Genomic DNA, 115343 nt, shown 5'->3' on the forward strand with positions numbered 1-115343 from the left:
CAGGCAGCCTGAAGGATCAAGTGTATAGTTATTTTGGAGATATTTTTATGGCAGGTCATAGTAAATGGGCCAACACCAGACATCGTAAAGCTGCGCAGGATGCTAAGCGCGGTAAAATCTTCACTAAAATCATTCGTGAGCTGGTGACCGCAGCTAAACTGGGTGGTGGCGATCCGGATGCTAACCCGCGTCTGCGTGCTGCCATTGATAAAGCACTGTCTAACAACATGACCCGTGACACCCTGAACCGCGCAATTGCACGTGGTGTGGGCGGTGATGATGATGCGAACATGGAAACCATCATCTACGAAGGTTACGGTCCTGGCGGCACTGCAATCATGATTGAATGTCTCTCTGACAACCGCAACCGTACCGTTGCTGAAGTGCGTCACGCATTCAGCAAATGTGGTGGCAACCTCGGTACTGACGGTTCCGTGGCTTATCTGTTCAGCAAAAAAGGTGTGATCTCCTTCGAGAAAGGTGACGAAGACACCATTATGGAAGCGGCGCTGGAAGCAGGTGCTGAAGACGTTGTGACCTATGATGACGGCGCGATTGACGTTTACACCGCATGGGAAGAGATGGGTAAAGTACGCGACGCTCTGGAAGCGGCAGGTCTGAAAGCAGATAGCGCGGAAGTATCTATGATCCCGTCAACCAAAGCTGATATGGATGCAGAAACCGCACCGAAACTGATGCGTCTGATCGATATGCTGGAAGACTGCGACGACGTGCAGGAAGTTTACCATAACGGTGAGATCTCTGATGAGGTTGCAGCGACCCTCTGATGAGGCCGGCTAAACAACAAAACGGAGACGCGTGATGGCGATTATTCTCGGCATTGACCCGGGTTCACGCGTTACCGGTTACGGCGTTATCCGCCAGGTGGGCAGACAACTGTCCTACCTGGGTAGCGGATGCATACGCACCAAAGTGGATGATTTACCGTCTCGTCTGAAGCTCATTTATGCAGGCGTGACGGAAATCATCACCCAGTTCCAGCCAGATTATTTCGCAATCGAACAAGTCTTTATGGCGAAGAACGCCGATTCTGCCCTGAAACTGGGGCAGGCGCGTGGTGTGGCGATTGTGGCAGCGGTGAATCAGGAATTGCCGGTATTTGAGTATGCCGCTCGCCAGGTAAAGCAAACCGTGGTGGGTATTGGCAGTGCCGAGAAAAGCCAGGTGCAGCATATGGTTCGCACCTTGCTGAAACTTCCCGCTAACCCGCAGGCAGACGCCGCTGATGCGCTGGCAATTGCCATCACCCACTGCCATATCAGTCAGAATGCGATGCAGATGAGCGAATCGCGGCTGAATCTGGCTCGCGGGCGACTGCGTTAAATTATACTGCCTCGGTCAGTTCAGGCTGAGGCGTATCTACTCCTTCGGCATGAATCAACACCAGACCCGGATGATGCCACAAACTCGCTGGCGTTACGGTTTTTCGCGCCCACGGAATTGAGCCTAAAAACCAGAATTTCCAGAAAGTAAGTTTTGCATGTGGATTGCTGTGTAATAACTCTTCAAAAGTTTCTATCTCGCCTACCGGAATACATAATGCTTCTTTATAAATATCAAAGACAAACTTTGAGCAGAACTGGCGAGATGACTCATATTTAAACCCGGTGTGATAGAGCTTGCGCAGTCGAGAGGGAACCTGTTCTATCAGCCTTTGTTTTTGCTGTTCTGTCAGCCCTGCACCTAATCGCTTTACGGCATAGCGTTGGTGAGAAGAACGTTTAATAAAATGGGACAGTGTGGTGATGGTGGAGAGGGGAACACGGCTTTCTGCGACCAGAAAATCATCGCCGTCATGACCGATAATGATCCCGACGTGATTACTCCAGCAATTCGATGCGGCAGAAATTTGGCCGAATAATGCGGCACCTATACATGTAAATACAATATCACCAGTTTCATATTCAGCAGGATAATTAATATTCACTTTATCATTCCATTGAAATAAATTTGAATATGTTTAATAACATAAAATCTTTTTTATCGCAGGTATAGTCAAGTTTATTTTTTTTTGGGGGTCTTTTACCTGAATATTTAATATATAAAATATTTGCTTTCAATATGACCTGGAGAATGAATTATGCAGTGACAATTCTCCGTTCATCGAGACGCCTCGCAATTTTTCTGCATCCTTCGCTGGATATCTATCCAGCATTTTTTTATCATACAGCATTATCTTTGATTCATTACGCAGGAGCGTCATGTGATAGGCAGGCTGAGAGGCATCATTCTGGAAAAACAACCCCCGCTGGTGTTACTTGAAGTGGGCGGCGTAGGCTATGAAGTGCATATGCCGATGACCTGTTTTTATGAACTCCCTGAAGCGGGCCAGGAAACGATAGTCTTCACCCACTTTGTAGTACGTGAAGACGCGCAGTTACTGTACGGTTTTAACAATAAGCAAGAACGCACGCTGTTTAAAGAACTGATTAAAACCAACGGTGTGGGGCCGAAACTGGCACTGGCGATCCTCTCTGGTATGTCAGCGCAGCAGTTTGTTAATGCCGTTGAGCGTGAGGATCCTGCAGCACTGGTGAAATTACCTGGCATAGGTAAAAAAACTGCCGAACGGCTGATTGTTGAAATGAAAGATCGCTTTAAAGGCCTGCACGGCGATCTGTTTACACCGGCTGCCGATCTGGTGTTGACCTCACCGGCAAGCCCGGCAACCGACGATGCCGAGCAGGAAGCGGTTGCTGCGCTGGTGGCGCTGGGCTATAAACCACAAGAAGCCAGCCGCATGGTGAGCAAAATCGCTCGTCCTGATGCCAGCAGTGAAACATTAATTCGCGAAGCCCTGCGCGCCGCGTTATGAGGTAAAGGATGATTGAAGCAGACCGTCTGATTTCTGCCGGTACGACCTTGCCGGAAGATGTGGTAGATCGCGCTATTCGCCCCAAATTACTGGAAGAGTATGTTGGTCAGCCGCAGGTCCGTTCGCAGATGGAGATTTTCATCAAAGCGGCGAAACTGCGCGGCGATGCCCTCGATCATCTATTGATTTTTGGTCCTCCTGGCCTGGGAAAAACCACGTTAGCCAACATCGTTGCCAATGAAATGGGCGTCAATTTACGCACAACGTCTGGTCCGGTACTGGAAAAGGCGGGTGACCTGGCGGCAATGCTGACCAACCTTGAACCGCACGATGTGCTGTTTATTGATGAGATCCATCGTCTCTCGCCAGTCGTGGAAGAGGTGCTGTATCCGGCGATGGAAGATTACCAGTTGGATATTATGATTGGTGAAGGCCCGGCAGCGCGTTCGATAAAAATCGATCTACCACCGTTCACCTTGATTGGCGCGACCACGCGTGCTGGCTCATTGACATCGCCATTGCGTGACCGTTTCGGTATAGTGCAGCGCCTGGAGTTTTACCAGGTGCCTGATCTGCAATATATCGTCAGTCGTAGCGCACGGTTTATGGGGCTTGAGATGAGTGACGATGGCGCACTGGAAGTCGCTCGCCGGGCGCGAGGTACGCCACGTATCGCTAATCGTTTGCTGCGTCGTGTGCGTGATTTTGCCGAAGTGAAGCATGATGGCACCATCTCGGCAGATATCGCCGCCCAGGCGCTGGATATGCTTAATGTCGATGCAGAAGGTTTCGATTATATGGATCGCAAGTTATTGCTGGCGGTAATCGATAAATTCTTCGGTGGTCCGGTTGGCCTGGATAACCTGGCTGCAGCCATTGGCGAAGAGCGTGAAACCATTGAGGATGTGCTGGAACCTTATTTGATTCAGCAAGGCTTTTTGCAGCGTACACCGCGCGGGCGTATGGCGACAGTGCGGGCGTGGAACCACTTCGGGATTACACCGCCAGAAATGCCGTAGAGCGGATAAAGCGTTAACGTCGCATCTGGCATTGAATTATTGACAGGATGAATCGAGACAGGCGCTCCCGCAGGAGCGCCTGATTGATTAGCGACCAAACAGGTCACGTTTTTTCGCTTTAAATGGCTGGGAAATCACCACCAGCACTGCGACAATCAGGTAAGCAACAAAAATACCGAGCAACCACTGCGGCATATCCAGACCTAAAAACTCCCACTGACGCTCAGCGCAATCACCAGAGGCGACAAACACTTGTGGCACCCATTTATCCAGCGGCAGCCAGTCCGGGAAGCGAACCATGAAATCACAGGTCATAAACGGCGAAGGATAGAGCTGGAGCATGGTGTGTTCGTAAGTTAACTGCACACCACGAAACGCGCTATACAACCAGATAATCATCGCCACATAACGCAGCGGCGTTTTCGGGGCGATAGCGCCAATCAACGCGGCACCCAGAACACCGAATAACGCGCAGCGTTCATAAATACAGAGCACGCAAGGTTTCAATAACATCACATGCTGGAACCACAGCGCCGTCAGTTCCAGTGCCAGAGCGGTAAGCGCCATTAACAACCACGCACCCCGCCCCTGTGAACATTGGTTCAAAAATCGCAACATAATAATTTCCCTGCAATATGCATCGAATGCGCAGTTTAAACCAATTCATTCGTTGCGCCACCAGGAGGGAGTAAAAATAGGATGTAATTGAACAATTATCGGGCGGAAAGGCAAACCGGGCATGAATATGCCCGGTAAGTTGTTATCAAAGCGTTGCTATCCACCCCATTTGCATAAACCATTCAGTTACAGGGGCAAGAGTAAACTCTACGCAGAGTAGCCCGACGAGGGTCAGTACGAGGGTGTAGGGCAGAGCCATCCATACCATGCGGCCATAAGAAAGACGTATCAATGGCGCGAGAGCGGAGGTTAACAGGAACAAGAACGCAGCTTGTCCGTTCGGCGTGGCGACGGATGGCAGGTTGGTCCCGGTGTTAATGGCGACGGCCAGCAGTTCATATTGCTTCATACTGATAGCGCCGCTCTGCATTGCTGCTTTGGCTTCGTTGATATAAATCGTTCCCACAAAGACGTTATCCGAAATGGAAGACAGCAAACCGTTGAAGATATAGAACAGCGATAGCTGGGCGTGTTCTGATGCCTGCAATACAAACTGGATAATTGGGGAGAACAGTTGTTGGTCGATAATCACCGCAACTACCGAGAAAAAGACCGTCAACAGTGCAGTGAATGGCAGAGATTCGGTGAAGGCTTTGCCGATAGCATGTTCATCAGTGACACCGGTCAGTGATGTAGTCAGAATAATGACAGACAAACCAATCAGGCCGACTTCCGCCAGATGCAACGCCAGCGCGGTGACCAGCCAGACGCCGATAATCGCCTGGACAATCAGGCGAATTTTATCCTGACGTGTACGCTGGTTACGGCTTTGATCGTCAAACTGCTGCAGCACTTCGCGGACTTTCTCCGGCAGCGTTTCACCGTAGCCAAACCAACGCATTTTCTCCACTAACAGGCAGGTTAACAAACCACAAATCAGAACCGGGACGGTTACCGGTGACATGCGCAGGAAGAAATCGCCAAAATGCCAGCCAGCAGCTTTCGCAATAATCAGGTTTTGCGGTTCACCGACCATGGTCATCACACCGCCTAATGCAGTACCGACACCCGCGTGCATCATCAGGCTACGCAGAAAACCACGGAACTGCTCCAGCACCACCTTGTAATGCTTGTCGATATGGCTGTCGTCTTGCAGATCGGTATCTTCGGCACGGGAAGAAGCCACTCGGTGATAAATACCATAAAAACCCACCGCAACGCTGATCACCACGGCCACTACAGTTAAGGCATCCAGGAACGCGGAGAGAAACGCAGCCGCCACACAAAAAGAGAGCGATAACAGCATCTTGGAGCGAATGCTTAACAGCAAGCGGGTAAAGATGAACAGCAATAGCTGTTTCATAAAATAGATACCCGCCACCATAAACATCAGTAGCAGCAAGACTTCAAGATTCGCCGCCACCTCTTCACGGACGTGCTCCGCGCTGGTCATGCCTATGAATACCGCTTCGATAGCCAACAGGCCGCCAGGCAGTAGCGGATAGCATTTGAGCGCCATCGCCAGGGTGAAAATAAATTCCGCTACCAACAGCCAGCCAGCAACAAAAGGGCTGATGAGGAAAATTAACGGGTTAACAATTAAGAAAATAATGAGGGCAAGTTTGTACCAGTCAGGTGACTGGCCCAAAAAATTGCGCCATAACGCGCGGCCCCAGGAGATCTCCATGATGGTTTCCCTTACCTTACAAATAATAAATGATGTTTTTATGTTAGAACGCAAAGCTTAACGGCCAGGCAGGAGTGAGGCAAGTCTTGATAGTCAAGCGGAAAGAGATGCGGAAAATGAAGCCCTGATCCCTTTTTTCTTCTTTTTGTCTGCTATCAGCGTAGTTAGCCCTCTGGTATGATGAGTCCAACTTTGTTTTGCTGTGTTATGGAAATCTCACTATGGTCATTAAGGCGCAAAGCCCGGCAGGTTTCGCGGAAGAGTACATTATTGAAAGTATCTGGAATAACCGCTTCCCACCCGGGACTATTTTGCCCGCAGAACGTGAACTTTCAGAATTAATTGGCGTAACGCGTACGACGTTACGTGAAGTGTTGCAGCGACTGGCACGAGATGGCTGGTTGACTATTCAACATGGCAAGCCAACGAAGGTGAATAATTTCTGGGAAACCTCCGGTTTAAATATCCTTGAAACACTGGCGCGACTCGACCACGAAAGTGTGCCGCAACTTATTGATAATTTGCTGTCAGTGCGTACCAATATTTCAACTATTTTTATTCGCACCGCGTTTCGTCAGCACCCTGATAAAGCGCAGGAAGTGCTGGCAACCGCCAATGAAGTGGCCGATCACGCCGATGCTTTTGCTGATCTGGATTACAACATTTTCCGTGGTCTGGCGTTTGCCTCTGGCAACCCGATTTACGGCCTGATCATTAACGGGATGAAAGGGTTGTATACGCGCATTGGTCGTCACTATTTTGCTAATCCGGAAGCGCGCAGTCTGGCGCTGGGTTTCTACCACAAGCTGTCGGCATTGTGCAGTGAAGGCGCGCACGATCAGGTTTACGAAACGGTGCGTCGCTATGGGCATGAGAGTGGCGAGATTTGGCACCGGATGCAGAAGAACTTGCCAGGTGATTTAGCCATTCAGGGGCGATAATCCATCCAGACTGATGACAAACGCGTAATTGCCTGATGCGCTATGCTTATCAGGCCTACGTTGTTCTTGCAATATATTGAATTTTCGATACTTTGTACGCCACATCAGGCAAAAATGAGTCCTCCTCAAATGAGGAGGACTTTTTACAGATTTCCCATTCTTGGCGGGCAACGTTCCAGCAACTCGACGCTGCCATCTTCGTTTTGCTGCTCCAGCGTCACATCAAATCCCCACAAACGATGCACATGTTTCAGCACCTCTTTACGTCCCCGATCCAGCGGAGCGCGGTTATGCGGAATGTAGCGTAGAATCAGCGAACGGTCGCCGCGCAAATCCACGTTCCAGATCTGAATATTCGGCTCCAGATTGCTTAAGTTATATTGCGACGATAATCGGTTACGGATCTCCCGATAACCTTCCTCATTATGAATGGCAGAAATTTCCAGATAATTATGCCGATCATCATCCAGCACGGTGAAGAAGCGGAAATCACGCATTACCTTCGGTGACAGGAATTGACTGATAAAGCTCTCATCTTTGAAATCACGCATCGCGAAATGCAGCGTTTCCAGCCAGTCAGAACCGGCGATATCCGGGAACCAGTATTTGTCTTCTTCCGTTGGTGACTGACAAATCCGCTTAATATCCTGGAACATGGCGAATCCGAGGGCATACGGGTTAATGCCGCTGTACCACGGGCTGTTATACGGCGGCTGGAAGACCACATTGGTGTGACTATGCAAGAACTCCAGCATAAAGCGTTCGGTCACTTTCCCTTCATCGTACAGATGGTTAAGGATGGTGTAGTGCCAGAAGGTGGCCCAGCCTTCGTTCATCACCTGAGTCTGTTTTTGCGGATAAAAATACTGGCTCACCTTACGCACAATGCGCAGGATCTCACGCTGCCATGATTCCAGCAGTGGGGCATTTTTCTCCATAAAATAGAGCAGGTTTTCTTGTGGTTCGGAAGGATAGCGGCGCGCTTCGGCAACGGTTTTCTCTTCTTCGCGTTTCGGCAGGGTACGCCAGAGCATATTGACCTGACTTTGCAGATACTCTTCGCGGCTTTTCTGCCGGGCTTTCTCCTCTTGCAGCGAGATTTTTTGCGGGCGTTTGTAACGATCCACTCCGTAGTTCATCAGCGCATGGCACGAGTCCAGCAGCTTTTCTACCTCATCAACGCCATAACGTTCTTCGCACTCGGTAATGTATTTGCGGGCGAAAATCAGGTAATCGACAATCGAACTGGCATCGGTCCAGCTACGGAATAAATAATTGTTTTTGAAGAAAGAGTTATGGCCGTAACAGGCATGCGCCATCACCAGCGCCTGCATGGTAATGGTGTTCTCTTCCATCAGGTAAGCGATACACGGGTTAGAGTTTATGACAATTTCATAGGCCAGCCCTTGTTGGCCATGCTTATACAGGCGCTCAGTTTCGATAAACTTCTTACCAAATGACCAGTGCGGATAGTTAATCGGCATACCGACGCTGGAGTAGGCATCCATCATCTGTTCTGAGGTGATCACTTCAATCTGGTGCGGGTAGGTATCCAGCCGATAGAGTTTCGCCACCCGGTCTATCTCTGCCAGATAAATATCCAGCAGCTCGAACGTCCAGTCGGGTCCATCGCTCAAACGTGTGGTGTCCTTATTCATAGAATCGATCGTCGCCATACGCGCACCTCATTGTTGTCGGTACTCTCTGTGTGGAGGACCTCATTTCAAGCATAGAACACCCGTTAAAAACCGCGTCGCCGGAGAATTTTTTTCTTTGCGATTTCTTATTATCGTAGTGCCAATAATCAGCCTCTGAACGGAATTTTCTGCTGGATAAAAAGCACCTTCAGCAGGAGATACCAAAGACGGCATATTCCCACAGCGACAGGGAGATGTGAGCCAGCTCACCATAAAAAAGCCATATGTTGAGTAATATTTTCATCTGGGTTATCAAGATGTAATTAGATTATTGTTCTTTTACTGTATCTACCGTTATCGGAGTGGCTATGCGAGTTGTCATACTGGGAAGTGGTGTGGTAGGCGTTGCCAGCGCCTGGTATTTAAATCAGGCAGGACATGAGGTCACCGTTATTGATCGGGAACCGGGAGCAGCCCTGGAAACCAGCGCAGCAAATGCCGGGCAAATCTCGCCTGGTTATGCGGCACCGTGGGCGGCGCCAGGTGTGCCGTTGAAGGCGATTAAATGGATGTTTCAGCGCCATGCACCGCTGGCGGTTCGTCTCGACGGTACGCAATTTCAGTTGAAATGGATGTGGCAAATGTTACGTAACTGCGACACCAGCCACTACATGGAAAACAAAGGGCGGATGGTGCGCCTGGCGGAATACAGCCGTGATTGCCTGAAAACATTACGTGCTGAGACTAACATCCAGTATGAAGGGCGGCAGGGCGGGACGCTGCAACTGTTCCGTACCGAACAACAATATGAAAACGCGACTCGCGATATTGCCGTTCTGGAAGATGCTGGTGTGCCGTACAAACTACTGGGATCCAGCCGTCTGGCGGAAGTGGAGCCAGCGCTGGCCGAAGTGGCACACAAACTCACCGGTGGCCTGCAACTGCCCAATGACGAAACCGGCGATTGCCAGCTCTTTACCCAGAATTTAGCGCGAATGGCGGAACAGGCGGGGGTTAAATTCCGCTTTAATACGCCTGTCGATCAACTGCTTTGCGACGGTGAGCAGATCTATGGCGTGAAGTGTGGTGATGAAGTGATTAAGGCCGATGCGTATGTGATGGCATTTGGTTCTTACTCGACAGCGATGCTCAAAGGCATTGTTGATATTCCGGTCTACCCGCTGAAAGGTTACTCGCTGACCATTCCGATTGCACAAGAAGATGGTGCGCCGGTGTCCACTATTCTCGATGAAACCTACAAAATTGCCATTACACGTTTCGATAATCGCATCCGTGTCGGCGGAATGGCGGAAATTGTTGGCTTTAATACTGAACTGCTACAGCCGCGCCGTGAAACGCTGGAGATGGTGGTTCGCGATCTCTATCCGCGCGGCGGTCATGTTGAGCAGGCCACGTTCTGGACGGGGCTACGCCCGATGACGCCAGATGGCACGCCGGTTGTGGGGCGTACACGCTTTAAAAATTTGTGGCTGAATACCGGTCACGGCACGCTCGGCTGGACGATGGCTTGCGGTTCTGGTCAGTTGTTAAGCGATCTGCTCTCTGGTCGCACGCCCGCTATCCCGTATGAGGATTTAAGCGTGGCGCGCTACAGCCGTGGATTTACGCCATCGCGCCCGGGTCATTTACATGGCGCGCACAGCTAAGGACGCGAGATGACCAGACCGATACAGGCCAGCCTCGATCTGCAGGCATTAAAACAGAATCTGACCATTGTTCGCCAGGCCGCGCCGCATGCGCGTGTCTGGTCGGTGGTAAAAGCCAACGCGTATGGTCACGGTGTCGAGCGTATCTGGAGCGCGCTCGGGGCCACCGATGGCTTTGCATTACTTAATCTGGAAGAGGCGATAACGTTACGCGAGCGCGGCTGGAAAGGGCCGATCCTGATGCTGGAGGGATTTTTCCATGCTCAGGATCTGGAAATTTATGACCAGTACCGGCTGACCACCTGTGTACACAGCAACTGGCAGCTCAAAGCGTTGCAAAACGCGCGACTAAAGGCACCGCTGGATATTTATCTTAAAGTGAACAGCGGGATGAATCGGCTGGGCTTCATGCCTGAGCGCATGCTTACCGTCTGGCAGCAATTGCGGGCGATGGCGAATGTTGGCGAAATGACGCTGATGTCGCATTTTGCCGATGCGGAGCATCCTGATGGGATTTCTACGGCGATGGCGCGTATTGAGCGAGCAGCAGAAGGGCTGGAGTGTCGGCGTTCGTTGTCTAACTCGGCGGCAACCCTGTGGCATCCGGAAGCGCATTTTGACTGGGTTCGACCAGGCATTATTTTGTATGGTGCTTCGCCGTCCGGTCAGTGGCGGGATATTGCCAATACTGGATTACGTCCGGTAATGACATTAAGCAGCGAGATTATTGGTATCCAGACACTAAAAGCAGGAGATCGTGTGGGCTATGGCGGTCACTATACCGCGCGCGATGAGCAGCGAATTGGCATTGTCGCCGCCGGATACGCCGATGGTTATCCGCGTCATGCGCCAACCGGTACACCTGTTTTAGTGGACGGAGTACGCACCATGACGATAGGGACAGTCTCGATGGATATGCTGGCGGTTGATTTGACGCCTTGCCCGCAGGCGGGAATTGGTACGCCGGTTGAGCTGTGGGGCAAGGAGATCAAAATTGATGATGTCGCCGCCGCTGCCGGAACGGTAGGCTATGAGTTGATGTGCGCGCTGGCGTTACGCGTGCCAGTTGTGACGGTGTAACTTGCTGTTAGCCGGATAAGACGCACAGCGTCGCATCCGGCGATACAAACTACATCAAATTTTAGATTCGGCTTCGTCCTCTGCCACCCGAACGCCGATCTTCAACACGGCATTATCTTCTTTCTCAGCCACCGTCCAGATCATCCCGGCAAACTCCACCTGGTCACCGACAACCGGTGCCGCGCCTAACAACTGCTGAACAATTTCACCCAGTGTTTGCTGTTTATCGCGATATTCCCGGCCGTCTTCCAGACCATATATCAGCGCCACATCAGCATATTTGGCGCTGGCTTCGAGAATGAAGTCACCAAAGAAGCGTTGATCCAGCGCGACTGGCGGCGACTGGCTGAACAGTTTACCGAGCGCCGGAAGATCGCGCTCCCGACCAATTACACACAGCACATCGCCTTCGCGCAGTCGGGTGCTGCCGGTGGGATGAAGCAACTGGTTATCACGAAACAGTGCCGCAATACGCGTCTCTTTTGGCATATGCAGATCGCGCAGTGCCGCACCCACGCACCATTTATCGGCACTTAACTGATAAACAAACTGCTCCCACGGGTTTTCCGGGTGAATATCCAGGCCAACGCGTGATACAGGACGTCCGACGGGCGGAACCACGACTTTGGCTTTTTTCGCTGCCCACGAGAGTGATGTTCCCTGTAATAGCAGTGAAACCAGCACCACGAAGAAGGCGACGTTAAAGAACAAGCGCGCATTTTCCAGCCCCGCCATCATCGGGAATACTGCCAGAATGATCGGCACCGCGCCGCGTAATCCCACCCAACTGATAAACACCCGTTCGCGCAGATTGAAGCCGCGGAACGGTAATAATCCGGCAAATACCGACAGGGGACGGGCGAAGAAAATCATCCATGCGGACAATATGAGCGCCGGAATGGCAATAGGCAGCAGGTCGCTCGGATTAACCAACAGGCCGAGCACGAGGAACATGGCGATTTGTGCCAGCCAGGCGAGGCCGTCGAAATTTTGCAGAATGCCGTAGCGGTTGCGAATCGGGCGATTACCCAGCAGAAAACCGCACAGATAAACTGCCAGAATACCGCTGCCTTCCAGCGCCGTGGTTAAAGAGAAAATCAGGATACCGCCGCTTAATGCCAGCAATGGATACAAGCCCGCAGGCAGAGCAATGCGGTTAATCATTTGCAGCAGTAAATAACCACCGCCAAGACCGATCACAATTCCCAGCCCAAATTGCTGCAGAATATCGACAACGAACATCCAGCTAATAGTGCTTTCATGATGCTGGATCATCGCAATCAAGGTAATCGTCAGAAAGACGGCCATCGGATCATTGCTGCCGGATTCTATCTCCAGTGTTGAGCCAACACGTTCGTTAAGTCCCTTGCCGCCAAGCAGAGAAAAGACCGCTGCGGCGTCGGTGGAGCCGACAATGGCACCGATTAATAAGCCTTCAATCAAATCAAGATTAAACAACCACGCCGCCATCATGCCGGTTAAACCGGAGGTGATAAGCACGCCGACTGTCGCCAGTGAAAGCGCCGGACCTAATGCAACGCGAAATGAGCTGGCCTGGGTTCGCATCCCGCCGTCGAGCAAAATAATTGCCAGCGCCAGATTACTTACCATGTAGGCAAAAGGATAATTATCAAACGGAATGCCGCCGACGCCATCGACGCCCGCCAACATGCCAATCGCCAGGAAAATAACCAGAATCGGAATGCCAAGGCGGGAAGAAAATGAACTAAGTAAAATACTACTGGTGACAAGGATGGAGCCTAAGATGAAAAGGCTAATGATTGTTGCGGCATCCAACGGTCGGTTACTCCTGATTACGCTGTCTCGTACTATAAACCCTACCATATTCACGGCAGAAACAGCGTTTTACTTGGCCCTGAAGCGTGATTTTTTTACGCTTTCAGAACAGGATGACCGCTTATTGTCATCCGTGTGCCTCTTTTATCGTTATTGAGTATGGCATGTGCGCCCAACGGCAGTGTAACCGTGCGTTGTTCATGACCAAAATCGAGGCCGGTGATGAGTGGGATCGACAGACGAGAGCGCAAGAACGCGTAAACTGACTCCAGGTTGTAACCCGCGTCATAATCATTTGGCGCGCTGCCACTGAAACTACCGAGAATGATCGCGCTCTGACGATGTAAAATACCTGCGTGATAAAGCTGTAACAACATGCGCTCGACGCGGAAAGGATGCTCGTTGATATCCTCCAGCACCAGAATGCCGTTCTCGATTTGCGGCATCCAGGGCGTACCAATCAGCGAAATCAACATCGCGAGGTTGCCTCCCCACAACGTGCCTTCGCTCTGACACGCCGGGCCTTCCCCTTGCCATTCAATGGCGAACGTTTCATTACGTAACGCCAGCCAGAAATGGTGCTCGGTAAAGGCGTTCAACACATCCGCGCCAAAATTCGCCACCAGCATCGGTCCGCTAAAGGTGATGACATTGCCTTGCGCCAGAAGAGCGCACTGAATGGCCGTAAAATCGCTATGCCCGCAGATGAGCAACGGATCATGTTGTTGGCGAGTTACCAGTGCCTGCCAGTCAATGTCTGCCAGTAAGCGACTGGCACCGTAACCGCCGCGTACTGCCAGTACGATAGTGTTGGGTGAGGTCAGCCTGGCAAGGGCATTGATATCCTCCAGTCGCTCCGTTTCCGTACCAGCAAAACGCTCACAGCGTCGGGCAATGACCTCTACGTTATTGACCTGATGACCTGCATCCGTCAGGCGTTGAATACCGCGCTGCGCGGCGTGCTGATTAATGCAGTAACCCGACGGGGCGATTAAGTGAAACTGAGACATGGCAATTCCTTGCTGACAACAGAAACGAATTGTATATCATGCCGCTTAGGTGTGCTGTTGTCACCTCAACGGCGATTCCAGGCTATAAGGATAGATGAAGTGAAATTGAGATGGTTTGCCTTTTTGATTGTGTTATTAGCGGGTTGTTCATCTAAGCATGACTACACGAACCCGCCGTGGAACGCGAAAGTTCCGGTACAACGTGCAATGAAGTGGATGCCAATAAGCCAGAAGGCCGGTGCGGCCTGGGGTGTCGATCCACAATTGATCACGGCGATTATCGCTATTGAATCGGGCGGTAACCCAAACGCGGTCAGTAAGTCGAATGCGATTGGTCTGATGCAGTTGAAAGCCTCAACGTCCGGACGTGATGTTTACCGCCGCATGGGGTGGAGTGGCGAACCGACAACCAGCGAACTGAAAAACCCGGAGCGCAATATCTCAATGGGGGCGGCTTACCTGAATATTCTGGAAACCGGCCCGCTGGCAGGAATTGAAGATCCGAAGGTACTGCAATATGCACTGGTGGTGTCATACGCCAACGGAGCTGGCGCGCTGTTACGGACTTTCTCATCAGATCGGAAAAAGGCGATCAGTAAAATCAACGATCTGGACGCTGACGAGTTCCTCGAGCATGTAGCGAAAAATCACCCCGCACCGCAGGCACCGCGCTATATCTACAAACTCGAGCAGGCACTGGATGCGATGTAACTCAGTCGCGTATTTTGTCCGCTTTCTCCCGGGCTTCCCGTTCGAGTGAGAAAATAATTCGCTGTAATTGCCGCTCCACCGTCGGGCCGACGTTAAGAAAACGAAAGCTCAGACGGGGAGTGGAGATGGTTTCATTTTTGCCATCAATCAATTTGCGTTCGCTGATAGCCAGTAACTGGGCGTCAAAGTGAAAAACTCCCCATTGTCCCATGTTGACCTCAATCTGTGCGAAGCGCATGCCTTCGTGCAATCCGGCTGGTTTTTCCGTTTCCAGCAATGCGCCCATGCCACCTAACGATAAATCATACAGGCGAAAACGTAACGTACTGTTATCTGCCAGTTTGGTCTGGCAATAATAAGGCGGATGAAGTGGGGCGGAGATGCGAAAATATCGGCGTCGTTGTACAAACCATAAGGCGGGAGGGAGTGTGGTGATGAACGCAGGAAGCTGCAAATACTCACTTTGCTGTAATTGTTCAACAGTAAACTCGACTTTCGCCCCCTGAGTTTCGGCGGTAATAGTAATGTGCTGCGCTTTAAGCGCTGCATTATTGTCTTCTGGTTGACTGCCGTGATCCAGCACCAGTTTATCAGGGCTTATTGCCAGTATTTTGCTGATCAACTGACCGCCTGACCAACTGATACGCAAGGGAACAGCGGCTTTGTGCAAATCGCGTAAAATGCCCAGGACTGCTAACGGATTTTGTTTCAGGAACTGCTCATGGTAATGACTCACGCGGAAAAACTCCTGACCGACAAACTGTCTTTGGTTTATCGGTAGTGATTAACAAAACTTAATACAAATGCGTGAATATTTTTTACACGTTGATCTTAAATCAACCGACAGACGCCAGCATCGATCCAGCCCTTGCCTATACTTAGAGCGTTGACGTAAACATTTTCTGCGTCCGATTCATCGAAACGAGGGCCTGAACATGGGAATTATTGCCTGGATTATTTTTGGCCTGATAGCCGGCATTATCGCCAAGCTGATCATGCCAGGGCGTGATGGTGGTGGATTTTTCCTGACCTGTATTCTCGGGATAGTCGGTGCGGTTGTCGGCGGCTGGCTGGCGACCATGTTTGGCATTGGCGGTTCCATCAGCGGTTTTAATTTGCACAGCTTCCTGGTGGCGGTGGTCGGCGCTATCCTGGTTCTGGGGGTATTTCGCCTTCTGCGAAGAGAATAAGATTTTCATAAGGCGGATAGCGGTGCTGACGCCGCTATCCGCTTTCAAATCAGAACGTATACACCACACCTGCCCAGAAATTACGCCCTTCTTCAATAAACCCTTCGCTGTAGGCATATTTCGTATCAAACAGGTTATTGACGGACGCATTGACGCTGAAGCCATGACCTAAGGCGTAATCGGCACGAATGTGGGTCACCGCAAAACCGGCGGCTTTTTGTGTACCGTCGCTGTTGCTGTAGCTGGAGGAACGCGCCTCTTCCGACAGCGTTACGCTTAACGGCTCCCACGGTTTGAGTGTCATCCATGCAGTCATTGTCTGTGTCGGCAGATCGGTTATCTTGCCGATATCTTTGCGTTTGGCATCGGCATGAATCAGAGCGTAGCTCAATCCTACATCCAGTACATTGCTGATTTTCCCCTTAATACCGGCATCCAGGCCACTGTAATCTACCGTGCCGCTGTTCTGGTTTTGAATGGTATCGGCATCGATATTGTGTGAAAGGATGGCGTCACTTACCCGGTTATAGTAAACGCTGACTTCAAATCCCCAGGCGCGGGTGAAAGCGCCATTCCAGGTTAAATCCACTCCGCGAGCGCGTTCTGGCTTAAGTTGTGGATTAACAATGGCTATCTGGTTATACGCCGGTTTGGACGTGGTATAGCGTTCTTTCAGTGTCGGGAAGCGCGTGCGGTCATAGTATGAAAGCGCCAGCGTGTCTTCATTGGCAAAGTGGTATTTCCCCATCACCTGCCAGTTAAAAGCTGACTGATTGTTGTCGTCATAATGGGTGATGCTGCCATCTTTTTCGTGTTTTTTCGCTTCTACGCTATCACGCCAGTCATAGCTGATTCCGGCCACAACATCCAAATTATCAGCAGCAGCCCATTGATATTCACTGGCGAGCGACCAGGTACGATCTTCATAGCGATCGTAAGCGGCGTGAGGTGCACCTTTTTCCCGGTGTACGTCATCCTTCCAGTTAACGGCAAACGACAGCAGATCGTTTTCACGTACATCGGCCGCCAGTTGTAATCCGGCACCATCGCTGTAATCGGAATAGTGACTATAGCTACCGTTTTTACTTTTCAGATCGGCCAGCGAGTTGTACATCATGAGCGTATTTTCAAAGGTGTCGCGATACAGCCGGCTTTTCAGGGTAAAACGGTCGTTTAGCTGTGTGGTTCCCTGATAGTAAAAACTTTCTTTGTCATACTCCGGCCACTGCCAGTAGCGTGACTTTTGGCCACTGTTTCCGCTGTATGGCGGGTTGTCTTTTTCGCCATCCTGCTTAATGTAAGTCAGCGTGTATTCATCGTTTTCACTCGGTGTAAAACCGAGCTTCACAATGCCGCGTTTGTCATCGGCAGATGAGTTAATCATCTTGCCGTGCTTGCCTGCAATATCATTATTAACACCGTGTGGCAGGCCGAGAAAATCCTGTTTTAGCTGGCTGCCGCTGACTTGCAAGTATCCCAGATCGCTGCTGGCGGCAAATGAAGCGTGCATATCGTAGGCGTTGTCCTGACTACGACTCCATCCCTGACGATATCCCAGACTCGCTTCCAGCGGTTTGGTCGGTTTCTGAGTGGTGATGTTTATGGAACCCCCCATCTGATTAGGTCCCTGTAGCAGTGAGGAATACCCTTTGGAAACTTCGACCGCGCCCAGATTGTTGGTTAAAATCCGCGCCAGATCGAGGTTACCATCATAGGGAACATAAATGGGGACGCCGTCGAAATAGACCGGCACCTGACGGCTATCAAAACCACGAACTTTGACCTGTTCTTCGTTGCGGCTGCCTGATTTTTGCAGCACCACGCCGGGAACGACACTTAATGCCTGAGCAACATTTTGTTTATCCAACGCCTTTATGGTGGGTTGATCGAGAATGGTGGTCGTCGTCGATGATACAGGGCTGGACCATACAGTCAGTGTATCGCTCTCTTGAGCTGCTACGGCCTGCTGGGCAAGTGCAATTGATAATGCTGTGCAGAGATAATGTTTTTTGAATCTCATAAAATAAATTCCGTTTAATAAAGAATTAAAAAGAGGCTTTGGGTTTCAGACTGACTTTGATATCAGCCGGTGCCGCGTAATAAGGCGCGGAGGTAATAAACAGTCGGATGCCACAATCGAGGTAATTTTTGAGAGTTGTCAGATTAATTCCACCCGTCAGAGCCAGCGTGCAGTGAGGAGCCAGTGACGGTGCTTTTTGCGCAATTTCCGTTGCCTGCTGCGGACTAAATTTGTCGAGCTGAAGTACGTCTGGTTGCGCGCGTAACGCGGCAATTGCCTCTTCAGGCGTATCGGCTTCAACAACGATTTTCTTCTCCGGTGCGTGGCGACGTAACTGAGCGATTGCGCCCGACCAGTCCTGCTTGTCGGCAAGAAAATGACGGTGGTTGGCAAACAATAATATGGTCTCCGCACATCCGGCACGGTGAATCAATCCCCCTGCGGCCAGAATTGCCTGCGCTGCCAGTAAACGGGTGCCGGGGATCGCTTTTCGGGTGCAGGCAATATTGCCATCGGAATAACGTTCGCGAAGCAGCATCAACATTTGAGCGAGATAATCAGACACGCCGCAACTCCACTCCAGCACGTTCTGGACTGCTTTCCACCCCTGATGAAGTGCTGCGGCATTGCCATGTGCCCGGATTAGACGCTGACCCGGGGTTGCTAGTGAACCGTCGCTGACAGCATCATCGATGGTTAATCCCAGCGTGGTTAACATCTTGCAAGCCACCGCCACGCCACTGACGCAGCCGCCCTTGCGGTGAAAAAAATCAATAACACCAGGCTGTTCACCGATGCCTAATGCGCGTGTGGTCAGGTCACCGCCCTGGATATCCTCCAGAAGTAACGCATCGATTTGTGCCTGAGAAATGAAAATCATCGCAGTGCCTCCTGTGGCACGCTGTCCCACCAGATGAGTGCCCAGTCGCGGCTGGCAGGGGCGAGGGCGCGAGCATCCTGTTGTTGATACCAGCGATATAACCGTTCGCGTTCATCGTCGTTAAGCGTGCCGAGACTCCAACTGACGTTCTGCTCAAAACGTTCCCAGGTACTGTTATCCTGTTGGCAATTTTGCCCACGGATAAAATCAACGTGAGCATAAATTCCCATCTGATACAGCACGTTAAGTGCAAAGATATAGTTGGGTAATTCGATCACTTCCCGACCTGCCGCCCGCTGGATGGCAGGGGAGACGAACGAGGTACTGACAAGATGGGTGGTATAGACGCGTAACCGTGCCTGATTATTCAGTTTGGTCATCGCCTGGCGCATGTCAGCCACCAGCGTGGATCGGGAAGCCACGGCAATATCGCAGCGTGGCAGGTCACTCCAGTCCTCTTCCCAGGCGCGTTGGATCCAGTGGACATTGTCGGCCTTCATCGCGGCGGCGCGACGGGCGGCAACGTTCAGCATCCCCTGACTGTAATCAACGCCATAAACGGTAGTGACTTTATCAGCCAGTGCCAGTGACACAGTGCCCGGTCCACAGCCCATATCGAATAAGGAATTTGCGCCCTGCAGGTCAATTTTAGCGATCAGTTGTTGCAGATAGCTGTCCGTTGGCGAGGCGCAATTCTCGGCCATTTTTTCCGCCCGTTGATCCCAGTGATCTGGCGTTTTTTCTGTTCGGTGAGCCAGCTTTAATTGCTGAAGATAAAGGTCTGCAAAATCAATATCATCAATGAGCATGATTGTTCCTTAGCGTTTAATGGCAGAGAGGTGATGATGAATCTGGGCGGCGGAAACCCGATACAGGGCTGCCAGTTTGTCCATTGTCAGTTGTTCAGCCGGTAAGCCTTGTGTTACGCGTCCATCTGGCTCAACCCGGATAACGCTGTCGGCAATGGCGTTAGCATGTAGCGGATGATGGGGCGACATCAGCATCGTCATTCCGTTATTTTTTAGCTGCGCCAGGGTGTCCAGCAGTTGGATCTGATGACCAAAATCGAGGCTGGAGGCAGGTTCATCCAGTAACAACAAGCGTGGTTGCTGAAGCAGGGCGCGGGCGATTAATGCCATCTGGCGTTCACCGCCGCTAAGGGTATTCCAGCGCCTTGTCGCCAGATGCGAAATACCCAGCTTTTCCAGTTGCTCTGTGGCTTTCAGGCGTTCTTGCTTACCGGGGACGGAAAACGTCCCCATTATTGGAGTCAGTCCCATTAACACCATGTCCAGTACACTGAAAGCAAAAACACCGTCGTGCGCTTGCGGCACCCAGGCAATAGCTTGCGCGCGCTGGTGATGGCTAAGTTTCTGAACAGGTACGCCATCCAGCAAAATCTCGCCACCTGACAATGGAATCACGCCAAGAATGGTGCGCATCAGCGTAGTTTTACCGCAGCCATTGGCTCCCAGCAGGCAACAAATTGATCCCTGAGACAGGTTGAAGGAAACGTCGTGTAGCACCGGATGGCGGGAGTAACCCAGAGAAGCATGACGGACGGCAAGCAAAGTCACTGGCGACCTCCGCGTAACAACAACAGCAGAAAAAATGGTGCACCAACAAAAGCGGTCAGAATGCCGAGCGGGATTTCTGTTGTCCCAATGCTTCGCGCCAGTGTGTCGGTGAGCAGAAGCAGAATGGCACCTGTAGACATCGCCACAGGCAATAGTTGCTGATGGTTGTGACCAGTCAACAAGCGGGCAATATGTGGGACGACGAGGCCGATCCAACCAATAATTCCTGCTATTGCCACTGTGCTGGCGGTGATTAGCGTGGCGCAGATAATCAACCCTAACCTCAGGCGCGCAACATTCAGCCCCAGCGAGCTGGCTTCATCGTCGGAAAGTGTGAGTAAATTCATGCGCCAGCGGAGGAAAAACAGGGGCAGGGAGCCAATTAGAATGATCGGCGCAGCGTAGTAAAGATCGCGCAAGGTTACGGTGGACAGCCCTCCCAGCAACCAGAAGGTTATTGAAGGTAACTGGGTGTAGGGATCGGCCAGAGTTTTTATTAGCGAAATTCCGGCTCCGCATAGCGTACCCAGCGCAATACCGACCAGTACCAGAGTTAAGACCGGATCGTGGCGGGTAACCCGGCGTGTAATCAACCAGACACCCGCGACGACCAACAGTCCGCCGCAAAACGCGTACAGTTGGATGTAAACAATCGATAATCCCCACAGGATTGCCGCGCAGGCTCCGAGTCCGGCACCCGCGGAGACACCCAGAATATCTGGTGAAACTAAGGGATTACGGAACATACCCTGATAGGTGGTTCCCGCCCCCGCCAGCGCAGCGCCCAGTAACAGCGCAGCAAGAATGCGCGGTACGCGGATTTGCCAGAAGACAATGTGTTCCTGCACTGGGACATCTTCTTGACGAAGAATGAGCGCCAGCAACTGCTGCATATCGAGGTGATAAGCCCCACTTACGGCAGCAAAAGTGATGCTGATGGCTGCCAGCAGCAAAAGCAAAATAAACCCGTTCACTGTTCTCATTAGCTCGCCACCATTTTTTGATAGTCGGCGTCACTTAATGTGCAATGCCAGAACAGTTGGGCGTAACGCTGCATATCATCTTTAAACTGGCTGTTGACTACGGGATCGAGCCAGGCATGCAATCGGCGTAACCCCAAAAGGCGATTGATTCCTGGTGGGGCATCCAGCCAGCCAAAGGGCAAACCAGTTAAAAATAAGATGCGTCGTTCCGCGACAGCTTTTACCCCCTGCCAGAGCGTGTCGTTACGGATAAAGTCAGCAGTGACGGGATCCTGAACCAGAATAATATCCGGCTGCCAGCGCAGCAGGTTTTCCATGGATACTTGCGCCAGCCCATGACGATCGGCAATTTGTGCAACATTGTGCAGACCTAATAATTCTGCCGCCTCAGTATGCAACGAACCTTGTAAACCTGTTTCCAGCCCCCGGGCACCACGCGCGGCATAAAAGCGAATGTTGGCAGCGGGCGAGGCGGCGAACGCCTGAGCTTCACGAACGAAACGGTTGGCTAGACTGGCTTGTTCTGCGGCGCGGTTTTCTTCGCCTAACGTTTTGCCCAGCGTTGTTAACTGTTCTGCGGATTGCTCCAGTTTCCCGTTAAGCAATAACCAGGGGATTTGTGTCTGCTCGCTAACCTGCCGGGCCTGGGAGATCCAGGCGTCATCTGTATTGCCGCAATCAACGACCAGATCGGGCTGCAATGCCATCAGCCCTTCCATCGAGAGCGAACTGGCGCGCCCGGCAAGCCGCCCAAGTTTAGGTAAATGGCGAATCGCCGGGGGTAATGGAATAGCCGCTTCGCGGGCAAAGTCAAAGGAAGAAAAACCGACCAGTTTTTTCGGAGCGACAGCCAGCAAAAGCAGATCCGCAGGCGCACCAGCGCTGACTATGCGCGTAATCTTTTTTGCGTCGGGGAGCATCGGTGAGGCCCAGAATTTAACGGGTTGTGCAAAGGACGGCAAATGATACAGGAGCAGGGTGGATGCAAGAGCCTGCGTAAACATCCGTCTGGTTAGTGGCATGAGTAATATCCTGACAATCAAAACCGCTATATATTTACATATATATCGATAAAGATCATGTTTGATATCAAGATTTATTTAAAGAAACAGATTGGTCTGCTTATTTGCTAAACAGCATTTTGTTTAACAAGAAAAATTATCAGGGAGAATGGGAGACAGACAAAAATATAAATAGAATCGTAATGATTAATAAATTGATAATGCAAGATTTAACGCTTGCTCTGATATAAGGCGGCTAAGGTATAGAATGTATAATGAGCGATTTTTGATATTTCATGGAAAAAATGGGCAATGCCAATTTAATGTGCGGAATGACATTGCCCGATATACAGTAAATTTAAGGCGTAGGTTCCGCCTCTTTTTGTTTAACCGGCGGTGTTGTTGATTTACTGAGTGGGCGACTTGCCGGAACGTTGTCACACGGTTGCGCTTTCGGGCAGATCAAATCCAGCATTTTCAGCGTCACGCCGTTGGTCCAGCCAAAGCCATCCTGCAACGGATATTCGCCACCGCCGCCACCTGTTCCGGTGGTGCTGACATCATATTTTTCGACCAGCTTTTTCTCCCGGTCATAAGTGTGTTGAACATTGGTCAGGAAATTCCAGCTAATATCCATCGCCACCTCATTTTGCCCGTAGTTTTGCAATCCTTCGGTAGCAACCCATTGCAATGGTGCCCAGCCATTTGGCGCATCCCATTGCTGTCCACTTTTCACCGAGGTGGTGTTCAGTCCGCCAGGTTGCAGCAGATGCGTTCTGGTCGCCGTTGCCATTTTGCTGGCACGATCTTTCGCCGCAGCGTTGACATACAGCGGGAACAGGGCGGCGGCAGTTAACTGATTGCGTACTTTATGGCTCTTCAGATCGTAATCGGCATACCAGCCTTGCTGGTCGTTCCACAGGTATTTTTCGATCCCTTGCTGACGGGCATTGGCTAATGTTTCATATTGACTGGCCATCGCGTTATCCCCGGCGGCTTTACTGGCGCTGGCGAGAATTTTTTCCATTTTATACATCAGACTATTAAGATCGACCGGCACAATGCTGGTGGTGCGCAAGGTATTTAACTGCTGTGGATTATCCATCCAGCGCGAGCTGAAATCCCAGCCAGATGCGGCGGCGGAACGCAGGTCGCGATAGATTTCCGTAGCGGGGCGACCGGGATTGCTTTTGGCTGTGGCGATATCTTCCACCCACGATTCCGGACGCGGTGTATCGCGGTCGTCCCAGTAGCGGTTAAGGATAGTGCCATCCTTGAGCTTTACAACGCGTTTTTCCTGTTGCCCGGCTTGCAGGTTTTCAACGCCGTCCATCCAGTAAGCATATTCTTTTTGCAGTTGCGGCAGATACTGTTTCAACGCTGCATCGCCTTCATGTTGTGCCAGTAACTCCACCATCAGGGCAAAGAAGGGTGGTTGTGAACGGCTCAAATAATAGCTGCGATTACCGTTTGGAATATGTCCGTAAGTGTCTATTTCATAGCCAAAATTCGCCACCATATCCGCAACTTTATCCCAGTGACCGCTTTCAGCAAGCCCCAGCATAGTGAAGTAGCTGTCCCAGTAATATACTTCCCGGAAACGCCCCCCCGGCACGACATAGGGGTTCGGCAACGGCAGCAGAGAGTCCCATTTTTCGGTGCTTTCGGTTGTGCGGGTTAATACCGGCCAAAGCCCATCAATATGTTCACGTAGCGACTGTCCCTTTGGTGGGATGTGTTTCTCGCCTTCTTTTGGCAGGGAGAAATTGACTTTCACGAAGTGACGCAAATCAAACCCGCTCTGGTTCTGTTGCATCCGGTAATCAGCGAGGATCATCAGCGGATCGCTGTTTGGCACGGCGTCGGCAAAGGTTTTTTGATCCGGAAAAAGTTTGGCGTTTTGTACATCGTCAAACAACGGTCCCAACAAAATATCAGGCGATTGTGGTGTGACGGCAATTTCTTCCGCTTGTGCCGATAGCGCGGCAAAACACAAAAAAAGTGTGGTGGGAATTAACGCCATTCTTTGTGGATGACGAGGGACACGTGGTTTCATCAATCATTCTCCTTTGGCGATACCGAACAAAACGGTATTCAAGTATCAGAAAACCTTAGTTCAGGATCGCCGTAAGGACATGATTGAAATCTTATTCTGCGAACTGACAGACAAATCTGACGGAGAATCTAATTTAACTCTGATGCCTGAAGCGTTGTGCTTTTACATCCAGGGTTAATGTCTCTTCAGGTTGTAGCGCATACAGTTTCTCGCCCTGCTGACAAACCCAGCCAATGCCCAGTTCACGGGCAATTAAGGCGCTGTGGGATACCGGGCTTCCGGCGCTAAGACAGATGCCTTTAACGACAGTCGGGTCCAGTTGCAACATGGTGGAAGGGTAAATATTCTCCGCCAGTAAAATAGTCGGCGCGCTAAATTGCGGCAGTTCTTCTTTCGTCTGTGTCAGGTGGAGCAGGGTACGATGCAGAAGATCGTCTACATCAATATAGCGAGCTTGCAAATATTCATCATCAAGCTGCTGATATTGTTGGCTAAGTTCTTTAAGAACCTGCTGCCAGGCATATTCTGCTGTGCAGTGTTCATGCTGAAGGAGTTCGCTTGCCGCCGCCAGTAGCTCAGGATCGTCTAACAGAGTATGGTGGCCGGAAAAGATCGCGGCGATATCGTCGAGCCCGTTTGCCTCTGCCTTTGCCGATAAGGCCATCAAATCTAACAATGTGAAGTCAATCGCCTGGCGTAATCGTTCCTGTTCTTGTTCCGCTGTCAGAGTTGATTTCGCCTGCACTGTGCATAAAACCGGTTGATAATAGAAGGCTTTACCCGTGACAGGAGGGACTGGGCGCAGAGTCGGTGGCGCTATCTCTTCCGTTTCACCAAAGTTATCTTCAGCCAACTGGCGGAAAGCGGCCAGCGCCTCTTCAGCTTCAGGCCCTTTCACAATCAGGCGCAGAGTATCGTTATAGCGGACTTGTAACAGCGCAATCTGGTTAATACTTTCCGGCGTGACGCATTTACCGTTTTTCTCCAGCAACATGTCCGCATTAAATACCGATAAGGTATAGACCAGTCGGGAGGCCGGGCGCACGTGGAGGCCGTTACGGTTTTTAATCACCACCGCCAGAGAACGAGCCTCTTCATCGTGCGGAGGGCATATGTCAGAGATTTCACTGTCGGATGACGGTAAACCCAGTTGTTCGCGTTTGGCTTCCAGCGCATGCATTGCGTCATGGATAACCTGGTTGATATCCGCACCTGACGCCGCGCTGACCGTCGCAGCCAGCGTCCCTTCAACCAACGGTGCGGCGCACAACCGTACTTTTGCGGCGATCTCTGGCGCAAGCAATTCCAGTGCGGTTTCTGCACTCAATAACGCGCTCCCCATATCCATCATGACCAGCACATGGTCGGCATCGGCAACAGATTCGATGGCTTCCATCACTTTGACGGCATCGGTGCCGATGGGATTTTGTGGATCATCAATCCCCGCGGCAACGGCGATTTTACAACTATCGCTCATCAGCATCTGACGGGCTAATTCACCAACACCTTCTCCCAGTCGGGCGCTATGTGAAACTATGATCAGGTTTACCATCACCAATTCCTTACTCTTTCGCGGCTAAAGCCAGCATTTTCATCATAAACATCACGGAGGTCGCGCCAGGATCCTGATGACCGATACTGCGTTCACCGAGGTAACTGGCACGGCCTTTGCGGGCTTGCATCGTAATCGTGCTTTGTGCAGCGGATTCAGCGACGCTGCTGGCAGCGTCGAGCGCCGCCGGAACAGAGAGATTTTGCTCGCAGGACTGACGTAACGACTCAACCACCGGCACCCAGACATCGCACATGGTCTTATCGCCGGGCTCGGCTTTTCCCCGGCTGATTACGCCATCCGCACCATCGCGGAACATCTGATAAAGCTCTTCCAGCGTCAGGCTTTGTCGTGCCTGAGTTACCTGTGCGGCGCGAATAAAAAACGTACCGAACAGCGGACCACTGGCACCGCCGACGCTGGAAAGCAACGTCATACCGGTATTTTTGAGGATGAAACCAATATCCTTGTCCTCGATGGCGGGTAGTTTCTCCACCACTTTGCTAAAGCCACGATTCATATTCAGCCCGTGGTCAGCGTCACCAATTTCACGGTCAAGGCTGGTGAGATAATCGCTCTCTTTGCTGAAAATTTCTCCACAGCGAGTGAGCCAGTTAACAATCTGTGTTCTGCTCAGTGACATCATCATCTCCTTATTTACCCCAGTTGAGTGCCGGGGTATGGACCGGGGCGTCCCATAGTGCCAGCATTTCGTCATCAACTTTCAGTAAGGTGATAGAAAAGCCGGACATATCCAGTGAGGTGCAGTACGCGCCAATTAAATTACGCTCGATAGTCAAACCCGCTTGCTGACAACGCGTGGTCAGGCGGTTATAGACGCCGTATAGCTCAGAAAGCGGTGTGGCACCAAGATTGTTGACCAGTGCAATCACCCGATCGCCAGACTGTAGCGGCTGTTTGGTTTGCGTCTGTTCCAGCCAGTTTCCTTGTTGATAATCCCAGAAACGCAGCGTGCGATGATATGCGCCATTTTCCAGCAGGGTATCGAACATTTCATCGACGGTTTGATTAAGGGAAGAGAAGGGGCGACGGTCAATACCTGGTTCACCATGAATGCCAACGCCAAACTCCATCTCATTATCCGCCAACGTAAAAGACGGTTTGCCTGCGGCAGGAACGGTACAGGCACCGAGGGCGATACCAATTGAGTGACCCTGATTATTCAACTTACGCCCCAGTTCTGCACAGGCGTCCAGTGAGTCGCCACGTTCCGCCGCCGCACCCACCAGTTTTTCAATTAATACCGTGTTGGCAACGCCGCGCCGCCCGGCGGTGTAAAGACTGTCTTTCACCGCAACGTCGTCATCGACAACCACTGTGGTGACTTTTACGCCGCTGTCGTGCAGTAATTCTGTTGCTGTTTCGAAGTTAAGAATATCGCCGGTGTAATTTTTGATAATCAGCAGCACACCTTCGCCGCCATCAATTTGCATGGCGCATTCAAAGATTTTGTCTGGCGTCGGAGAGGTGAATATTTCGCCAGGACATGCCCCCGAGAGCATTCCCTGGCCGATATAACCGCAGTGCATCGGCTCGTGTCCGCTGCCGCCGCCCGACAGTAGAGCGACTTTTCCTGCAACGGGTGCATCAGCTCGGGTGACATACAGTGGGTCCTGATGCAGCGTCAGCGAAGGATGGGCTTTCGCCAGCCCTGCCAGTTGTTCGTTCAGTACGTCTTGCACATCATTGATCAATTTTTTCATTATTTTGCTCCAGCATTTACGGTAGGGCATGGATGATGTTCAACGATACGGCGACCACTGACTGCCGATGAATCCATTGTGCATCAGGCAAGGGAAAAGAAAATTAACCCAAATTGTGTTTCATAATGGAACATATGCTTTAATGAGTGTTTCATATTGAAACTTGTATGTGTCTTAATACTAAAAATTGCGAGCCGGAACACCTTTTGTCATAAGTGAGCGGAATATGAATGGCGGTTTTAACGACGATAGCCGGGGGCTTTCTCCCTTAATTGCAGCCTCCTGGGAGCGATGCTGTAAGCTGATGAAACGGGAGTTATGGAGCAAACCGCACCAGGCACAGGGCGTAACATTTGCTTCTATTTGTCGGCGTAAAAAGGCGATGCTGACGCTCGGGCAAGCGGCGCTGGAAGATGCCTGGGAATATATGGCACCCCGAGAGTGCGCCCTGTTTATCCTTGATGAAACGGCCTGCATTCTTAGCCGTTATGGTGATCCGCAGACGTTGCGCCAGCTCAGTCTGCTGGGATTCAGCGACGGTACATATTGTGCTGAAGGGATCATTGGCACTTGTGCATTATCGTTAGCGGCTATCTCCGGTCAGGCTGTGAAAACGAAGGCCGATCAACATTTTAAGCAGATGCTTTGGGATTGGGCATTTTGTGCAACGCCACTGTTTGACAGCAAAGGGCGATTGACGGGGACGATAGCCCTGGCGTGTCCGGCTGAACAATCAACGGCAGCCGATTTGCCGTTGACGCTGGCAATTGCTCGCGAGGTGGGGAATTTACTGCTGACGGACAGTTTGCTTGCTGAAACTAATCGGCATTTAAATCAGCTTAACGGCCTGTTAGAAAGTATGGACGATGGGGTGATTAGCTGGGACGAGCAGGGTAATTTGCAATTTATCAATGCTCAGGCGGCGCGTGTTTTGCGTCTGGACGCGACGGCAAGTCAGGGCAAGGCGATCACTGAACTGTTAACGTTACCCGCCGTTTTGCAACAGGCAATAAAACAGGCGCATCCGCTCAAACATGTGGAAGCGACCTTTGAAAGCCAGCATCAGTTTATTGATGCGGTCATTACCCTTAAACCGATAATAGAAACGCAGGGAACCAGCTTTATTCTGTTGCTGCATCCGGTGGAACAGATGCGGCAATTGATGACCAGTCAATTAGGCAAAGTTAGTCATACATTTGCCCATATGCCGCAGGACGATCCGCAAACCCGCCGCTTGATTCATTTTGGCCGTCAGGCGGCGCGCAGCAGTTTTCCTGTTCTACTTTGTGGGGAAGAGGGCGTTGGTAAAGCCCTGTTAAGTCAGGCAATTCATAATGAAAGCGAGCGGGCAGCAGGGCCTTATATCGCCGTCAATTGCGAGTTATACGGTGATGCGACGCTGGCGGACGAGCTTATTGGCAGCGATCGCCCGGAGAACGAAAATGGTCGCCTGAGTCGGCTGGAACTGGCGCACGGCGGCACGTTGTTTCTTGAAAAAATTGAATATCTGGCAGTGGAGTTACAGTCTGCTTTATTACAGGTGATCAAGCAGGGGGTTATCACGCGGCTGGATGCGCGGCGTTTAATACCGATTGATGTCAAAGTCATTGCTACAACGACCGCGGATCTGGCAATGCTGGTGGAACAAAATCGCTTTAGCCGGCAACTTTATTACGCGCTGCATGCGTTTGAAATTACTATCCCGCCGCTGCGTATGCGGCGCGGCAGTATTCCGGCGTTGGTGAATAACAAGCTGCGCAATCTCGAAAAACGTTTCTCAACCCGCCTGAAAATTGATGACGATGCGCTTGCCCGCCTGGTTTCTTGTGCATGGCCCGGCAATGATTTTGAACTGTACAGCGTCATCGAGAACCTTGCCCTGAGCAGCGATAACGGGCGAATTCGCATCAGTGATTTGCCTGAACATCTGTTTACCGAACAGGCGACAGATGATGTCAGCGCCACACGTCTTTCAACCAGTCTGTCATTTGCGGAAGTCGAAAAAGAGGCAATTATTAATGCAGCTCAGGTTACGGGCGGACGTATTCAGGAAATGTCTGCATTACTGGGGATTGGTCGCACTACGCTGTGGCGAAAAATGAAGCAACATGGCATTGATGCGAGTCAGTTCAAACGCCGTGGATAGTGGGAGAGTATGTACTCTCCCGTCTATGACTTACTAATTAATAGCGACTATGACCAGGGCTGCCATGATTTGGCCCACCATTTGAGGGGGGCATTGGCTTACCGGAGGCCGCAGGGCCACGAGGGCCATCGCTGTGGCGGTGATGATGGTGAGGAACACAAGCACTTAACAGGCTGGCGAAGACAATTGCTAACAGGCTGAAGGTAAATGTTTTTTTCATGACAAACTCTTGAACGGTTAATGCACTGTGATTGTTATCACATAAAAGCCATATTGTTAATATTGCCAGGAGTCTGATTATGAATTTCGGTAACTCAGAATTGGAAGCAGCAGCGTAGCAGGTAAAAAAAAGCCATTATGTGCAACTCACATAATGGCTCATTATTAACCGCTCGGGTATTACGCGGAATTAGACGTTGAACAGGAAGTTCATCACATCGCCATCTTTAACGATGTAATCTTTACCTTCTGCACGCATTTTGCCCGCTTCTTTCGCGCCTTGTTCACCTTTGTAAGTGATGAAATCTTCAAACGAGATGGTTTGTGCACGGATAAAGCCTTTTTCAAAATCGGTGTGGATTTTGCCAGCAGCCTGCGGAGCCGTTGCACCAACTGGAATGGTCCATGCGCGCACTTCTTTCACCCCAGCGGTGAAGTAAGTTTGCAGATTCAGCAGTTTATAACCAGCACGGATCACACGGTTCAGACCCGGCTCTTCCAGTCCCAGTTCCTGCATAAACTCGTCACGTTCTTCGTCGTCCAGTTCGGCAATGTCTGCTTCAACAGCAGCACAAACCGGAACCACGATAGAGCCTTCTTTCGCCGCAATCTCACGCACCTGGTCAAGATACGGGTTGTTTTCAAAACCGTCTTCGTTGACGTTGGCGATGTACATCGTCGGTTTCAGAGTCAGGAAGCTCAGGTAACGAATAGCCGCTTTCTCTTCTGCGCTTAAATCCAGCGCGCGCAGCATACCTGCGTTTTCTAGCTGTGGCAGACATTTTTCCAGAACCGCCAGTTCGGCTTTCGCGTCTTTATCGCCACCTTTGGCCTTCTTCTGTACGCGATGAATTGCACGTTCACAGGTGTCGAGATCCGCCAGTGCCAGTTCGGTATTGATAACTTCAATATCGTCCGCCGGGTTAACTTTGCCGGAAACGTGGATGATATTGTCATTTTCAAAGCAACGAACAACGTGGCCGATCGCTTCGGTTTCACGGATGTTGGTCAGGAACTGGTTACCCAGACCTTCACCTTTCGACGCGCCTTTTACCAGACCGGCGATATCGACAAATTCCATGGTGGTGGGAAGCGTGCGCTGCGGTTTTACGATTTCAGCCAGTTGATCCAGGCGTGGATCGGGCATTGGTACGACGCCGGTGTTCGGCTCGATGGTGCAGAATGGAAAGTTGGCCGCTTCAATACCGGCTTTGGTCAGCGCGTTGAACAGGGTAGATTTCCCGACGTTGGGCAAACCGACGATACCGCATTTGAATCCCATGATTTAAATCACCTTAATATCTTAATAATCAACCTGTTATCGTAAACAGATTGTAGAAATGGAAATAACTTTGCCTATTATACACGGCACTCGGCAAAAATGCCGCAGACAACGACTTATTGCGCTTTAAAGGCGTGCAATCGGTTCGTTGCTTTGGTCAGGCCATCTGTAAACCACATTTCAGTACAACGTGCCGCTTCGTCGATGGCGTCATCAATTAACTTCTGTTCACTAACAGGTGGTTTGCCTAACACAAAGCCGACAACTTTGTTTTTATCGCCCGGATGACCAATTCCGATGCGTAAACGGTGAAAGTTAGGGTTATTACCTAATTTACTGATGATGTCTTTCAGTCCATTGTGACCACCGTGGCCACCGCCCAATTTAAATTTGGCGACGCCAGGAGGCAGATCCAGTTCGTCGTGGGCGACCAGAATTTCATCCGGGTTAATGCGGAAAAAACTGGCCATCGCTGCGACTGCTTTGCCGCTGAGATTCATAAATGTAGTCGGGACTAACAGGCGGACATCTTCTCCTCCGAGAGTCACTCGTGAGGTATAACCGAAGAATTTAGCTTCTTCCCGTAGAGGGGCGCGTAAACGCTCCGCCAGTAAGTCAACGAACCAGGCACCAGCATTATGTCGCGTTGCTGCATATTCAGCGCCGGGGTTCGCCAGGCCGACAATCAATTTAATCGTCACGTTTTTTTGTCCTGAGTGAGTACATAACTGGCGCGTAGTTTACTGGTTGCGGCCCCGCTTGACAAAAAACAGCGCCTTATATGCTGACAACACAATAATTGCCTCTACAGACTATTAGAAAGTCAGGGTGTTCAGATGGTTATTTGTAAAGTTTTGTTGAAATAAAGGGGGTAATTGTGATCACACCCGCACATAAGCCACAGGGTGTTGTCTATACTTTACACATAAGGATGAGGGGTATTCCCTGTTACAACCCAGAAAGTTCCGGAGGTGACATATGAAACGCAAAAACGCTTCGTTACTCGGTAACGTGCTCATGGGGTTGGGTCTGGTGGTGATGGTGGTTGGCGTGGGGTATTCAATCCTCAACCAGTTACCACAGTTTAATATGCCCCAGTATTTCGCACATGGTGCAGTGCTGAGTATTTTCGTCGGTGCCATTCTCTGGCTGGCGGGTGCCCGTGTTGGTGGGCATGAACAGGTGTGCGACCGTTACTGGTGGGTTCGCCACTATGACAAACGTTGCCGCCGTAGCGATAATCGTCGTCATAGCTAATGTATAATGCAGTTTACTGACCAGTCAGTTTGCGCTGACTGGTCAGTTTAATGCCTTTCTTACAGATCAGCCATCGCTGCGCTGCGATTCGGGAAGAACGCCAGGCGTCCCGGAATCGGTTGAATACCGGATCGAGCCATTGTGCGCAGAGGCTGAAATTCCACGTTACACACGCGCAGTTCACACCCTTCAGGCAGTCGCTTCACAAAACGCTGGAACGCATCAAGACCACCGGCATCAAGCACCGGAACGGCATCCCACTTCAGAATAACAATTCGTTTTCCTTCCAGACGTGATTCCAGTTCAGTGAACAGACCTTCAGCCGCAGCGAAAAACAGCGGGCCGATAACACGCAGAACCAGTACATCGTCAGGCACGTCTACTGCTACCGGAGCCAGGCGAGTCATACGGGCGATACGGCGCATAAACAGCAGCGATGCCAGCACGATCCCTACGCTGATGGCAATAACCATATCAAACAGCACGGTCAGTGACATGCACAGCAGCATGACGATGATGTCATCCTTCGGCGCATGACGCAGCAAATCGACTACTTTATGCGCTTCACTCATGTTCCACGCCACCATCAGCAGCAGGGCAGCCATGGCGGAAAGCGGCAGCCAGGAAAGCAGCGGTGCCAGTACCAGCAGGGCAAGAATAACCAGAATAGAGTGAATTACCGCCGAGATGGGGGAAGTCGCCCCGGCACGGACGTTAGCGGCAGAACGCGCGATCGCGGCTGTAGCGGTAATACCGCCAAAGAATGGGGCAATGATATTCCCCAGCCCCTGGCCGACCAGCTCACTATTCGCTTTGTGTTTCGTCCCGGTCATACCATCCAGTACCACAGCGCAGAGCAGAGATTCAATCGCCCCGAGCATTGCCATTGAGAATGCTGCAGGCAGAAGAGTGCGAATGGAGTCCCAGCTTAGCGTGAATTCTGAATTGGGCAGATCCCACGGTAGCACCAACTGCGGCAGCAGTTGCGGGATACCGTTACCTTGGGAGCCATCGGCCAGAACGTAGTGGAATTGCGAGCCGATGGTAGCAACATGCCCGCCGAGCAGGTTAACAATTCCCATCACCGCACAACCGGCCAGCAATGCTGGAAGGTGACCAGGTAAACGGATGCCCAGGCGCGGCCAGAAAATCAGGATCCCAAGCGTAACAATACCAATTGCGGCATCACCCACGTTAATCGTCGGCAGCGCCATAAATAATGCGCCAACTTTTTGCAGATAATGTTCCGGGACATGAGCCATTTGCAGACCGAGAAAATCTTTAATCTGCATCGTACCGATGGTGATCCCGATACCCGAGGTGAAGCCTAAGGTAACGGAAACCGGAATATACTCAATCAGGCGGCCAAAGCGTGCCAGCCCCATCAGGATCAAAAAGATCCCAGACAACAATGTCGCAACCAGCAGGCCTGCCAGTCCAAACTGTTGCGAAACAGGATAGAGAATTACCACAAATGCCGCAGTCGGACCGGAGACGCTAAAGCGCGACCCACCCGTCAGAGCAATGACAATCCCTGCAACAGCAGCGGTGTATAAACCGTACTGTGGAGCTACGCCACTGCCAATTGCTAACGCCATCGCCAGCGGAATAGCAATAATCCCGACGGTAATCCCGGCAATCAGGTCACGGGTAAACCGTGCGGCAGTGTATTTTTCTTTCCAGCAAGCGTCGATCAGAGCGCGGAAAGGCATCACATGTGAGGAGAATATTTTGTTCACAATAATGTTTCATCCGTGAGCGCATCATCTGTCAACTAAATGGCAGGTGAAGGAGGCATAGGTCATACAAATGGATATTACAGACAAAAAAACCCGCCGCAGCGGGTCTTTGAGCCGGGTTCGATTAATGTTCGAACATAGCAGAGATCGATTCTTCGTTGCTGATACGACGAATCGCTTCGGCCAGCATACCTGACAGGGTCAGAGTACGCACGTTCGGCAGTAATTTGATTTCATCGCTCAGCGGAATAGTATCGCAGACAACGACTTCATCAATTACAGAGTTACGCAGGTTGTTCGCCGCGTTGCCAGAGAAGATCGGGTGAGTCGCATACGCAAATACACGTTTAGCACCACGTTCTTTCAGCGCTTCAGCAGCTTTACACAGCGTACCGCCAGTGTCGATCATGTCATCGACCAGTACGCAGTCACGACCTGCAACGTCACCGATGATATGCATCACCTGGGAAACGTTCGCACGCGGACGACGTTTATCGATGATTGCCATATCGGTATCGTTCAACAGCTTAGCGATAGCGCGGGCACGCACAACGCCGCCGATGTCCGGAGAAACCACAATCGGGTTATCCAGATTCAGCTGCAGCATGTCTTCCAGCAGGATCGGGCTACCAAATACGTTATCAACCGGAACGTCGAAGAAACCCTGAATCTGTTCAGCGTGCAGATCCACTGTCAGCACACGGTCAACACCGACGCTGGAGAGGAAGTCTGCAACCACTTTCGCAGTGATTGGTACACGAGCGGAACGGACGCGACGGTCCTGGCGCGCATAGCCAAAGTAGGGGATAACAGCGGTGATACGACCTGCGGAAGCACGACGCAGGGCATCAACCATAACGACTAATTCCATCAGGTTGTCGTTAGTAGGGGCACAAGTGGACTGGATGATGAAAATATCACCACCGCGTACATTTTCGTTGATTTGTACGCTGACTTCGCCGTCGCTAAAGCGACCTACAGCGGCGTCGCCGAGTGAAGTGTACAGGCGGTTGGCAATACGTTGTGCTAGTTCCGGGGTGGCGTTACCAGCAAAAAGCTTCATATCAGGCACGAGAAGAACCTCAGGCATGCGTCCATTGGTGGAAAGAATCTGCCGAAAACTGTGCGGGCCAGGCAATATTCTTTCCAGGCGGTGTATTAAAGAGCGCGATGCAACGTCTGGAACAAGGTGACGTTGTCACCGAAACTCAGCTTGCCCGGCTTAAAGCATGGCTCTGTGCAATGGGGAAAGGTTGACGCCTTTCGCCACAAAGCCATTGAGCCATTCCGGGGCTTGCTCTAGCACCTGGCGGGCTTCAGACTCTGTATCAAATTCAGCAAAGACACAGGCCCCTGTCCCAGTCAGGCGCGACGGGGCGTATTCTAACAGCCAGGAAAGCACCGCATCAACCTCGCGAAAACGTTTTCTTGCGATAACCTCGCAATCATTGCTAAATTCACATTTTAGCAACGTTTCTATTGACCTTTTCGGCGTGTTGCGCGGGAGTTCGGGATCTTTAAAAATTACCGGTGTCGGAATACTCACACCAGGGTGTGCTACCAGATACCATTTTTCTGGCGGATCCACCGGTGTTAATATTTCGCCAACGCCTTCGGCAAAAGCAGCATGACCACGCACAAAGACAGGCACATCAGCGCCCAGCGTCAGCCCCATTTTCGCCAGCTCCTCGATGCTGAGTCCACATTGCCAGAGATGATTTAACGCCACCAGAACAGTCGCGGCATTGGATGAACCGCCGCCCAGACCGCCGCCCATCGGCAAACGCTTGTCAATACTGATATCTGCACCGCTTCCCGCCGGAAGACGCCCGCTGGCGGCTGCTGTTTTCATCAGCAAGCGTGCCGCGCGAACAATCAGGTTATCTTCGTTTTCCACGCCTTCAACGGGCGTTAACAGGCGAATTTCCCCATCGTCACGAAGTTCAATGTTGATGGTGTCGCCGTAATCAAGAAACTGAAACAGCGTTTGCAACGTGTGGTAGCCGTCCGCACGCTGACCGGTAATGTATAAAAACAGATTAAGTTTTGCCGGAGAAGGCCACTGAGTCCGCATTATTTCACTATCCAGTTATCCATTTTTAACTTGATGCGCTGACCGCCGTCGGTGAGCTCCATATTGGCAGGCATCGCTGGTTGCGTTTTAGTGTCATAACCACCGTATACCACTTTCCAGTTTTTGCCGTTCTGGCTGTAGGTGATTTCACTCAGGCGATATTGATCGTCCAGTTTGTAGTCGGTCGCGTCTCCCGGCAAACCTAAAATCCACTGACGCAGACTATTGAGCGGTATTGGCATCCCGGTCAATTTGCCTATCATCTCTTCGGCATCATCAGCGGTGTAGCGCTGGCCTTTGTTATCCACTAACTGCACGTTACCTGGTTGCGCATTCAGCTCCAGCTCGGTGCTGCCCAATGGGTTAGTCAGCAGCAGACGGTAACGATCCTGACCGGTTTGCTGCCAGAAAAAGCGGGCGTAGACTTTCTGTTGATCGGAAATATAAGCAAACGCACCGCGAGTCTGATACTGATTAAGATTACGAACGTCTTGCTGATGCTGACGCCACTGTGGCGAATCCGGGCTTTTGCCTGGACCTTTGGGCGTGGTAACGGAACAGGCAGTGAGCACGAGGGCTGCCAGCGGTAGCAGGCGGATAAGACGAAAATCGGGCAGGGGCATAATGATGACAAGTCCTTGAGATACGTTGCAGTTATAACCCTTAATGCTAGCGTTACCGTCCGCTATCGTCTATGTTCAAGTTGTCTTAATTGCCAGAATCTAACGGGTTTCGGCAATTACTCCAAAAGGGGGCGCTCTCTTTTATTGATCCCGCGCATCCTGTATGATGCGAGCAGACTAACCATATCAACGTTGGTATTATTTCCCGCAGACATGACCCTTTTAGCACTCGGTATCAACCATAAAACGGCACCTGTATCGCTGCGAGAACGTGTATCGTTTTCGCCGGATAAGCTCGATCAGGCGCTGGACAGCCTGCTCGCGCAGCCGATGGTGCAGGGCGGCGTGGTGCTGTCGACGTGTAACCGCACAGAACTTTATCTTAGCGTTGAAGAACAGGATAACCTGCAAGAGGCGCTTATTCGCTGGTTGTGCGATTACCATAATCTTAATGAAGAAGATCTGCGTAATAGCCTCTACTGGCATCAGGATAACGATGCGGTTAGCCACTTAATGCGTGTCGCCAGTGGTCTGGATTCACTGGTTCTGGGCGAGCCGCAAATTCTCGGCCAGGTGAAAAAAGCGTTTGCCGATTCGCAAAAAGGCCATATGAAGGCGAGCGAACTGGAGCGCATGTTCCAGAAATCTTTTTCTGTAGCGAAACGCGTTCGTACCGAAACAGATATTGGTGCCAGTGCCGTGTCTGTCGCTTTTGCGGCTTGTACACTGGCGCGACAGATCTTTGAATCACTCTCTACGGTGACGGTATTACTGGTGGGGGCGGGCGAAACTATTGAGCTGGTGGCACGTCATCTGCGCGAACATAAAGTGCAGAAGATGATTATCGCCAACCGTACTCGCGAACGAGCACAAATTTTGGCAGATGAAGTTGGCGCGGAAGTGATTGCATTGAGCGACATCGATGAACGTCTGCGTGAAGCCGATATCATCATTAGTTCTACCGCCAGCCCATTGCCGATCATCGGTAAAGGCATGGTGGAGCGTGCATTAAAAAGCCGTCGCAATCAACCGATGCTGCTGGTGGATATTGCCGTTCCGCGCGATGTCGAGCCGGAAGTCGGCAAACTGGCGAACGCCTACCTTTACAGCGTTGATGATCTGCAAAGCATCATTTCGCACAATCTGGCACAGCGTAAAGCTGCCGCCGTGGAGGCGGAAACCATCGTCGCTCAGGAAGCCAGCGAATTTATGGCGTGGCTGCGTGCACAAAGCGCCAGTGAAACCATTCGCGATTATCGCAGTCAGGCAGAGCAGGTTCGCGATGAGTTAACCGCCAAAGCGTTAGCGGCTCTTGAACAAGGCGGCGACGCGCAAGCCATTATGCAGGATCTGGCATGGAAACTGACTAACCGCCTGATCCATGCGCCAACGAAATCACTCCAACAGGCCGCCCGTGACGGGGATAACGAACGCCTGAATATTCTGCGCGACAGCCTCGGGCTGGAGTAGCAGTACATCATTTTCTTTTTTTACAGGGTGCATTTACGCCTATGAAGCCTTCTATCGTTGCCAAACTGGAAGCCCTGCATGAACGCCATGAAGAAGTTCAGGCATTGCTGGGTGATGCGCAAACCATCGCTGACCAGGATCGTTTTCGCGCATTATCTCGTGAATATGCGCAGTTAAGTGATGTTTCGCGCTGTTTCACCGACTGGCAACAAGTGCAGGAAGATATCGAAACCGCACAGATGATGCTCGACGATCCAGAAATGCGTGAGATGGCGCAGGATGAACTGCGCGAAGCGAAAGAGAAAAGCGAGCAACTGGAACAACAACTTCAGGTTCTTTTGCTGCCAAAAGATCCTGATGACGAACGCAACGCCTTCCTCGAAGTGCGCGCCGGAACCGGCGGCGATGAAGCCGCGTTGTTTGCTGGCGATCTGTTCCGCATGTACAGCCGCTACGCGGAAACCCGTCGCTGGCGTGTGGAAATCATGAGCGCCAGTGAGGGTGAACATGGTGGTTATAAAGAGATCATTGCTAAAATCAGCGGCGATGGTGTGTATGGTCGGTTGAAATTTGAATCCGGTGGTCATCGCGTGCAGCGTGTCCCTGCTACGGAATCGCAGGGGCGGATCCATACTTCTGCTTGTACCGTTGCTGTAATGCCGGAACTGCCAGAAGCGGAACTGCCAGATATCAACCCGGCGGATTTGCGCATTGATACTTTCCGCTCTTCAGGAGCGGGAGGTCAGCACGTTAACACCACCGATTCGGCAATCCGTATTACCCACTTGCCGACCGGCATCGTTGTTGAATGTCAGGATGAACGTTCACAGCATAAAAACAAAGCGAAGGCGCTTTCAGTGCTCGGTGCTCGCATCCATGCGGCGGAAATGGCAAAACGCCAGCAGGCGGAAGCCTCGACCCGCCGTAACCTGCTGGGGAGTGGCGATCGCAGCGACCGTAACCGTACCTATAACTTCCCACAGGGGCGCGTCACCGATCACCGTATCAACCTGACGCTCTACCGTCTGGATGAAGTGATGGAAGGTAAGCTGGATATGCTGATTGAACCGATTATTCAGGAACATCAGGCTGACCAACTTGCGGCGTTGTCCGAGCAAGAATAATGGAATATCAACAATGGTTGCGCGAAGCAATAAACCAACTTCAGGCGAGTGAAAGCCCGCGGCGCGATGCTGAAATTTTGTTGGAACATGTTACCGGCAAGGGACGCACTTACATTCTCGCCTTTGGTGAAACGCACCTGACTGACGAGCAACGAGAGCAACTCGACGCGCTGCTGGAGCGTCGTCGCGCCGGTGAACCCGTTGCTCATTTAACCGGTGTGCGTGAATTCTGGTCGTTGCCGTTGTTTGTTTCGCCAGCGACTTTGATTCCTCGTCCGGACACCGAATGTCTGGTAGAACAGGCGCTGACACGCTTGCCTGAACGGCCTTGTCGCATTCTCGATCTTGGTACTGGCACCGGGGCGATAGCCCTGGCATTGGCCAGTGAACGCCCGGATTGTGATGTTACGGCGGTTGACCGAATGCCTGATGCAGTTGCCCTTGCAAAGCGCAATGCACAGCATCTGGCGATTAAAAATATCCATATCCTGCAAAGCGATTGGTTTAGTGCACTTGACGAGCAGCAGTTTGCGATGATTGTTAGCAATCCACCGTATATCGACGAGCAGGATCCACATCTTCAACAAGGCGATGTCCGCTTTGAGCCGTTGTCGGCGCTGGTTGCGGCAGACAGCGGTATGGCTGATATCGTTCACATCATCGAACAGTCGCGTAATGCACTCGCATCCGGCGGATTTCTGCTTCTGGAACATGGCTGGCAGCAGGGCGAAGTGGTGCGGCAGGCATTTATGCAGGCGGGTTATCGTGATGTCGAAACCTGTCGTGACTACGGTGATAACGAGCGCGTGACGCTTGGTCGCTATTATCGATGACAAGTTTCAACACGCTGCTTTGCGTTCATCTCATCAGTATCGTGCTTTCTGTCGGCTTTTTAGCCCTGCGTTTTTGGTTACGCTACCAGGAGCATTCACTGGCATTTGCTCGCTGGACGCGAGTATTGCCGCCAGTTATTGATACAGTGTTATTGTTCAGCGGCGTTGCGCTGATGGCTAAAGCGCACATCCTGCCATTTTCCGGGCAGGCACAATGGCTGACTGAAAAGCTGTTTGGAGTTATCATTTATATCGTTTTGGGTTTTATTGCTCTCGATTACCGTCGGGTGCACAGTCAGCAGGTGCGCATTATTACCTTCCCGCTGGCGCTGGTGGTGCTGTACATCATCATTAAACTCGCCACCACAAAAGTACCGTTACTGGGGTAAGTCATGAGATCGTTAGCTGATTTCGAATTTAATAAAGCGCCGCTGTGCGAAGGCATGATCCTGGCTTGCGAAGCAATCCGCCGCGATTTTCCCTCGCAAGATGTATACGACGAACTGGAGCGTCTCGTTAGTCTGGCGAAGGAAGAAATTAACCAGCTTCTACCTTTAGAAGAGCAGTTGGAAAAATTGATCGCGCTGTTTTACGGCGAATGGGGGTTTAAAGCCTCACGCGGTGTTTATCGCCTCTCCGATGCTTTATGGCTTGACCATGTGTTGAAGAACAGGCAGGGCAGTGCGGTATCGTTAGGTGCCATTTTGTTGTGGGTCGCTAATCGTCTCGATTTGCCGCTACTGCCGGTGATTTTCCCGACGCAGCTTATTTTGCGCATTGAATGTTCGGATGGCGAAATTTGGCTGATTAACCCTTTTAACGGTGAATCGTTAAGCGAACATATGCTGGATATATGGTTAAAGGGAAATATCAGCCCATCTGCGGAACTGTTTTATGAAGACCTGGATGAAGCAGATAACATTGAGGTTATCCGCAAGCTGTTGGATACGCTGAAAGCATCACTGATGGAAGAAAACCAGATGGAACTTGCATTACGCACCAGCGAAGCCTTATTACAGTTCAACCCGGAAGATCCGTATGAAATTCGCGATCGCGGGTTGATTTATGCGCAACTGGATTGCGAACACGTTGCGTTGAATGATTTAAGTTATTTCGTTGAACAGTGTCCGGAAGACCCGATCAGCGAAATGATCCGTGCGCAAATTAATAACATCGCGCATAAACATATTGTGCTGCATTAATTAATCGACATTTTACTTAAGATTAAGGCGATCCTATGAAACAAAAAGTGGTTAGCATTGGCGACATCAACGTAGCAAATGACCTGCCGTTCGTGCTGTTTGGCGGTATGAACGTGCTGGAATCCCGCGATCTGGCGATGCGCATTTGCGAGCACTACGTAACCGTGACCCAGAAATTGGGTATCCCTTACGTGTTCAAAGCCTCTTTTGACAAAGCCAACCGCTCCTCCATCCACTCTTATCGTGGGCCGGGCCTGGAAGAAGGGATGAAAATCTTCCAGGAGCTGAAGCAAACTTTTGGCGTAAAAATTATCACCGACGTTCACGAGCCAAGCCAGGCACAGCCTGTTGCTGATGTTGTGGATGTGATTCAGCTACCGGCGTTTCTTGCTCGCCAGACCGATCTGGTGGAAGCCATGGCGAAAACTGGTGCGGTAATTAACGTCAAGAAACCACAGTTTGTCAGCCCAGGCCAGATGGGTAACATCGTTGATAAATTCAAAGAAGGCGGCAACGAAAAAGTTATTCTTTGCGATCGTGGCGCTAACTTCGGTTATGACAACCTGGTTGTCGATATGCTGGGCTTCAGCGTAATGAAGAAAGTGTCTGGCAACTCGCCGGTAATTTTCGACGTTACCCACGCACTGCAATGCCGCGATCCGTTTGGTGCAGCTTCCGGTGGTCGTCGTGCCCAGGTGGCCGAACTGGCACGTGCCGGTATGGCAGTAGGTCTGGCTGGTTTGTTTATTGAAGCGCATCCGGATCCGGAACATGCGAAATGCGATGGTCCATCCGCGCTGCCGCTGGCGAAACTGGAACCATTCCTCAAGCAGATGAAAGCAATTGATGAGCTGGTTAAAGGTTTCGAAGAACTCGATACCAGCAAGTAATCTTTTTGCTTAAAAACAAAAGCCTTAGCGTTTTGGCTGCACCCCAAAAGTTGGACACCCAACTGATTAAGGTGCAGTTTTTTATGGGCAAAGGATACAAAAAAGGCCGCAGGTTGTTACTCCTGCGGCCGGTTTCGGGCGCATATTGCCATCACGGCAGCCTGACACCCGTCTTCACCTTATTTCCGGTTACGCCACCAGCCGACAATCGCTGCGGTGATAATTCCCGCAAGGATCGGTGCTGCCAGGTCGTGCCAGAAAGTTATGGCAAACTGCGCGAGCGTCATATAGCCGCCTTTTTGTTGTAATGACAACGTTTTGCGGCTATTCTTGAAGTGTCTGGTTTCAAGATTAGCCCCCGTTCTGTTGTCAGGTTTGACCTCTCAACGTGCGGGGGTTTTCTCTTTCCAGCAACCAATGCCGCCAGGGATAAAGCCCCCACAACATTGCGCCTCACCGGATAACTCCGGCTTGGCGTGGATACTACACTTCAAGTTTTCTTTACTTCACCCCTGAAACGTTCGTAATGAAGAGTACATTCCGGATTTTCACCAACTGTTGCAGTGATTTCGTGCAAGCGGTGGCACAGGCTCGCAATTCTGATTAATGAATTACTCAGGAAGGTCAAAAGAGATGAAACACGGAGGGATTTTTCTTATCTCCCCCGATCTCTGTCATCAGGGGAGATATCAATGTCAGGCAAATATCGTCATCAAATAGGCGGCAAACAGAGCCAGATGCGCTGCGCCGTTGAGGACGTTAGTACGCCCGGTGGAGAATGAGATATGACACAGTACTAAAGAGGCCACCATCACCACCATCTCCGGTGCACCAAGAGCAAACTGCAATTCGTTGCCCGTCAGAAAGGCGATCAGCGTCACGACAGGTACGGTCAGCGAAATTGTCGCTAATACCGAACCAAAGAACAGATTCATCGCACGCTGGACCTGGTTGTTTAATACGGCTTTTAACGCCCCTAAACCTTCCGGCGAAAGAATCAACAGTGCCACCAGGAAACCGGTAAAGGCCACCGGGGCATTCATGCTGGTGAGGAGCGTTTCCAGTGGGCTGGCGTTCATTTTGGTGACTGCAATCACCGCTATCAGATGGATAATCAACCAGACAGCATGCCACAGACTGCTATGGGCAGACGGTTTGCCGTGGTGCGGATCGTCATCATCGCTGTCATCCTCGTGCTCATAGACAAACAGACTCTGGTGCGTTTTGGTCTGAATCAGCAAAAATACGCCGTACATTGCCGCGGAAATTAATGCCACCAGTAACGCCTGACCGGTTGAGAAATTCGCCGCAGGCAGAGCCATCGGGAATACCAGCACAATAATTGCCAGCGGAAACAGGGCGATCAAATACTGTTTAATACCAAACAGATTCATATATTGGGTGGCAAATTTGCGTCCGCCCAACAGTAATGAAAAACCAACCAGCCCACCGGTAACAATCATAATGATTGAATAGAGCGTATCTCGCATTAACGTCGGCGCGGCATCGCCGGTCGCCATTAAGGCTGAGATCAGACTGACTTCAAGAATAACCACTGAAAGGCTAAGAATAAGAGAACCATAAGGTTCACCCAGGCGATGCGCTAATACGTCAGCATGACGGACAACACTAAAGGCACTGCTTAAAATACCAATAAGCGCAAGAAGGTTGATGGCAATGACCACTGGTAGTGTCTGAGCGCTTCCCCACAGGAACAGCACCACCAGCGCCAGAATCGGGAAAATAAGCGAGGTCTCCTTGTGGCGGGTTTTTACCGCCTCGTGAGCATTTGTCATTATGGTTATCCCTTTGCAGATGAATTTGTCGGAAATGTAATAAATCGGTGGAAAAAATAACAGAAAGTGTCTGGATATCGGTAACATTTTACGAAATTTTACCCCGCTGCCGCTTTTTTACTCTTTGGGGGATAAAAATAATCAACGCGTTTAGCCAATGTTTGTATTAGCGTCTCTTAAGAAGATTCTAACGTGGGAATTCTTATACGCTGGCAAGCGTGGGTATTGTTGACCACACTTAAAGTTCACCTTTAAAAAGGAGTCAATAATGCCGTATAAAACAAAAAGCGATCTGCCAGAAAATGTAAAACACGTTCTACCGTCTCATGCCCAGGATATCTATAAAGAGGCATTCAACAGCGCCTGGGATCAATATAAAGATAAAGAAGATTGGCGTGATGACGCCAGTCGTGAAGAGACAGCGCATAAAGTGGCCTGGTCCGCAGTGAAACATGAATATGCCAAAGGGGATGATGATAAATGGCATAAAAAAGAGTAATCCCCGGAGATGAACTAAAGCTATTCGTGCGGCGTCGCCTTGCAAGTGGTCTGAGAAATGCATATTGTCCCGAGAGTGGTTTCAAAATGAGCAGTAAAAATGTCCGGAAGACACCAATAAGTTGTCGCAAGGAAGTATGCAGTGGCGGAGGTATAAGGTGATAACGCGTGATTTCTTAATGAATGCCGATTGTAAAACGGCATTTGGTGCCATTGAAGAATCACTCTTATGGTCAGCAGAACAACGGGCGGCCTCGCTGGCGGCGACGCTGGCTTGCCGTCCTGATAACGGACCGGTGTGGATCTTCGGCTATGGGTCGCTGATGTGGAATCCGGCGCTGGAGTTTATCGAGTCGTGTACCGGTACGCTGGTTGGGTGGCACCGGGCGTTTTGCCTGCGTCTGACCGCGGGGCGCGGGACAGTGCACCAGCCGGGACGGATGCTTGCCCTGAAAGAGGGCGGTCGCACCACAGGGGTGGCGTATCGCTTACCGGAAGGGTCGCTCGAGCAGGAACTGACTTTGCTGTGGAAGCGGGAGATGATTACTGGCTGTTATCTGCCAACCTGGTGCCAGCTTGATCTTGATGACGGGCGCACAGTAAACGCACTGGTATTTATTATGGATCCACGGCATCCAGAATATGAATCCGACACTCGTGCTCAGGTCATCGCGCCGTTGATTGCGGCAGCGAGCGGTCCGCTGGGAACCAACGCACAATACCTGTTTTCACTGGAACAAGAGCTTATCAAGCTGGGGATGCAGGATGACGGGTTAAATGATTTGCTGGTGTCGGTGAAAAAACTGCTGGCGGATAATTTTCCGGATGGTGTGTTACGGCCAGGATTTGCCTGATGAAACATCTGTCATAGTGGGGCGTCGGACGCCCCGCCAGACATTAAAATGTGAGCACTTTATCGGCTGCCAGCGTCCATTGCGCCAGTTCGACCAGAGTGCCAATTTCAACCCCGTCAATCAGCGGAAGTGGGCTGATGCCGCGACCATCGGTGCAGGTCTTGCACAGTTTCACGGGTACATTTTGCGCCGTGAGGATCTCCAGCATTTGCTGAATATTGTAGCCTTCCCCTGGTTTTTGTCCGCGCAATCCGGCAGTGACCGCATCAGACATCAGAAACAGACGCAGATCCAGGTCGCTCTTCTGCTCTCGTAGCGCAATGGCCAGCCGCAGGCTGTTAAATAAGGATTCACTCCCGTAGGGGGCTCCATTGGCAACGATCACGATTTTTTGCATTATTCACTCCTGTATTCAGAGAATTAGACTTTCTATTTATATCTTACTGTTTTTGTGCTGTCTGACCAATTTGCCGCATTTTTAGGATTTTCCATAAAGCGTGAGAAAGTACGAGAAAAGTTACCAGTAATCGTTATTCTATAAAGTAATGAGTGTTCATTTTTATCGGAAACTACTGACGTTTTGAGCCGTATCGTCTTTCGTGTTATCCCGCTTTTTTTACTCTTGCTGCTGGCAGGCGGTATGGCTGATGCACAGCCATCCTTTGAGCAGCAATCGGCAAATCCTTTTGATAACGATAATGATGGTCTGCCGGATTTAGGAATGGCACCGGAAAATCATGACGGTGAAAAACACTTCGCTGAAATTGTGAAAGATTTTGGTGAAACCAGTATGACTGATAACGGTCAGGATACAGGCGAACAAGCGAAAGCCTTTGCGCTGGGAAAAGTCCGTGATGCGCTTAGCCAGCAGGTTAATCAGCATGTAGAATCCTGGCTTTCGCCGTGGGGGAACGCCAGTGTTGACGTCAAAGTGGATAACGAAGGACATTTCACCGGAAGTCGGGGAAGCTGGTTTGTACCGTTGCTGGATAACGAGCGCTATCTCACATGGAGCCAGGTTGGACTGACCCAGCAAGACGATGGTCTGGTAAGTAATCTTGGCGTGGGTCAACGCTGGAAGCATGGCTCGTGGTTGATGGGATACAACACGTTTTATGACAACTTGTTGGATGAAAATCTTCAGCGGGCAGGCTTTGGTGCTGAAGCCTGGGGAGAATATCTGCGCCTGTCGGCAAATTATTATCAGCCTTTTGCCTCATGGCGTGAACAGACAGCTTCGCTTGAGCAACGTATGGCGCGCGGTTACGATCTGACCGCCCGAATGCGAATGCCGTTTTACCAACATATCAACACCAGCGTCAGCGTCGAACAATATTTTGGCCAGAGTGTTGATCTGTTTAACTCTGGCACGGGGTATCACAATCCAGTTGCCTTGAGTCTGGGGCTAAATTACACACCTGTGCCACTCGTCACAGTGACCGCCCAGCATAAACAAGGCGAAAGTGGAGAACGCCAAAATAACCTCGGACTGAATATTAACTACCGTTTTGGCGTGCCGCTCAATAAACAACTGTCTGCTGGTGAAGTTGCGGAAAGTCAGTCGCTGCGCGGTAGTCGCTATGACAATCCGCAGCGAAATAATTTGCCGGTTATTGAGTATCATCAGCGTAAAACTTTAACGGTGTTTCTGGCGACGCCGCCCTGGGATCTTAAACCCGGCGAATCTGTACCGCTGAAATTACAAATCCACAGTCGTTACGGTATTCGCCAATTGATCTGGCAGGGAGATACGCAGATGTTAAGTCTGACGTCGGGAGCAACTGCCAACAGTACGGATGGCTGGACGCTGATCATGCCGGACTGGCAGAGCGGGGAAGGGGCGAGCAATCACTGGCGATTGTCGGTGGTGGTGGAAGATAACCAGGGACAGCGTGTCTCCTCCAATGAGATCACGCTAACGCTTGCCGAACCTTTCGATGCGATGGCAAAGGACGAACTGCGCTGGGAACCATAATCAGAAAATACGTTCCTGATGCACCCATACCGCGGCTTCCACACGAGATTTGAGCTTCATTTTTTTCAGCATGTGCTTCACATGTACTTTTACCGTGCTTTCTGTGATGTCCAGGCGGCGGGCAATCATCTTATTCGGTAAGCCCTGAGCAATCAGCTTCAAAATATCGCGCTCGCGCGGCGTTAACTGGTTGACGTCGCGTTCAGTAGTCGCGCGGTTAGCACGCAGGCTGGCGGCCAGAACGGGGGTTAACGCCTCGCTTAATACCATTTCGCCAGCAGCAGCCTGATGTAACGCTTTCAACAGATCTTCCGGCTCCATATCTTTTAACAGATAGCCATCTGCGCCGCGTTTCAGGGCGGTGACCACGTCCTCTTCATGGTTAGAGACGCTGAATACCACAATGCGACCGGATAAAGATTTTTCACGCAGTTTATCCAGCGTTTCCAGACCGTTCATGCCGGGCATATTCAGATCAAGCAGAATCAGATCCGGATCGAGAGATTCCGCCAGTTCAATACCCTGCTCGCCATTACTTGCTTCGCCAACCACGGTGATATCGGGGGCCATGCTGATAAGCTGTTTTACGCCAGTTCGCAGCATCGGGTGATCGTCGATCAGCAGGATAGTAGCCGGTTCCTGATTACTCATGGGTATCTCCTTGGACGTCTGTGAAAGTTTTTTCGGGAATAAAAGTGACCACCACTTCGGTGCCACCTGATTCACGACGGCGGACGCGGCAGTCGCCACGCAGACTTTGCGCACGGTCACGCATAATTATCATGCCGTAGTGATTGCTGCGGATGGCATTTTCAGGCACTCCGCAGCCGTTATCCTGGACGGTCAGTTTGACCTGATTATCGTTTTGCGCCACTGTTACCACGACCTCGCTCGCTTGCGAATGTTTGAGGGCGTTACTTAATGCCTCACGGGCAATTTGCAACAGATGGATTGCCTGATGCGAAGGCACCAGGCGCGGTGGCAATTGGTAATCCAGCTTCACCGGAAAGCCAAATTTGGCGCTGTATTCTTCACAACTTGCTTCCAGTGCCGGGCGTAACCCCGGTTCGGTGAGCTGTAAACGGAATGTGGTGAGCAGCTCACGCAACTGCGCCCAGGAAGCATTCAGTTCGTTACGGATCTGGCTTAACAGGTCGCGGCTGCTTTCTGGCAGCGCGTCGCCTTGCATCTGTAAACAACTCACCTGCATCTTCATGCAAGAGAGAGATTGGGCAATAGAATCATGCAGTTCGCGCGCAATGGTGGCACGCTCTTCCATCACGATCAACTGCTGCTGGCGTTCCTGATGGCGATCCAGTGCCAGAGTGGCGGTTAATTGCTCAACCAGCGTATCCACCAGTTGCTGTTGATCATGGCTTAGATGGCGGCCCTGCGGCAGAGTCGCCAGCAAAATTCCGTACTGCATATGAGAATCGGTCAGTCGCCATTTCAGGGTCGTGCCGCGATCGCCAACAGGTAATACGCCGCGCGGGCAGAGTTGGCAGCCTTTGTCGTCGCAGGTCATATCCGACTGGCAGGTGAACTCCTGATGGTTCTCTTCATCTTCAGTGTCATACACCCGCAGTTCGATATCACGCAGTAGGGTTAAATTTTGTAAGCCGTTGAGTACGGGAGACAGGCGTTCACACAGCGGGGCGCGAGAATGCAAACGACGGTTAGCCTGCCACAAAAAAGAGAGGATCTGATTTTTATGTTCCAGACCGGCGGTTTTTTCCCGTACTCGCTGCTCAAGTACGGCATAACTCTCCGCCAGTTCCGCAGACATATTGTTCAGCGCTGTTCCTAACATCGCCATTTCATTGCGACCGCTGATATGTGCCCGCTGGCTAAAATCACGGTGACTTACCGCACTCGCCATCGCCAGCAATTGCCGCCACGGTTGCAGCAGTCGCGCTCGCAGCCAGATAATGGTGAAGACCAAGAGCAATGTCATAAACACCGCCATCACCCGGTGGACCATCACTACCGTCTCAATGCGCATTTCAGTGGTGTGATCAAAACCTGAGACTAACTGATCCAGCCCGGCAACAAACTGACTGACGTCTGCCGATACGGTTTCTCTGGTTTGCGCACGTAATAGTCCTGGAACGAGTTCATTGCGCCAGTACTCCTGCAAACTTTTTAGTTGTTCCTGTTGCCCGTCGCGTTCTGCGGCACGGCTTAATTCTGGGCTAAAGGCGGTTTGCTCCATCTCTTTTAGCAACGGCGTGTCTTTCTCGCTTAATGGCACCGCTGCCAGCAGGCGGTAACTTTGCATACGCAGCGATCCTGCTTTGTTGATGGCATGAGCGCTGCCCTGAACGCCTTGCACCAGCCAGCCAGAAACCGCCATCCCCGCCAGTCCAATAGCGGTAGAAAGCAAAACAATAAGCGCAACCTGATTGACCAGGGTGAGCGGAGAGAGACAACGTTTAAGCATGTAAACCTCTTCCTTCAGGCTTTGAATGAGCAATAACCTTAATGAATGTGATGATACATTCTGAAATGGCATTATTCTCAGCTATTGGCTGAAGTATACCCATACCCGGAAAGAGTTACTCCTTATTTGCCGTGTGGTTAGGCGTTTTACATCAGTAAGGGTAGGGATTTTACAGCGCCGTGAAAAATCTCATAATTTTTATGAAATCTCTGTACTCACTATGGGTAATGATAAATATCAATGATAGATAAAGTTATATTGTCGTTTGATTTATATCAAATTACCTTTAGCTACAGCCACTAAGGTGGCAGACATCGAAACGAGTATCAGAGGTGTCTATGAGTCACTCATCCGCCCCCGAAAGGGCTACTGGAGCTGTCATTACAGATTGGCGACCGGAAGATCCTGCGTTCTGGCAACAACGCGGTCAACGTATTGCCAGCCGCAACCTGTGGATTTCCGTTCCCTGTCTGCTGCTGGCGTTTTGCGTATGGATGTTATTCAGTGCTGTCGCGGTGAACTTACCGAAAGTCGGCTTTAATTTTACGACCGATCAGCTATTTCTTTTAACCGCACTACCTTCGGTTTCTGGCGCATTATTGCGGGTGCCATACTCCTTTATGGTTCCAATCTTCGGTGGGCGTCGCTGGACGGCGTTTAGTACTGGTATTCTGATTATTCCTTGTGTCTGGCTGGGTTTTGCCGTGCAGGATACCACTACGCCATACAGCGTATTTATCATCATTTCTCTGCTGTGCGGCTTTGCTGGCGCGAACTTCGCTTCCAGTATGGCAAACATCAGCTTCTTCTTTCCGAAGCAGAAACAGGGTGGCGCGCTGGGCCTGAATGGTGGTCTGGGTAACATGGGCGTCAGCGTTATGCAGTTGGTTGCTCCGCTGGTGGTATCACTGTCGATTTTTGCTGCATTTGGTAGCCAGGGCGTAACACAACCGGATGGCAGCGAATTGTATCTGGCTAACGCCTCCTGGATATGGGTGCCGTTCCTCGCCATCTTCACCATTGCGGCGTGGTTTGGCATGAACGACCTTGCTACCTCGAAAGCCTCCATCAAGGAGCAGTTGCCGGTACTCAAACGGGGTCATCTGTGGATTATGAGCCTGCTGTATCTGGCGACTTTCGGCTCCTTCATCGGCTTCTCTGCGGGTTTTGCCATGCTGTCAAAAACGCAGTTCCCGGATGTGCAGATTCTGCACTACGCCTTCTTCGGACCGTTTATTGGCGCACTGGCACGTTCTGCGGGGGGGGCTCTGTCTGACCGTCTCGGCGGCACCCGTGTAACGCTGGTGAACTTTGTCCTGATGGCGATTTTCAGCGGCCTGCTGTTCCTCACCTTACCGACTGACGGGCAGGGCGGAAGTTTCATGGCGTTCTTCGCGGTCTTCCTCGCGCTGTTCCTGACGGCGGGGTTGGGGAGTGGTTCCACCTTCCAGATGATTTCCGTGATTTTCCGTAAACTGACGATGGATCGCGTGAAAGCAGAAGGTGGTTCTGACGAACGCGCTATGCGTGAGGCTGCAACCGACACTGCAGCGGCGCTGGGCTTTATCTCTGCCATTGGTGCTATCGGTGGCTTCTTTATCCCGAAAGCGTTCGGTAGCTCACTGGCATTAGCGGGTTCGCCAGTCGGTGCAATGAAAGTATTTTTGATTTTCTATATCGCCTGCGTGGTAATTACCTGGGTGGTATATGGTCGGCATTCTAAAAAATAAATCGTAATATTTGATTATCCTTTGCGCGGCGTAATGTCGCGCTTTTTTTATTTGTCATTTAGTTACAACATCCTTCCAGAGAGATAATTATTTCAACGGCGTCATTAAGCATCATTAATATGTCATCCATGGGGGATACTCCTTAATACCCACCTGTATAAAAATCCGAAGCGTTTAAATGTGCTTAGATGTAAAAGTCATTAACTTACAATATGTTAGGTGAAACATTTTAATTACCCCAAAGGGGTATATTAGGAAATTACTTTATTTTTCATCCCCTCCACACTTGATCGTTATCAATTCCCACGACGTTTCAGAGCGTTACCTTCATTTTAAACATTAGCAATGTCGATTTATCAGAGAGCCGACAGGCTCCCACAGGAGAAAACCGATGAGTAAATTCCTGGACCGGTTTCGCTACTTCAAACAGAAGGGTGAAACCTTTGCCGATGGGCATGGCCAGCTTCTCAATACCAACCGTGACTGGGAGGATGGATATCGCCAGCGTTGGCAGCATGACAAAATCGTCCGCTCTACCCACGGGGTAAACTGCACCGGCTCCTGTAGCTGGAAAATCTACGTTAAAAACGGTCTGGTGACCTGGGAAACCCAGCAGACTGACTATCCGCGTACCCGTCCGGATCTGCCAAACCATGAACCTCGCGGCTGCCCGCGCGGTGCCAGCTATTCCTGGTATCTCTATAGCGCCAACCGCCTGAAATACCCGATGATGCGCAAACGCCTGATGAAAATGTGGCGTGAAGCGAAAGCGCTGCATAGCGATCCGGTTGAGGCATGGGCTTCTATTATTGAAGACGCCGATAAGGCGAAAAGCTTTAAGCAAGCGCGTGGACGCGGTGGTTTTGTTCGTTCTTCCTGGCAGGAAGTGAACGAACTGATCGCCGCGTCTAACGTTTACACCATCAAAAACTACGGTCCGGACCGTGTTGCTGGTTTCTCGCCAATCCCGGCAATGTCGATGGTTTCTTACGCATCGGGTGCCCGCTATCTCTCCCTGATTGGCGGTACTTGCTTAAGCTTCTATGACTGGTACTGCGACCTGCCTCCAGCTTCTCCGCAAACCTGGGGGGAGCAGACTGACGTGCCGGAATCTGCTGACTGGTACAACTCCAGCTACATCATTGCCTGGGGTTCTAACGTTCCGCAGACCCGTACTCCAGATGCTCACTTCTTTACCGAAGTGCGTTACAAAGGCACCAAAACCGTTGCCGTAACGCCTGACTATGCTGAGATCGCTAAACTGTGCGACCTGTGGCTGGCACCGAAACAAGGCACCGATGCGGCGATGGCGCTGGCGATGGGCCACGTAATGCTGCGTGAGTTCCATCTTGATAACCCAAGTCAGTATTTCACCGACTATGTGCGTCGCTACACCGACATGCCGATGCTGGTGATGCTGGAAGAACGCGATGGTTATTACGCTGCGGGTCGTATGCTGCGTGCCGCTGATCTGGTTGACGCGCTGGGCCAGGAAAACAATCCTGAATGGAAAACCGTGGCCTTTAATACGCAAGGCGAAATGGTCGCGCCGAATGGTTCTATTGGCTTCCGCTGGGGCGAGAAGGGCAAATGGAATCTGGAGCAACGTGACGGCAAAACCGGCGAAGAAACCGAACTGCAACTTAGCCTGCTGGGTAGCCAGGATGAGATTGCTGAAGTGGGCTTCCCGTACTTTGGCGGCGACGGCACTGAACACTTTAACAAAGTGGAACTGGAAAACGTTCTGCTGCACAAACTGCCGGTGAAACGCCTGCAACTGGCTGATGGCAGCACCGCGCTGGTGACTACGGTTTATGACTTGACGCTGGCAAACTATGGCCTGGAACGTGGTCTGAACGACGTCAACTGCGCAACCAGCTATGACGATGTGAAAGCCTACACTCCGGCCTGGGCTGAGAAGATCACCGGTGTCTCACGTTCGCAAATTATCCGTATAGCCCGTGAATTTGCTGACAACGCTGATAAAACGCACGGTCGTTCGATGATTATCGTTGGTGCCGGTCTGAACCACTGGTATCACCTCGATATGAACTATCGTGGTCTGATCAACATGCTGATTTTCTGCGGTTGTGTCGGTCAGAGCGGCGGCGGCTGGGCACACTACGTAGGTCAGGAAAAACTGCGTCCGCAAACCGGCTGGCAGCCGTTGGCGTTTGCCCTTGACTGGCAGCGTCCGGCACGTCATATGAACAGTACCTCTTATTTCTATAACCACTCCAGCCAGTGGCGTTATGAAACCGTCACGGCGGAAGAGCTGCTGTCACCGCTGGCGGATAAATCCCGTTATACCGGCCACATGATCGACTTTAACGTGCGTGCTGAACGTATGGGCTGGCTGCCATCTGCTCCGCAGTTAGGCACTAACCCGCTGACCATCGCACGTGAAGCAGAAAAAGCCGGGATGAATCCGGTTGACTATACGGTGAAATCCCTGAAAGACGGTTCCATTCGTTTTGCTGCGGAGCAGCCGGAAAACGGCAAAAACCATCCGCGTAACCTGTTCATCTGGCGTTCTAACCTGCTGGGTTCTTCCGGTAAAGGTCACGAGTTTATGCTCAAGTACCTGCTGGGGACGGAACATGGTATCCAGGGCAAAGATCTGGGGCAGCAGGGCGGAGTGAAGCCGGAAGAAGTGGACTGGCAGGACAACGGTCTGGAAGGCAAGTTGGATCTGGTGGTGACGCTGGACTTCCGTCTGTCTAGCACCTGTCTCTACTCCGACATCATTTTGCCGACTGCAACCTGGTACGAAAAAGACGACATGAATACTTCGGATATGCATCCGTTTATTCACCCGCTGTCTGCGGCGGTCGATCCGGCCTGGGAAGCGAAAAGTGACTGGGAAATCTACAAAGCCATCGCGAAGAAATTCTCCGAAGTGTGCGTTGGTCATCTGGGTAAAGAAACCGACATCGTCACGCTGCCGATCCAGCACGATTCTGCCGCTGAACTGGCGCAGCCGCTGGATGTAAAAGACTGGAAAAAAGGCGAATGCGACCTGATCCCAGGTAAAACCGCACCGCACATTATGGTCGTAGAGCGCGATTATCCGGCAACTTACGAACGCTTTACCTCTATCGGTCCGCTGATGGAGAAAATCGGCAACGGTGGTAAAGGTATCGCCTGGAACACCCAGAGCGAGATGGATCTGCTGCGTAAGCTCAACTACACCAAAGCGGAAGGTCCGGCGAAAGGCCAGCCGATGCTCAACACGGCGATTGATGCGGCAGAAATGATCCTGACGCTGGCACCAGAAACCAACGGTCAGGTAGCCGTGAAAGCCTGGGCGGCACTGAGTGAGTTTACTGGTCGTGACCATACGCATCTGGCGCTGAATAAAGAAGACGAGAAGATCCGCTTCCGCGATATTCAGGCACAGCCGCGTAAAATTATCTCCAGCCCGACCTGGTCTGGTCTGGAAGATGAACACGTTTCTTACAACGCCGGTTACACCAACGTTCACGAGTTGATTCCGTGGCGCACGCTCTCTGGTCGCCAGCAGTTGTATCAGGATCATCAGTGGATGCGTGATTTCGGTGAAAGCCTGCTGGTCTATCGTCCGCCGATCGACACCCGTTCGGTGAAAGAAGTGATGGGGCAGAAATCCAACGGTAATCCGGAAAAAGCCCTCAACTTCCTGACGCCGCACCAGAAGTGGGGGATCCACTCCACTTACAGCGACAACCTGCTGATGCTGACCTTAGGTCGCGGTGGCCCGGTGGTCTGGCTGAGCGAAGCTGATGCGAAAGAGCTGGGTATTGCCGATAACGACTGGATTGAAGTCTTCAACAGCAACGGTGCGCTAACTGCCCGTGCGGTTGTCAGCCAGCGTGTTCCGGCAGGGATGACCATGATGTACCACGCGCAGGAACGTATCGTTAACTTGCCTGGTTCAGAAATCACCCAACAGCGTGGGGGCATCCATAACTCGGTCACCCGTATTACGCCGAAACCGACGCATATGATCGGTGGCTATGCCCATCTGGCATACGGCTTTAACTACTACGGCACCGTAGGTTCTAACCGCGATGAGTTTGTTGTAGTGCGTAAGATGAAGAACATTGACTGGTTAGATGGCGAAGGCAATGACCAGGTACAGGAGAGCGTAAAATGAAAATTCGTTCACAAGTCGGCATGGTGCTGAATCTCGATAAGTGCATCGGCTGCCACACCTGTTCAGTTACCTGTAAAAACGTCTGGACCAGCCGCGAAGGCGTGGAGTACGCGTGGTTCAACAACGTTGAAACCAAGCCGGGTCAGGGTTTCCCGACCGACTGGGAAAACCAGGAAAAATATAAAGGCGGCTGGATCCGTAAAATCAACGGCAAACTGCAACCGCGCATGGGTAACCGCGCCATGTTGTTGGGTAAAATCTTCGCTAACCCGCATCTGCCGGGGATCGACGATTATTACGAGCCGTTCGATTTTGACTATCAGAACCTGCATACCGCGCCGGAAGGCAGCAAATCGCAGCCGATTGCTCGTCCGCGTTCGCTGATTACTGGCGAACGGATGGCGAAAATCGAAAAAGGGCCGAACTGGGAAGATGACCTGGGCGGCGAATTTGACAAACTGGCGAAAGACAAGAACTTCGACAACATCCAGAAGGCGATGTATAGCCAGTTCGAAAACACCTTCATGATGTATCTGCCGCGCCTGTGCGAACACTGTCTGAACCCGGCATGTGTGGCGACCTGCCCGAGCGGTGCGATCTACAAGCGTGAAGAAGATGGCATCGTCCTGATCGATCAGGATAAATGCCGTGGCTGGCGTATGTGCATCACCGGATGCCCGTACAAAAAAATCTACTTCAACTGGAAGAGCGGTAAGTCTGAGAAATGCATTTTCTGTTATCCGCGTATTGAAGCGGGTCAGCCGACCGTGTGTTCAGAAACCTGCGTGGGTCGTATCCGTTATCTCGGCGTGCTGCTGTACGATGCGGACGCTATTGAACGTGCAGCCAGCACCGAGAACGAGAAAGATCTCTACCAGCGCCAACTGGAAGTGTTCCTCGATCCGAACGATCCGAAAGTCATTGAGCAGGCAATTAAGGACGGTATTCCGTTGAGTGTTATTGAAGCGGCACAGCAGTCGCCGGTTTATAAAATGGCGATGGAGTGGAAGCTGGCGCTGCCGCTGCATCCGGAATATCGCACGCTGCCGATGGTCTGGTACGTTCCGCCTCTGTCACCGATTCAGTCTGCGGCAGATGCGGGCGAACTGGGTAGCAACGGCATTCTGCCAGACGTTGAAAGTCTGCGTATCCCGGTTCAGTATCTGGCGAATCTGCTGACCGCCGGTGATACCCAACCGGTGCTGCTCGCGCTGAAACGTATGCTGGCAATGCGTCATTACAAACGAGCTGAAACCGTTGACGGTAAAGTCGATACCCGTGCGCTGGAAGAGGTCGGTCTGACCGAAGCTCAGGCGCAGGAGATGTACCGTTATCTGGCAATTGCTAACTATGAAGATCGCTTTGTGGTGCCGAGCAGCCATCGTGAACTGGCGCGGGAAGCTTTCCCGGAGAAAAATGGCTGCGGCTTTACCTTTGGTGACGGCTGCCACGGCTCAGATACGAAATTTAATCTGTTCAACAGCCGCCGTATCGATGCCATCGACGTGACCAGCAAAACGGAGCCGCATCCATGATCGAACTCGTGATTGTTTCGCGCCTCCTTGAATATCCGGATGCTGCCTTGTGGCAGCATCAACAAGAGATGTTTGAGGCTATTGCCGCGTCGGAAAACTTACAGAAAGAAGATGCCCATGCGCTGGGCATTTTCCTGCGTGATTTAACCGCGCTTGATCCGCTGGATGCGCAGGCGCAGTACAGCGAACTGTTTGACCGTGGTCGCGCCACATCGCTACTGCTGTTCGAACATGTTCATGGCGAATCCCGCGATCGTGGCCAGGCAATGGTTGACCTGTTGGCGCAGTACGAGCAGCACGGCTTGCAGCTAAATAGCCGTGAATTGCCGGATCATCTGCCGCTGTATCTGGAGTATCTGGCGCAGTTGCCGAAAAGCGAAGCGGTAGGGGGCTTGCAGGACATTGCGCCGATTCTGGCGTTGCTGAGTGCTCGTCTGCAACAGCGTGAGAGCCGCTACGCGGTGTTGTTTGATTTGCTGCTCAAACTGGCGAATACCGCTATCGACAGCGACAAAGTGGCGGAAAAAATTGCCGATGAAGCACGCGATGATACGCCGCAGGCGCTGGATGCCGTCTGGGAAGAAGAGCAGGTTAAGTTCTTTGCTGACAAAGGCTGCGGTGATTCGGCAATCACTGCCCATCAACGTCGCTTTGCGGGTGCCGTCGCGCCGCAATATCTGAATATCACCACCGGAGGACAGCACTAATGCAATTCCTGAATATGTTCTTCTTTGATATCTACCCGTACATTGCAGGGGCGGTCTTCCTGATTGGTAGCTGGCTGCGCTATGACTACGGGCAGTACACCTGGCGCGCGGCGTCCAGCCAGATGCTGGATCGCAAAGGGATGAACCTGGCGTCGAACCTGTTCCATATCGGGATTCTGGGGATTTTTGTCGGTCACTTCCTCGGTATGCTGACGCCGCACTGGGTTTACGAAGCGTGGCTGCCGATTGAAGTGAAACAGAAAATGGCGATGTTTGCTGGTGGTGCCAGCGGCGTGCTGTGCCTGATTGGCGGTGTGCTGTTACTGAAACGCCGTCTGTTCAGCCCGCGCGTGCGTGCAACCACTACCGGAGCAGACATCCTGATCCTGTCACTGTTAGTCATCCAGTGTGCACTGGGTTTGCTGACCATTCCATTCTCCGCTCAGCATATGGACGGTAGTGAGATGATGAAACTGGTTGGTTGGGCGCAGTCAGTAGTGACCTTCCACGGTGGCGCTTCTCAACACCTCGACGGTGTGGCGTTTATTTTCCGTCTGCACCTGGTGCTGGGAATGACTTTATTCCTGCTGTTCCCGTTCTCGCGTTTGGTACACATCTGGAGCGTACCGGTAGAGTATTTGACGCGTAAGTATCAGTTGGTGCGTGCTCGCCACTAAGCCAGAAAAATAAGTCGTCTGGCGCAAAATGGCAAAGTGCCTGATGCGCTGCGCTTATCAGGCCTACGAGAATTCTGCAATATATGGAATTAGCTCATTTTTGTAGGCCTCACGCCGCATCCGGCATAACGCAGAGTACGTTGTCAGCCTGCTGAAATTGCCAGTTACACACTGTCAATTTTTTCGGATTGTAGGGAAACGTATCCCACCTCTATGATAGGTCCCCCTGGAGCAGTGAAGGAGCACTGACCGTGGATCGACCTAATCAACCGACGATCTCCGCGGCGTTAAAAATAATCGCCACGGGGATCGCCTTACCACCGAATAAAATCACTTCTCAACAACTGGATGTTCAGCTAAATAAACCTGCGGGCTATGTTGAGCGACGTTCCGGCATTTGCTGGCGTTATTTCGCCAGTAACGACGCCAGTCAGGCCGAACTGGCAGCAGAAGCTTTGCATAATGCGTTGTCGACTGCTGCGTTAAAACCGTGTGATATTGATCTGTTAATTTGTGCGTCAGCCGTTGCTGTACAGGCATTACCCTGTAGCGCAATTCATATTCTCAAAGCCGCAGCCATGCCTGCAGGCATTGCCGGGTTTGATATCAACAGCAGTTGCGTTAGCTTTATTTCTGCACTGGAAGTGGCTGCCGGATTATTAAACAGCGGAGCATATCGGCGGATCGCCATCGTTTCGGCGGATATCGCTTCACGCGGTATTGACTGGAACCATGAAGAATCGTCATTAATTTTTGGTGATGGTGCGGCGTGCGCGATTGTTGAGCGGGGCAATGGTCGCAGCGGGATTATTGCCAGCCTGATCGAAATGTACCCCGAAGGCAGCGAACTATGTGAAATACGCGCTGGCGGCACGCGGTGTAATCCACGCTCAGGCGTCAGTAACAGCGACTTTCTTTTTCATATGCAGGGGAAACCGCTGTTTCGTTTTGCCTCTTCGCTTATTGAAGATTATTTTTCGCGCTTACTGCAAAAAAGCGACCTGCGACTGAGTGATATCGGCACGGTCGTTCCTCACCAGGCCAGTCATCTATCCCTTGAACATATGCGAAAACGGCTGCAAGTGCCGGGACCCGCGCTCGTCGATGTCTACCGTTTCTACGGCAATCAGGTGGCGGCCTCTATACCCACAGCGCTGCATGAAGCGGTGATTAGCGGTCGTTTCACTGCAGGTAGACCTGCGATGTTGATTGGCACGGCAGCAGGATTAACACTGGCTGGTCTGGTGCTTTTACCGTGAAGATCCTCGTGACGGGGGCAACCAGCGGCCTGGGGCGAAATGCCGTGCAATATTTGTTGCAATCGGGGGTGTCGGTAGTGGCAACAGGGCGAAATTGCGAGGTCGGTAAAAATCTGACAAGCGCAGGCGCACAGTTTGTGGCTCTCGATTTAACCCTGGCAACTGAGGATGATTGCGCACGGCTGGTAGAAGGCTGCGATGCTGTCTGGCACTGTGCGGCGAAGTCTTCGCCCTGGGGCAACAAAACGGCATTCTGGCTCGCCAATGTCAAAGCGACCCACACTCTGGCACAGGCGGCAGGCAGGCTGAGGATCCCCCGGTTTATCCATATCTCTACGCCTGCGGTTTACTTTGATTTTCAACATCACTATGACTTGCAAGAAACCTATCTTGCGCGAGCATTCTCCAGCTATTACGCCCGCAGTAAATACGCCGCTGAGCAGGTTATTGCCAAGGCAGTAGCTCAATATCCTGCCACGAGGTTTATTCTTTTGCGTCCCCGTGGTTTGTTTGGCCCTCATGACCAGGTGATTGTTCCCCGTCTGATGCAGCAACTGCAACAGGGCGGCGGCTGCTTACGTTTGCCGCGGGGTGGTGAAGCGTTACTGGATCTCACTTTCGTGCAGAACGTGGTGTATGCCATGCAACTGGCAACGCAGGTTGCAGGCTTACGCTCGGGCAGTATTTACAACATCAGCAATCATCAGCCGCAGAAATTATCTGTAATGCTTGACGCCTTGCTGCACCAGCAATTGGGCTTGAGCTACCGAATTGCTGCCGTTCCCTGGCCATTGCTTTCTGTGGTTGCGCGAGGCCTGGAACTGTACGGGAAATGCGTTAATCAGGAACCTGTCATCACACGTTACAGCGCCGGAACACTCTGTTTTGATATGACGCTGAGTGCGCAAAAGGCCATTACAGAGCTGGGATATCACCCGCGCTTTTCGATGGAACAAGGTATTGCAATCACGGGACAATGGCTGAGGGAACATGGCAAAAATAACCGCATTTGAAACGGGCTGGTGTACACATATTGGCTGTATTGCGCTGAAAGGGGCAGGGCTGAAAGTGTGTAAATTCCCCGCCCGTGCGTGGCTGCTGGAAGCGGGTGAGAAACGCTGGCTGTGGGACACCGGCTATTCTTCGTGGTTTGCACATTACACGCAAGCCGGCGTATTTCGCTTTTATCGTCAGGTCACTCCGGTATATTTCGATCCGCAACAATCGCTGGTACGGCAACTCTCCGCACAGGGACTGATGGCGAAAGATGTTGATACGATTATTCTGTCGCATTTTCACGCCGATCATATTGCTGGCCTGCGAGATTTCCCTAATGTCGCCTGCATCTGTTCTGGTGAAGGCTGGCGGCAGGTAAGAACTCTGCGTGGTGTCGCTGCGCCAGGCCTTTGTGCCAGGGCTAATCCCGGAGAGTTTTGAGTCCTCACTCCGTTTTATTGAAAGTTTTGAAGCGGTAAGTTTGCCCGCACAACTGGCACCGTTTGAGCATGGTTACTTGCTACCAGAAAGCCGTGGTGAAGTCATTCTTGTACCGCTGCCGGGCCATGCTGCCGGACACATTGGGGCGTTTGTTCTTACTGATGACGGCTGGATTTTACTGGCTGCCGATGCCGCGTGGGCACCTGCTAGTTATCGGGAACTGCGTGGGCCGTCACCGCTGGCGCATCTGGTTATGTCTGACAGCCACGCCTACTACCGCACGCTTGGGCAATTACATCAGCTTTGGCAAAACGGCGCAGTGGATATTCGATTATGCCACGAGGGGGAACTATGATCCCGCTGATGTTGCTCTGGCGCTACTTTCGTACCCGCAGGCTGCATTTTACCGATCGTCAGGCGCTGGAAAACTGGCAAGCAAAAAGGTTGCATTTGTTCCGGCAAAATACCTTGTCTAAAAGTCTGTGGTTTCAGCGTTATCTGGCGTTGCCCTTTAACCAGTGGCCATTGATGGACAAAGCGTTAATGATGACGCATTTCGATGAGATGAATACCGCAGGTTTAAAGCGCGATGAGCTTCTCGCCTGTGCGATGCGCAGTGAGCAGAGCCGTGATTTTAAACCCTGTGTTGGCAAGTTCAGCGTTGGACTTTCATCTGGCACATCGGGGCGTCGTGGGCTTTTTGTCGTTAGCTCACAGGAGCAGCAGATTTGGGCCGCAGGTGTGCTGGCAAAAGTGTTGCCCGATGGATTGTTTGCCAAAGAGCGAGTAGCACTGTTTCTGCGAGCAGATAACAACCTCTATCAAAGTGTGAATAATCGCTGGTTAAGCCTCGATTTTTACGATCTGTTAGCGCCATTCCAGGCGCAAACCAAACGGCTGGAACAACGTTCGCCTACGATCATTGTCGCACCAGCTCAGGTATTACGCGCACTCGCGCTGGCGGTCATTGCGGGAGATTTGACGCTGAAGGTCAAAAAAGTGGTTTCGGTGGCGGAAGTTCTGGAGCCGCAGGACAGGGAATTACTGCGCAGCGTGTTCAACAATGTGGGCGAAATTTATCAGGCGACAGAAGGGGTTCTCGCTTCTACCTGCCGTTGTGGCACGTTACATCTCAATGAAGAATTTATTCACGTTGAACCACAATGGCTGGATGAACGCCGTTTCGTACCGATCGTCACTGACTTTACTCGCACCACACAACCGGTGGTGCGTTATCGACTTGATGACGTGTTGGTGGCAAGCGAACAGCCATGCCCCTGTGGCAGCGCGACAATGGCGATTGCGCGTATCGAAGGGCGGCAGGATGATCAACTGCAACTGCCGACAAGATCTGGTGATGTTCAGACCGTTTTTGCCGATGCCTGTAGTCGTGTGCTGGCGATGACGTTGCCGCTAACAGCCGATTATCGACTGCTACAAACCGGAGCAGCACAGTTGACGTTATTAGCTGATTGCGAACTGCGGATGCTGGAGCATTGTCGGGAGGCGTTGAATGCCTTGTTTATGCGCCAGAATATCGCGGTAGAGCAACTGATATGGTCGCTGGAATCGCAAACTGTGCCCGTTGCTTTTACAGCCAAGCGGCGGCGGATTGTGCGTCAGTGGGGGCGGGAATGAGCAATCTGTTGCGACGCCTGAAACAGATGCTGTTTGGCTGGGGAACTGTTGGGGTTATCTACAACTTTAGCGATCGCCTGCAAGGTGAGGGATGTCAATTAACGCCTTCCGTGATTGATAATCTGATTCCATTTTCCCCTTCAGCCGTGTGGTTGTATCTCTCGTTTTTTCTTGTTGTACCGTTAGGCTATTTATCAACACCACTTTCCCACCTGCGCTGGCTGGCCCGGTCAATGCAACTTTCGGCACTGGCGGCTGGTGTGTTTTATCTTCTCTGGCCCACAACAATGCAATATCCCCCGTTTGTGCAGTCTGGGGTATCTGCGGGTGCACTAAACGGGCTGATAGCGATTGACTCAAGCCAGAACTGTTTCCCTTCTTTACACGCTGCGCTCACGCTGTTGACAGTATGGGCAATAGCCAAAAAGGGGAACCGTTGGCTGACGCTGATGAGCGTGGTTTGGGCGATAGCTATCGCCTTTTCAATTCTGCAATTACGCAGGCATTTATTTATTGATTTAGTCGGTGGCGTGATGTTGGCGTCGATTTGCGGTTGGATAGCTGCGTGGCTGGATATGCGCGACAGGCGAGAAAGGAATATGAATCATGAGTGACTTATTAACCCCTATTATCCTGATGATGTTATTTGTGTTAGTCGAAGCCGGAGTATTGCAAGTATCAGGACGACAGAAAATCGACTGGCTGGACGTTATTTTCAATATCAACTCCGGACATATGATGCTGTGGCTATTTCGCTGCCTGGAAGTACTCTGCTATAGCCTGGTGGTCAATCACTTTAGCTTTGGGCTGTTTGATAATGCGCCCGTGATCCTGCTGTGGCTGTTTACTTTGCTGGTGTGGGATTTCGGTTTTTACTGGCTACATCGATGGCATCACGAGGTGCGCCCGCTGTGGGCGGTTCATGTAGTGCATCATCAGGGGGAACACTACAACCTGTCATTAGGTGTACGTAACTCGTGGTACTCCTCATTGACCTCAATTCCGTTTTTTATGCTGCTGGCGCTGCTTGGAGTACCACTAAGTGTCTTTCTGGCAGTTTCCATCGCGCATTACAGTTGGCAGTTTTTTAACCATAATGCGCTAACGCCGAAACTGGGTTGGCTGGAAAAGGTGCTGATCACGCCTTCTCACCATCGCATCCATCATTTGAATGAAAAACAATATGCCGATACCAATTACGGTGGCACCTTTTTGTTGTGGGATAAACTTTTTGGTTCGTATAGCGCCGGGCCGGATCATGGCAATGTTGCCTATGGCGTAAAAAATAGTCGATTATCCTGTAATCCGATGCGCGAAAGTAATCTGCCTTTTTTACGCTTAATGGGGTTTCACTCTGTTGGCAAAGCGATTGAACGCCGATACCAGAGTTCTCCGTGGGCTGTGGGTGCAGGGGTTATTCTGCTGTTTATGATGGTGCTGGGCTACATCCAGCAATATGGCTATGGCATTGAGTATATTACCAGTGAGCAGGCTGTATTATTCGTGTTACTGGTGGCAGGCTCAGTAGCTCTGGGGGGCATGGGCGATGGACAACGTTGGGGAATGATTTTGTGGTGCTCTGTGACGTTGTCACTGCTTTATTTTATTCTTTATATGTGTTCATGGAGCACTCTGGTCTGGAAGGGATTAGCTGGCGTTTTGCTGGCCCATTGTGTGTTATTCGTGAGTGGTGTGGGGCGTAAGTCGCTAAGGAAACACTATGAACCTGTTTAATCCCAACAGGTTAATCACTTTTCCTGCCGATGATCCGCACCTGGTAAAACAGTTGCAAAAGGGTACGAAAGCGTATCTGGCAAAATCAGGTGATCATCGATATGCCGACGGATGGGCATTCGCCAAAATGGTGACACTGATTATTGCTTGCCTATCCTGTTATTCACTGGCGTTGTCTCAAAGCCAGTGGGTGTTATATCTATTGTGGTATCTGGCGATGATATTTTGCGCCATGTTGTTAGCAGTCAATGTGGTGCATGACGCTTCGCACGATGCATTTTGGCGTGGTAAAAAGGCCAATGCCTGGCTTAATCGGATGGTTGCTTTTCCGATAGGGCTTGATCCTGACTGCTGGCGGGTGCGCCATGTACGCTTTCATCACGGTTTTACCAATATCGAATTTTACGATCCTGACACCGCAGAAAATGGCATTCTTCGCCAGACGCCATGGCAACGGTGGCGACCTTTTATGCGCCAGCAACATCGCTACTGGCCGCTGGTCGCGGCGCTAACCTTTCCCTGGTATATCTGGGTAGTGGACTGGCTCGATCGTGGAGGGTTCACGCCGGTAACGCCGCATCTGGCATTGCGTGGTTTTACTGGCTGGGGGTATTTTTTAGGCGGCAAACTGGCGCATTTCGCCATGTGCCTGCTGCTTCCTTTCTGGCTATTGTCCGATGTGTTTAGTTTTAGGGCTATTCTGCTGATTTATTTGCTCAGTCAAATGCTCGCTTCTCTGATCTTTGTCATGCTGATCATAGGAACACATTGGGCAAAGGGGAATACCCAGTTGCCGCCAGAAGAGGGGAAAATAGCAGTGGGCAGGCTGGCTCATACTTTCGCTACAACCTTTGACTGGACGCCACAACCGGCATCGCTTGGCTATTGGTTGGGCGGGATTAATTTGCATCTTACCCATCATCTTTTTCCCCACTGGAATCATCGCCACTATCCGGCGTTAAGTCGCATTATTGCGGATATCGCAAAGCAGAAGGGGCTGGATTACCAGTTACTGACGTTATCGGATTTGTTGGGGCTACAGCAGCAATTTTTACGGCGAATGGGTGAGAAGCCTAAGAATTGAGATAAGAACTAAGTGATGGTGGTGGGGGAAGGATTCGAACCTTCGAAGTCGATGACGGCAGATTTACAGTCTGCTCCCTTTGGCCGCTCGGGAACCCCACCAGGGGAAAGTAACGCTTGAGATGGTGGTGGGGGAAGGATTCGAACCTTCGAAGTCGATGACGGCAGATTTACAGTCTGCTCCCTTTGGCCGCTCGGGAACCCCACCACGGGGTAATGCTTTTTACTGGCCTGCTCCCTCATTGGGAAGCGGGGCGCATCATATCAAATGACACGCCGCTGTAAAGTGTTACGTTGAGAAAAATGAACTAGTTGCGTAATTTTCATCCGTAACGGATTAAAGGCAACCAGTTCTTTTGGCTGGCGATTAAAGAATAATCGTCCGGTTACCGTAAACAAAAACGCGCTGGGCCAAAACCTGGTAAAGCGCGCGGCTTAATACATTTTTCTCGACATCACGACCTGCCCGCATCATATCTTCAGCAGTGTAAGTATGATCCACATGAATAACGTCCTGCATGATGATTGGACCTTCATCCAGATTGTCATTTACGTAGTGTGCTGTTGCACCAATAATCTTCACCCCGCGCTCATACGCCTGATGGTACGGGCGTGCGCCAATAAATGCCGGCAGGAATGAATGGTGAATATTGATAATCTTATTCGGAAAGCGCGCCACGAACTCCGGCGTTAATACACGCATATATTTCGCCAGCACCACGTAATCAGGCTGATAAGCATCAATAGCATCTGCCATCTTCTGATCGTGTTCGTTACGACTTAATCCTTCATGGCTGACCAGTTCAAACGGGATATCAAAACGCTCCACCAGTGAACGCAAAGTGTCGTGGTTGCCGATGACTGCCGCTATTTCCACATCCAGTCCGCCATAAGTGGCTTTCATCAGCAGATCGCCAAGGCAATGTGCTTCTTTAGTGACCAGAATGACTATCCGACGACGACCGGCGGGAGTGAGCTCACGCACAGAACCTTCCGGCAATGCGCTATCGAGATCCGCCAGCAGGGTGGAATCATTAAATATGCCTTCCAGCTCCGTGCGCATAAAAAAGCGCCCGGTGCGGTGATCAACAAATTCATTGTTCTGCACGATATTTAACTCGTGCTTGTAGCAAATATTAGTAATACGCGCGATCAGACCCTTTTGATCCGGGCAAATGGTACGCAAAACTTTTCGTTGGAGTGAATGCATTGCTGGAAAAACCTTGTTGAGAGTGTTTGCTTAACCGTACCGTCAACCATTATTGGCCGCAGCACTTTTTAAATTTTTTACCTGAACCACAAGGGCAGGGATCGTTGCGGCCAAACTGTGGACGTGTACCGTCAATATAGTACCACTGACTGTTTTCTTTCAAAAATCGCGAACGTTCAATTATCGCTCCTGTTTTACCCTGTTCGGTAAATCGAGCGACGAAACTAACATAACCTACGTCATCACCTTCATGGTATGAGCGTTCAAATACGGTCAGCCCCAACCATTCGGTATGCGCAAATCCGGCCATCAATTCGGTACGCAACGCTGCAGCGCCACAGGATGGATGCCAGGTCTTTATTAAATAATCTGCGTCTTGCATCACAAAAGCGCAGTAACGCGAACGCATGAGATGTTCAGGATCAGGTGCAACCTTTTCACCAGACACATAAGGGTGGCAACATAGGCTATACTCGACAGCACTACCACAGGGACAAAGCTCAGACACAAATAATCTCCCTGGAAACAATAACGGCGTATTAATCGCCTGCGTAGCACTATGTTAACCGAGCAGTAGCGATGTGGCTACGGCTGCATTCCAGGGGAAGCTTGCAGGAATAATGAGAAAGATAAAAATAGGGCTGGCGCTAGGATCCGGCGCGGCGCGAGGATGGTCGCATATTGGCGTCATTAACGCGCTAAAAGAAATGGGCATTGAAATAGATATCGTTGCAGGATGTTCAATCGGTTCGCTGGTGGGCGCAGCCTATGCATGTGATCGCCTGTCCGCGCTGGAAGAGTGGGTCACCTCTTTTAGCTACTGGGATGTTTTACGGCTGATGGATCTCTCCTGGCAGCGTGGCGGATTGCTGCGCGGTGAGCGTGTATTCAATCGGTATCGCGAAATTATGCCGGAAACAGAGATAGAAAATTGTTCACGCCGTTTCGCTGCGGTCGCCACAAATTTAAGTACGGGGAGAGAACTGTGGTTTACCGAAGGCGATCTCCATCTTGCTATTCGAGCATCATGCAGCATTCCCGGCCTGATGGCACCGGTTGCTCATAACGGCTATTGGCTGGTTGATGGCGCAGTTGTTAATCCGATTCCTATTTCCCTCACGCGTGCGATGGGCGCTGATATCGTAATAGCGGTTGATCTCCAGCACGATGCGCACTTGATGCAACAAGACCTTCTTTCATTCAATGTCAGTACTGAAAATGATGACACTGAAGATGCTTTACCGTGGCATGCACGGCTGAAAGAGCGGTTAAGCAGTTTTACTGCGCGCCGGGCTGTCACGGCACCGACAGCGACAGAAATTATGACTACCTCAATCCAGGTGCTGGAAAACCGCCTCAAACGAAACCGCATGGCTGGAGACCCGCCTGATATTCTGATTCAACCTTTATGTCCGCAGATATCTACCCTGGATTTTCATCGTGCCAACGCCGCGATTGCGGCAGGACAATTGGCGGTAGAAAAGAAAATGGATGAACTTTTACCGCTGGTTCGAACTAACGTTTTAATCTGATTTTTTATCTACACTTAAGTTAATTCTGACAGGCACTGATGGCAATAGCATGTCACTATTGAATAAAGCCAGTCAGGGGAGAGAACATGACGCAGCCATTGGTCGGAAAACAGATTCTCATAGTTGAAGATGAGCCAGTCTTTCGCTCGCTTCTGGATTCGTGTTTTTCCTCATTGGGAGCGACAACGGTACTGGCGGCTGATGGGGTGGATGCCCTTGAGCTACTGGGAGGTTTCACACCCGATCTGATGATATGTGATATTGCAATGCCAAGAATGAATGGCTTAAAACTGCTGGAGCATATCCGTAACCGGGGGGATCAAACTCCTGTCCTGGTGATTTCTGCTACGGAAAATATGGCAGATATTGCGAAAGCGTTACGCCTGGGGGTAGAAGATGTTTTGCTGAAACCGGTTAAAGATCTTAATCGCCTGCGTGAGATGGTTTTTGCTTGTCTTTATCCCAGCATGTTTAACTCCCGGGTTGAGGAAGAAGAAAGACTTTTTCGCGACTGGGATGCAATGGTGGATAATCCCACCGCTGCCGCGAAATTATTGCAAGAATTACAACCACCGGTTCAGCAGGAGATTTCCCATTGCCGGGTTAATTATCGCCAACTCGTAGCTGTTGATAAACCTGGTCTGGTACTTGATATTGCAGCACTATCGGAAAATGATCTGGCTTTTTATTGTCTTGATGTAACCCGAGCTGGACATAATGGCGTCCTTGCCGCTTTGTTATTACGTGCGCTGTTTAATGGCTTATTACAGGAACAGCTTGCGCACCAAAATCAACGTTTGCCAGAGTTAGGCGCGTTATTGAAGCAGGTAAACCATTTACTACGCCAGGCCAATTTGCCTGGTCAGTTTCCGCTATTAGTCGGCTATTATCATCGTGAATTGAAAAATCTCATTCTGGTTTCCGCAGGCTTGAATGCGACGTTGAATGCGGGCGAACACCAGATTCAAATCAGTAATGGCGTTCCGTTAGGGACATTAGGTAATGCCTATTTGAATCAATTGAGTCAGCGATGTGATGCCTGGCAATGCCAAATTTGGGGAACCGGTGGAAGGCTGCGGTTGATGTTGTCTGCGGAATGAGCAAACGATAATTTTGGATAAAATTGCATTACCCGCTAATGTTGGCTGGTGGTACTATCGTCGCCATTCGTATAAGTAATTGTCTTAATTATGTTAACTCACATCCTTTTCGGAACCAGGCCTTGTCAGGGTACTGATATACTGGGATGTGATACAGAAATATGAACACGTTCAATACACGAACAGTCCAGGAGAATTTAAATGGCTGCCATTAACACGAAAGTCAAAAAAGCCGTTATCCCGGTAGCGGGATTAGGAACCAGGATGTTGCCGGCGACAAAAGCTATCCCGAAAGAGATGCTACCGCTTGTCGATAAGCCATTAATTCAATACGTCGTGAATGAATGTATTGCGGCTGGCATTACTGAAATTGTGCTGGTTACTCACTCATCTAAAAACTCTATTGAAAACCACTTTGATACCAGTTTTGAACTGGAAGCTATGCTGGAGAAACGTGTAAAACGCCAGTTGCTTGATGAAGTGCAGTCTATTTGTCCGCCGCACGTGACTATTATGCAAGTTCGTCAGGGGCTGGCGAAAGGTCTGGGGCACGCGGTATTGTGTGCTCACCCGGTCGTTGGTGATGAACCTGTGGCTGTTATTTTGCCAGACGTTATTCTGGATGAATACGAATCCGATTTGTCGCAGGATAACCTTGCAGAGATGATCCGCCGCTTTGATGGAACTGGTCATAGCCAGATCATGGTTGAACCTGTTGCTGATGTGACAGCATATGGTGTTGTGGATTGCAAAGGTGTGGAATTAGCGCCTGGTGAAAGTGTGCCGATGGTTGGTGTAGTAGAAAAACCGAAAGCAGATGTTGCACCATCTAATCTCGCTATTGTTGGTCGTTACGTACTTAGCGCTGATATTTGGCCGCTGCTGGCAAAAACTCCTCCGGGAGCAGGCGATGAAATTCAACTGACCGATGCTATTGATATGCTGATCGAGAAAGAAACGGTTGAAGCCTATCATATGAAAGGGAAGAGCCATGACTGTGGTAATAAATTAGGTTACATGCAGGCATTTGTCGAATACGGTATTCGTCACAATACACTGGGTACTGAATTTAAAGCCTGGCTTGAAGAAGAGATGGGCATTAAGAAGTAACATCTATAGCGATGTTTTCTACGGAACGGCATTGAGTTATCAATGCCGTTTTTTTATAGCTTATTCTTATTGGATAGTCTTAAAACGGACAATAAAAAATCCCGCCAATGGCGGGATTTTAAGCAAGCTGAATCTAAAAAAGATTATTGCTTGATCAGGAAATCGTCGAGAGATTTACCTTGCTCATCCATTGCTTTTTTGATTACTGCCGGAGTACGACCCTGGCCAGTCCAGGTTTTGGTTTCGCCGTTCTCGTCAACGTAGCTATATTTAGCCGGACGCTGTGCACGTTTAGCTTTGGTGCCAGATTTAACAGCAGCCATGCTATTCAGCAGTTCGTTCGGGTCAATACCGTCAGCGATCAGCATTTCACGATATTGCTGCAGTTTACGAGTGCGCTCTTCAACTTCAGCAGCAGCCGCACTTTCTTCTTCGCGACGTTCGTTAACGACAACTTCTAATTTTTCCAGCATTTCTTCCAGCGTTTCAAGTGTACATTCTCTTGCCTGCGCACGAAGAGTACGGATGTTGTTCAGAATTTTAAGTGCTTCGCTCATTGTAGTAATCTCAAACTTATATTGGGGTGGTTTGTTGAGGTAATAATAGAGCCTTAAATTCAGTTGTGCAATAGCCAGGAATGTAAGGAATTCAAAATTGTTCTTTATTTTGTGCCGCCAATAAATATCTTTTCATAAAATTAGTCAGAAAAGACGCGGCATATAGCCCTATTTGCATCGGTACTTTTGCACCACCTAAGGTTAAAACTTCCTGATTCATGTCACATTTTATGTAGGGATTAACATGTGCTGGCACCTTTTACTCTTCGGTATTAGTCATGTTTACGAAATCCCCTATTAAGCGAATGATGAAAAGTAGAACAGTTGCAATAAGTGCAGGGACTTTGTATTGCCGTATGCTGGAGGTCAACAGGGGGTTATTACTTGTGCAACAAGTTAAAGATTGTGAATAGTTACCAGGAGTCATTTACGCAGTTATAACAAGCAAAGCAGTCGCAATGATAGCTCTGAAGGATTATGCCATCCTTCTAAAAGAATGACGTATATACCTCTTCTGCGCGTACTGTTGCACTGTAAAACTGGCGAATTATGATAAACTTCAACCAACTTTATTTCATATCATTGAGGGTCTGTGGCTGATGGCACAGCTATATTTCTACTATTCCGCAATGAATGCGGGTAAGTCTACGGCATTGTTGCAATCTTCATACAATTACCAGGAACGCGGTATGCGCACTGTCGTATATACGGCGGAAATTGATGATCGTTTCGGAGCTGGGAAAGTCAGTTCGCGTATAGGCTTGTCATCACCTGCAAAATTATTTAACCAAAATTCATCATTATTTGATGAGATTCGTGCGGAGCATGAACAACAGGCAATTCATTGTGTATTGGTTGATGAATGCCAGTTTTTAAGCAGACAACAAGTATATGAATTATCGGAGGTTGTCGATCAACTCGATATACCTGTACTTTGTTATGGTTTACGTACCGATTTTCGCGGTGAATTATTTACCGGCAGCCAATACTTACTGGCATGGTCAGACAAACTGGTCGAATTAAAAACCATCTGCTTTTGTGGCCGTAAGGCAAGCATGGTGTTACGTCTCGATCAGGAGGGTAGACCTTATAACGAAGGCGAGCAGGTGGTTATTGGTGGTAATGAGCGTTATGTCTCAGTTTGCCGTAAACACTATAAAGAAGCGTTAGAAGTCGGCTCTCTGACGGCTATTCAGGAAAAACACCAACACGATTAATAAGATTTTCTTTACTGACAGGATGAACGGGACGCCTTTATCCTGTCAGTTCGTTTTACTAACTTCTTCCGAGTCATAAATCCTTCCCTACTCTTAACCATCGCTAAAAGTGTAACCAAACGGTTTTAGTGCTCCGATGCTTCGTCATCTACGAAGTAGAGTCGTTTACAGGTTATCGCAGTTTTCGCACATTAGATAACAGTATAAATATGAGAATACTAACGCTGCTGAGTTATTTGATCTTGCATAGTATCGGTTTATGACAAAAACAAAAAACGGCCCCAAAAGGGACCGTTTATACTGTTATACAGAGTTATTGATTAAGCGGATTTCTTCGCTTTTTTCTCTGCTTTAGCCGGAGCTGCTTCCTTTGCTGCTGGTGCACCTTCTACATAATCACGACCATAGTAGGTATCCAGCAGAATCTGTTTCAGCTCGGAGATCAGCGGATAACGCGGGTTAGCGCCGGTGCACTGGTCATCGAATGCATCTTCAGACAGTTTATCTACGTTCGCGAGGAAGTCAGCTTCCTGAACGCCAGCCTCACGGATAGATTTCGGAATACCCAGTTCTGCTTTCAGCGTTTCCAGCCATGCCAGCAGTTTCTCGATCTTAGCAGCAGTACGGTCGCCCGGTGCGCTCAGACCCAGGTGGTCTGCAATTTCAGCATAACGACGGCGTGCTTGCGGACGGTCATACTGGCTGAATGCAGTCTGCTTGGTCGGGTTGTCGTTTGCGTTGTAACGAATAACGTTACAAATCAGCAAGGCGTTTGCCAGACCGTGCGGAATATGGAACTGGGAACCCAGTTTGTGCGCCATTGAGTGACATACACCCAGGAAGGCGTTCGCAAACGCGATACCTGCGATAGTTGCTGCACTGTGAACACGCTCGCGTGCTACCGGGTTTTTAGCCCCTTCGTGGTAGGACGCTGGCAGGTATTCTTTCAGCAGTTTCAGCGCTTGCAGAGCCTGACCATCAGAGAACTCAGAAGCCAGTACAGAAACATAAGCTTCCATAGCGTGAGTGACTGCGTCCAGACCGCCGAAAGCACACAGGGACTTCGGCATATCCATAACCAGGTTGGCGTCAACAATCGCCATATCCGGGGTCAGCGCATAGTCTGCCAGCGGATATTTCTGACCAGTAGCGTCGTCAGTTACAACCGCAAACGGAGTCACTTCAGAACCTGTACCGGAAGTGGTGGTGACTGCGATCATTTTCGCTTTCACGCCCATTTTCGGGAACTTGTAGATACGTTTACGGATGTCCATAAAACGCAGCGCCAGTTCTTCGAAGTGAGTTTCCGGGTGTTCGTACATAACCCACATGATCTTCGCAGCGTCCATCGGGGAACCACCACCCAGCGCGATAATGACGTCCGGTTTGAAGGAGTTCGCCAGTTCTGCGCCTTTACGTACGATGCTCAGAGTCGGGTCTGCTTCAACTTCGAAGAAGACTTCAGTTTCTACGCCAGCCGCTTTCAATACGGAAGTGATCTGGTCAGCATAGCCGTTGTTGAACAGGAAGCGGTCAGTCACGATGAGCGCACGTTTGTGGCCATCAGTAATCACTTCATCCAGCGCGATTGGCAGGGAGCCACGGCGGAAGTAGATAGATTTCGGAAGTTTGTGCCACAACATGTTTTCAGCTCGCTTAGCAACGGTTTTCTTGTTGATCAGGTGTTTCGGACCAACGTTTTCAGAGATGGAGTTACCACCCCAGGAACCACAACCCAGAGTCAGGGAAGGTGCGAGTTTGAAGTTATACAGGTCACCGATACCACCCTGAGACGCCGGGGTGTTGATCAGGATACGGGCAGTTTTCATTTTCTGACCGAAGTAAGAAACGCGTGCCGGTTGGTTATCCTGGTCGGTGTACAGGCAAGAGGTATGTCCGATACCGCCCATAGCAACCAGTTTCTCTGCCTTATCTACCGCGTCTTCGAAATCTTTCGCACGGTACATTGCCAGAGTCGGGGACAGTTTTTCATGAGCGAACGGCTCACTTTCATCAACAACAGTCACTTCACCGATCAGAATCTTAGTATTTTCTGGAACAGAGAAGCCTGCCAGTTCAGCAATTTTATACGCCGGTTGACCAACGATAGCTGCGTTCAGCGCGCCATTTTTCAGGATAACGTCCTGAACTGCCTTCAGTTCTTTGCCCTGCAGCATGTAGCCGCCGTGGGTCGCGAAACGTTCACGCACAGCATCATAAACAGAATCAACCACAACAACAGATTGTTCAGAAGCACAGATTACGCCGTTGTCGAAGGTTTTGGACATCAGTACAGATGCAACAGCACGTTTGATATCAGCAGTTTCATCAATAACAACTGGGGTGTTACCTGCACCTACGCCGATAGCTGGTTTACCGGAGCTGTATGCCGCTTTAACCATACCTGGACCACCGGTTGCAAGGATCAGGTTAATGTCAGGGTGGTGCATCAACGCGTTGGAGAGTTCAACAGAAGGTTGATCGATCCAGCCGATCAGATCTTTCGGCGCACCAGCAGCGATAGCAGCCTGCAGAACGATGTCAGCAGCTTTGTTAGTTGCATCTTTTGCACGCGGGTGTGGAGAGAAAATGATGGCGTTACGGGTCTTCAGGCTGATCAGCGATTTGAAGATAGCGGTTGAAGTCGGGTTAGTGGTCGGAACGATACCGCAAATAATACCGATTGGTTCAGCGATAGTGATAGTACCGAAAGTGTCGTCTTCGGACAGAATACCGCAGGTTTTTTCATCTTTATACGCGTTGTAGATATATTCTGAAGCGAAGTGGTTTTTAATCACTTTGTCTTCAACAATACCCATGCCGGATTCAGCAACGGCCATTTTCGCGAGTGGGATTCGAGCATCTGCGGCAGCCAGAGCGGCGGCGCGGAAGATTTTGTCAACTTGCTCTTGAGTGAAACTGGCATATTCACGCTGGGCTTTTTTTACACGCTCTACGAGTGCGTTAAGTTCAGCGACATTAGTAACAGCCATAATGCTCTCCTGATAATGTTAAACTTTTTTAGTAAATCATCTGCTCGAATACGAGAGTATAGTCAGTGCGATGATGATTTGCTTAACCTTTGAAAATCAAAATCTTACTCGTGCTCACACTCACTGTGATTTACTAAAAGAGTTTAAACATTAGAGTCATTGAACTCTAATGCGTCACTTCCAGGTGGCGTAAGCAAGATTACTCACTTCTGGGTACTGATTGCGTGATCTAGATCAAAATTCAGCAAAGCTGACACCTTTCAGCTCCGCTTTTAGCTACAAAAGCTAATAGTTAATAAATTGTAGTATTTATTGTTGGCTACATTAGCATGTTTTGTACGTCTAGATAACAATAATGAATGATAGTGATTTTAAGCAGTTAGGAGGTGAAAAATGCTGCCAAAAGGCGTATTGTCAGCGCGTATTTTTTACCCTTGGTTATGACTAACATTATCCGGCCTTTGCTTCGGAGCTAACTGTGATTCAGACACTCTTTGATTTTCCCGTTTATTTTAAGTTTTTTATCGGGTTATTTGCGCTGGTTAACCCTGTTGGGATCATCCCTGTGTTCATCAGTATGACCAGCTATCAGACCGCGGCAGCGAGAAACAAAACAAATCTGACCGCCAACCTGTCGGTAGCGATCATCTTGTGGATTGCGCTTTTTCTTGGCGACACGATTCTGCAACTTTTTGGCATCTCGATTGATTCGTTCCGTATCGCGGGCGGCATTCTGGTGGTCACAATTGCGATGTCGATGATCAGTGGCAAACTTGGCGAGGATAAACAGAACAAACAAGAAAAATCAGAAACCGCAATTCGTGAAAGCATCGGCGTTGTACCGCTCGCATTGCCTTTGATGGCAGGGCCGGGAGCGATCAGCTCAACTATCGTTTGGGGAACGCGTTATCACAGCATTGGTTACTTGTTCGGTTTTTTTGTGGCAATCGCGTTGTTTGCTTTATGTTGTTGGGGCTTATTCCGTATGGCTCCCTGGCTGGTAAGGGTTCTGCGCCAGACCGGCATCAACGTGATTACCCGTATTATGGGGTTGTTACTGATGGCATTAGGGATTGAATTTATTGTTAATGGAATCAAAGGGATTTTCCCTGGCCTGCTCAATTAATTCCTTTCATCCGAAACGGAGTCATAGTGCTCCGTTTTTTCGTCATTATTTTTACTTTGGCCCAACGCAGTTATCAGAAGCAAACGAAATAGATAAATATTTTTTCTCACATTACAGCCAGTTATAAGAATATCCTTACCTCGCGCTCCTCCTCATCATGTTATTTTCGCGACATCATAATTCAGGGTCTTGCTGAAGAATAATTGAAATGATATTAGTAATTCCACTGGATTTGGTAGAGGAATGTGCTAAATAATGAGCTGTTGTTAAATTATTGTGCATTTCTCTATCATAATGGTTACCAGAAAAGACAGTCTTGCTTCCTAATTTTCTATCTTTATGTTTTTAAATGATTTTATTGGCGGCTTGATGGGGGGGTTAGGTACTGTCATGGTCAATAAAAGAGAATTGCTTAACAATTTTGCAAAATGTATTGGCGAGCAAGAAGCGCATTTGATACTTTCCGGCCAACCATCAGGCAATTTTATTGGTAATGGGAATTATTAACAATAAAAATTGCTGCAGTAAATAAATGTGTCTCGACAGGGGAGGCACAGTAAGAATCGACGTAAGGTGGTCGTCCGAATCACCAGAATAAACAAAGTCGGTGATAGTAAAGCGTAACGATAAAGTAACCTGGCAGCAGAAAGTCTCCGAATCTGTCCAGGGTCCCAATCCGGGATTACACATGCTGGTTCAAACCAGTAATTATAATGAGGGAGTCCAAAAAACAATGACCAACATCACCAAGAGAAGTTTAGTCGCAGCAGGCGTTCTGGCTGCGCTTATGGCAGGGAATGTCACGTTGGCGGCTGATGTGCCCGCGGGTGTTCAGCTCGCAGAAAAACAAACGCTGGTGCGCAATAATGGTTCTGAAGTTCAATCATTAGATCCGCACAAAATTGAAGGGGTTCCGGAGTCTAATATCAGCCGCGACTTGTTTGAAGGCTTATTGGTCAGCGATCTCGACGGCCATCCGGCTCCGGGCGTTGCTGAATCCTGGGATAATAAAGACGCTAAAGTCTGGACATTCCATCTGCGTAAAGATGCGAAATGGTCTGATGGCACGCCAGTCACTGCGCAAGACTTTGTATATAGTTGGCAACGTTCTGTTGATCCGAACACGGCGTCTCCCTATGCAAGTTATCTGCAATATGGGCATATTGCCGGTATTGATGAAATTCTCGAAGGGAAAAAACCGATTACCGATCTCGGCGTGAAAGCCATCGATGATCACACGTTAGAAGTTACATTAAGTGAGCCTGTTCCGTACTTCTATAAATTGTTGGTTCACCCGTCTACTTCTCCGGTGCCAAAAGCCGCCATTGAGAAATTTGGCGAAAAATGGACTCAGCCGGGTAATATCGTCACCAACGGTGCCTATACATTAAAAGATTGGGTCGTTAACGAACGTATCGTTCTTGAGCGCAGCCCGACTTACTGGAACAACGCGAAAACGGTTATTAATCAGGTGACTTATTTGCCGATCGCTTCTGAAGTTACCGATGTAAACCGCTATCGCAGCGGTGAAATCGATATGACTTATAACAACATGCCGATCGAGCTGTTCCAGAAACTGAAAAAAGAGATCCCGGACGAAGTTCACGTCGACCCATATCTGTGTACCTACTATTACGAAATTAATAACCAGAAAGCGCCATTCAACGACGTGCGCGTGCGTACAGCGCTGAAACTGGGTATGGACCGCGATATCATTGTTAATAAAGTTAAAGCACAGGGCGATATGCCAGCCTATGGTTACACACCTCCTTATACTGATGGTGCAAAATTAACTCAGCCGGAATGGTTTGGCTGGAGCCAGGAAAAACGTAACGAAGAAGCTAAAAAACTGCTGGCCGAAGCGGGTTATACTGCAGACAAACCGTTAACGATTAACCTGCTATATAACACGTCCGATCTGCATAAAAAGCTGGCCATTGCCGCCTCTTCGCTGTGGAAGAAAAACATAGGTGTTAACGTCAAACTGGTTAACCAGGAATGGAAAACCTTCCTTGACACCCGTCACCAGGGAACTTTTGATGTGGCTCGTGCAGGTTGGTGTGCCGACTACAACGAACCGACCTCCTTCCTGAACACCATGCTGTCGAACAGCTCGATGAACACCGCGCATTATAAGAGCCCTGCGTTTGACAGTATTATGGCGGAAACGCTGAAAGCCACTGACGAGGCGCAGCGCACGGCGTTGTACACCAAAGCAGAGCAACAGTTGGATAAAGATTCGGCCATTGTTCCGGTTTATTACTACGTGAACGCGCGTCTGGTAAAACCGTGGGTTGGAGGTTATACCGGTAAAGATCCGCTGGATAACACCTACACCAGAAATATGTACATTGTGAAGCACTAATGGCAATACGTGGGGTAGGCGAGTCCTGCTCCACGGTGTCTGGTTTTTATCGCATTACAGAAGGCACAGGCCAGAAGGTACGGCAATGTTAAAATTTATTCTACGTCGCTGTCTGGAAGCGATTCCGACGCTATTTATTCTTATTACTATTTCGTTCTTTATGATGCGCCTCGCCCCGGGAAGTCCTTTTACTGGTGAACGCACGTTACCGCCAGAAGTGATGGCCAATATAGAAGCGAAATATCATCTTAATGATCCGATCATGACACAGTATTTCAGCTACCTGAAACAACTGGCGCATGGCGATTTCGGTCCGTCTTTTAAATATAAAGATTATTCGGTCAATGACCTGGTTGCATCCAGTTTTCCTGTTTCTGCAAAATTGGGTGCCGCTGCATTTTTCCTCGCGGTGGTGCTGGGTGTGAGTGCTGGCGTTATTGCCGCATTAAAACAAAACACCAAATGGGACTATACCGTGATGGGGCTGGCAATGACCGGGGTGGTTATCCCCAGTTTTGTGGTTGCGCCATTATTAGTCATGATATTCGCGATCATTTTGCATTGGCTACCCGGCGGCGGATGGAATGGCGGGGCGCTGAAATTCATGATATTACCGATGGTGGCGTTGTCACTCGCCTATATCGCCAGTATCGCGCGTATTACCCGTGGTTCAATGATTGAAGTTTTACACTCCAACTTTATTCGCACTGCCCGCGCGAAAGGTTTACCTATGCGCAGAATTATCCTTCGCCACGCATTAAAACCTGCGCTGTTACCCGTACTTTCATATATGGGACCCGCATTTGTCGGCATTATTACCGGTTCTATGGTCATCGAAACCATTTATGGTTTACCTGGGATCGGGCAATTGTTTGTTAATGGCGCGTTGAACCGTGACTATTCATTGGTTTTAAGCCTGACCATTCTGGTTGGTGCATTAACCATTTTGTTCAATGCCATTGTCGATGTGCTATATGCGGTTATCGACCCGAAAATCCGTTACTGATACTGGAGCTCGCGATGATGTTAAGTAAGAAAAACAGCGAGACGCTGGAAAATTTCAGTGAAAAGCTGGAGGTCGAAGGGCGCAGTTTATGGCAGGACGCACGCCGTCGTTTTATGCATAACCGTGCGGCGGTCGCCAGTCTCATTGTACTGGTGCTGATTGCTCTGTTTGTTATCCTGGCACCGATGCTTTCGCAATTTGCCTATGACGATACCGATTGGGCGATGATGTCCAGCGCTCCAGATATGGAGTCCGGTCACTACTTTGGTACTGACTCATCCGGACGCGATCTGCTGGTACGTGTTGCAATTGGTGGGCGTATCTCACTCATGGTCGGGGTTGCTGCGGCGCTGGTGGCTGTAGTCGTAGGTACGCTTTACGGTTCGCTTTCCGGTTATCTTGGCGGCAAGGTGGACTCGGTAATGATGCGTTTGCTGGAAATCCTCAATTCCTTCCCATTCATGTTCTTCGTCATTTTGCTGGTGACCTTCTTTGGCCAAAACATTCTGCTGATTTTCGTGGCGATTGGCATGGTTTCCTGGCTGGATATGGCGCGTATCGTACGTGGGCAAACCCTTAGTCTGAAGCGCAAAGAGTTTATTGAGGCAGCACAAGTTGGTGGAGTCTCTACGCCCGGTATCGTGATTCGCCACATTGTGCCGAACGTGCTCGGCGTAGTGGTGGTGTACGCATCGCTACTGGTGCCAAGCATGATCCTCTTTGAGTCTTTCCTTAGCTTCCTGGGGCTGGGTACGCAAGAGCCGTTAAGTAGTTGGGGCGCATTGCTAAGTGATGGTGCGAACTCGATGGAAGTTTCGCCCTGGTTGCTGCTGTTTCCGGCCGGTTTCCTTGTGGTGACGCTGTTTTGTTTCAACTTTATCGGGGATGGCTTACGTGATGCCCTCGACCCGAAAGATCGTTAAGGAGTGCAGCCATGAGCGTAATTGAAACTGCAACCGTACCGCTTGCACAGCAACAGGCTAACGCACTGCTGAACGTGAAGGATTTGCGAGTGACATTTAGTACCCCGGACGGCGACGTCACAGCGGTCAATGATTTGAATTTTTCTCTGCGTGCCGGAGAAACGTTGGGTATCGTGGGTGAGTCTGGTTCCGGTAAGTCGCAAACCGCGTTTGCTTTAATGGGGCTGCTGGCCGCGAACGGACACATTGGTGGATCGGCCACTTTTAATGGCCGTGAGATCCTCAACCTGCCAGAACGCGAACTCAATAAACTGCGCGCTGAACAAATCTCGATGATTTTTCAGGACCCGATGACTTCGTTGAACCCGTATATGCGCGTCGGTGAGCAGTTGATGGAAGTGCTGATGCTGCATAAGAGTATGAGCAAGGCTGAAGCGTTTGAAGAGTCGGTGCGGATGCTTGATGCCGTAAAAATGCCGGAAGCGCGTAAGCGCATGAAGATGTTCCCGCATGAATTTTCTGGCGGTATGCGTCAGCGTGTAATGATTGCGATGGCATTGTTGTGTCGGCCTAAATTGCTGATTGCTGACGAACCTACCACTGCGCTGGACGTGACTGTGCAGGCGCAAATCATGACGCTATTGAATGACCTGAAACGGGAATTCAATACTGCCATCATTATGATCACCCACGATCTGGGTGTGGTGGCGGGGATCTGTGACAAAGTATTGGTGATGTACGCCGGGCGCACCATGGAATACGGCAACGCACGCGATGTCTTTTATCAGCCCGTTCATCCTTACTCTATCGGTTTACTCAATGCGGTGCCGCGTCTTGATGCGGAAGGTGAAGCTATGTTGACCATACCGGGAAATCCACCAAACCTGCTACGTTTACCAAAAGGTTGCCCGTTCCAGCCGCGCTGTCCACATGCGATGGAAATTTGTAGCAGTGCGCCGCCGTTGGAAGAGTTCACGCCAGGTCGCCTGCGCGCCTGTTTTAAACCAGTGGGGGAACTGTTATGAATGCTGTTACGGAAGAAAGAAAAGTTCTCCTGGAAATTGCCGATCTGAAAGTTCACTTTGAGATTAAAGATGGCAAACAGTGGTTCTGGCAACCGGCGAAAACCCTGAAAGCCGTTGATGGAGTCACACTTCGACTTTATGAAGGGGAGACATTAGGCGTAGTAGGGGAATCCGGTTGCGGTAAATCCACCTTTGCCCGCGCTATTATCGGCCTGGTTAAAGCGACCGATGGGCGCGTCGCGTGGTTAGGAAAAGAGTTGTTAGGGATGAAGCCTGATGAATGGCGTGCCGTTCGCAGTGATATCCAGATGATTTTTCAGGACCCGCTGGCGTCTCTTAACCCACGTATGACGATTGGCGAGATCATCGCTGAACCGCTGCGTACCTATCATCCGAAAATGTCACGCCAGGAAGTCCGTGAGCGCGTGAAGGCGATGATGATGAAAGTCGGCTTGCTACCTAACCTGATTAACCGCTATCCGCATGAGTTCTCCGGGGGGCAGTGCCAGCGTATCGGAATTGCACGTGCACTCATTCTTGAACCGAAACTGATTATCTGCGATGAGCCTGTTTCGGCGCTGGACGTGTCAATTCAGGCACAGGTAGTGAACCTGCTCCAGCAGTTGCAACGTGAGATGGGATTGTCATTAATTTTTATTGCTCACGATCTGGCAGTGGTAAAACACATTTCCGATCGCGTGCTGGTGATGTATCTCGGACACGCGGTGGAGCTGGGGACGTATGATGAGGTCTACCACAATCCGCTGCATCCTTATACCAAAGCCTTGATGTCGGCGGTGCCAATTCCTGATCCGGATCTGGAGAAGAACAAATCCATCCAGTTACTGGAAGGGGAATTGCCTTCGCCCATCAATCCTCCGTCTGGTTGTGTGTTCCGCACACGTTGCCCGATCGCCGGCCCGGAATGTGCCAAAACGCGCCCGGTGCTGGAGGGCAGTTTCAGACACGCGGTCTCTTGCCTGAAAGTCGATCCGCTTTAAAAACAAAAGGGCTGACAACCGTCAGCCCTTTTTCACACCAAAAGCGATATTTATTCACGCCAGATGATATGGCAAAGTTTGTGATCTTTTTCGCGACATAACAGGATACGGGCGAAAACATCGTTAATTTCACCATCTTCACTGTCCGCCAGACCAATCACCACTTCTGCAAAAAAGTCCGGGTTCAAATCGTAATCAACATGTTCCTGCCAGTCTTCTGCCGGGTCGAATAACTCCGCACCGCCACGTTCTTCAAACTGAAGATTGAACAGCAGAACATCCGCCGGATCGAGATTATCTGCGGCCAGTTCGAGAAAAATATCATAAGCCTGCTCAAGCGTTTCATCTTCAGTCAGGCGATTGTTTAAATCCATATCCATAGTCACTACCCGTTTAACATCTGTTGGCGACGTTTTACAGCAACGGACTGAAGAAGTAAAACAGTCGCTCGGCAACGCGCTGCCAGAGCGGTCGTTTTGCCCACAGCCGCGCATCAAGCAGACGTGAGCGCGAGATATAATCGTCCTGAACAGCAGCCAGGTCAGCACCAAAACCTTTATCGTCGATCGCCAGCGTGATCTCAAAATTTAACCACAGGCTGCGCATATCAAGGTTCACAGTCCCCACCAGACTTAGTTCGCCATCGACCAGCACGCTCTTGGTATGTAATAACCCGCCTTCAAACTGATAAATTTTAACCCCAGCGGCCAACAGTTCAGTAAAGAATGCGCGGCTGGCCCAGCCTACCAGCATTGAGTCATTTTTACGCGGCAGAATAATACTGACATCAACTCCGCGCTGTGCTGCTGTGCAAATCGCGTGAAGTAAGTCATCGCTGGGCACGAAGTAGGGCGTCGTCATGATTAAATATTCGCGTGCTGAATATGCAGCGGTGAGTAACGCCTGGTGAATCAGGTCTTCCGGGAAGCCGGGGCCAGAAGCTATGGTATGGATCGTATGACCGCTGGACTGTTCAAACGGCATAATATTGACATCAGGCGGCGGTGGCAGAATGCGTTTTCCGGTTTCAATCTCCCAGTCGCAGGAATAAATAATCCCCATGGCGGTAGCAATAGGACCTTCCATGCGGGCCATCAGGTCAATCCATTGTCCTACTCCCGCATCCTGTTTGAAGAAACGTGGATCGACCATATTCATGCTACCGGTATAGGCAATGTAATTATCGATCATGATCATCTTGCGGTGCTGGCGCAGATCCATGCGGCGTAAAAATACGCGCATCAGGTTAACCTTTAAGGATTCGACCACTTCGATACCAGCATTACGCATCAGCTCCGGCCACGGGCTGCGAAAGAAAGCCACACTCCCGGCAGAGTCGAGCATCAGTCGGCAATGAATACCGCGGCGGGCTGCGGCCATCAACGACTCAGCCACCTGATCTGCCATGCCGCCGGGCTGCCAGATGTAAAACACCATCTCAATATTATGGCGAGCCAGTTGGATGTCACGGATCAACGCCTGCATCACATCATCAGACTCGGTCATCAGTTGCAGTTGGTTACCTTTAACGCCCGCGATACCCTGACGGCGCTCGCAGAGCTTAAATAACGGCCCGGCGACACTGCTATTTTCTTCCGCGAAAATGTGTTTACAGGCTTTAAGATCGTTAAGCCATTTAGCCGTAGAAGGCCACATCGCTCTTGCACGTTCGGCGCGGCGCTTGCCTAAATGCAGTTCACCGACTGCCAGATAGGCAATAATTCCGACCAGAGGCAGAATGTAAATGACCAACAGCCAGGCCATAGCGGAGGGAACGGCGCGTCGTTTCATTAGAATGCGTAATGTTACGCCTGCAATGAGCAACCAGTATCCCAGAATGGCCAACCAACTCACCAACGTATAAACGGTTGTCATAGATTAGAAATCCTTTTGAAAGCGCATTGTTATGAGTTTACGCATATGGATTCATCTGGCAAATAAAAACACCGGAAAAGCACTGGTCAGCGTCGGGGGCGGAGGTATAATGACCACTCTGTTATTGCATAGAGTAGTTAACATGAAGCGGAGTAGAACGGAAGTGGGGCGCTGGCGCATGCAGCGTCAGGCTAGCCGACGGAAATCGCGTTGGCTTGAGGGGCAGTCGCGCCGAAATATGCGTATCCACAGCATCAGGAAGTGCCTTCTAAACAAACAGCGTAACTCGTTATTGTTTGCGATCTATAATATCTGAATGAGCCGGGCACCATCACGGTGCCCATCCGGTTTTATTTTTTCACAGTTTCGTTGCCATCATCGTCGTTCTTATCGCTGAAAATACCATGCCCGGAGTTCAGCAACATTGAGACGAGCATATCATTATTAACTTCTTCACCATTGAGAATACGCGCCAGGATTTCACTGCCGAACAGTTGCGGCGAGAGAATGATGTCCGGATGTACCATTTTAATTTTGTTGAGATTTTTGCTATCACTGACGGCAAGCACTGTTTTGACATCTTTGCTCATATCTTTAGCCGACAGGACGACAAAAGCGTTATCTGCATCGTTATCACTGAGCGCCAGAATAGCCCGGCAGTGATCGATTCCCGCTTTCTTTAATACCGAACTGTCATTGCTGTCCCCGGAAATAACATCAGCATTGTCACCTAATCGCTGTTCGAGTTGTTTGATGTCATCTTCTGGCAGATTACTGATAACAGTCACATTTTGTCCGCGTTGATTCAGTTGCAGAATCGTGTTGATTGCCAGAATGGAGTGCCCGCAAACAATAAAGTGATCTTTACGATTCATCGTATGCTTGTTTCCTTTCACAAGTTTATTGAATCCTCCGCGGATAAGCGGACCAAAAATAGACGTCATGGAGGTGGCGAAAACAGTAATGCCGGAAATAATGACCGAAATAGTAAACAGACGTGCCGATTCAGAAACAGGGACGATATCGCCATAGCCCACCGTTGACATCGTTTCTATCGAAAAATAGAAGGCCGTCATCAGACTCTCTATTCTCGGATTAAAACCTTCGCTTAAATAAAGCGCGCCATAGGTGGAATAAAATAGTAACGTCGTAAAACTAATAAAAGCGAAAATTGTTCCGGCTGCGGCACTACTGTGGGAGAAGTCTTTGCGCAGCACCAGCAAAATCACCAGTGTAAAGATGCAAAACCCAATGCTGAATTTCAGCCAGGGATAGAAGTGTAGGGTGTAGATAAGTGTAATCAGCAATAAAATGATACTGATCGCCCACGCCAGTTTTGCCCGAAACAGCAAGCCGATTGAGTTCAGTACAAGAAAGACACCCAGCATAAACAGAGGTGCATTCGCCAGAAGGGAGAGGTCAAGTTCTGAAAATGCCTGGATATGGAAAATATCGAGCAGATTGACCGACATGCCATAGATTGTTTTGAAAATAAGCAATCCATTTAGAAAGACGGCCAACGCGATAATATCGTGCCGTAGTGTCACCCATAAATTTACCGCTGTTTGCCGGAATGTAGCCCAGTGACTCACTGATACCTCTGTAACCACAATTTTGTTTAATTATCTTTACGCGTACATAATGTGAACATACATACGACTCATGAATGTGTTAATCAATAGTAGATGACTTTATCCGTCGCAATCAAAGGTTTTAAGGCGCTCTGTCGCATAAGGGGAGGATATTATGTATTTTTCCCCTGAATATGCTGATGATATATCAGGATATACAGATAAAGTTATTAACTGTTTGTTGCTGCTGGAGCAATCATTGTGTGGTGTACCTAAGCCAGGAAACAATAAATAAGGGCACGATTTTCACCATCGTGCCCCTTAGAAGAAGAGAAAATGTTCAGAATACTTTTTTGAAGGGTTTCACTGATACTTGTTCATATACACCGGCCGCTACGTAAGGATCGGCATCGGCCCAGGCTTGCGCTGCTTCCAGAGATTCAAATTCAGCAATCACCGTCGATCCGGTAAAACCCGCGGCACCCGGATCATTGCTATCAACCGCAGGCATTGGTCCTGCCGTCAGTAAACGGCCTTCATCATGCAGTAATTGTAAACGTGCTAAATGTGCCGGACGAACGGAAAGACGTTTTTCGAGGCTATCGGCTTTGTCTTGAGCGTAAATAACATACAACACGGGCGCAACTCCTTGTTCGGAAAAGTTGTAAAGTACGTTATTTGAAAGGACAAAGATCTGCAACGGAAAGATGATGTCTTTGTTAAGGCTGTACTTAAAGTAAGGTCAATTGAGCCAAAAAATGCATTTTCACTGATCCTGATCGCCTTGCCTTATTGAATATGATTGCTATTTGCATTTAAAATCGAGGCCTGGTTTTTCTACTGAAACGATTATGACTTCAATGACCCTTGATTTACCTCGCCGCTTCCCCTGGCCGACGTTACTTTCGGTCTGCATTCATGGTGCTGTTGTGGCGGGTCTACTCTATACCTCGGTACATCAGGTTATTGAACTACCTGCGCCTGCGCAGCCGATTTCTGTCACCATGGTTGCACCAGCGGATCTTGAACCGCCACAAGCTGTTCAACCGCCGCCAGAGCCGGTGGTGGAGCCAGAGCCGGAACCTGAGCCGATACCAGAGCCGCCAAAAGAAGCGCCGGTGGTCATTGAAAAGCCGAAGCCGAAACCTAAGCCAAAACCGAAGCCGGTGAAAAAGGTGCAGGAACAGCCAAAACGCGATGTTAAACCGGTAGAATCGCGCCCGGCGTCACCGTTTGAAAATACGGCACCGACTCGCCCGACATCCAGTACGGCAACGGCTGCAAGCAGCAAGCCAGTTACCAGTGTGGCGTCAGGTCCGCGCGCACTAAGCCGTAATCAGCCGCAGTATCCAGCGCGCGCGCAGGCATTGCGCATTGAAGGGCAGGTCAAGGTTAAATTTGACGTTACACCGGATGGCCGGGTGGATAACGTACAAATTCTTTCTGCCAAACCTGCGAATATGTTTGAGCGTGAAGTGAAAAACGCGATGCGCAGATGGCGTTACGAGCCGGGTAAACCAGGGAGTGGAATTGTGGTAAACATTCTGTTTAAAATTAATGGCACCACCGAAATTCAGTAAGCAAAAACTCAAAAGCCTCCAACAGGAGGCTTTTGACTATTACTCAACGGGTAAAGTGCGAGGCTTTCCTTCAGGATCAACAGCGACATACTTAAATAACGCTTCTGTCGCTTTATAGCGTTGCCCAATCGGTTCGGACGCCACTTTTTTCACCCACACTTCAATATTGATACTGACCGATGTTGTCCCTTTTTGGACACAGCGTGCATAGCAGCACACCACATCACCGACTGCTACAGGTCGCAGAAAGGTCATGCCTTCCACGCGAACGGTCACGACGCGACCGTGTGCAATTTCTTTTGCCAGAATGGCACCGCCAATATCCATCTGCGACATCAACCAACCACCAAAAATATCGCCATTAGCATTGGTATCGGCAGGCATGGCTAAAGTTCGTAAAACCAGATCGCCCTGGGGGACGTTATGTGTTGTTGACATGGTAAAACCGACTAAAAAGGAAAATCACAGGCGCGATGCTACTATGATTTTCCTGATGAGAACAGAGGAGATGCAGCGCCAGTCCCGCAGGACTGGCTGGCAGATTATGATTTATCTTCCTGTGGCATGTGGCGATAGATATAGATACCGCTTAACAGTGTGAAGATTAAGGTGAGGGCGGTCAGACCAAACACTTTGAAGTTGACCCAAATATTTTGTGGCAGCCAGAATGCGATGTAGATGTTCGCCAGCCCACAAAGGATAAAAAAGATTGCCCAGGCCAGATTCAGCTTCGACCACACCGGTTGTGGCAGAGTAAGCTCTTTACCCAACATACGTTGAATCAGCGGTTTCTTCATTACCCATTGGCTAACCAACAGGGCACCGGCAAACAGAGCGTAAATGACGGTGACCTTCCATTTAATAAACTCATCATTGTGGAAGAACAGCGTCAGACCACCGAAGACGGCCACCAGAACAAAGGTGATCAGGGCCATCTTCTCAACTTTACGAAAGCGAACCCAGCTATAAATAAGCACAATCGCCGTGGCGACGATCAGCGCCGCAGTTGCCGCATAGATGTCATAAATCTTGTAGAACGCGAAGAAGACAACCAACGGTAAAAAATCAAGAAACTGCTTCATTTTACGATTCCGTAATCAAATGCTTCAGGATTATTGGCGAATTAACATGTACAGGCGGAACAGATAGATGAGCAATACGGCTGAAATCAGATTGCTCAAGGTGTTCGCCAGTACAGCGCCAATTTCTGGGGTTAATGCGGCAAACGAAGAGGCAAACAGCAACAACAATGTTTTTGCCAGTAACCAGCTCAATACCGCAGGTGCCACCAGACGCATATTCGCCCATGTCAGTCGCATACTGCTGCGCATGGAGGCGAAAACGCCCATTTTATCCTGGACCAGCATCACGGGGGCCAGTGCTAACAGGATGGCCATGATGATACCAGGAACGACCACCAGCATGATGCCTATTTGCACAATTAACGTCGTCAGAAGGATTAGCAAGAATAACTTCGGTAATACCGGAGCGCTCGCGCCAATTGCCCGTAATGCGCTGACCCGCTGACCTGCGGACACTAGCTGGATAATTAATAATACGCCGCCCGCGAGAATGGCGTTACCGATTAATCCTGAAAAGGTGGACGCGGCAGACGCACGCAGCAAAATTTGCTGCTGTTCCGGGGACATATTTTGTACCAGATCGAACAACCCACCGCTGCCACTAACGGGAACACCGTCATTGAGCTGCGCAAGTTGTGCGTCACTGGGTGAGAAAACATGTCCTAACACCACTGTGATAAATGCACATAGCAGTGATACCAGCAGAATGGTCATAAATTGATTACGGAAGAAATTTCCGGTGTCACGGTATACGGACTGCGCCGTGATAGACATGCACTCTCCTTGAGTTTTATGCAGGTGTTAATTAGCGGGCAATTGTACCCTGGTTAGCCTCTCAGTGGCAGCATCAGGACATGTATGGAAAAGCATATCTTTGTAAAGCACTGGTAATCCGCCGAGGGCGTGGGCGCGATTACAGGTTTCGTTGATTTCCCAGACTTCTCCTGATATGGCAAATTTCTGCCATATGGACGGTCTGTTTGCATAAATACCGCAGTTTACCGTTTTCCAGAGGTGCTTTTCAGAGCGACACACTGACGGTTTTTTGGGGTGGCAGAGCAAAAAGGAACCAGATTCAAGAGGCAATAAGGTAGCAAAAGGATGTATTTGGAGTGAAATACGGTGGAATTGATTTACATCACATTAACCAGGATTTGCAATGCAACTTCTAAATTAATCCAGATCAATAAATGGTGATTTAGAAAATGTAGTGTGATCTGTGTAGGATCACTTGTTACTCCAATGTGGGTATATTCGTCACGTTTTTATAACCATAACGACGGAGCGAGCATGAAAAAATTAACAGTGGCGGCATTGGCAGTAAGTACACTTCTCTCTGGCAGCGTTTATGCGCATGAAGCAGGTGAGTTCTTCATTCGAGCAGGTTCAGCGACTGTACGTCCAACTGAAGGCGCGGGTGGGACTCTGGGAAGCCTGGGTGGATTTAGTGTGACCAATAACACCCAACTGGGGCTGACCTTTACCTATATGGCGACCGATAACATTGGCGTTGAACTGCTGGCAGCATCACCGTTCCGCCATAAAGTTGGCACAGCCACGACCGGAGATATTGCGACAGTCCACCATTTACCGCCAACATTGATGGCGCAGTGGTATTTTGGTGATGCCAGCAGTAAATTCCGTCCTTACGTCGGTGCTGGTATTAACTACACCACCTTCTTTAATAATGACTTCAATGACACCGGTGAAGGTCTTGGATTATCCGATCTTAGTCTGAAGGATTCATGGGGAGTGGCGGGGCAAGTTGGTCTGGATTATCTCATCAACCGTGACTGGTTGCTTAATATGTCGGTCTGGTACATGGATATCGATACCGACGTGAAATATAAATCCAACGGCGCAGTACTGCCGGCAGGACATTATTCTGACCATGTGCGCCTTGACCCGTGGGTGTTTATGTCCTCTGCGGGTTATCGTTTTTAATTCTTTGCTATCAACAAACCGCCAGATACTTTCTGGCGGTTTGTTGATGCCGGATGCGGTGTGAACGTCTTGTTTGGCTTACAAAATATTGAAAAATCAATGTATTGTATGGTGTATGCAGGCCAGATAAGCGTAGCGCATCAGGTAGTTTTGCATTTGTCATCAGTCTCAAAGACGCGTGGCGTCTTTCATCGGGCGAACAAACGTTTTCAGCTCTGCCAGCATTTTCTCTGGCTGATTAATATGTTGCTCAATGATTTTCACAATTGCTGACCCAGAAATAGCCCCCGCAGCGCCTGCCTCAATCGCCGCTTTTACCTGTTCCGGCGCGGAGATACCGAACCCTTGTAATGGAGGCGCAGCGTTATACTCTTTCAGCTTCGTGACCAGATGATTAAGCGGTAATGCCGCGCGGTTTTCCGCACCCGTCACACCCGCACGCGACAACAAATAGGTATAGCCACGACCATAAGAGGCAATCTGGCGCAGCAAATCATCGTCGGCATTCGGCGGACAGATGAAGATAGGTGCGACGTTATGGCGCAACGCGGCCTGGCGGAAAGGCGCGGACTCTTCTACAGGTACATCAGCAACCAGCACTGAATCGACGCCGACTTTCTCGCACTGCGCATAAAACTCATCAATGCCTTTGTTAAATACCAGATTGGCATACATCAGCAGGCCAATGGGAATGGTTGGGTGCTTCTGGCGAATCAGCGCCAGCATTTCAAAACACTGAGCCGGAGTTACGCCTGCGGCAAAAGCCCGCAGGGTCGCGTTTTGAATAGTTGGCCCATCAGCCAGCGGGTCGGAGAAAGGAATGCCCAACTCCAGCGCGTCGGCACCTGCTTCAATCAAGGCATCGATAATTTTCAGCGACTGTTCAATGCCGGGGTCACCGAGGGTAACAAAAGGAACAAATGCGCCTTCGTTGCGCTCCTTCAATTGGGCAAACAGAGTTTCATAGCGTTCCATCAGATTTCCCCTCGTGCTTTCAAAATATCGTGAACGGTGAAGATGTCTTTATCGCCGCGGCCAGAAAGGTTAACCACCAGCAGTTGCTCTTTCTCTGGGGCTTCGCGCATCATTTTTAGTGCATGGGCAAGGGCGTGGGAGGATTCCAGCGCCGGGATGATCCCTTCATGCAGGCACAGTGTTTTGAACGCTTCCAGTGCTTCATCATCGGTAATTGAAACGTAATCTGCGCGCCCAATGCTGTTGAGATACGCATGTTGTGGGCCGACGGACGGGAAATCCAGACCGGCAGAAATGGAGTAAGACTCTTCAATCTGCCCGTCTTCGGTCTGCATCATCGGTGATTTCATACCGAAATAGATGCCCACGCGACCATGTTTCAACGGTGCACCGTGCTCGCCGGTTTCGATGCCATGACCACCTGGCTCAACACCTATCAGACCGACGTCAGTTTCATTAATGAAATCAGCAAACATACCGATAGCATTCGAGCCGCCGCCAACGCAGGCAATGACGGCATCCGGCAGGCGACCTTCTCTTTCCAGAATTTGCGCTTTCGTTTCTTCGCCAATCATCCGCTGGAACTCTCGCACAATGGTTGGGTAAGGGTGCGGGCCGGCAGCAGTACCCAGCATATAGTGAGCAGTTTCGTAGCTACCAGACCAGTCGCGTAACGCCTCGTTACAGGCATCTTTCAGTGTTGCGGAACCGCTATGTACAGGAATCACTTCTGCACCCATTAAGCGCATCCGAAAAACGTTTGGCGACTGGCGTTCGACATCTTTGGCACCCATATAGATGCGACATTTCAGACCGAGCAGGGCGCTGGCAAGCGCAGAAGCCACACCATGCTGACCGGCCCCGGTTTCCGCGATGATTTCGGTTTTACCCATCCGCTTTGCCAACAATGCCTGCCCCAACACCTGGTTGGTTTTATGCGCGCCGCCGTGGAGTAAATCTTCACGTTTCAGGTACAGCGTGGTGTTAGTTCCCGCCGTGATGTTCTGGCATTTGGTGAGTGCGGTCGGACGCCCGGCATAATTTTTCAGCAGGTCGTTAAACTGCGCCTGAAACTCAGGATCTTTTTGCGCGCTGACGAAGGCTTCTTCCAGTTGGCGCAGAGCAGGCATCAGGATTTGTGGCACGTACATGCCGCCAAATTCACCAAAATAGGGGTTAAGTAATGTTGTCATTGTTCCTTTCCTTAATATGCGCGCAGTGTCTGGAAAACCGAGGCCAAAACGCGTGCATCTTTAATGCCCGGTTGAGACTCTACAGCAGAATTAAAATCAAGCCCGGCGCAGCCGGTTTGTGCCGCTTCCACGCAGTTATCTGCGCCTAAACCACCCGCCAGCAGAACGTTGCTTAGCGATTGACCATGTAACAGTGACCAGTCGAAACGTTGTCCGCTGCCGCCCTGGCCGTTGTCGAAAATATATTTATCGACGAACTGAAGATCGCGTGCAGGCAGGACTTCACCGACGCTTAATGCTTTCCAGATGGCAACATTTTCAGGCAGAGCGTCACGTAGGGCGTCGATATACTCCTGATCTTCACTGCCATGCAGTTGTACTGCCGCCAATGCCAGGGTATTCGCTTTATCAACGACCTCATTAATATCGTGATTGCGGAACACGCCGACATATTGCAATGGTGCTGCAGCTATCACTTCCAGCGCCTGTTCAACGCTGATATAGCGCGGTGATGTGGCAACAAAAATCAATCCGCCGTAAATAGCACCAGCGTCATAAGCCGCTCTGGCATCTTGCCCACGAGTCAGGCCACACACTTTATTCTCACCCAGTAACACCCGACGCACGGCGGCGTTCAAATCGTCATGGGCCATCAGCGCCGAACCAATCAGAAAGCCGTTAGCAAAGTGGCTCAACTCGCGCACCTGAGCATAAGTATTGATTCCGGATTCGCTGATCACCGTCACGTTGTGCCCCAGTTTCGGCGCAAGCTCACGGGTACGGTTGAGATCAATCGACAAATCACGCAGATCGCGGTTGTTGATGCCAACGACTTTTGCTCCCAGCACAATGGCGCGTTCCAGTTCCTCTTCATTACTGACTTCGGTCAGCACGCCCATACCCAGACTATGGGCGACGGCGGAGAGCTGGCGATACTGTTCATCGTCCAGCACTGAAAGCATTAATAAGCAGGCATCAGCCTGATAATAGCGAGCCAGATAGATCTGGTAAGGGTCGATAATAAAGTCTTTACATAAAATTGGCTGTGGTGCGATTTGGCTGACAATAGGGAGGAAATCAAAACTCCCCTCGAAATATTTTTCATCAGTCAGCACCGAAATTGCTGAAGCGTAATGTTTATAAATGGAGGCAATACGTGCAGGATCGAAATCATCACGGATCACACCTTTTGACGGCGATGCTTTTTTGCACTCCAGAATAAACGCGGTGCGTGCGCCCTGCAGCGCATCATAAAAATGTCGCGTGCTCGGCTGAATTTCATTCTGGAAACTGGCCAGCGGTTGTTGCTGTTTGCGGGCTTCTACCCAAATCGCCTTGTCTGCGACAATTTTCGCTAAAACGGTTTGCATCATTTACCCTCGTGCCGCCAGTGCGGTGACTCTGTCGTAAGCGGAACCACTGCGCAGTACCGCAAGAACGGTTTGCGCATTGGCTTGCAGATCTTCATGGCCATGCAGGCGCATTAACATGGCGACATTCGCCGCGACGGCTGCTTCATGAGCGGCGTCACCTTTACCTTGTAACAAGCGTGTTAAAATGTCACGGTTTTCTTCCGGAGTCCCACCAGCCAGTTGCTCCTGGTGGTAGGGCGTCAGGCCAAAATCTTCAGCAGTCAGTTGATAACTTTTGATTTCTCCATCGTGCAATTCCGCAACAATCGTTGGCGCGTGCAAAGAAACTTCATCCATTCCGCCGCTATGCACCACTGCTGCACGTTGATACCCCAGTACGCGCAGGGTTTCGGCAATAGGCAGTACCAGTTCCGGGCTATAAACACCTATTAACGCCAGCGGCGGATGCGCCGGGTTAATCAATGGCCCCAGCACGTTAAACAGGGTGCGGGTTTTCAGTTGCTGGCGAACTGGCATCGCGTGGCGAAAACCGCTGTGGTACTTCGGCGCGAAGAGGAAACAGACACCTAACTCGTCCAGCGCCTGGCGCGATTTATCGGCATTCATATCCAGGTTAATACCAAATGCTGCCAGCAGATCGGACGAACCGGATTTACTGGAAACGCTGCGGTTGCCGTGTTTCGCAACTTTCAGTCCACAAGCCGCGGCGACAAAAGCACTGGCGGTAGATATGTTGATGCTGTTGCTGCCGTCACCGCCGGTGCCGACGATATCGGCAAACAGATAATCAGGTCGCGGGAACGGCGCAGCATTTTCCAGCAGGGCAGTTGCCGCCCCGGCGATTTCATTCGGGTGCTCGCCGCGAATTTTCATGCTCACCAGCGCCGCCGCCAGTTGTTCGGACTTCAGTTCGCCGCGAACTACGGCTGAAAATAACAGGTGGCTCTCCTGCTGGCTAAGCGTCTGTGCCTGATACAGCTTTTCCAGAATCGGTTGCAGCGTGTTGGCCGGTTCCAGCTTCTGTTGCGCCCACGCCAGCGTTTGCTCCAGCAGTTGTGCGCCCTGGGTGGTGAGAATCGATTCCGGATGGAACTGGAAACCGCAAACGCGATCTGCATCATGACGCACCGCCATCACCATGCCATTAAAATGGGCGTTGATGGTTAAACCGGCCGGAATGTTACTGCCAACCAGCGAGTGATAACGCGCCACCGGCAGCGGGTTGCTTAACCCGGCAAACATCGCCTGACCATCATGTTCAATACTGGAAGCTTTGCCGTGGAGTATTTCCCCCGCCTGGCCGACATAACCGCCGTAAGCCTCGACAATCGCCTGATGACCGAGGCAAATACCGATAATCGGCAGCTTGCCACGCAGACGGGTGAGTAGCTCCGGCATACACCCGGCTTCACTCGGCACACCGGGGCCGGGTGAAAGCATCAGCACCGGATTGCTCATCGTCGCCAGACGTTCAATTAAGGTTTGCGCCGGAATATGGTTGCGGTAAATCACCACGTTATGACCATTGCTGCGCAACTGATCTGCCAGGTTGTAAGTAAAAGAGTCGATATTATCGAGCAGCAGAATGTCAGCCATCAGAAAATCTCCTGTGCATGATGCGCGGTGGCGATAGCGCGCAGTACAGCGCGGGCTTTATTACGGGTTTCGTCGGCTTCCGACTGCGGAACAGAATCAAGCACCACGCCAGCACCGGCTTGCACGGTAGCGACGCCGTTTTCCACCAGCGCCGAACGGATGACAATGCAGGTATCGAGATCGCCGTGCGCGGTGAAATAACCTACCGCGCCGCCGTAGCTGCCGCGTCGACGACCTTCTGCTTCGGCAATTAACTGCATGGCGCGCACTTTCGGCGCACCGCTTAACGTGCCCATATTCATACAGGCGCGGTAAGCGTGCAGGGCGTCAAGGTCGTGGCGCAGTTCACCGACCACGCGGGAGACGAGGTGCATCACGTAGGAATAACGGTCAACTTTGGTGAGGTCGGCTACGTAGCGGCTGCCGGGGGTGCAAATGCGCGCGAGGTCGTTACGGGCGAGATCCACCAGCATCAGATGCTCGGAAAGCTCTTTATGGTCGGTACGCATCGATAGTTCAATCCGGCTGTCGAGGTCTCTGTCCAGTGAACCATCGGCGCGACGACCGCGTGGGCGTGTTCCGGCAATCGGGTAGATTTCAATCTGACGACTGGTGGCGTCGTATTTGAGTGAACTTTCCGGCGACGCGCCGAACAGAGTGAAATCATCATCCTGCATAAAAAACATGTACGGGCTGGGGTTACTCTTTTTCAGCACGTAATAAGCTGCCAGCGGTGACGGGCAGGGCAGTGAGAAACGGCGAGATGGCACGACCTGGAAAATCTCTCCGGCGCGAATCGCTTTTTGCAACGAACGCACGACACCGCCGAACTCTTCATCGCTCTGATTACATTCACAACGCATATGCGGCACGGAAACCACTGGCAGTGGCGGCGCGATTTCGGTGAGTTGCTGGCGAAGTTCGTTCAGGCGAGCAGTGAGGCGCTGTTTTTCTTCTTCATTCTGACCAAAAAGGCTGGCCTGGATGCGTGTGCTTTTCTTCTGATGGTCAATCACCATCAGCGTTTCAGCAAGATAAAAACAGAAATCAGGGCAGTTATTTTCAGCCGCCAGTTGCGGTAAATCTTCAAATCCTGCGACCAGGTCGTAAGAGAACAGGCCGCCAAAGAACATCGCTTCTCGTTCTTCCTTCGGCACATTCACCAGATCCTGCAACAAACGAAAAGTGTCAAAAACCGAAAGGGAGCATAAACGGGCATCTTCATCCAAAAGAGTGCTGACGGGCGGAAAACGCAGCACGCGACAATCTGGCGATTGTTCATTTTCTACGCCAGCAGGCAGAGTGCTATCCAGCAATGCAAGCAGAGATGTCCCATTGTCAGTTAGCGCTTTAATTGTGACAGTGTCACCTAATGCGGTAATACGCAGCGCACTATCCACTAACAGCAGACTTTTCAGATCATCTTTGCTGTCAATATCTGCCGATTCCAGCAGCAGCGTAGCAGAGCGTGCTCCGCACAACTGGTGAAAAAGCGCGGTCGGATTATCGCGATAAGCACCTGCGCAGGTTAACAGTTCGAGAGTCGGTTTTTGTGTTTGCATTGTTATTCTCTAATTTTGTTCAAAAAAAAGCCCGCTCATTAGGCGGGCTGGGTATCTGGTTGCTTTACGCATGGTGAATACACTGCCCGTTTCAGGAAGTGCGCCACCAACCTTTCAGTACGAAAATCGCTTTCATTGTCGATACCCTTTTTACGTGAACTTTCGTACTAGTTAACTAGTTCGATGGTTAATTGTCAACAGCTCATTTCAGAATATTTGCCAGAACCGTTATGATGACGACGCAAAAAACATTATCCAAAATGGGAGTGCGCCTTGAGCGACACGAATTACGCAGTCATTTATGACCTGCACAGCCATACTACGGCTTCCGATGGCTGCCTGACACCGGAAGCGCTGGTACACCGTGCCGCAGAAATGCGCGTCGGCACCCTGGCGATCACCGACCATGACACCACGGCAGGGATCTCGCCAGCAAGAGAAGAAATTTCACGTTCGGGACTGGCACTGAATCTTATTCCTGGCGTGGAAATTTCCACCGTATGGGAAAATCATGAAATTCATATTGTCGGGTTGAATATTGATATTTCTCATCCGGCAATGTGTGAATTCCTGGCACAGCAAACTGAACGGCGTAATCAGCGGGCGCAGTTAATCGCAGAAAGGCTGGAAAAAGCGCAAATACCGGGCGCGCTGGAAGGGGCGCGAAGACTAGCGCAGGGCGGCGCGGTAACTCGCGGACATTTTGCTCGTTTTCTGGTCGAGTGTGGCAAAGCCAGTTCAATGGCGGACGTCTTTAAAAAATATCTGGCGCGCGGGAAAACCGGATACGTTCCGCCACAGTGGTGTACAATAGAACAAGCTATTGATGTCATTCATCATTCTGGCGGTAAGGCGGTGCTGGCTCATCCAGGGCGGTACAATCTTAGTGCTAAATGGCTGAAAAGATTGGTTGCGCATTTTGCTGAACATCACGGCGACGCGATGGAAGTCGCGCAATGCCAGCAATCGCCCAATGAACGCACCCAACTGGCGACACTTGTACGCCAGCACCATTTATGGGCATCACAAGGCTCTGATTTTCATCAGCCGTGCCCGTGGATTGAACTGGGGCGTAAACTCTGGCTGCCCGCAGGCGTTGAAGGCGTCTGGCAGCTTTGGGAACAGCCACAGAACAAGACAGAGAGGGAAGTATGAGTCAGTTTTTTTATATCCATCCAGATAATCCGCAACAGCGTCTGATCAACCAGGCGGTGGAGATTGTGCGTAAAGGTGGGGTGATTGTTTATCCTACCGATTCAGGCTACGCACTGGGCTGTAAAATTGAAGATAAAAACGCGATGGAGCGTATTTGTCGCATTCGCCAGTTGCCGGACGGTCACAACTTTACCCTGATGTGTCGTGATCTTTCCGAACTCTCGACCTATTCCTTTGTTGATAACGTCGCGTTTCGCCTGATGAAAAACAACACGCCAGGTAACTACACCTTCATCCTGAAGGGAACGAAAGAGGTGCCGCGCCGACTGTTGCAGGAAAAACGTAAAACCATTGGTATGCGCGTGCCATCTAACCCCATCGCCCAGGCATTACTTGAGGTGCTGGGTGAACCGATGCTTTCTACCTCGCTGATGCTACCTGGCAGTGAATTTACCGAATCCGATCCGGAAGAAATTAAAGATCGTCTGGAAAAACAGGTGGATTTGATTATTCACGGCGGCTATCTCGGACAGAAACCGACAACGGTTATCGATCTCACTGATGACACACCAGTCGTGGTGCGTGAAGGCGTGGGTGATGTGAAGCCTTTCTTATAAAAAATTGCGTTCCACGGATGGAAGATTATGGCAGGGATATATCGCTGCATTTTGCTGTTGATAGTTGGGCTTTTTTTCTCTTCGTTGAGTTATGCGAAAAACACGGAGATCCCTTCATATGAAGAAGGGATCTCGCTCTTTGATGTTGAAGCCACTCTGCAACCGGATGGGGTGCTCGACATCAAAGAGAATATTTATTTTCAGGCGCGAAATCAGCAGATTAAGCACGGATTTTCTCGTGATTTACCACGACTATGGATGCAGTCTAATGGGGACGCTGCACTGCTGAACTATCGTATTGTTGCCGTTACCCGTGACGGCGTTCCTGAACCCTGGCATCTTGACTGGCATATTGGGTTAATGAGTATTGTCGTGGGCGATAAACAACGTTTCTTGCCTCAAGGCGACTATCATTATCAAATTCATTATCAGGTTAAAAATGCTTTCCTGCGCGAGGGAGATTCTGACCTGCTAATCTGGAACGTGACCGGTAACAACTGGCCGTTTGAAATCTATAAGACCCGATTTTCACTCAAGTTCTCTAATATTGCGGGTAATCCATTTAGTGAAATCGATATCTTTACCGGAGATGAGGGCGACACATATCGAAATGGCCGCATCCTTGAGGACGGAAGAATTGAATCTCGCGATCCGTTTTATCGAGAAGACTTCACGGTTCTCTACCGTTGGCCTCATGCCTTGCTGGATAATGCCCCGGCACAACACACGACGAATATTTTTAGCCATCTTTTTTGGCCCTCAACATCGTCTCTTATCATTTGGTTACCGTGTTTGCTCCTGGCGTGTGGATGGTTATATCTCTGGAAGCGCAGGCCGCAATTTACGCCGGTAGATGTGATTGAAACCGATGTCATTCCGCCAGATTACACGCCCGGAATGTTACGTCTCGATGCGAAGCTGGTTTACGACGATAAAGGTTTTTGTGCCGATATCGTAAATCTGATTGTGAAAGGAAAAATTCATCTGGAAGATCAGTATGACAAAAATCAGCAAACCCTGATCCATGTTAATGAAGGCGCCACCAGAAATAATGCGGTATTACTGCCCGCAGAGCAGTTATTACTGGAAGCGTTATTTCGTAAAGGCGATAAGGTCGTTCTCACGGGGAGGCGCAACAGCGTCTTACGCAGAGCATTTTTACGGATGCAGAAATTTTATCTGCCGCGTAAAAAGTCTTCCTTTTACCGACCTGATGCGTTTTTGCAATGGGGGGGAATGGCGATATTGGCGGTCATTCTCTACGGTAATCTGAGTCCCATAGGTTGGGCAGGAATGAGTCTGGTGGGCGATATGTTTATTATGATCTGCTGGCTTCTTCCTTTTTTATTTTGTTCCCTTGAGCTTTTGTTGGCCCGCGATGATGACAAGCCTTGCGTTAATCGTGTAATAATCACTTTGTTTTTACCACTGATTTGTTCAGGCGTGGCCTTCTATTCTCTCTACATCAATGTCGGAGATGTATTCTTTTACTGGTATATGCCAGCGGGTTATTTTAGCGCTGTTTTCCTGACCGGTTATCTCACTGGCATGGGGTATATTTTTCTGCCAAAGTTTACCCAAACTGGGCAGCAACGTTATGCCCACGGTGAAGCTATCGTTAACTATCTTGCGCGTAAAGAGGCGGCAACGCACAGTGGGCGGCGGCGGAAAGGGGAAACACGGAAACTGGATTACGCTTTGTTAGGTTGGGCTATATCAGCAAATTTGGGGAGGGAATGGGCGTTACGCATCGCCCCTTCGCTCTCTTCGGCTATTCGCGCTCCAGAGATTGCCCGTAACGGCGTTTTATTCTCATTACAGACGCACCTGAGTTGCGGGGCCTATACCAGTTTGTTGGGGCGGAGCTATTCCGGTGGTGGTTCTGGCGCTGGTGGCGGTGCGGGAGGTGGAGGCGGTGGTGGTTGGTAACCAAACCGATGTTAATCGAAACAAGCTTTAACCATAAAGATAGTGTAGTATGTTGCGCCTCAAAGCCAGGCCAGTTAAAACGTCGAGTCGTTTACTTAAGGCCTGAAGAGTTCAAACAGACTTTACTATCAGTGAGTCAGATGTAAGTTCTGACTCATTGTTGCACAAAAGCATATCAGACGCCTGGGAAGGCGACACCAAAAGGAAGCTCTATGAGCGAAAAGCTACAGAAAGTGCTGGCGCGTGCCGGCCACGGTTCTCGCCGTGAAATTGAATCTATTATTGAAGCCGGTCGTGTGAGTGTTGATGGCAAAATTGCTAAACTCGGCGATCGCGTTGAAGTTACCCCTGGGCTGAAAATCCGTATCGATGGTCACCTGATTTCGGTACGCGAGTCCGCTGAACAAATTTGTCGCGTTCTGGCCTATTACAAGCCAGAAGGCGAGTTGTGTACTCGTAATGACCCGGAAGGGCGTCCGACCGTGTTTGATCGTCTGCCGAAGCTGCGTGGGGCGCGCTGGATTGCCGTTGGCCGTCTCGACGTTAACACCTGTGGTCTGTTGCTGTTCACCACCGATGGTGAACTGGCAAACCGCTTAATGCACCCAAGCCGTGAAGTTGAACGTGAATATGCCGTGCGTGTATTTGGTCAGGTTGACGACGCGAAACTGCGTGATTTGAGTCGCGGCGTGCAACTGGAAGATGGTCCGGCAGCCTTTAAAACCATCAAGTTTAGTGGCGGTGAAGGGATCAACCAGTGGTATAACGTCACTCTTACCGAGGGCCGTAACCGTGAGGTTCGTCGTCTTTGGGAAGCGGTTGGCGTGCAGGTTAGCCGCCTGATTCGTGTGCGTTACGGTGATATCCCACTGCCGAAAGGTCTGCCACGCGGTGGCTGGACGGAGCTGGATCTCGCCCAGACTAACTATCTGCGTGAGCTGGTGGAACTGCCGCCAGAAACCAGTTCTAAAGTTGCCGTAGAAAAAGATCGTCGTCGTATGAAGGCGAATCAAATTCGACGTGCGGTGAAACGTCACAGTCAGGTGAGCGGCGGTCGTCGTTCTGGCGGACGTAATAATAACGGTTAATTTAAGTTAAGTATAAAATAAAGGCCCTGCGGGGCCTTTTCTTCATTTGAAGCATGATAAATAGTCGCAGCATTTTAATTTAATTTCATACTTGCTTATGAATAATGCCCGGAAATAGCCACATTACTATTTAATTATCTGAGATAAACTCAACGTCAAGAGGTGGGTTATGATTAGATATAGTGGAGTATTTCTATCGCTGTTAATGATTTCAGGCTGTGCAACCGATGCTTTGAAAAATGAACAAGCTGAAACTGTTATTACTGCGGGTAACAAGGCGGTGGCGGCGAATGCAAGTTTCTTTAAGCAATACTATGCTTCTCGTGAAAACTTTCTTGTTAATTTTTATGCGACTAATCCAGAGTGTGCACCCCGACCAGATTATGAGGTAGTTATTGAAAACAGTACCAGTAATGAGTCATTGTGTCAGCAACCTGGAGATAAGCACAAAAAATCTCAAGAAGATCTTTTTACTACAAAGATAGTCGCTACTGAAAAAGAAAGATTGCTGGCTTCTATGGAAATCATTAGCAGTATGAGTTCTTATGTCGAACTTTTGAATGAGGATTTAGATGTTAAAGACAGCAAACAGTTCATATTGCTTAAACAAGCTCTGGATCACGCGAATAATGCGGGGGCACTTCTGGGCATCAATGATGGTGGAACATTAACAAAATCTGCAGCAGCGGTTAAAGATTTAGTGGTTTATTTCAATGGGTTGTATAATACCAGGGTAAGCGCAGGGAATATAGGTAGTACGGTAAATAATCATTGGCAAAGAATAAAAAATGATCTAACTGATATACGAAACGATATCGCGACAAAAGGTAAACAAACCGGAAGAAATACCTTTGCGACGGTACATAATAATCTCGTTTATTACAATGCCTCCTTAAAAAAAGGAGGAGGTAATGAATTTAAGACATTGAAGAGCAGACAAGAATTCCTGGCTGCGATTATCAGCATTAATGAAACACGTCTTCGTGCAGCAGATCCAGCAATACAAGCACTGAACTCATTTCTTGACGAGGGGAATCACCTTAAGGATTTATACACTAATAAAACACGCACAGCGGCTGAACAAAAAAGGCTAAATGAAATATTACGTGCACAAGTAATTAGTGGGTTAAAGGCGTCTGAGGGGCTGGCAAAACTACTTATTGCTAGCGGAATAATGTTATAGGAGGCTTTTTATGAACGATGTACAAAATCGTAGAATACTGGCATTACTCGACATGCTGTATAATACCCTGGGCAATAAAACCACATGTAAGGTTTGTCATAAATATTTTATCCTTATCCTCTCGATTATGAACAACCTGACGATTAACTATGGTTCTGAAACCTCACCAGAGTTAAGCGGAATTAGTTATGAAGATGCGAATGCGTTAATTACTGAACTGATATTATTTATTGAAGATGTTGACGCTGAGAATCATGAAGCATATCCGGGACATTTGAATGAGATTAAACGCATTCTGAATTTCGCTATTGCCGCTTGAATATAATTATGATTAAAGCACCTCAAGAGGCAATCTTTTGAGGTGCTTTCACTTAATAATCAATCCCGATTTGTGCTTTAACTCCTGCATCAAACGCATGTTTGACGGGGCGTAATTCACTGACGGTATCTGCCAGTTCAAGTATATCCCGATGACAGCCACGACCCGTGATAATCACCGTTTGCTGATGTGGACGCTCATTTAAGGCTTGCACCACTTCTTCCAGTGGCAAATAGTCATACGCCACCATATACGTCAGCTCATCGAGCAAAACCATATCCAGCGAGGAATCCGCCAGCATTCGCTTTGCATGTTGCCAGACTTCACGGCAGGCAGCGGTATCAGCTTCGCGGTTTTGCGTATCCCAGGTAAAACCTGTCGCCATCACCTGAAACTCGACGCCGTGTGGTTCCAGTAGATTGCGCTCGCCGTTAGGCCAGGTGCCTTTAATAAACTGCACGACGCCCACTTTTTTTCCGTGACCTACTGCGCGTGTTGCCGTACCAAATGCCGCAGTGGTTTTGCCTTTTCCATTGCCAGTAAAAACAATAATAATGCCGCGCTCATCCTGGGCCTGCGCCACGCGGGCATCCACTTTTTCTTTAACACGTTGCTGACGCTGTTGGTAGCGTTCGTCACTCATTGGGAAATTCCTGGTTTACGGCCCGGTTGGGCGTCAAAGGTCATACCGGTTTTACGGCGGCTGTCATCGCCCATCAGCCAGAGGTATAGCGGCATGATATCGGCGGGTGTTTTGAGCTTCAGCGGATCTTCCGTAGGGAAGGCACTGGCACGCATGGCGGTGCGCGTACCGCCCGGGTTAATGCAGTTCACACGCAGACGCTGCTGATATTCATCGGCCAGTACCTGCATCATCCCTTCGGTGGCAAATTTAGAGGCAGCATATGCGCCCCAGTTGGCACGCCCCTGACGTCCAACGCTTGATGAGGTAAAGACCAGCGAACCGGCGTCCGATTTGAGTAATAAAGGAAGAAGTGCCTGGGTCAGCATAAAGGTAGCATTTACGTTGACCTGCATGACATCCTGCCAGACCTGCGGATTTTGTTCGCTCATCGGGCAAACTTCGCCAAGCAATCCGGCATTATGCAGAACGCCGTCCAGACGCGGATAATTAACGGCAATGCGCTGTGCCAGTTGATGGCAATCTTCGGATGTGCAGGTCAGCAAATCGAGAATAAACCACTGTGGCTGGTGTCCGGTCTCTTCGAACATACGCCGGGCGACCTGACGTAATTTTTCTTCGTTACGACCCAGTAAAATCACCGTCGCGCCATAACGCGCATAAGTCTGAGCGGCTTCACGACCAATTCCGTCGCTGGCACCGGTCACCAGGATAATACGATCATTGAGTAAATCTTGTTTTGGTTGGTAATGCATGGCTACTCCTCAACGACATTATCCGTCGCGTTGCCAGTGTACTTATGACTTTGAGGGGTTATGCCTTAAACAGAGGCGCATTTCAATCAGCCAGGAGCGATAACGCCGTAAAATGAATACTTTGTCATACTTTCTCGTCAAGAATATCTCTGCGAGACGGCTTAACATGCCTGTTGTAAACTGTGAAGCAAAGCGTTGTTTAACCAAGGTGGGACTCGTGGAATTGTTGTCTGAATATGGTTTGTTTTTGGCGAAAATTGTCACTGTTGTGGTGGCGATTGCGGCTATTGCCGCCATTATTGTCAATGTTGCCCAACGTAATAAGCGCCAGCGTGGCGAGTTACGGGTTAATAATCTCAGCGAACAATATAAGGAGATGAAAGAAGAACTGGCCGCAGCGCTGATGGATACACATCAGCAAAAACAGTGGCATAAAGCGCAGAAGAAAAAGCACAAGCAAGAAGCGAAAGCAGCGAAAGCGAGAGCCAAACTGGGCGAGGTGGTGACTGACAGTAAGCCCCGTGTCTGGGTGCTGGATTTCAAAGGCAGCATGGACGCGCATGAAGTGAACTCGCTGCGTGAAGAGGTCACTGCGGTACTCGCGGCATTTAAGCCGCGTGACCAGGTGGTTTTGCGTCTGGAAAGCCCCGGCGGTATGGTTCATGGTTACGGTCTGGCAGCCTCGCAGTTGCAGCGTCTGCGCGATAAAAACATTCCTTTAACCGTTACGGTAGACAAAGTGGCTGCCAGCGGCGGCTACATGATGGCCTGTGTTGCGGATAAAATTGTTTCCGCACCGTTTGCCATTGTTGGCTCCATCGGTGTGGTGGCGCAAATGCCCAACTTTAACCGCTTCCTGAAAAGTAAAGATATTGATATCGAACTGCATACTGCCGGGCAATATAAGCGGACGTTGACATTGCTGGGTGAAAACACCGAAGAAGGGCGTGAGAAATTCCGTGAAGAACTGAACGAAACACATCAGCTATTTAAAGCTTTTGTAAAACGTATGCGTCCGTCTCTGGATATTGAAGAGGTGGCTACTGGCGAACACTGGTACGGGCAACAGGCGGTAGAGAAAGGTCTGGTTGACGAAATAAACACCAGTGATGAAGTGATTCTGAGTCTGATGGAAGGCCGTGAAGTGGTTAACGTGCGTTATATGCAGCGTAAACGGTTAATAGACCGATTTACCGGCAGTGCGGCAGAGAGCGTCGACCGATTGTTGTTACGCTGGTGGCAACGCGGGCAAAAGCCTTTGATGTAAAAGACAAACGCGAGGTTCAGACCTCGCGTTTTGCTTTAATCTACCAGATGATATTTTTCCGAGAGCACGTGAGCCAGGTGTTTAAACATATTAAACACCGCGGTGCTTTTCGCAGTCGGCAATCCTTGTTCATCTAAAAAGTAATCGCCGGTAAACACCAGTACGCCATTACGCTGCGTAACGCCGGTGGCTTCAATTCCTGCGAGCGTATCCTCATGCTCACGAATGATTTTGTTGGCCTCTTTCAACAGCGTTTCGCGGTCGATGGGTTGTGTCTCTTTGTTCATTATTTACTCCTTAAACAAGGACATTAGTCTACGCCAGGCATGGCTTGCAGACAAATATACCACGCTGGCGTCAGGTGCGCCTTACTGGCAACTTTGGATTTTGCATGCTAATAAAGTTGCGTAACGGATTTTATCAGGTACAGTGTGACGCTTTCGTCAATCTGGCAATAGATTTGCTTGACATTCGACCAAAATTCCGTCGTGCTATAGCGCCTGTAGGCAAAGACCTGCTAACTCAGTCACCTGAATTTTCGTGAACAGAGTCACGACAAGGGGTTGATATCCGCAGAGAGCGAGTCCATATCGGTAACTCGTTGCCAGTGGAAGGTTTATCAATGTGCGACGCATTCCTGGAAGAATCAAATTAGGTAAGGTGAATATGGGTAAAGCTCTTGTCATCGTTGAGTCCCCGGCAAAAGCCAAAACGATCAACAAGTATCTGGGTAGTGACTATGTGGTGAAATCCAGCGTCGGTCACATCCGCGATTTGCCGACCAGTGGCTCAACTACTAAAAAGAGTGCCGACTCTACCTCCACCAAGACGGCTAAAAAGCCTAAAAAGGATGAACGTGGCGCTCTCGTCAACCGTATGGGGGTTGACCCGTGGCACAATTGGGAGGCGCACTATGAAGTGTTGCCTGGTAAAGAGAAGGTCGTCTCTGAACTGAAACAACTGGCTGAAAAAGCCGACCACATCTATCTCGCAACCGACCTTGACCGCGAAGGGGAAGCCATTGCATGGCACCTGCGGGAAGTGATTGGTGGTGATGATGCGCGCTATAGCCGGGTGGTGTTTAACGAAATTACTAAAAACGCGATCCGCCAGGCTTTCAACAAACCTGGTGAGCTGAATATTGATCGTGTTAATGCCCAGCAGGCGCGTCGCTTTATGGACCGTGTGGTGGGTTATATGGTTTCTCCGCTGCTGTGGAAAAAGATTGCTCGCGGTCTTTCTGCCGGGCGTGTGCAATCAGTGGCGGTTCGCCTGGTGGTCGAGCGTGAACGAGAAATTAAAGCGTTCGTACCGGAAGAGTTCTGGGAGGTGGATGCCAGCACGACCACACCATCAGGCGAAGCGTTGGCCTTGCAGGTGACCCATCAGAACGACAAACCGTTCCGCCCGGCGACTAAAGAACAAACTCAGGCAGCGGTAAGTCTGCTGGAAAAAGCGCGCTATAGCGTGCTGGAACGTGAAGACAAACCGACAACCAGTAAACCTGGCGCGCCTTTTATTACGTCCACATTGCAACAGGCTGCCAGTACCCGTCTTGGTTTTGGCGTGAAAAAAACCATGATGATGGCGCAGCGTCTGTATGAAGCTGGCTATATCACTTACATGCGTACCGACTCCACTAACCTGAGTCAGGACGCGGTAAATATGGTTCGTGGATATATTAGCGATAATTTCGGTAAGAAATATCTGCCGGAAAGCCCGAACCAATACGCCAGCAAAGAAAACTCTCAAGAAGCGCACGAAGCGATTCGTCCTTCTGACGTCAATGTAATGGCAGAATCGCTGAAAGATATGGAAGCGGATGCGCAGAAACTGTACCAGTTAATCTGGCGTCAGTTCGTTGCATGTCAGATGACCCCGGCGAAATATGACTCCACCACGCTGACCGTTGGCGCAGGTGATTTCCGCCTGAAAGCGCGCGGACGTATTTTGCGTTTCGACGGTTGGACGAAAGTGATGCCCGCGCTGCGTAAAGGCGATGAAGATCGTATTTTACCGGCTGTCGATAAAGGTGACTCACTGTCGCTTGTTGAGCTGACACCTGCTCAGCACTTTACCAAACCGCCAGCCCGTTTCAGTGAAGCTTCGCTGGTTAAAGAACTGGAAAAGCGCGGTATTGGTCGTCCTTCCACCTATGCGTCGATCATTTCGACCATTCAGGATCGTGGTTATGTGCGCGTAGAAAACCGTCGTTTCTATGCGGAAAAAATGGGTGAGATCGTAACTGATCGCCTGGAAGAAAATTTCCGTGAGTTAATGAACTACGACTTTACCGCGCAGATGGAAAACAGCCTCGACCAGGTGGCGAATCACGAAGCAGAGTGGAAAGCCGTACTGGATCACTTCTTCTCGGATTTCACCCAGCAGCTCGATAAAGCGGAAAAAGATCCGGAAGAGGGCGGTATGCGGCCGAACCAGATGGTTCTGACCAGTATCGATTGCCCGACCTGTGGCCGCAAAATGGGTATTCGTACTGCCAGTACCGGGGTATTCCTCGGCTGTTCCGGCTATGCGCTACCGCCGAAAGAGCGTTGCAAAACCACCATCAACCTGGTGCCGGAAAACGAAGTGCTTAACGTGCTGGAAGGCGAAGATGCTGAAACCAACGCGCTGCGCGCCAAACGTCGTTGCCAGAAGTGTGGCACGGCGATGGATAGCTATCTCATCGATCCGAAACGTAAATTGCATGTCTGTGGTAATAACCCAACCTGCGACGGTTACGAGATCGAAGAGGGCGAATTCCGCATTAAAGGTTATGACGGCCCGATCGTTGAGTGTGAAAAATGTGGTTCTGAAATGCATCTGAAAATGGGGCGTTTCGGTAAATACATGGCCTGCACTAACGAAGAGTGTAAAAACACGCGTAAGATTTTACGTAACGGTGAAGTCGCGCCGCCGAAAGAAGATCCGGTTCCGCTGCCAGAATTACCGTGCGAAAAATCGGATGCTTATTTCGTGCTGCGTGATGGTGCTGCCGGTGTGTTCCTGGCTGCCAATACCTTCCCTAAATCACGTGAAACGCGTGCACCGCTGGTGGAAGAGCTTTATCGCTTCCGCGACCGTTTACCGGAAAAATTGCGTTATCTGGCCGATGCGCCGCAGCAGGATCCGGAAGGTAATAAGACAATGGTTCGCTTTAGCCGTAAAACCAAACAGCAATATGTCTCTTCGGAAAAAGATGGAAAGGCAACTGGCTGGTCAGCATTTTATGTAGATGGCAAATGGGTTGAAGGGAAAAAATAACCTTTAACTTTTTCCGGTTTTTATAAACAAAGGGTCGCGAAAACGGCCCTTTTTTATTACATATTATTTTTTCTGCACACCTATACACTAAAGCTATAAATGATATAGTGGTTATAGTTATCGCTTTTTTTATTATTAAATCGTATTAGTCACCCGCCAGGTGTGACGAAAAAACGATGTTCAGATGGCGTCTAAGTGGATGGTTTAACATGAAATTACAACAACTTCGCTATATTGTTGAGGTGGTCAATCATAACCTGAATGTCTCATCAACGGCTGAAGGACTTTACACATCACAACCTGGGATCAGTAAGCAAGTCAGAATGCTGGAAGATGAGTTGGGCATTCAAATTTTTTCCCGCAGCGGCAAGCATTTGACGCAGGTTACTCCAGCCGGGCAGGAAATAATTCGTATTGCTCGTGAAGTCCTGTCGAAAGTAGATGCCATTAAATCGGTTGCCGGAGAGCACACCTGGCCAGATAAAGGCTCATTATATATTGCCACTACTCACACTCAGGCACGCTATGCGTTACCAAACGTCATCAAAGGTTTTATTGAGCGTTATCCTCGCGTTTCTTTGCATATGCACCAGGGATCACCGACACAAATTGCCGATGCAGTCTCTAAAGGTAATGCCGATTTCGCTATTGCCACGGAAGCACTTCATTTGTATGAAGATTTGGTGATGCTGCCATGCTATCACTGGAACCGGGCTATTGTGGTGACCCCGGACCACCCACTGGCAGGCAAAAATGCAATCACCATTGAAGAACTGGCGCAGTATCCGTTGGTGACGTATACCTTCGGTTTTACCGGACGCTCTGAACTGGATACCGCTTTTAACCGCGCAGGGTTGACGCCGCGTATCGTCTTCACGGCAACGGATGCTGATGTCATTAAAACCTACGTCCGGTTGGGACTGGGGGTAGGGGTGATTGCCAGCATGGCGGTCGACCCGGTTGCTGACCCTGACCTGGTTCGTGTCGATGCACACGACATTTTCAGCCATAGCACAACCAAAATTGGTTTTCGTCGCAGTACGTTTTTACGCAGTTATATGTATGATTTCATTCAGCGTTTTGCCCCGCATTTAACGCGAGACGTCGTTGATGCCGCTGTGGCACTGCGTTCTAATGAAGAAATTGAGGTCATGTTTAAAGATATCAAGTTGCCTGAAAAATAATTACCTGCGTTATTTCCGGCACCTTTATGTTACCAGGGGGCCGGAATATATTCTCTGCTCCTTCTTATTCGTACGCACCCACAATATAATTACCCCTGAAATCTTTATGGTAAATCGATCATAAAGTAGTGCCTAATTACCCGCCTCGCAAACTTCAATCTTCAAATATCTATATCAGGTCAAAAGATTGAATTATTCACTGGATACGATTCGTAAATTAGCTGGATTTTTGGCTAAAGTTTCATTAGGATTTGTCTCATCGTTTGATTAATTTTACCAATTGGTTAACGTCTTACTGATAAGTGATGGCGATCATATGAGGTTAGCAATGCCTTCTGGAAATCAGGAACCCCGCCGGGACCCTGAATTAAAACGCAAAGCCTGGCGTGCAGTATTTCTTGGTTCTGCACTCTTCTGGGTGGTTGTCGCACTACTGATATGGAAAGTGTGGGGATAACGATGGTTGTTCAGGAGCAGCATCAGGAATCGTCACCATTATGTCAGCATAGTGACAACGAAATGGAAACGAAACGAGAATGTTCCGTCGTTATTCCAGATGACTGGAAACTAACGTCGCAGCAGCAAGCCTTTATAGAGATGTTTGCTGAAGATGATCAGCAGAAACAATAATTATCATCATTCTTATTATCCGATATATTCGTGAATTAAACGCTTTTTAATACACCACTGCAATAAAAGGTTGAGTAATTTCAACATAAAGTAATAACAAATAAAGGGTGTAGCCTATGATCATCACAAATACGAAATACTGGTCCTGGATGGGCGCATTTTCTCTGTCGATACTCTTCTGGTCCGAACTCATCTGGATAGTTGCTCACTAATCTCTGACCTCGCTGCGGCGAGGTTTTTCTTTGTGTGCCGGGCATGTTCAGCAGCTCGGGGGGGAAAGTCCCCTGTCCAGCCTGATGGTGGCGAAGGACTAGCGAAGCGCAAGGGCGTCGTCGTGAGGCGGGGTCTGAAGGAAGCGTGAAGCAAATCCATGACCTGACGAACAGAAATCCGATACGAGGCCTACCCGGTTGGCGGAGCAAGCAAAGAATTGCGAAGGCCATAACCATCAAGAACCGGGGTGGTAAATCGGACAGGTGTGTGGTGAAGGCGGCTGAACTTACCCCGGGAGGCCTGTCCGTCGTTCTGTATCCAGAACTGAGCGTACCGTAAGGGGCGCTGACCGGCGGACAGGAGTCAGCAGAGGGCATAGTAGGGCATGACACCCGAAGGCCCGAACGGTAATGAGTGACGAGTATCAACGGAGGTTCTGAACGGTCATGCAGCAGAAAACGCATCGCGACCCTGAGGCCGGGGAACGGGGTGAAGCCCCGAACGCCGCCCTTCCGGGGGCTGAAACCGTGCAGGCACCGACGAACAGAGAAAGTCCGTCGTCAACAGTGTGGCTGATGGAAGCCATTTGTGAACCAGTCAATCTCAGGCAAGCCCTGAAAAGAGTTAAAGCCAACAAAGGTGCAGCGGGAGTCGATGGTATGGCGTAAGCGAACTGCCGGACTACCTGAGGCACCACTGGCCAGAGCTGAAAGCGCAACTGCTGTCCGGCAGATACCGCCCATCTCCTGTGAGAAGAGTGTCCATACCGAAGCCCGGCAGCGGCGAACGTCTGTTGGGCATCCTGACGGTGGTGGATCGATTCATCCAGCAGGCGATGATGCAGGTATTGCAGGCACAGTGGGATAGCTCGTTCAGCGACAGCAGCTACGGGTTCCGTCCCGGTCGTTCGGCCCACCAGGCAGTGATACAAGCCCGGGAACATATCGGGGCCGGGTATCACTGGGTGGTCGACCTCGATCTGGAGAAGTTCTTCGACCGGGTAAATCACGATGTGCTGATGAGCCGGATAGAGAAACGAGTATCGGATAAACGGGTGTTGTCACTTATCCGCAGGTTCCTGAATGTAGGGGGGATGGACGCAGGTCTGGTAAGGCCGGTGACAGAAGGAACGCCGCAGGGCGGCCCACTGTCGCCGCTGCTATCGAACCTGCTGCTTGACGACCTCGACAAGGAACTGGAGAAACGTGGTCTGAAGTTCGTGCGGTACGCAGACGACTGTAATGTCTACGTGAAAAGCGAACGGACAGGCAACCGGATCATGGCGGGGTTGACGCACTGGCTGAGCCATAAACTGAAGCTGAAGGTCAACGCGAAGAAGAGTGCTGTAGCACGCCCTGAAACGCGCAAGTTCCTTGGATACCGCTTCATAAGGGGGCGGAAGGTATGGTGCGTGGTATCGCCGGAGTCGATAAAACGGTTCAAAATGCGGATAAGAGCACTGACCGGACGCAACACAGGGAGAAGCCTTGAACAGCTAACTCAGCCGCTAAGACGATATCTGACGGGCTGGAAAAGTTACTACGGGCTGAACCAGAGGCCATCGCTGATGCGAGAGCTGAACGGATGGATAAGGCGCAGGCTGCGAAGCATACTCTGGAAACAGTGGAAAACGGGCCGCAACCGCTTCAGGGAGTTGCGCAGTCGAGGCGTAAGCAAGGACCTTGCGGCGCAAACAGCAGGAAGCTGCCATAAAGAGTGGCGGATAAGCTGTAGTCCGGCACTGAATATAGCACTCCCCAATAAGCTGTTCTCCAGAGTGGGCCTGCCAGAAGTATAGGCAGGCGACGATCAACATAACCGAACCGCCGTATACGGCCCCGTACGTACGGTGGTGTGGGAGGAAGCTGATCGTGAGATCAGCTCCTATCCCGATTTATCCCTGTAAGGCCTCTCCTCTTTTATCAATTTGGGTTGTTATCAAATCGTTACGCAGTGTTTGTGTTATCTTTAATATTCACCCTGAGGAGAATCAGGGTATCGCAACCCTGTCATTAAGGAGGAGCTATGTCGTCAACCCTACGAGAAGCCACTAAGGACACGTTGCAGGCTAAAGATAAAACCTACCATTACTACAGTCTGCCGCTTGCTGCCAAATCACTGGGCGATATTACCCGTCTGCCTAAGTCACTCAAAGTTTTGCTCGAAAACCTGCTGCGCTGGCAGGATGGCAACTCTGTTACCGAAGAAGATATACATGCGCTGGCAGGATGGCTGAAAAATGCCCATGCTGACCGTGAAATCGCTTACCGTCCGGCAAGAGTGCTGATGCAAGACTTTACCGGCGTGCCTGCTGTCGTTGACCTTGCGGCGATGCGTGAAGCGGTAAAACGTCTCGGCGGCGATACCGCGAAGGTGAACCCGCTCTCACCCGTCGATCTGGTGATTGACCACTCGGTGACCGTCGATCGGTTTGGTGATGATGAGGCCTTCGAGGAAAACGTGCGCCTGGAAATGGAGCGCAATCACGAACGTTATGTATTCCTGAAATGGGGACAGCAGGCGTTCAGTCGTTTTAGGGTGGTGCCGCCAGGCACTGGGATTTGCCATCAGGTTAACCTCGAGTATCTCGGTAAAGCGGTGTGGAGCGAATTGCAGGGCGGTGAGTGGATTGCTTACCCGGATACGCTTGTCGGCACCGACTCGCACACCACGATGATCAACGGTCTTGGCGTGTTGGGGTGGGGTGTTGGTGGGATCGAAGCGGAAGCAGCAATGTTAGGTCAGCCGGTTTCCATGCTTATCCCGGATGTTGTGGGCTTTAAACTCAGCGGAAAATTACGTGAAGGTATCACCGCCACAGACCTGGTTCTTACCGT

108 protein-coding genes, 2 tRNA genes, 2 pseudogenes and 1 other annotated feature (1 of these 113 only partly in view) are annotated in these 115343 nt (G+C 50.2%); of the genes and pseudogenes, 61 read left to right on the forward strand and 51 right to left on the reverse strand.

All coding sequences use genetic code 11. The features are described from left to right. The first annotated feature begins 47 nt into the window (after positions 1–47). Together C0K55_RS04845 and ruvC are read left to right on the forward strand one after the other, a co-directional pair. On the forward strand, positions 48–788 hold the full coding sequence (locus C0K55_RS04845; RefSeq protein ID WP_000907234.1) for a YebC/PmpR family DNA-binding transcriptional regulator: 741 nt from the start codon (positions 48–50) through the stop codon (positions 786–788). A gap of 34 nt (positions 789–822) precedes the next feature. Next, positions 823–1344, forward strand: a complete 522-nt coding sequence (ruvC, locus tag C0K55_RS04850) for a crossover junction endodeoxyribonuclease RuvC (RefSeq protein WP_001516546.1) — start codon at positions 823–825, stop codon at positions 1342–1344. A 1-nt stretch (position 1345) separates the two neighbouring features. Here the strand turns inward: ruvC and C0K55_RS04855 are convergent, their stop codons facing one another. Beyond that, on the reverse strand, positions 1346–1948 hold the full coding sequence (locus tag C0K55_RS04855; RefSeq protein WP_001024955.1) for a YebB family permuted papain-like enzyme: 603 nt from the start codon (positions 1946–1948) through the stop codon (positions 1346–1348). A 276-nt stretch (positions 1949–2224) separates the two neighbouring features. On the opposite strand from C0K55_RS04855, the gene ruvA reads away from it, so the two are divergent. Beyond that, on the forward strand, positions 2225–2836 hold the full coding sequence (ruvA, locus tag C0K55_RS04865; protein WP_000580346.1) for a Holliday junction branch migration protein RuvA: 612 nt from the start codon (positions 2225–2227) through the stop codon (positions 2834–2836). Between the two features lie 8 nt (positions 2837–2844). Then, positions 2845–3855 carry a Holliday junction branch migration DNA helicase RuvB gene (gene ruvB / locus C0K55_RS04870; protein WP_000568526.1) on the forward strand — a complete coding sequence of 337 codons (1011 nt, stop codon included), beginning with the start codon at positions 2845–2847 and terminating at the stop codon, positions 3853–3855. Positions 3856–3942: 87 nt separating this feature from the next. On the opposite strand, the gene dsbB is transcribed toward ruvB, so the two are convergent. Beyond that, positions 3943–4473 (reverse strand): disulfide bond formation protein DsbB, encoded by a 531-nt coding sequence (gene dsbB, locus C0K55_RS04875; protein ID WP_000943467.1) that lies wholly within the window; start codon positions 4471–4473, stop codon positions 3943–3945. 145 nt (positions 4474–4618) lie between these two features. Then, complete coding sequence (gene nhaB, locus C0K55_RS04880; RefSeq protein ID WP_105265975.1) at positions 4619–6160, reverse strand: Na(+)/H(+) antiporter NhaB; 1542 nt, start codon at positions 6158–6160, stop codon at positions 4619–4621. 221 nt (positions 6161–6381) lie between these two features. Between nhaB and fadR the strand changes: the two genes are divergently transcribed. Continuing rightward, positions 6382–7101, forward strand: a complete 720-nt coding sequence (fadR, locus tag C0K55_RS04885; protein ID WP_001516543.1) for a fatty acid metabolism transcriptional regulator FadR — start codon at positions 6382–6384, stop codon at positions 7099–7101. Between the two features lie 143 nt (positions 7102–7244). On the opposite strand, the gene C0K55_RS04890 is transcribed toward fadR, so the two are convergent. After that, a complete protein-coding gene (locus tag C0K55_RS04890; protein WP_000190867.1) occupies positions 7245–8777 on the reverse strand; it encodes a SpoVR family protein in 1533 nt (510 codons plus the stop codon). A gap of 329 nt (positions 8778–9106) precedes the next feature. On the opposite strand from C0K55_RS04890, the gene dadA reads away from it, so the two are divergent. The 3 genes from dadA to C0K55_RS27100 are packed head-to-tail and all read left to right on the forward strand — an operon-like array spanning position 9107 to position 11674. Then, positions 9107–10405, forward strand: a complete 1299-nt coding sequence (dadA, locus tag C0K55_RS04895) for a D-amino acid dehydrogenase (RefSeq protein WP_001266919.1) — start codon at positions 9107–9109, stop codon at positions 10403–10405. Between the two features lie 9 nt (positions 10406–10414). Next, positions 10415–11485: a catabolic alanine racemase DadX gene (dadX, locus tag C0K55_RS04900; protein ID WP_000197889.1), complete on the forward strand. Its 1071-nt coding sequence runs from the start codon at positions 10415–10417 to the stop codon at positions 11483–11485. A 42-nt stretch (positions 11486–11527) separates the two neighbouring features. Further along, the gene (locus tag C0K55_RS27100) at positions 11528–11674 is read left to right on the forward strand and encodes a hypothetical protein (protein WP_420870958.1); all 147 of its coding nucleotides are present in this window, start codon (positions 11528–11530) and stop codon (positions 11672–11674) included. On the opposite strand, the pseudogene C0K55_RS04905 reads toward C0K55_RS27100, so the two are convergent. Then, positions 11612–13330: pseudogene (locus C0K55_RS04905) on the reverse strand (potassium/proton antiporter); the annotation flags it as partial. The gene C0K55_RS27100 and the pseudogene C0K55_RS04905 sit on opposite strands and share 63 nt — an antisense overlap. Positions 13331–13377: 47 nt before the next feature. After that, on the reverse strand, positions 13378–14292 hold the full coding sequence (gene ldcA / locus C0K55_RS04910) for a muramoyltetrapeptide carboxypeptidase (protein ID WP_105265976.1): 915 nt from the start codon (positions 14290–14292) through the stop codon (positions 13378–13380). Between the two features lie 99 nt (positions 14293–14391). On the opposite strand from ldcA, the gene emtA reads away from it, so the two are divergent. Beyond that, entirely contained in the window at positions 14392–15003 is a 612-nt protein-coding gene (emtA, locus tag C0K55_RS04915) for a membrane-bound lytic murein transglycosylase EmtA (protein WP_001516541.1), read from the forward strand. Position 15004: 1 nt separating this feature from the next. On the opposite strand, the gene ycgR is transcribed toward emtA, so the two are convergent. After that, positions 15005–15739, reverse strand: coding sequence for a flagellar brake protein YcgR (gene ycgR / locus C0K55_RS04920; RefSeq protein ID WP_000020127.1), 735 nt, complete (start codon positions 15737–15739; stop codon positions 15005–15007). Positions 15740–15938: 199 nt separating this feature from the next. Here ycgR and C0K55_RS04925 point away from each other — a divergent pair, with 199 nt between their 5' ends. Next, on the forward strand, positions 15939–16193 hold the full coding sequence (locus C0K55_RS04925) for a GlsB/YeaQ/YmgE family stress response membrane protein (protein ID WP_000511315.1): 255 nt from the start codon (positions 15939–15941) through the stop codon (positions 16191–16193). A gap of 49 nt (positions 16194–16242) precedes the next feature. On the opposite strand, the gene C0K55_RS04930 is transcribed toward C0K55_RS04925, so the two are convergent. The 10 genes from C0K55_RS04930 to dhaK form a co-directional block, all read right to left on the reverse strand. Then, positions 16243–18213, reverse strand: coding sequence for a TonB-dependent receptor plug domain-containing protein (locus C0K55_RS04930; protein ID WP_105265977.1), 1971 nt, complete (start codon positions 18211–18213; stop codon positions 16243–16245). Between the two features lie 25 nt (positions 18214–18238). Further along, entirely contained in the window at positions 18239–19093 is an 855-nt protein-coding gene (modD, locus tag C0K55_RS04935; protein WP_105265978.1) for a ModD protein, read from the reverse strand. After that, positions 19090–19902 (reverse strand): class I SAM-dependent methyltransferase, encoded by an 813-nt coding sequence (locus tag C0K55_RS04940; RefSeq protein ID WP_000903986.1) that lies wholly within the window; start codon positions 19900–19902, stop codon positions 19090–19092. Before C0K55_RS04940 ends, modD begins: the two co-directional genes overlap by 4 nt. Before the next feature lie 9 nt (positions 19903–19911). Further along, positions 19912–20670 (reverse strand): ABC transporter ATP-binding protein, encoded by a 759-nt coding sequence (locus tag C0K55_RS04945; RefSeq protein ID WP_105265979.1) that lies wholly within the window; start codon positions 20668–20670, stop codon positions 19912–19914. Beyond that, the gene (locus C0K55_RS04950) at positions 20667–21653 is read right to left on the reverse strand and encodes a FecCD family ABC transporter permease (RefSeq protein ID WP_001261268.1); all 987 of its coding nucleotides are present in this window, start codon (positions 21651–21653) and stop codon (positions 20667–20669) included. The genes C0K55_RS04945 and C0K55_RS04950 overlap by 4 nt, the downstream gene beginning before the upstream one ends. Further along, entirely contained in the window at positions 21653–22675 is a 1023-nt protein-coding gene (locus C0K55_RS04955; RefSeq protein ID WP_105265980.1) for an iron ABC transporter substrate-binding protein, read from the reverse strand. The genes C0K55_RS04950 and C0K55_RS04955 overlap by 1 nt, the downstream gene beginning before the upstream one ends. A 337-nt stretch (positions 22676–23012) precedes the next feature. Next, positions 23013–24710, reverse strand: coding sequence for an alpha,alpha-trehalase (locus C0K55_RS04960; RefSeq protein WP_105265981.1), 1698 nt, complete (start codon positions 24708–24710; stop codon positions 23013–23015). 133 nt (positions 24711–24843) lie between these two features. Beyond that, positions 24844–26262, reverse strand: coding sequence for a dihydroxyacetone kinase phosphoryl donor subunit DhaM (dhaM, locus tag C0K55_RS04965; protein ID WP_105265982.1), 1419 nt, complete (start codon positions 26260–26262; stop codon positions 24844–24846). A 10-nt stretch (positions 26263–26272) separates the two neighbouring features. Then, positions 26273–26905, reverse strand: coding sequence for a dihydroxyacetone kinase subunit DhaL (dhaL, locus tag C0K55_RS04970; RefSeq protein ID WP_001516534.1), 633 nt, complete (start codon positions 26903–26905; stop codon positions 26273–26275). Positions 26906–26915: 10 nt separating this feature from the next. Then, positions 26916–27986, reverse strand: a complete 1071-nt coding sequence (dhaK, locus tag C0K55_RS04975; RefSeq protein WP_000733746.1) for a dihydroxyacetone kinase subunit DhaK — start codon at positions 27984–27986, stop codon at positions 26916–26918. A 226-nt stretch (positions 27987–28212) separates the two neighbouring features. On the opposite strand from dhaK, the gene dhaR reads away from it, so the two are divergent. Next, positions 28213–30132: a dihydroxyacetone kinase operon transcriptional regulator DhaR gene (gene dhaR, locus C0K55_RS04980; protein ID WP_105265983.1), complete on the forward strand. Its 1920-nt coding sequence runs from the start codon at positions 28213–28215 to the stop codon at positions 30130–30132. 37 nt (positions 30133–30169) lie between these two features. Here dhaR and C0K55_RS04985 read toward each other — a convergent pair whose 3' ends face one another. From C0K55_RS04985 to pth, 3 genes are all read right to left on the reverse strand, one after another. Beyond that, positions 30170–30352: a hypothetical protein gene (locus tag C0K55_RS04985; RefSeq protein ID WP_016248797.1), complete on the reverse strand. Its 183-nt coding sequence runs from the start codon at positions 30350–30352 to the stop codon at positions 30170–30172. 189 nt (positions 30353–30541) lie between these two features. Beyond that, the gene (gene ychF / locus C0K55_RS04990; RefSeq protein WP_064528709.1) at positions 30542–31633 is read right to left on the reverse strand and encodes a redox-regulated ATPase YchF; all 1092 of its coding nucleotides are present in this window, start codon (positions 31631–31633) and stop codon (positions 30542–30544) included. Between the two features lie 116 nt (positions 31634–31749). Further along, the gene (gene pth / locus C0K55_RS04995) at positions 31750–32334 is read right to left on the reverse strand and encodes an aminoacyl-tRNA hydrolase (protein ID WP_000152932.1); all 585 of its coding nucleotides are present in this window, start codon (positions 32332–32334) and stop codon (positions 31750–31752) included. A gap of 277 nt (positions 32335–32611) precedes the next feature. Here pth and ychH point away from each other — a divergent pair, with 277 nt between their 5' ends. Continuing rightward, a complete protein-coding gene (gene ychH / locus C0K55_RS05000; protein WP_000823885.1) occupies positions 32612–32890 on the forward strand; it encodes a stress-induced protein YchH in 279 nt (92 codons plus the stop codon). 59 nt (positions 32891–32949) lie between these two features. Here the strand turns inward: ychH and dauA are convergent, their stop codons facing one another. The 4 genes from dauA to lolB form a co-directional block, all read right to left on the reverse strand. After that, positions 32950–34629: a C4-dicarboxylic acid transporter DauA gene (gene dauA, locus C0K55_RS05005; protein WP_001033338.1), complete on the reverse strand. Its 1680-nt coding sequence runs from the start codon at positions 34627–34629 to the stop codon at positions 32950–32952. A gap of 124 nt (positions 34630–34753) precedes the next feature. Beyond that, positions 34754–35701, reverse strand: a complete 948-nt coding sequence (prs, locus tag C0K55_RS05015; RefSeq protein ID WP_001516529.1) for a ribose-phosphate diphosphokinase — start codon at positions 35699–35701, stop codon at positions 34754–34756. Positions 35702–35851: 150 nt separating this feature from the next. Next, a complete protein-coding gene (ispE, locus tag C0K55_RS05025; RefSeq protein WP_001516528.1) occupies positions 35852–36703 on the reverse strand; it encodes a 4-(cytidine 5'-diphospho)-2-C-methyl-D-erythritol kinase in 852 nt (283 codons plus the stop codon). After that, positions 36703–37326, reverse strand: a complete 624-nt coding sequence (gene lolB, locus C0K55_RS05030) for a lipoprotein insertase outer membrane protein LolB (RefSeq protein WP_001130692.1) — start codon at positions 37324–37326, stop codon at positions 36703–36705. Before lolB ends, ispE begins: the two co-directional genes overlap by 1 nt. A gap of 213 nt (positions 37327–37539) precedes the next feature. Here lolB and hemA point away from each other — a divergent pair, with 213 nt between their 5' ends. Genes hemA through kdsA form a run of 6 tightly spaced genes read left to right on the forward strand, consistent with a single transcriptional unit; the run spans position 37540 to position 42845 of the window. Then, positions 37540–38796 (forward strand): glutamyl-tRNA reductase, encoded by a 1257-nt coding sequence (gene hemA, locus C0K55_RS05035; RefSeq protein ID WP_001516527.1) that lies wholly within the window; start codon positions 37540–37542, stop codon positions 38794–38796. Positions 38797–38837: 41 nt separating this feature from the next. Beyond that, a complete protein-coding gene (gene prfA, locus C0K55_RS05040) occupies positions 38838–39920 on the forward strand; it encodes a peptide chain release factor 1 (RefSeq protein ID WP_000804714.1) in 1083 nt (360 codons plus the stop codon). Continuing rightward, positions 39920–40753 (forward strand): peptide chain release factor N(5)-glutamine methyltransferase, encoded by an 834-nt coding sequence (prmC, locus tag C0K55_RS05045; protein ID WP_061090499.1) that lies wholly within the window; start codon positions 39920–39922, stop codon positions 40751–40753. The genes prfA and prmC overlap by 1 nt, the downstream gene beginning before the upstream one ends. Beyond that, positions 40750–41142, forward strand: a complete 393-nt coding sequence (sirB2, locus tag C0K55_RS05050; RefSeq protein WP_000200357.1) for an invasion regulator SirB2 — start codon at positions 40750–40752, stop codon at positions 41140–41142. Before prmC ends, sirB2 begins: the two co-directional genes overlap by 4 nt. A gap of 3 nt (positions 41143–41145) precedes the next feature. Continuing rightward, a complete protein-coding gene (sirB1, locus tag C0K55_RS05055) occupies positions 41146–41955 on the forward strand; it encodes an invasion regulator SirB1 (RefSeq protein ID WP_001257034.1) in 810 nt (269 codons plus the stop codon). 35 nt (positions 41956–41990) lie between these two features. Beyond that, a complete protein-coding gene (gene kdsA, locus C0K55_RS05060) occupies positions 41991–42845 on the forward strand; it encodes a 3-deoxy-8-phosphooctulonate synthase (protein WP_000811071.1) in 855 nt (284 codons plus the stop codon). A 179-nt stretch (positions 42846–43024) separates the two neighbouring features. Here the strand turns inward: kdsA and C0K55_RS05065 are convergent, their stop codons facing one another. Together C0K55_RS05065 and chaA are read right to left on the reverse strand one after the other, a co-directional pair. Next, positions 43025–43132: a type I toxin-antitoxin system toxin Ldr family protein gene (locus tag C0K55_RS05065; RefSeq protein WP_032141347.1), complete on the reverse strand. Its 108-nt coding sequence runs from the start codon at positions 43130–43132 to the stop codon at positions 43025–43027. Between the two features lie 408 nt (positions 43133–43540). Continuing rightward, positions 43541–44641 (reverse strand): sodium-potassium/proton antiporter ChaA, encoded by a 1101-nt coding sequence (gene chaA, locus C0K55_RS05070; protein ID WP_105265984.1) that lies wholly within the window; start codon positions 44639–44641, stop codon positions 43541–43543. Positions 44642–44909: 268 nt separating this feature from the next. Between chaA and chaB the strand changes: the two genes are divergently transcribed. Both chaB and chaC read left to right on the forward strand, forming a co-directional pair. Further along, entirely contained in the window at positions 44910–45140 is a 231-nt protein-coding gene (chaB, locus tag C0K55_RS05075) for a putative cation transport regulator ChaB (protein WP_105265985.1), read from the forward strand. Between the two features lie 157 nt (positions 45141–45297). Next, entirely contained in the window at positions 45298–45993 is a 696-nt protein-coding gene (gene chaC, locus C0K55_RS05080; RefSeq protein WP_016248767.1) for a glutathione-specific gamma-glutamylcyclotransferase, read from the forward strand. A 43-nt stretch (positions 45994–46036) separates the two neighbouring features. Here the strand turns inward: chaC and ychN are convergent, their stop codons facing one another. Next, positions 46037–46390: a DsrE/F sulfur relay family protein YchN gene (gene ychN / locus C0K55_RS05085; RefSeq protein WP_001169672.1), complete on the reverse strand. Its 354-nt coding sequence runs from the start codon at positions 46388–46390 to the stop codon at positions 46037–46039. 183 nt (positions 46391–46573) lie between these two features. On the opposite strand from ychN, the gene C0K55_RS05090 reads away from it, so the two are divergent. Next, positions 46574–47968, forward strand: a complete 1395-nt coding sequence (locus C0K55_RS05090; protein ID WP_000087125.1) for a YchO/YchP family invasin — start codon at positions 46574–46576, stop codon at positions 47966–47968. On the opposite strand, the gene narL is transcribed toward C0K55_RS05090, so the two are convergent. After that, positions 47969–48619, reverse strand: a complete 651-nt coding sequence (narL, locus tag C0K55_RS05095; RefSeq protein ID WP_000070491.1) for a two-component system response regulator NarL — start codon at positions 48617–48619, stop codon at positions 47969–47971. Next, complete coding sequence (gene narX, locus C0K55_RS05100) at positions 48612–50408, reverse strand: nitrate/nitrite two-component system sensor histidine kinase NarX (RefSeq protein ID WP_016262059.1); 1797 nt, start codon at positions 50406–50408, stop codon at positions 48612–48614. Before narX ends, narL begins: the two co-directional genes overlap by 8 nt. Positions 50409–50746: 338 nt before the next feature. Between narX and narK the strand changes: the two genes are divergently transcribed. From narK to C0K55_RS05165, 12 genes and pseudogenes are all read left to right on the forward strand, one after another. After that, positions 50747–52138, forward strand: a complete 1392-nt coding sequence (narK, locus tag C0K55_RS05110) for a nitrate transporter NarK (protein ID WP_105265986.1) — start codon at positions 50747–50749, stop codon at positions 52136–52138. A 391-nt stretch (positions 52139–52529) separates the two neighbouring features. Next, entirely contained in the window at positions 52530–56273 is a 3744-nt protein-coding gene (locus tag C0K55_RS05115; protein ID WP_000032963.1) for a nitrate reductase subunit alpha, read from the forward strand. After that, entirely contained in the window at positions 56270–57808 is a 1539-nt protein-coding gene (gene narH, locus C0K55_RS05120; protein WP_000702663.1) for a nitrate reductase subunit beta, read from the forward strand. Before C0K55_RS05115 ends, narH begins: the two co-directional genes overlap by 4 nt. Beyond that, on the forward strand, positions 57805–58515 hold the full coding sequence (gene narJ, locus C0K55_RS05125; RefSeq protein ID WP_000571675.1) for a nitrate reductase molybdenum cofactor assembly chaperone: 711 nt from the start codon (positions 57805–57807) through the stop codon (positions 58513–58515). The genes narH and narJ overlap by 4 nt, the downstream gene beginning before the upstream one ends. After that, positions 58515–59192, forward strand: coding sequence for a respiratory nitrate reductase subunit gamma (gene narI / locus C0K55_RS05130; RefSeq protein WP_001160120.1), 678 nt, complete (start codon positions 58515–58517; stop codon positions 59190–59192). Before narJ ends, narI begins: the two co-directional genes overlap by 1 nt. 251 nt (positions 59193–59443) lie before the next feature. Further along, positions 59444–60451, forward strand: coding sequence for a 3-oxoacyl-[acyl-carrier-protein] synthase III C-terminal domain-containing protein (locus tag C0K55_RS05135; protein ID WP_010375753.1), 1008 nt, complete (start codon positions 59444–59446; stop codon positions 60449–60451). Further along, a complete protein-coding gene (locus C0K55_RS05140; RefSeq protein WP_105265987.1) occupies positions 60448–61464 on the forward strand; it encodes an NAD-dependent epimerase/dehydratase family protein in 1017 nt (338 codons plus the stop codon). The genes C0K55_RS05135 and C0K55_RS05140 overlap by 4 nt, the downstream gene beginning before the upstream one ends. Then, a pseudogene (locus C0K55_RS05145) lies at positions 61442–62243 on the forward strand (MBL fold metallo-hydrolase). The gene C0K55_RS05140 and the pseudogene C0K55_RS05145 overlap by 23 nt, the downstream one beginning before the upstream one ends. Then, entirely contained in the window at positions 62240–63526 is a 1287-nt protein-coding gene (locus C0K55_RS05150; RefSeq protein ID WP_105265988.1) for a F390 synthetase-related protein, read from the forward strand. Before C0K55_RS05145 ends, C0K55_RS05150 begins: the two are co-directional and overlap by 4 nt. Next, a complete protein-coding gene (locus C0K55_RS05155) occupies positions 63523–64140 on the forward strand; it encodes a phosphatase PAP2 family protein (RefSeq protein WP_001516515.1) in 618 nt (205 codons plus the stop codon). The genes C0K55_RS05150 and C0K55_RS05155 overlap by 4 nt, the downstream gene beginning before the upstream one ends. Beyond that, complete coding sequence (locus C0K55_RS05160) at positions 64133–65260, forward strand: sterol desaturase family protein (RefSeq protein ID WP_016262057.1); 1128 nt, start codon at positions 64133–64135, stop codon at positions 65258–65260. Before C0K55_RS05155 ends, C0K55_RS05160 begins: the two co-directional genes overlap by 8 nt. Further along, positions 65247–66344 carry a fatty acid desaturase family protein gene (locus tag C0K55_RS05165; protein ID WP_001516513.1) on the forward strand — a complete coding sequence of 366 codons (1098 nt, stop codon included), beginning with the start codon at positions 65247–65249 and terminating at the stop codon, positions 66342–66344. Before C0K55_RS05160 ends, C0K55_RS05165 begins: the two co-directional genes overlap by 14 nt. Before the next feature lie 16 nt (positions 66345–66360). On the opposite strand, the gene C0K55_RS05170 is transcribed toward C0K55_RS05165, so the two are convergent. From C0K55_RS05170 to C0K55_RS05185, 4 genes are all read right to left on the reverse strand, one after another. Continuing rightward, positions 66361–66445 (reverse strand) — tRNA-Tyr (locus C0K55_RS05170). 21 nt (positions 66446–66466) lie between these two features. Continuing rightward, positions 66467–66551: transfer RNA gene (locus tag C0K55_RS05175), tRNA-Tyr, on the reverse strand. Between the two features lie 159 nt (positions 66552–66710). Beyond that, positions 66711–67553 carry a formyltetrahydrofolate deformylase gene (purU, locus tag C0K55_RS05180; RefSeq protein WP_000555861.1) on the reverse strand — a complete coding sequence of 281 codons (843 nt, stop codon included), beginning with the start codon at positions 67551–67553 and terminating at the stop codon, positions 66711–66713. A gap of 49 nt (positions 67554–67602) precedes the next feature. After that, the gene (locus C0K55_RS05185; protein WP_085448993.1) at positions 67603–68061 is read right to left on the reverse strand and encodes a YchJ family protein; all 459 of its coding nucleotides are present in this window, start codon (positions 68059–68061) and stop codon (positions 67603–67605) included. 112 nt (positions 68062–68173) lie between these two features. On the opposite strand from C0K55_RS05185, the gene rssA reads away from it, so the two are divergent. The 3 genes from rssA (at position 68174) to galU (ending at position 71295) form a co-directional block, all read left to right on the forward strand. Continuing rightward, on the forward strand, positions 68174–69085 hold the full coding sequence (gene rssA, locus C0K55_RS05190) for a patatin-like phospholipase RssA (RefSeq protein WP_024191887.1): 912 nt from the start codon (positions 68174–68176) through the stop codon (positions 69083–69085). Between the two features lie 86 nt (positions 69086–69171). After that, the gene (gene rssB, locus C0K55_RS05195; RefSeq protein ID WP_105265989.1) at positions 69172–70185 is read left to right on the forward strand and encodes a two-component system response regulator RssB; all 1014 of its coding nucleotides are present in this window, start codon (positions 69172–69174) and stop codon (positions 70183–70185) included. Between the two features lie 201 nt (positions 70186–70386). Further along, complete coding sequence (gene galU, locus C0K55_RS05200; protein ID WP_000719000.1) at positions 70387–71295, forward strand: UTP--glucose-1-phosphate uridylyltransferase GalU; 909 nt, start codon at positions 70387–70389, stop codon at positions 71293–71295. 143 nt (positions 71296–71438) lie between these two features. On the opposite strand, the gene hns is transcribed toward galU, so the two are convergent. Continuing rightward, the gene (gene hns / locus C0K55_RS05205; protein WP_001287385.1) at positions 71439–71852 is read right to left on the reverse strand and encodes a histone-like nucleoid-structuring protein H-NS; all 414 of its coding nucleotides are present in this window, start codon (positions 71850–71852) and stop codon (positions 71439–71441) included. Between the two features lie 599 nt (positions 71853–72451). On the opposite strand from hns, the gene tdk reads away from it, so the two are divergent. Then, positions 72452–73069 carry a thymidine kinase gene (tdk, locus tag C0K55_RS05210; RefSeq protein WP_000068068.1) on the forward strand — a complete coding sequence of 206 codons (618 nt, stop codon included), beginning with the start codon at positions 72452–72454 and terminating at the stop codon, positions 73067–73069. Between the two features lie 320 nt (positions 73070–73389). On the opposite strand, the gene adhE is transcribed toward tdk, so the two are convergent. Further along, positions 73390–76062, reverse strand: a complete 2673-nt coding sequence (gene adhE / locus C0K55_RS05215; protein ID WP_000301631.1) for a bifunctional acetaldehyde-CoA/alcohol dehydrogenase — start codon at positions 76060–76062, stop codon at positions 73390–73392. A 478-nt stretch (positions 76063–76540) separates the two neighbouring features. Between adhE and ychE the strand changes: the two genes are divergently transcribed. From ychE to oppF, 6 genes are all read left to right on the forward strand, one after another. Next, the gene (gene ychE / locus C0K55_RS05220; RefSeq protein WP_000616766.1) at positions 76541–77188 is read left to right on the forward strand and encodes an NAAT family transporter YchE; all 648 of its coding nucleotides are present in this window, start codon (positions 76541–76543) and stop codon (positions 77186–77188) included. A gap of 733 nt (positions 77189–77921) precedes the next feature. Then, positions 77922–79553 (forward strand): oligopeptide ABC transporter substrate-binding protein OppA, encoded by a 1632-nt coding sequence (gene oppA, locus C0K55_RS05235; protein WP_105266002.1) that lies wholly within the window; start codon positions 77922–77924, stop codon positions 79551–79553. Positions 79554–79638: 85 nt separating this feature from the next. Then, positions 79639–80559: an oligopeptide ABC transporter permease OppB gene (gene oppB, locus C0K55_RS05240; RefSeq protein ID WP_000911114.1), complete on the forward strand. Its 921-nt coding sequence runs from the start codon at positions 79639–79641 to the stop codon at positions 80557–80559. Between the two features lie 14 nt (positions 80560–80573). Then, positions 80574–81482, forward strand: a complete 909-nt coding sequence (gene oppC, locus C0K55_RS05245) for an oligopeptide ABC transporter permease OppC (protein ID WP_000979659.1) — start codon at positions 80574–80576, stop codon at positions 81480–81482. An 11-nt stretch (positions 81483–81493) separates the two neighbouring features. Beyond that, positions 81494–82507 (forward strand): murein tripeptide/oligopeptide ABC transporter ATP-binding protein OppD, encoded by a 1014-nt coding sequence (gene oppD, locus C0K55_RS05250; RefSeq protein WP_000110968.1) that lies wholly within the window; start codon positions 81494–81496, stop codon positions 82505–82507. Beyond that, positions 82504–83508, forward strand: a complete 1005-nt coding sequence (oppF, locus tag C0K55_RS05255) for a murein tripeptide/oligopeptide ABC transporter ATP-binding protein OppF (protein WP_000994879.1) — start codon at positions 82504–82506, stop codon at positions 83506–83508. Before oppD ends, oppF begins: the two co-directional genes overlap by 4 nt. Positions 83509–83558: 50 nt before the next feature. Here the strand turns inward: oppF and C0K55_RS05260 are convergent, their stop codons facing one another. Together C0K55_RS05260 and cls are read right to left on the reverse strand one after the other, a co-directional pair. Beyond that, on the reverse strand, positions 83559–83888 hold the full coding sequence (locus tag C0K55_RS05260; RefSeq protein WP_000366964.1) for an HI1450 family dsDNA-mimic protein: 330 nt from the start codon (positions 83886–83888) through the stop codon (positions 83559–83561). A 34-nt stretch (positions 83889–83922) separates the two neighbouring features. Further along, positions 83923–85383: a cardiolipin synthase gene (gene cls, locus C0K55_RS05265; RefSeq protein WP_000214527.1), complete on the reverse strand. Its 1461-nt coding sequence runs from the start codon at positions 85381–85383 to the stop codon at positions 83923–83925. Positions 85384–85525: 142 nt separating this feature from the next. On the opposite strand from cls, the gene C0K55_RS25870 reads away from it, so the two are divergent. After that, positions 85526–85699, forward strand: a complete 174-nt coding sequence (locus C0K55_RS25870; protein WP_122983112.1) for a YciY family protein — start codon at positions 85526–85528, stop codon at positions 85697–85699. 34 nt (positions 85700–85733) lie between these two features. Here the strand turns inward: C0K55_RS25870 and kch are convergent, their stop codons facing one another. Together kch and C0K55_RS05280 are read right to left on the reverse strand one after the other, a co-directional pair. Further along, positions 85734–86975 (reverse strand): voltage-gated potassium channel protein, encoded by a 1242-nt coding sequence (kch, locus tag C0K55_RS05275; protein WP_000020081.1) that lies wholly within the window; start codon positions 86973–86975, stop codon positions 85734–85736. A gap of 319 nt (positions 86976–87294) precedes the next feature. Then, the gene (locus C0K55_RS05280) at positions 87295–87591 is read right to left on the reverse strand and encodes a YciI family protein (protein WP_000967596.1); all 297 of its coding nucleotides are present in this window, start codon (positions 87589–87591) and stop codon (positions 87295–87297) included. A gap of 223 nt (positions 87592–87814) precedes the next feature. Between C0K55_RS05280 and tonB the strand changes: the two genes are divergently transcribed. After that, entirely contained in the window at positions 87815–88534 is a 720-nt protein-coding gene (gene tonB / locus C0K55_RS05285; RefSeq protein WP_001516503.1) for a TonB system transport protein TonB, read from the forward strand. Between the two features lie 39 nt (positions 88535–88573). Here the strand turns inward: tonB and yciA are convergent, their stop codons facing one another. The 3 genes from yciA to C0K55_RS05300 all read right to left on the reverse strand — a co-directional run bounded on the left by yciA (position 88574) and on the right by C0K55_RS05300 (position 90390). Beyond that, a complete protein-coding gene (yciA, locus tag C0K55_RS05290; protein ID WP_000108161.1) occupies positions 88574–88972 on the reverse strand; it encodes an acyl-CoA thioester hydrolase YciA in 399 nt (132 codons plus the stop codon). A 104-nt stretch (positions 88973–89076) separates the two neighbouring features. After that, the gene (locus C0K55_RS05295) at positions 89077–89616 is read right to left on the reverse strand and encodes a septation protein A (RefSeq protein WP_000808656.1); all 540 of its coding nucleotides are present in this window, start codon (positions 89614–89616) and stop codon (positions 89077–89079) included. 30 nt (positions 89617–89646) lie between these two features. After that, positions 89647–90390, reverse strand: coding sequence for a YciC family protein (locus C0K55_RS05300; protein WP_001516502.1), 744 nt, complete (start codon positions 90388–90390; stop codon positions 89647–89649). A 516-nt stretch (positions 90391–90906) separates the two neighbouring features. Here C0K55_RS05300 and ompW point away from each other — a divergent pair. Beyond that, entirely contained in the window at positions 90907–91560 is a 654-nt protein-coding gene (gene ompW / locus C0K55_RS05305) for an outer membrane protein OmpW (RefSeq protein ID WP_105265990.1), read from the forward strand. Positions 91561–91728: 168 nt separating this feature from the next. On the opposite strand, the gene trpA is transcribed toward ompW, so the two are convergent. The 6 genes from trpA to trpL all read right to left on the reverse strand — a co-directional run bounded on the left by trpA (position 91729) and on the right by trpL (position 98395). After that, a complete protein-coding gene (gene trpA / locus C0K55_RS05310; protein WP_001516501.1) occupies positions 91729–92535 on the reverse strand; it encodes a tryptophan synthase subunit alpha in 807 nt (268 codons plus the stop codon). Further along, complete coding sequence (gene trpB / locus C0K55_RS05315; RefSeq protein WP_000209515.1) at positions 92535–93728, reverse strand: tryptophan synthase subunit beta; 1194 nt, start codon at positions 93726–93728, stop codon at positions 92535–92537. The genes trpA and trpB overlap by 1 nt, the downstream gene beginning before the upstream one ends. An 11-nt stretch (positions 93729–93739) precedes the next feature. Further along, positions 93740–95101 carry a bifunctional indole-3-glycerol-phosphate synthase TrpC/phosphoribosylanthranilate isomerase TrpF gene (gene trpCF / locus C0K55_RS05320; protein WP_077688154.1) on the reverse strand — a complete coding sequence of 454 codons (1362 nt, stop codon included), beginning with the start codon at positions 95099–95101 and terminating at the stop codon, positions 93740–93742. Next, complete coding sequence (gene trpD / locus C0K55_RS05325) at positions 95102–96697, reverse strand: bifunctional anthranilate synthase glutamate amidotransferase component TrpG/anthranilate phosphoribosyltransferase TrpD (RefSeq protein WP_000763504.1); 1596 nt, start codon at positions 96695–96697, stop codon at positions 95102–95104. It lies immediately after the preceding gene. After that, the gene (trpE, locus tag C0K55_RS05330; protein WP_001194558.1) at positions 96697–98259 is read right to left on the reverse strand and encodes an anthranilate synthase component I; all 1563 of its coding nucleotides are present in this window, start codon (positions 98257–98259) and stop codon (positions 96697–96699) included. The genes trpD and trpE overlap by 1 nt, the downstream gene beginning before the upstream one ends. Positions 98260–98280: 21 nt before the next feature. Beyond that, positions 98281–98374 (reverse strand) — a sequence feature (Trp leader region). Then, complete coding sequence (gene trpL / locus C0K55_RS05335) at positions 98351–98395, reverse strand: trp operon leader peptide (protein WP_001700591.1); 45 nt, start codon at positions 98393–98395, stop codon at positions 98351–98353. (Overlaps the previous feature by 24 nt.) A gap of 137 nt (positions 98396–98532) precedes the next feature. On the opposite strand from trpL, the gene rnm reads away from it, so the two are divergent. From rnm to C0K55_RS05365, 6 genes are all read left to right on the forward strand, one after another. Next, positions 98533–99414 (forward strand): RNase RNM, encoded by an 882-nt coding sequence (rnm, locus tag C0K55_RS05340; protein WP_001285652.1) that lies wholly within the window; start codon positions 98533–98535, stop codon positions 99412–99414. Continuing rightward, on the forward strand, positions 99411–100031 hold the full coding sequence (locus tag C0K55_RS05345) for an L-threonylcarbamoyladenylate synthase (RefSeq protein ID WP_001516499.1): 621 nt from the start codon (positions 99411–99413) through the stop codon (positions 100029–100031). Before rnm ends, C0K55_RS05345 begins: the two co-directional genes overlap by 4 nt. A 27-nt stretch (positions 100032–100058) precedes the next feature. Further along, on the forward strand, positions 100059–101960 hold the full coding sequence (locus tag C0K55_RS05350) for a DUF2207 domain-containing protein (protein ID WP_105265991.1): 1902 nt from the start codon (positions 100059–100061) through the stop codon (positions 101958–101960). A gap of 212 nt (positions 101961–102172) precedes the next feature. Further along, positions 102173–103048, forward strand: a complete 876-nt coding sequence (gene rluB / locus C0K55_RS05355) for a 23S rRNA pseudouridine(2605) synthase RluB (protein WP_001291217.1) — start codon at positions 102173–102175, stop codon at positions 103046–103048. Between the two features lie 169 nt (positions 103049–103217). Continuing rightward, on the forward strand, positions 103218–104231 hold the full coding sequence (locus C0K55_RS05360; protein ID WP_105265992.1) for a hypothetical protein: 1014 nt from the start codon (positions 103218–103220) through the stop codon (positions 104229–104231). Between the two features lie 10 nt (positions 104232–104241). Then, a complete protein-coding gene (locus C0K55_RS05365) occupies positions 104242–104550 on the forward strand; it encodes a hypothetical protein (protein WP_001516496.1) in 309 nt (102 codons plus the stop codon). Between the two features lie 52 nt (positions 104551–104602). On the opposite strand, the gene cobO is transcribed toward C0K55_RS05365, so the two are convergent. Together cobO and C0K55_RS05375 are read right to left on the reverse strand one after the other, a co-directional pair. After that, complete coding sequence (gene cobO, locus C0K55_RS05370) at positions 104603–105193, reverse strand: cob(I)yrinic acid a,c-diamide adenosyltransferase (RefSeq protein ID WP_001516495.1); 591 nt, start codon at positions 105191–105193, stop codon at positions 104603–104605. After that, positions 105190–105948 carry a YciK family oxidoreductase gene (locus tag C0K55_RS05375; protein WP_000559299.1) on the reverse strand — a complete coding sequence of 253 codons (759 nt, stop codon included), beginning with the start codon at positions 105946–105948 and terminating at the stop codon, positions 105190–105192. The genes cobO and C0K55_RS05375 overlap by 4 nt, the downstream gene beginning before the upstream one ends. A gap of 217 nt (positions 105949–106165) precedes the next feature. On the opposite strand from C0K55_RS05375, the gene sohB reads away from it, so the two are divergent. After that, positions 106166–107215: a protease SohB gene (gene sohB, locus C0K55_RS05380; protein WP_000422073.1), complete on the forward strand. Its 1050-nt coding sequence runs from the start codon at positions 106166–106168 to the stop codon at positions 107213–107215. A 35-nt stretch (positions 107216–107250) separates the two neighbouring features. On the opposite strand, the gene C0K55_RS05385 is transcribed toward sohB, so the two are convergent. Next, positions 107251–107502 carry a YciN family protein gene (locus C0K55_RS05385; protein ID WP_001031530.1) on the reverse strand — a complete coding sequence of 84 codons (252 nt, stop codon included), beginning with the start codon at positions 107500–107502 and terminating at the stop codon, positions 107251–107253. Between the two features lie 379 nt (positions 107503–107881). Between C0K55_RS05385 and topA the strand changes: the two genes are divergently transcribed. The 8 genes from topA to acnA form a co-directional block, all read left to right on the forward strand. After that, positions 107882–110479: a type I DNA topoisomerase gene (topA, locus tag C0K55_RS05395; protein WP_001516492.1), complete on the forward strand. Its 2598-nt coding sequence runs from the start codon at positions 107882–107884 to the stop codon at positions 110477–110479. Between the two features lie 209 nt (positions 110480–110688). After that, the gene (cysB, locus tag C0K55_RS05405; protein WP_000776256.1) at positions 110689–111663 is read left to right on the forward strand and encodes an HTH-type transcriptional regulator CysB; all 975 of its coding nucleotides are present in this window, start codon (positions 110689–110691) and stop codon (positions 111661–111663) included. A gap of 316 nt (positions 111664–111979) precedes the next feature. Further along, positions 111980–112120 (forward strand): YmiA family putative membrane protein, encoded by a 141-nt coding sequence (locus tag C0K55_RS05410; RefSeq protein ID WP_077627674.1) that lies wholly within the window; start codon positions 111980–111982, stop codon positions 112118–112120. A gap of 2 nt (positions 112121–112122) precedes the next feature. Further along, a complete protein-coding gene (yciX, locus tag C0K55_RS05415) occupies positions 112123–112293 on the forward strand; it encodes a protein YciX (RefSeq protein WP_000261428.1) in 171 nt (56 codons plus the stop codon). A gap of 116 nt (positions 112294–112409) precedes the next feature. Next, positions 112410–112505 (forward strand): small membrane protein YmiC, encoded by a 96-nt coding sequence (gene ymiC / locus C0K55_RS25875; protein WP_122983110.1) that lies wholly within the window; start codon positions 112410–112412, stop codon positions 112503–112505. A gap of 447 nt (positions 112506–112952) precedes the next feature. Beyond that, positions 112953–113174, forward strand: coding sequence for a hypothetical protein (locus tag C0K55_RS26485; protein WP_077627675.1), 222 nt, complete (start codon positions 112953–112955; stop codon positions 113172–113174). 53 nt (positions 113175–113227) lie between these two features. Further along, positions 113228–114304 carry a group II intron reverse transcriptase/maturase gene (gene ltrA / locus C0K55_RS05425; protein ID WP_236942168.1) on the forward strand — a complete coding sequence of 359 codons (1077 nt, stop codon included), beginning with the start codon at positions 113228–113230 and terminating at the stop codon, positions 114302–114304. Positions 114305–114531: 227 nt separating this feature from the next. After that, positions 114532–115343: the 5' portion of an aconitate hydratase AcnA gene (acnA, locus tag C0K55_RS05435; protein ID WP_001516489.1), read on the forward strand. Its footprint extends 1864 nt past the window's final position; only the first 812 of its 2676 coding nucleotides appear in the window; its start codon is at positions 114532–114534; its stop codon lies beyond the right edge, outside the window.

The organism is Escherichia sp. MOD1-EC6098 (genome assembly GCF_002965865.1).
Lineage (GTDB): Bacteria > Pseudomonadota > Gammaproteobacteria > Enterobacterales > Enterobacteriaceae > Escherichia > Escherichia marmotae.

Coding starts and splice junctions, on each gene's coding strand:
- C0K55_RS04845 (WP_000907234.1), top strand. CDS start 48: ATGGCAGGTCATAGTAAATGGGCCAACACCAGACATCGTAAAGCTGCG.
- ruvC (WP_001516546.1), top strand. CDS start 823: ATGGCGATTATTCTCGGCATTGACCCGGGTTCACGCGTTACCGGTTAC.
- ruvB (WP_000568526.1), top strand. CDS start 2,845: ATGATTGAAGCAGACCGTCTGATTTCTGCCGGTACGACCTTGCCGGAA.
- dsbB (WP_000943467.1), bottom strand. CDS start 4,473: ATGTTGCGATTTTTGAACCAATGTTCACAGGGGCGGGGTGCGTGGTTG.
- nhaB (WP_105265975.1), bottom strand. CDS start 6,160: ATGGAGATCTCCTGGGGCCGCGCGTTATGGCGCAATTTTTTGGGCCAG.
- fadR (WP_001516543.1), top strand. CDS start 6,382: ATGGTCATTAAGGCGCAAAGCCCGGCAGGTTTCGCGGAAGAGTACATT.
- C0K55_RS04890 (WP_000190867.1), bottom strand. CDS start 8,777: ATGGCGACGATCGATTCTATGAATAAGGACACCACACGTTTGAGCGAT.
- dadA (WP_001266919.1), top strand. CDS start 9,107: ATGCGAGTTGTCATACTGGGAAGTGGTGTGGTAGGCGTTGCCAGCGCC.
- dadX (WP_000197889.1), top strand. CDS start 10,415: ATGACCAGACCGATACAGGCCAGCCTCGATCTGCAGGCATTAAAACAG.
- ldcA (WP_105265976.1), bottom strand. CDS start 14,292: ATGTCTCAGTTTCACTTAATCGCCCCGTCGGGTTACTGCATTAATCAG.
- C0K55_RS04925 (WP_000511315.1), top strand. CDS start 15,939: ATGGGAATTATTGCCTGGATTATTTTTGGCCTGATAGCCGGCATTATC.
- C0K55_RS04930 (WP_105265977.1), bottom strand. CDS start 18,213: ATGAGATTCAAAAAACATTATCTCTGCACAGCATTATCAATTGCACTT.
- modD (WP_105265978.1), bottom strand. CDS start 19,093: ATGATTTTCATTTCTCAGGCACAAATCGATGCGTTACTTCTGGAGGAT.
- C0K55_RS04940 (WP_000903986.1), bottom strand. CDS start 19,902: ATGCTCATTGATGATATTGATTTTGCAGACCTTTATCTTCAGCAATTA.
- C0K55_RS04950 (WP_001261268.1), bottom strand. CDS start 21,653: ATGAGAACAGTGAACGGGTTTATTTTGCTTTTGCTGCTGGCAGCCATC.
- C0K55_RS04955 (WP_105265980.1), bottom strand. CDS start 22,675: ATGCCACTAACCAGACGGATGTTTACGCAGGCTCTTGCATCCACCCTG.
- C0K55_RS04960 (WP_105265981.1), bottom strand. CDS start 24,710: ATGAAACCACGTGTCCCTCGTCATCCACAAAGAATGGCGTTAATTCCC.
- dhaM (WP_105265982.1), bottom strand. CDS start 26,262: ATGGTAAACCTGATCATAGTTTCACATAGCGCCCGACTGGGAGAAGGT.
- dhaL (WP_001516534.1), bottom strand. CDS start 26,905: ATGTCACTGAGCAGAACACAGATTGTTAACTGGCTCACTCGCTGTGGA.
- dhaK (WP_000733746.1), bottom strand. CDS start 27,986: ATGAAAAAATTGATCAATGATGTGCAAGACGTACTGAACGAACAACTG.
- dhaR (WP_105265983.1), top strand. CDS start 28,213: ATGAATGGCGGTTTTAACGACGATAGCCGGGGGCTTTCTCCCTTAATT.
- C0K55_RS04985 (WP_016248797.1), bottom strand. CDS start 30,352: ATGAAAAAAACATTTACCTTCAGCCTGTTAGCAATTGTCTTCGCCAGC.
- ychF (WP_064528709.1), bottom strand. CDS start 31,633: ATGGGATTCAAATGCGGTATCGTCGGTTTGCCCAACGTCGGGAAATCT.
- ychH (WP_000823885.1), top strand. CDS start 32,612: ATGAAACGCAAAAACGCTTCGTTACTCGGTAACGTGCTCATGGGGTTG.
- ispE (WP_001516528.1), bottom strand. CDS start 36,703: ATGCGGACTCAGTGGCCTTCTCCGGCAAAACTTAATCTGTTTTTATAC.
- lolB (WP_001130692.1), bottom strand. CDS start 37,326: ATGCCCCTGCCCGATTTTCGTCTTATCCGCCTGCTACCGCTGGCAGCC.
- hemA (WP_001516527.1), top strand. CDS start 37,540: ATGACCCTTTTAGCACTCGGTATCAACCATAAAACGGCACCTGTATCG.
- prfA (WP_000804714.1), top strand. CDS start 38,838: ATGAAGCCTTCTATCGTTGCCAAACTGGAAGCCCTGCATGAACGCCAT.
- prmC (WP_061090499.1), top strand. CDS start 39,920: ATGGAATATCAACAATGGTTGCGCGAAGCAATAAACCAACTTCAGGCG.
- sirB2 (WP_000200357.1), top strand. CDS start 40,750: ATGACAAGTTTCAACACGCTGCTTTGCGTTCATCTCATCAGTATCGTG.
- sirB1 (WP_001257034.1), top strand. CDS start 41,146: ATGAGATCGTTAGCTGATTTCGAATTTAATAAAGCGCCGCTGTGCGAA.
- kdsA (WP_000811071.1), top strand. CDS start 41,991: ATGAAACAAAAAGTGGTTAGCATTGGCGACATCAACGTAGCAAATGAC.
- C0K55_RS05065 (WP_032141347.1), bottom strand. CDS start 43,132: ATGACGCTCGCGCAGTTTGCCATAACTTTCTGGCACGACCTGGCAGCA.
- chaA (WP_105265984.1), bottom strand. CDS start 44,641: ATGACAAATGCTCACGAGGCGGTAAAAACCCGCCACAAGGAGACCTCG.
- chaB (WP_105265985.1), top strand. CDS start 44,910: ATGCCGTATAAAACAAAAAGCGATCTGCCAGAAAATGTAAAACACGTT.
- ychN (WP_001169672.1), bottom strand. CDS start 46,390: ATGCAAAAAATCGTGATCGTTGCCAATGGAGCCCCCTACGGGAGTGAA.
- narL (WP_000070491.1), bottom strand. CDS start 48,619: ATGAGTAATCAGGAACCGGCTACTATCCTGCTGATCGACGATCACCCG.
- narX (WP_016262059.1), bottom strand. CDS start 50,408: ATGCTTAAACGTTGTCTCTCTCCGCTCACCCTGGTCAATCAGGTTGCG.
- narK (WP_105265986.1), top strand. CDS start 50,747: ATGAGTCACTCATCCGCCCCCGAAAGGGCTACTGGAGCTGTCATTACA.
- C0K55_RS05115 (WP_000032963.1), top strand. CDS start 52,530: ATGAGTAAATTCCTGGACCGGTTTCGCTACTTCAAACAGAAGGGTGAA.
- narH (WP_000702663.1), top strand. CDS start 56,270: ATGAAAATTCGTTCACAAGTCGGCATGGTGCTGAATCTCGATAAGTGC.
- narJ (WP_000571675.1), top strand. CDS start 57,805: ATGATCGAACTCGTGATTGTTTCGCGCCTCCTTGAATATCCGGATGCT.
- narI (WP_001160120.1), top strand. CDS start 58,515: ATGCAATTCCTGAATATGTTCTTCTTTGATATCTACCCGTACATTGCA.
- C0K55_RS05150 (WP_105265988.1), top strand. CDS start 62,240: ATGATCCCGCTGATGTTGCTCTGGCGCTACTTTCGTACCCGCAGGCTG.
- C0K55_RS05155 (WP_001516515.1), top strand. CDS start 63,523: ATGAGCAATCTGTTGCGACGCCTGAAACAGATGCTGTTTGGCTGGGGA.
- C0K55_RS05160 (WP_016262057.1), top strand. CDS start 64,133: ATGAGTGACTTATTAACCCCTATTATCCTGATGATGTTATTTGTGTTA.
- C0K55_RS05165 (WP_001516513.1), top strand. CDS start 65,247: ATGAACCTGTTTAATCCCAACAGGTTAATCACTTTTCCTGCCGATGAT.
- purU (WP_000555861.1), bottom strand. CDS start 67,553: ATGCATTCACTCCAACGAAAAGTTTTGCGTACCATTTGCCCGGATCAA.
- rssA (WP_024191887.1), top strand. CDS start 68,174: ATGAGAAAGATAAAAATAGGGCTGGCGCTAGGATCCGGCGCGGCGCGA.
- rssB (WP_105265989.1), top strand. CDS start 69,172: ATGACGCAGCCATTGGTCGGAAAACAGATTCTCATAGTTGAAGATGAG.
- galU (WP_000719000.1), top strand. CDS start 70,387: ATGGCTGCCATTAACACGAAAGTCAAAAAAGCCGTTATCCCGGTAGCG.
- hns (WP_001287385.1), bottom strand. CDS start 71,852: ATGAGCGAAGCACTTAAAATTCTGAACAACATCCGTACTCTTCGTGCG.
- tdk (WP_000068068.1), top strand. CDS start 72,452: ATGGCACAGCTATATTTCTACTATTCCGCAATGAATGCGGGTAAGTCT.
- adhE (WP_000301631.1), bottom strand. CDS start 76,062: ATGGCTGTTACTAATGTCGCTGAACTTAACGCACTCGTAGAGCGTGTA.
- oppA (WP_105266002.1), top strand. CDS start 77,922: ATGACCAACATCACCAAGAGAAGTTTAGTCGCAGCAGGCGTTCTGGCT.
- oppB (WP_000911114.1), top strand. CDS start 79,639: ATGTTAAAATTTATTCTACGTCGCTGTCTGGAAGCGATTCCGACGCTA.
- oppC (WP_000979659.1), top strand. CDS start 80,574: ATGATGTTAAGTAAGAAAAACAGCGAGACGCTGGAAAATTTCAGTGAA.
- oppD (WP_000110968.1), top strand. CDS start 81,494: ATGAGCGTAATTGAAACTGCAACCGTACCGCTTGCACAGCAACAGGCT.
- oppF (WP_000994879.1), top strand. CDS start 82,504: ATGAATGCTGTTACGGAAGAAAGAAAAGTTCTCCTGGAAATTGCCGAT.
- C0K55_RS05260 (WP_000366964.1), bottom strand. CDS start 83,888: ATGGATATGGATTTAAACAATCGCCTGACTGAAGATGAAACGCTTGAG.
- cls (WP_000214527.1), bottom strand. CDS start 85,383: ATGACAACCGTTTATACGTTGGTGAGTTGGTTGGCCATTCTGGGATAC.
- C0K55_RS25870 (WP_122983112.1), top strand. CDS start 85,526: ATGAAGCGGAGTAGAACGGAAGTGGGGCGCTGGCGCATGCAGCGTCAG.
- tonB (WP_001516503.1), top strand. CDS start 87,815: ATGACCCTTGATTTACCTCGCCGCTTCCCCTGGCCGACGTTACTTTCG.
- yciA (WP_000108161.1), bottom strand. CDS start 88,972: ATGTCAACAACACATAACGTCCCCCAGGGCGATCTGGTTTTACGAACT.
- C0K55_RS05295 (WP_000808656.1), bottom strand. CDS start 89,616: ATGAAGCAGTTTCTTGATTTTTTACCGTTGGTTGTCTTCTTCGCGTTC.
- C0K55_RS05300 (WP_001516502.1), bottom strand. CDS start 90,390: ATGTCTATCACGGCGCAGTCCGTATACCGTGACACCGGAAATTTCTTC.
- ompW (WP_105265990.1), top strand. CDS start 90,907: ATGAAAAAATTAACAGTGGCGGCATTGGCAGTAAGTACACTTCTCTCT.
- trpA (WP_001516501.1), bottom strand. CDS start 92,535: ATGGAACGCTATGAAACTCTGTTTGCCCAATTGAAGGAGCGCAACGAA.
- trpB (WP_000209515.1), bottom strand. CDS start 93,728: ATGACAACATTACTTAACCCCTATTTTGGTGAATTTGGCGGCATGTAC.
- trpCF (WP_077688154.1), bottom strand. CDS start 95,101: ATGATGCAAACCGTTTTAGCGAAAATTGTCGCAGACAAGGCGATTTGG.
- trpD (WP_000763504.1), bottom strand. CDS start 96,697: ATGGCTGACATTCTGCTGCTCGATAATATCGACTCTTTTACTTACAAC.
- trpE (WP_001194558.1), bottom strand. CDS start 98,259: ATGCAAACACAAAAACCGACTCTCGAACTGTTAACCTGCGCAGGTGCT.
- C0K55_RS05345 (WP_001516499.1), top strand. CDS start 99,411: ATGAGTCAGTTTTTTTATATCCATCCAGATAATCCGCAACAGCGTCTG.
- C0K55_RS05350 (WP_105265991.1), top strand. CDS start 100,059: ATGGCAGGGATATATCGCTGCATTTTGCTGTTGATAGTTGGGCTTTTT.
- rluB (WP_001291217.1), top strand. CDS start 102,173: ATGAGCGAAAAGCTACAGAAAGTGCTGGCGCGTGCCGGCCACGGTTCT.
- C0K55_RS05360 (WP_105265992.1), top strand. CDS start 103,218: ATGATTAGATATAGTGGAGTATTTCTATCGCTGTTAATGATTTCAGGC.
- C0K55_RS05365 (WP_001516496.1), top strand. CDS start 104,242: ATGAACGATGTACAAAATCGTAGAATACTGGCATTACTCGACATGCTG.
- cobO (WP_001516495.1), bottom strand. CDS start 105,193: ATGAGTGACGAACGCTACCAACAGCGTCAGCAACGTGTTAAAGAAAAA.
- C0K55_RS05375 (WP_000559299.1), bottom strand. CDS start 105,948: ATGCATTACCAACCAAAACAAGATTTACTCAATGATCGTATTATCCTG.
- C0K55_RS05385 (WP_001031530.1), bottom strand. CDS start 107,502: ATGAACAAAGAGACACAACCCATCGACCGCGAAACGCTGTTGAAAGAG.
- topA (WP_001516492.1), top strand. CDS start 107,882: ATGGGTAAAGCTCTTGTCATCGTTGAGTCCCCGGCAAAAGCCAAAACG.
- cysB (WP_000776256.1), top strand. CDS start 110,689: ATGAAATTACAACAACTTCGCTATATTGTTGAGGTGGTCAATCATAAC.
- C0K55_RS05410 (WP_077627674.1), top strand. CDS start 111,980: ATGAGGTTAGCAATGCCTTCTGGAAATCAGGAACCCCGCCGGGACCCT.
- yciX (WP_000261428.1), top strand. CDS start 112,123: ATGGTTGTTCAGGAGCAGCATCAGGAATCGTCACCATTATGTCAGCAT.
- ymiC (WP_122983110.1), top strand. CDS start 112,410: ATGATCATCACAAATACGAAATACTGGTCCTGGATGGGCGCATTTTCT.
- C0K55_RS26485 (WP_077627675.1), top strand. CDS start 112,953: ATGCAGCAGAAAACGCATCGCGACCCTGAGGCCGGGGAACGGGGTGAA.